Below are 114,211 nucleotides of genomic sequence, written 5' to 3' on the forward strand. Positions count from 1 at the left end.
AAACTTGTGGTGCACCTGTGGGCCTCCTCAACAACATCACTAAATTCGAAACTTGTGATGTACCTGTGGGCCTCCTCAACAACACCACTGAATTCGAAACTTTTGGTGCACCTGTGGGCCTCCTCAAGAACATCACTGAATTCGAAACTTGTGGTGCACCTGTGGGAGCGGGTTTACCCGCGAAAGGGCCATCAGCCTTCACTCAAGGCTCGAGCCCTTCAACGATGATCACCTCAGCCTTTGCCACCCCTTGGCGATGGCTGCACGCCTCCTGGTACAGCTCGGACCGGTAGCACGCCAGCGCCTGCTCATACGAATCGAACTCGATCACCACGCTACGCTGTGGAGTAGGCCGCCCCTCCAGCGCCTCGCTGCGCCCGCCGCGGGCCAGGAAGCGGCCGCCGAATGCCTTGAAGGCAGCGGGAGCGCGCTGGGTGTACTGCTGATACTGCTCGGGGTCGGTCACATCGACGTGGGCGATCCAATAGGCCTTCATCCGCTGCTCTCCTGTTACAACGATATTTGTGTATGATGGTATACCATAAAAATCACCCCACCACAGTGAGCGTGCAACATGGCATTCAACACCATCGAGGAACTCCTCGAGGACTACCGGCAAGGCAAGATGGTTCTGCTGGTGGACGACGAGGATCGGGAAAACGAAGGCGACCTGCTGATCGCTGCCGAGCGCTGTGACGCCCAAGCCATCAACTTCATGGCCCGTGAAGCACGCGGCCTGATCTGCCTGACCCTGACGGACGATCACTGCCAGCGCCTGGGCCTGGAGCAAATGGTACCGGCCAACGGCAGCGTGTTCAGCACCGCTTTCACCGTGTCGATCGAAGCCGCCAGCGGCGTCACCACCGGCATCTCCGCCGCCGACCGGGCACGCACCGTGGCCGCCGCCATGGCGCCCGATGCCCGCCCCGAAGACCTGGTGCAGCCCGGCCACATCTTCCCCCTGCGTGCCCGCGAAGGCGGTGTGCTGACCCGCGCCGGGCACACCGAAGCCGGTTGTGACCTGGCCCGGCTGGCCGGTTTTATCCCGGCCTCGGTGATCGTAGAGGTGCTCAACGATGACGGCACCATGGCCCGGCGCCCCGACCTGGAAGTATTCGCCGCGCAACACGGCATCAAGATCGGCACCATCGCCGACCTGATCCACTACCGCCTGAGCACCGAGCAGACCATCAAGCGCATCGGCGAGCGCGAGCTGCCGACCGTGCACGGCACGTTCCGCCTCGTGACCTACGAGGATCGCATCGAAGGCGGCGTGCACATGGCCATGGTCATGGGCGATATCCGCCGTGAGCAGCCGACCCTGGTGCGGGTGCATGTGATCGACCCGCTGCGCGACCTGGTCGGTGCCGAATACGCCGGGCCCGCCAACTGGACGCTTTGGGCAGCGTTGCAGAAAGTCGCCGAGGAAGGTGCCGGGGTGGTGGTGATCCTGGCCAACCACGAGTCCTCCCAGGCGTTGCTCGAACGCGTGCCGCAGCTGACCCAACCGATTCGTCCCTACCAGCGTGGGCAGTCGAAGGTGTATTCGGAGGTCGGTACCGGTGCGCAGATTCTGCAGGACCTGGGCGTGGGCAAGCTGCGTCACCTGGGCCCGCCGCTGAAGTATGCAGGGTTGGCCGGCTATGAGCTGGAAGTGGTACAGAGCATTCCGTTCGAGCCGAGCCTGATTAGCTGACACGGACCCTGTAGGCGCGGCCTTGTGTCGCGAAAGGGCCGCACAGCGGCTCCAGCAATTCATGTGTCGACGCTGAAACCCTGGGGCCACTTCGTGGCCCTTTCGCGAGACAAGGCCGCTTCTACAAGTGCTGCGGCAGTCTGATGAGGACGGAGTGATGGCCGGTCGCCTCATGCCTCTTGCCAAAAGTTTGGAATACCATAATATGATATCCCGTAGACCTTGAATCTGCAGGCCGGCACCTACAATTACAAACGGCCACAAGACACTTTGTTTTAGCTGCTCCCCGAACACTGTTGGCGGGCGCACCAGAAGCCCCGCCTCGAATAACAAAAGCAACGAGGGCGTAACCATGCTGTTGAGCAAACGTGTAACCGCAGTGCTGTCCGCCAGCCTGCTGACCCTGGCATGTCAGGCCGCCCAGGCCGCCGACAGCCTCAATTTCGTCAGCTGGGGCGGTACCACCCAGGACGCCCAGAAAGAAGCATGGGCCGTACCCTTCAGCAAATCGACTGACATCAAAGTCGTGCAGGACGGCCCGACCGACTACGGCAAGCTCAAGGCCATGGTCGAAAGCGGCAACGTGCAGTGGGACGTGGTCGACGTCGAAGCCGACTTTGCCTTGCGTGCCGCCAGCGAAGGCCTGCTCGAACCCCTCGATTTCAACCAGATCAAGCGCGACAAGATCGACCCGCGCTTCGTTTCCGATCACGGTGTCGGCTCGTTCTTCTTCTCCTTCGTGCTCGGTTACAACGAAGGCAAGCTCGGTGCCAACAAGCCGGTCGACTGGACCGCGCTGTTCGACACCAAGACCTACCCTGGCAAGCGCGCCCTCTACAAATGGCCTAGCCCCGGCGTGCTGGAACTGGCCCTGCTGGCCGACGGCGTAGCCCCCAAAGACCTCTACCCGCTGGACCTGGACCGCGCCTTCAAGAAGCTCGACACCATCAAGAAAGACATCGTCTGGTGGGGCGGTGGCGCCCAGTCGCAGCAACTGCTGGCCTCCGGTGAAGCCTCGCTCGGCCAGTTCTGGAACGGCCGCGTCTATGCCCTGCAGCAAGACGGTGCACCGGTGGGCGTGAGCTGGAAGCAGAACCTGGTCATGGCCGACTTCCTGGTCATCCCGAAAGGTTCGAAGAACAAGGACGCGGCCATGAAGTTCCTGGCCAACGCCAGCAGCGCCGAAGGCCAGGCCGCATTCGCCAACAAGACCGCCTACGCCCCGGTGAACATCGACAGCGTGGCCAAGCTCGACAAAGACCTCGCGCCGAACCTGCCGACCGCCTACGCCCAGGACCAGGTCACCCTGGACTTCGCCTACTGGGCTAAAAACGGCCAGGCCATCGCAGCCCGCTGGAATGAGTGGTTGGTCAAATGAAAGTCGCCATCAACGCCCTGCATAACGCGCAAGGTGCCCCCACGGGCACCGGCGCCCCGGGAACGGCCCCGCGCCGCGTCAGCCTGAGCCAACGCTGGAAAGGCAGCCGCAACCTGCTGCCGGCCCTGCTGTTCCTGGGCCTGTTCTTCTTCGCCCCGCTGATCGGCCTGTTGCTGCGCGGGGTGCTGGAGCCAACGCCAGGGCTGGGCAACTACGAGCAGCTGTTCGCCAACTCGGCTTATGCACGGGTACTGTTCAACACCTTCTCGGTGGCCGGCGTGGTCACCCTGATCAGCGTGCTGCTGGGCTTCCCGCTGGCCTGGGCGATCACCCTGGTGCCCAATGGCTGGGGCCGCTGGCTGCTGAACATCGTGCTGCTGTCGATGTGGACCAGCCTGCTGGCACGCACCTACTCGTGGCTGGTGCTGCTGCAGAGCTCGGGGGTGATCAACAAGGCGTTGATGGCCATGGGTATCATCGATACCCCGCTGGAGATGGTGCACAACCTCACCGGCGTGGTGATCGGCATGAGCTACATCATGATCCCGTTCATCGTGCTGCCGCTGCAGGCGACCATGCACGCCATCGACCCGATGGTGCTGCAGGCCGGCTCGATCTGCGGCGCCAGCCCGTGGACCAACTTCTGGAAAGTGTTCCTGCCGTTGTGCCGCTCGGGGCTGTTCTCCGGGGCGCTGATGGTGTTCGTGATGTCTCTGGGCTACTACGTCACCCCGGCCCTGCTCGGGGGTGCACAGAACATGATGCTGCCTGAGTTCATCATCCAGCAGGTGCAGTCGTTCCTCAACTGGGGCCTGGCCAGCGCCGCCGCCGCACTGCTAGTGGTCATCACCCTGGTGCTCTTCTACCTGTACCTGAAGCTGCAGCCGGAATCGCCGGTTGGCAACGCGAGGTAAACCGCCATGCTCCTGTCTCCCAATGCCATGGGCCGCCCGCTGCGTACGGGCCTGTACCTGACCACCGGGGTCATCGCGGCCTTCCTGCTGCTGCCGGTGGTGTTCATCGTGTTGCTGTCGTTCGGCTCGTCCCAGTGGCTGGTGTTCCCGCCGCCGGGCTGGACCTTCAAGTGGTACGGCCAGTTCTTCTCCAACCCGGAGTGGATGGACGCCGCCCTGGCCAGCCTCAAGGTCGCCGTGCTGACCACCATCGCTGCCGTGCTGCTCGGCCTGCCTACCGCCTTCGCCCTGGTGCGTGGCCGCTTCCCTGGCCGCGAAATGCTCTATGGGCTGTTCACCATGCCGATGATCGTGCCGCTGGTGATCATCGCCGTGGCGGTGTATGCGCTGTTCCTCAAACTGGGCTACACCGGCACGCTGTTCGCCTTCGTGGTCAGCCATGTGATCGTCGCCCTGCCCTTCACCATCATCTCGATCATCAACTCGCTGAAGCTGTTCGACCAGTCGATCGAGGATGCTGCGGTGATCTGTGGTGCCTCGCGCCTGCAGGCGATCTTCAAGGTGACCTTCCCGGCGATTCGCCCGGGCATGATCGCCGGTGGCCTGTTCGCCTTCCTGGTGTCGTGGGATGAAGTGGTGCTGAGCGTGATGATGGCCAGCCCCGACCTGCAGACCTTGCCGGTGAAGATGTGGACCACCCTGCGCCAGGACCTGAGCCCGGTGATCGCCGTGGCCTCGACCCTGCTGATCGGCCTGTCGCTGCTTGTCATGTTCATTGCCGCCGCCTTGCGCCGGCGCACCGAAGTCAACGCCTGAGCGTGCGGAGAAAACAACAATGAGTGCAGTCATCAAAGACAACGCGCACGGCAAGACCCTGGTCAGCCTGCGTGGCCTGAACAAGCACTACGGCGACTTCACCGCCGTGGACAACCTCGACCTGGAGATCCAGGACGGCGAGTTCCTGACCTTCCTCGGCTCCAGCGGCTCGGGCAAGTCCACCACGCTGTCGATGCTGGCCGGCTTCGAAACGCCAAGCAGCGGCGAGATCCTGGTCGAAGGCCAATCGCTGGTGAACGTGCCGCCGCACAAGCGCGACATCGGCATGGTGTTCCAGCGTTACTCGCTGTTCCCGCACCTGAACGTGCGTGACAACATCGGCTTCCCGCTGGCCATTCGCAAGCTCAGCGCCACCGAGACCACCAAGCGCGTCGATGCCATGCTCAAGCTGGTGCAGCTGGAGCAATTCGCCCACCGCAAGCCGTCGCAGATGTCCGGTGGCCAGCAGCAGCGTGTGGCGATTGCCCGGGCGCTGGTGTACGAGCCGCGCATCCTGCTGATGGACGAGCCGCTCGGCGCTCTGGACAAGAAACTGCGCGAAGACCTGCAGGACGAACTGCGCCAGCTGCACCGCAGGCTGGGCATCACCATCGTCTACGTGACCCATGACCAGGAAGAAGCCATGCGCCTGTCCCAGCGCATCGCCATCTTCAGCCATGGCAAGATCGTTGGCCTGGGTACCGGCTACGACCTTTACCAGAACCCGCCAAATGCTTTTGTTGCGTCGTTCCTGGGCAACTCGAACTTCCTGCGGATCAAGGCCAACAGCAATGGTGCAGGCAGCTTCGAAGGCCAGCCGGTGGCGATTCGTCTGACCCCAGGCCTCACCGCGCAACAGGATGCGCTGATCATGGTGCGGCCGGAAAAAGCACTGGCCCTGACTGCCGAGCAGGCCGCACGGGAGCCATTGCCTGCGGGCTGGAACGAGGTAACTGCGAAGGTGGGAGAGGTGCTGTTCCTGGGCGAGAGCCAGACTTGCCATGTGGTGACCGCCGGCGGTACCGAGCTGACGGTGAAGGCGCTTTCGGCCGCCGGGATGCCGATGCAGCCGGGCGATAACGTGAAAGTGCGCTGGGCGGTGGCGGATGCCTGCATCTACACCGAGTGGGCGGAAAGTGACCTGAGCAAGTCGGCCGGGGCGCATTGATCCCAGCGGGTTAATGGCTGTGCCGGCCCTTCGCGGGTAAATCGGGGCGCCGAACCGCCGCTCCCACAGGCATTGCATAAAATTTGAATGCAGTGGAGTACCTGTGGGAGCGGCGGTTCGGCGCCCCGATTTACCCGCGAAGAGGCCGGCACTGTCAGCCCGGGATCTGAAACCTCTCGGTGAAATACTGGCGGAAGAACGCCACCGCCACCCGCACCTTGGCCGACCCGGCCAGCGGCGCGGTATACACCGCCCAGATATCGGCACTCTGCCGATACCCTTCCAGCACCTGCACCAACCGGCCATCGGCCAGGCTGTCGTGCACATCCCACCATGACCGCAGCACGATCCCGCGCCCGTCCAGGCACCACTGGTGCACCACTTCACCGTGGTTGCTCGACAGCGCGCCGGTAACCCGCACACTTTCCTCGCCAGCAGGCCCTTCAAGGTGCCAGAGACCGAACGGATGGTCGCGCTCCTTGATCACCAGGCAGTCATGGCTGGCCAGATCGGCCAGGGTCTTCGGCGTGCCGCGCCGGGCCAGGTAATCCGGCGCCGCGCACAGCACCCGCCAGTTGCGCGCCAGGCGCTTGGCGATCAGGTTCGGGGCAATCTGGTCGCCGACGCGGATGTCCAGATCGACCCCCTCGGCCGCCAGGTCCACCAGGCGGTCATGCACGTCCAGGCGTATGTCCAGCCGTGGGTAGCGCGCCGCCAGCTCCGACAACGCCGGCGCCACCATCCGCCGGCCCAGGCCCAGGCTGCTGGCGATGCGCAACTGCCCGGCCGGCTCGCGCTGGCCGGCGTCCAGGTCATCGCCCATGCGCTGCAGGGCCTCGAAAATCTGCTGCGCCCACTGGTAGACCCGCTCGCCCTCCTCGCTCACCGTCACCCGCCGGGTGGTGCGGTGCAGCAGGCGCACCCCCAGGTCCGCCTCGAGCAGGCGGATGCGCTTGCTGACGAACGCCGCCGACATGCCGCGGGCGTCGGCCACCGCCGCAAAACTCGCGCGGCGGGCCACTTGAAGGAAGATCTCGAGGTCGTCGAGGCTCGGCAGATTATTCACGATACGTACACCAAGAATGCATGAACTGGCTGATTATCCATGAAGCAAACCCTTATAGCATGGCCCACATCAGATCCCCAGACACAAGGTGTGGCCATGACCAAGACCAAGACCAAGACTTTCAAGATCGCCGCCATCCCCGGTGACGGCATCGGCAATGAAGTGCTGCCCGAAGGCATCCGCGTGCTCGAAGCCACCGCCCGCAAGCACGGCCTGGACCTGCAGTTCGAGTTCTTCGAGTGGGCCAGCTGCGACTACTACCTGGCCCACGGCAAGATGATGCCAGACGACTGGTTCGACCAGCTCAAGGGCTTCGACGCCTTGTACTTCGGTGCCGTCGGCTGGCCCGACAAGGTACCTGACCATATTTCCCTGTGGGGTTCGCTGCTCAAGTTCCGCCGCGACTTCGACCAGTACGTGAACATCCGCCCGGTGCGCCTGTTCCCCGGCGTACCCTGCCCGCTGGTCGGCAAGCAGCCTGGCGATATCGACTTCGTGGTGGTGCGGGAGAACACCGAAGGCGAGTACTCGTCGCTGGGTGGGCGCATGTTCGAAGGGACCGCCAACGAATTCGTCCTGCAGGAATCGGTGTTCACCCGCCGTGGCGTCGACCGGATTCTCGAATACGCCTTCGAGCTCGCGCACAATCGCCCGCGTCAGCATGTGACCTCGGCCACCAAGTCCAACGGCATGGCCGTGAGCATGCCTTACTGGGACGAGCGCACCGCCGCCGTGGCCGCACACTACCCGCAGATCAGCTGGGACAAGCAGCACATCGACATCCTTTGCGCACGCTTCGTGCTGCAGCCGGAGCGCTTCGACGTGGTGGTGGCCTCCAACCTGTTCGGCGATATCCTCTCTGACCTCGGGCCAGCCTGCACCGGTACCATCGGCATCGCGCCGTCGGCCAACCTGAACCCCGAGCGCAAGTTCCCGTCGTTGTTCGAACCGGTGCATGGCTCGGCACCGGATATCTTTGGCAAGCACATCGCCAACCCGATCGGCATGATCTGGTCGGGCGCGCTGATGCTCGAGTTTCTCGGCAAGGAAACGGCTGACAGCCGTTACCAGGCAGCACACGATGACATCCTGCAGGCCATCGAGGCGGTCATTGCCAGCGGTGCGACCACGCCTGACATGGGCGGCAGCCGCTCGACCCAGGCAGTCGGCCAAGCCATCGTCGAGGCGCTGAACGCCGCCTGACAGTCACATTTCGGTCACGCCTGCGTCGTAATCTGCCGGGCAACTCTATGCCACAAGGTCGCCCGGCATGCTCCGCCTGCTGCTCCTGCTGCTTCCCCTGCTCCCGCTGACGGCCCTGGCCGAAGCTGGCCACCTGCGCGTGCAAGGCTCAAACACCATGGGCGCGGCGCTGTTGCCCGCCTTGGTGCAGGGGCATCTGTGGGCGCAACAGGCGACGGACATCCAGCAATCACCGGGGGCAGTGCCGAACGAGACCGTCATCACCGCACGCGATGCCCACGGGCAGGCGCTGCGCATCGACGTCGCGGCGCATGGTTCCAGCACCGGCTTTGCCGCGCTGAGCCAGGGCAATGCCGACCTGGCTGCGGCCTCACGCCCCATCAGCGACGCCGAGGTGCGCCAGCTCAATGCTCTGGGTGACCTGCGCTCGGCCAACGCCGAACAGGTCATCGGCCTGGACGGCGTGGCGGTGATCGTCCACCCCGATAACCCCCTGCCACAGTTGACGACCGAGCAATTGGCACAAATCTTCTCCGGGCAGATACGGCGCTGGGAGCAACTGGGCGTGGCCGGCGGTGCCATTCACCTGTATGCACGTGATGATCGCTCCGGGACCTATGAGACCTTCAAGGCACTGGTGCTGGAACCACAGCATGGCGAACTGGCCAGCCAGGCGCAGCGTTTCGAGTCCAGCGAAGCGCTGGCCGAGCGGGTCGGCGCCGACCGCCAGGCTATCGGTTTCAGCAGCCTGGCAGCCGTGCACGGGGCCAAGGTGCTGGCGGTGGCCGAGGGCGATGCACCGGCCATGTTGCCGGACCGTCAGCTGGTGGCCAGCGAAGACTACCCACTGTCACGCCGCTTGTACTTCTACCTGCCGGCCAATGCCAAACCCCAGGCCCGAGCGCTGGCGGACTTCGCCCAGAGCCCGGCCGGCCAGGCCATCGTCGCTGCACAGGGCTTTGTCTCGCAGCAAGTCAACGCGCAACCGGTACCGGCGCAGGCCGACATGCCACCGCGCTACCGCAGCCTGGCCCAGCAGGCGCAACGCTTGAGCGTCAACTTCCGTTTCCAGGAAGGCAGCGCCAGCCTCGACAACAAGGCCCTGCGCGATGTGCAGCGGGTCACCGAATACCTGCGCCAGGCCGGCAAGCTGCATAGCAAGGCGGTGCTGGTTGGCTTTGGCGACCCCAAGGAAACACCTGGCCGTGCAGCCCTGCTATCGCGCCTGCGCGCCCAGGCAGTACGCCGCGAACTGGCACGCGGTGGCGTCGAGGTGCTGGAGGTGACAGGCATGGGCGATGAATTGCCAGTCGCTGGCAATGACCTGGAGCAAGGCCGCTTGCGTAACCGGCGAGTGGAAGTCTGGGTCTACTGACGGGCAAAGAATTGTAACAGCTCACCATTCGGCATCACTGGCAAACGGGTCTAGGCTCAAGGTCATGTGATACCGGGCCCCTCTGACGGCTGCCAAGCCGTGATGTCGGATCACTGTTGCGATCTTCACATGGCAACGTCGACTATCAAGGAGGGGCTCATGACAGCTCTGCAGACATTCCTCACCACCCCGTTTCTTGGCACCAGCACCTGGTTGTGGCTGGTGTTCATGGCCATCGTCATCGGTTTGCTGGTACTCGACCTGGGCGTGCTGCACCGCCAGGAACGCGAGATCGAAATGCGCGAGAGCCTGTTGCTGTATTCAGGCTATTTCAGTGTCGGCGTACTGTTTGGCCTGTGGGTCTGGCATGAGCTTGGGGCGCAATCGGCGCTGGAGTTCTACAACGGCTTCCTGGTCGAACAGTCACTGTCGATGGACAACGTGTTCGTCATGGCGATGATCTTCGGCTTCTTCGCCATCCCCCGTCGCTATCAGCACCGTGTACTGTTCTGGGGGATTCTCGGGGTGGTGTTCCTGCGTGCGATCATGATTGGCGTGGGTGCGGCGCTGGTGCAGAACTTTGCCTGGGTGCTCTATGTCTTCGGCGCCTTCCTGCTGTTCACCGGGGTCAAGATGGCCCTGTCGAAGGAAGACAGCCACCCCGACCTGGCCAACAACCCGATCTTGAAGTTCGTGCGCCGGCACATGCGCGTGACCGACCAGATCCATGGCTCGCACTTCTTCGTGCGCCTGACGCCGCCCGGCGAAAGCAAGGCGTTGCGCTATGCCACACCCCTGTTCCTGGCCTTGGTACTGATCGAGCTGGCCGACCTGGTGTTTGCCGTCGACAGCGTGCCGGCGATCTTCGCCATCACCCAGGACCCGTTCATCGTCTACACCTCCAACATCTTCGCCATCCTCGGCTTGCGCTCGCTGTACTTTGCCTTGTCAGCGCTGATGCACCGGTTCGTCTACCTCAAGTATGCGTTGGCACTGGTGCTGATTTTCATTGGCTGCAAGATCTTCTACCACGGCATGGTGGGCAAGGTGCCGGCGTTGCTGTCGTTGGGGGTGACGTTCGGGTTGTTGCTCGGTGGGGTGGTGGTTTCGTTGATCAAGACGCGGGGGGAGAAGCAGGTACCGAGCGTCAGCGAACCTGTTGCGACCCGCAAAAAGGGAAAGGACCCACAACTGAAAGTGTAAGGTTTGCCTATACCGGCCTTTTCGCGGGCTTGCCCGCGAAAAGGCCGGTATAGGCTTGCATCACCTTCCGCCGCTCAGCATGTGCGACGGCACATACTTGCCAATCTCGTACTTGCCGATCGCCGCCCGGTGCACCTCATCCGGCCCATCCGCCAGGCGCAGGGTGCGTTGCATGGCATACATGTAGGCCAGCGGGAAATCGCCGCTCACCCCTGCCCCGCCGTGCATCTGGATCGCCCGGTCGATCACCTTCAACGCCACGTTCGGCGCCACGACCTTGATCTGCGCGATCTCGCTGCGTGCGACCTTGTTGCCGACGGTGTCCATCATGTACGCCGCCTTCAGCGTCAGCAGGCGCGCCATGTCGATCTCCATGCGCGAGTCGGCGATCTTGTCGACGTTGCCGCCCAGGCGCGCCAATGGCCGGCCAAAGGCCGTGCGCTCGACCGAGCGTTTGCACATCAATTCCAGCGCCCGCTCGGCCATGCCGATCGAGCGCATGCAATGGTGAATGCGGCCTGGGCCCAGGCGGCCCTGGGCGATCTCGAAGCCACGCCCCTCCCCAAGGAGTACGTTTTCATACGGTACCCGCACGTTCTCGAACAGCACTTCGGCATGGCCGTGCGGCGCATCGTCATAACCGAACACCGGCAATGGGCGGACGATCTTGACGCCCGGCGCATCGGTGGGCACCAGCACCATCGAGTGCTGCTGATGGCGCGGACCGTCGGGGTTCGACAGGCCCATGAAGATCATCACCTTGCAACGCGGGTCGCAGGCGCCGGACGTCCACCATTTGCGCCCATTGATCACCCACTGGTCACCGTCTCGCACGGCGGTGGCAGCCATGTTGGTCGCGTCCGAAGACGCCACGTCCGGTTCGGTCATGGCGAATGCCGAGCGGATTTCGCCACGCAGCAAAGGCTCCAGCCACTGACGTTTCTGCGCCTCGCTGCCGTAGCGCACCAGCACTTCCATGTTGCCGGTGTCCGGCGCCGAGCAGTTGAACGGCTCCGGGCCAAGCAACGAGCGGCCCATGATCTCGGCCAGCGGGGCGTACTCAAGATTGCTCAGGCCGGCGCCGTATTCCGATTCCGGCAAAAACAGGTTCCACAAACCCTCGGCGCGGGCCTTCGCCTTGAGCGCTTCCATGATCGCAGTGGGCTGCCAGCGGTCGCCCTCGGCAACCTGGCGCTCGAACACCGGTTCTGCGGGGTAGACGTAAGCATCCATGAAGGCGCTGACGCGCTCTCGCAGTGCCTGGACCTTGGGCGAATAGGCGAAATCCATCGGGGTTACCTTCACGGTTGGAAGTACATGGGCAGAGCCTAGAGCAGCCAGCCTCGATCTACCTAGTCTATTTTCCGCGTGTATAAACATTCATAACCGATATATGATCGGCCAATAATTCCAACAAAGAGCGGCGCCATGAACCTCAGCAAGGTCGACCTCAACCTGTTCATTGTCTTCGACGCGATCTACACCGAAGCCAACCTGACCCGCGCCGGGCAGATCGTCGGCATCACCCAGCCGGCAGTGTCCAATGCCTTGTCGCGACTGCGCGAAACCTTCAACGACCCGCTGTTCGTGCGCACCGCCCAGGGCATGGTGCCCACGCCCATGGCCCAGAACATCATCGGCCCGGTGCGCAATGCCCTGGCGCTGCTGCGTACCTCGGTGCAAGAAAGCCGCATCTTCAACCCGCAACAGGCCAACAAAACCTTCCGCATCAGCATGACCGACCTCACCGAGGCGGTAATCCTGCCGCCGCTATTCCAGCGCCTGCGCCGCCTGGCCCCGGCAGTGCTGATCGAAAGCTTGCTGTGCAAGCGCCGTGAAACCACCAAGGAACTGGCCGCCGGGCGCCTGGACTTCGCCGTCGATGCCCCACTGAACACCGACCCGCAGGTGCGCCACGTCAAACTGATGCAGGACCGCTACGTCTGCGCCCTGCGCCAGGGCCACCCGCTGGCTGATGCCAAGCTGACCCTGGACAACTACCTGGGCATGACCCACATTCATATTTCCAGCCGCCGCAACGGTCTGGGTTATGTCGACCTGGCATTGGGCAAGATGGGTGTGCAACGCAAGGTCGCGCTGCGTTCTCAGCATTACCTGATGGCGTCGCAGGTATTGCAGCAGACGGACATGGCCATGACCGTGCCCGAGCGCTTCGCCCGCCGCCACCAGCTGCGCTTCCAGCCGCTGCCGGTCGAAGTGCCACCGCTGGAAACTCACCTGTACTGGCACGAAAGCACCGACCAGGACCCGGCTAACCGCTGGATGCGCGAGCAGATCATCGAATTGTGCGAGCGTGTGGTGGCCGAAGAAGAGCGTGCGCTGGCGCCTGCCTGACCCCACTCAAGACCTGTGGGCTCGTTACGAACCCACAGAGTAAAAACCTATTCCATGGCGATCTATAAATAGAGAAAAATATTCTCCATAAGACGGTTAGATCCAGCATAAAAGGCAAATTCATTCCCACTCCAGCGCGTAGGCTTGATGCAACGATTGCCGATACCACGGCAGCACTGCACGGACTCGCTCTATGCCTAGCGCCCCGCTCTATTTCGACTACGCCGCCACCACTCCGGTCGATGACCGGGTCATCGAAACCATGCTCACTTGCCTCGGGCGCCAGGTTAACTTCGGCAACCCTGCTTCCAGTGGCCACGCCTACGGCCAGGCCGCCCGCGAAGTGGTCGAGCAAGCCCGCCGACAAGTGGCCGAGCGGGTCGGTGCCCGCGCCGAAGACATCATCTGGACATCGGGCGCCACCGAGTCCAACAACCTGGCACTCAAGGGCATCGCCCAGGGCATGATTCAGGGCAAGGCCCAGCCGGGCCACCTGATCACCAGCCAGCTGGAGCACAAGGCCGTGCTCGACACGGTCAACGAACTGGAGCGCCAGGGCTGGGCCATCACGCGTCTGGCGCCGGACGCCAGCGGCCTGATCCAGCCCTACGCCGTGCAGGCGGCCTTGCGTGCCGACACTCGCCTGGTGTCGCTGATGGCCGTCAACAACGAACTGGGTACCATCACCGATTTCGCTGCCATTGGCGAGCGAGTGCGCGCCCATGGCGCCCTGCTGCATGTGGACGCGGCCCAGGCGGTCGGCAAGCTGGCCATCGACCTGCAGGCGATGGCGGTGGACCTGATGTCGTTCTCGGCGCACAAGGTGTATGGGCCAAAAGGCATCGGCGCGCTGTACGTCGGCCACCGCGCCCGTGAGTTGATGCGTGCACAGATCCACGGCGGCGGGCATGAGCAAGGGCTGCGTTCGGGTACCCTGCCGACGCATCAGATTGTTGGGATGGGCAGCGCCTTCGCCTTGGCCGGTGAGCCGGGTGACAGCGAGCACCAGCGTATCGAGCAATTGGCCACACGCTTGCGTGAGGGGCTGCTGTCATTGCCAGGCGTCAGCCTCAATGGCTGCGCCTTGCAGCGGATTCCTCACACCTTGAACCTGTGCATCGAAGCCAACGGCTTCAACAGCATGACCTTGGCCAGTGAATTGGCGCTGTCGACCACGTCGGCATGCAATTCGGCGAGCAATGCGGCTTCGCATGTGCTGTTGGCGCTGGGGCTTGATGAGGCGCGGGCACGCAAAAGTGTGCGGGTGAGTATTGGGCGGTTTACCAGCCAGGCTGAGGTGGACACGGCGATCGGGGTGTTCAAGCGGGCGTTGACTGCGGCTTCGGCGGCATTGTGGTAGGGGCTGGGCGCATGCCTCAAGCTTTTCGGGGCCTGTGAGACCGAGCGCCGCCCACGCGGCGCATCGCGGATAAAACCCGCGCCTACATTCGTTGCAACGTGGCCATGGTTGTCAGCCGGTTTGCAAGGCTCGCCTTGGCGGGCAACCATGGCGTATCAGGCATGTTGCACATAGATGCAGGAGCGGATTTTATCCGCGATGCGCCGCGTGGGCGGCGCTCGATCTCACAGGCGCTGCAAGGTACACGGCGAACACCCCAACGCCCACCGCAGCCTCAGAGGAAGGTAAACACCGTCGAAGCCGGCAGCCGCGACTTGCTCAGCCCGGCATTGAAATCGGCCTCGCTGCGATAGCCCAGGCTCATTACCACCACACTGGTAAAGCCCTGCTCACGCAGGCCCAGTTCGGCATCCAGTACCTTGCTGTCGAAGCCTTCGATCGGCGTGGCATCCAGACCATGGGCCGCGGCGCCCAGCAGTGCGGTGCCCAAAGCCAGATAGGTCTGTTTCTCCATCCAGTGCTGCAGGTCTTTCTGATCGAAGCGATGCAAGTCGACATAGCCGCGACGGCTCTGGTTCTGCCCTGCCCGCGCCTGCTCATCGCGGAAGCGGCCATCGGCCTGTTCCTGGTCGAGCACCGCATTCAGGTGCGCCTCGGTCATCTCGGTGCGGGTGCAGAAGACGATCACGTGGGAGGCGTCGAGGATTTTTGGCGAGTTGTAGGCAAAACGGCCGTCGGTGGCCTTGGCCAGGCGGGCTTTGCCTTCGGCGCTGTCGGCGACGATGAAGTGCCAAGGCTGTGAGTTGACCGAGGACGGGCTGTGGCGCAGCTGCTCAAGCAATGCATCGACCGTGGCCTGAGGGATCTTGCGAGCGGCATCGTAGGCCTTGGTGGTGTAACGGCGCTTGGCCAGGGAGACGGTATCCATGCTGCAACTCCAGTGAACGAAACGGGATTTGTTGCGCATCTTATCTTTCCTGCTGATAAGAAAAACCGGCAGAATGCAGCAACACTTTCACCTCTGGAGTGAAAATGCTTCGTTTTACCGACCTGGAACTGTTCGTGCGCAGCAGTGCACTGGGCAGCTTCACCGCCGCCGCGCATGAAGCCGACCTGCTGCCCGGGCAAGTGGCCGCCGCGATCAAGCGCCTGGAGCGCGACCTCGACGTGCGCCTGTTCGCCCGCACCACCCGCAGCCTGCGCCTGACTGCGGAAGGCGAGCTGTACCTGCCCACCGCCCAGCGCGTGCTGGACACCCTGCGCCAGGGCCACGAACAGCTTCACGGCCACCACAGCACCCTGCGTGGGGTATTGCAGGTCTCGGCGCCTTCCGACATTGGCCGCAACCTGTTGCTGCCCTGGCTCAGCGCCTTTCGCCGCGAGCACCCGGCACTGAGCCTGCGCTTTTTCCTTTCGGACCAGATTGCCGACTTCAGCCGCGACCCGGTGGACATCGCCATCCGCTACGGCCTCAACCAGGACGCCAACTACATCGCCCTGCCGCTGGCGCCCTGGAACCGCCGGGTAGTGGTGGCATCCCCCGGCTACCTGGCCCGCCACGGCCGCCCCCGCACGCCCGAAGAACTGCAGCAGCATGATTGCCTGCTGTACCTGCAGCACAACCGCGTGTACGACAAATGGCAGCTTGGCAACCGCACCGTGCAGGTACGCGGGCCACTGGTCAGCGACGATGCCGACGTGGTCCGGCGCTGGGCGCTGGAGGGCGAAGGTATCGTCTACAAATCGTGGCTGGATGTCAGCGCCAACATCGCCGCCGGCGAGCTGGAGATCCTGCTGCCCGACCATCAGGGCGAAGCCACGCCTGTGACGCTGGTGTGTCCGCACCGCAAGCAGCTGTCGCCCGCAGTGACGCAGTTGCACCTGTGGCTACGCGAGCGCTTTGCCGCGTTGCAGCCTGCACAATTGTTCTAAACCGCTGGGTGCATCTGGGGTAAGGTGAACTGCCCTACCCACCAGCCGTGCAGCACCATGAGCAACTGGATCGACCTCAAGCAAGACGCCGACACCGGCATCGAGTCGGTCCGCGCGCATTTTGTCGGCCACGCCTATGACCCCCACTGGCATGACAGCTTCCTGGTCGGTTTCACCGAGCAGGGCGTGCAGCAATTCGATTGCCGAAGGGTGCGCCACAACAGCACGCCAGGGCACGTGTTCCTGCTTGAGCCTGGCGATATCCACAATGGCCAGGCGCCCACCGCAGAAGGCTTTACCTACTCGACGTTGTACCTGCAGCCACACTGGCTGGAGGCCGAGTTGCGCACGTTGTTCGAACAGGCACCGAGCGATAGCCTGCCCAGCATTGCCGAGCCGTTGTGCCATGACGCACGCCTGGCCGGTGCTGTCGCCCGGGCATTCCAGGCCGTGCATGGCCCGGAGCTGCGCATCGTGCGGCAAACCGCCACCGATGACCTGCTCAGTTGCCTGACCCGCCACCTGCACTGGCGCAAGCGCCTGAACCCCGACCCGCGCCTGCCGCTGACTGCGCAACGGGCACGCGACTACCTGCATGCCCACCTCGACCAGGACATCGGCCTGGAGCAACTGGCACAGGCTTGCGGGGTCGACCGCTTCCGCCTGACCCGGGCCTTCAAGGCCGCCTTTGGCCTGGCACCCCATGCCTACCTGATCCAGCTGCGCCTGGCCCGCGCCCGGCGCCTGCTCGCTCAGGGCCAGACACCCGCAGAAGTGGCCATGATCCTGGGCTTTGCCGATCAGAGCCATTTGGGGCGCTGGTTCCGGCGCGCTTACCAGCTGACCCCGGCCGACTACCGTCGCCGCTGCTCAAACCTTCCAGACTGACCCGAGGTCAGCTGCGAGCATCGGGCTCTGATCAATCGGAGCCATTTACCATGTCGCAATCGTTGTTGCCCTTCATCCTCTTCGCCCTGGTGGCCAGCATCAGCCCGGGGCCGACCAATCTGCTGATGCTTGCCCACGGCGCCCGTGAAGGCATGCGCGCCAGCCTGGTACCGATACTCGCGGCCTGCGGGGCGGCCGCGGCGGTGGTGCTGCTGGTGGGGTTGGGCCTGGGCGAATTACTGATTCGCCACCCACTGGCTCAGCAAGCGATGAGCTGGGCTGGCGTGATCTGGCTGAGCTGGCTGGCCTTGCGCATGCTGCGCAGCGCAGGTGAACCGCTGGATACGTCGGCGGGCAAAACGTTCGGGCCCTTGAGCGCGGCATCGCTGCAGGTGGTGAACCCGAAGGTGTGGATGATGGCCGTGGCAGTGATCGGGGTATTTGCGGCGCCGTCATTGCCGGTGTGGCAATTGGCATTGGTGTTCCTGCTGATTGCGCTGCCGTGCATGGCGGCGTGGGCGGTGCTGGGTGTGGGCAGTGCGCGCTGGCTGCAGGCGCCGGGGCGGTTGCTGTGGTTCAACCGGGGGTTGGCCGGGTTGCTGCTGGTATCGGCCTGGGCTGCGGTGTTGAGCTGATTACTGAGGTTTCCTTTGATGGCCTCTTCGCGGGTGAACCCGCTCCCACAGGCAACGCATTGATTTTGAAGACTATGCAGTACCTGTGGGAGCGGGTTTACCCGCGAAGAGGCCGTCGCAGGTAATCAGTGGCTCAACGCCTCGCGGAACCGCCGGGTACTGGCCACCGCCAACAGCAAACCGGCCACCGCCACGCTACCACCGACCATGCCGATGTCGGCCACGCCCATCTGGCTGCTGACGATACTGCCCAGCAACGCCCCGCCACCGATGCCGATGTTGTAGATACCGGAGAACAGCGCCATGGCCACATCGGTGGCATCGGACGCCAGCTTGAGTGTCTTGGACTGCAGCGACAGGCTGAAACTGAGAATCGCCACGCCCCAGAACATGCTCAACACCGCAAACACATAGAAATTGCCGGACAGCGGCAGCAGCAACAGCAAGCAAGCCGCCAGCACGCCGATCGAGCCCACCAGGAAGCCATGCGGGAAGCGATCGCTGTAACGGCTGAACAGCACCGAGCCGACCACACCAGCGCCACCGAACAACAACAGCAACACCGTGGTGCGCTCGCCACCGATCTGCGCCACGTGCAGGGCAAAGGGCTCGATGTAGCTGTAGGCGGTGAATTGCGCGGTGATCACCAAGGTCACCAGCAGGTAGGTAATCACCAGCGCCGGGCGTTTGAACAGGACTGGCAAGCTACGCAGCGAGCCGGAGTTCTGGCTAGGCAGCAACGGCAGCGACTTCATCAGGCACAGCATGGTTACCAGCGCTACACCGGCAATGCTGAGGAAGGTGATGCGCCAGCCCAGCGCTTCGCCCACCACGCGCCCCAGTGGAATGCCCAGCACCATCGCCAGGGTCGTGCCCGTCGCCAGCAAGCCCAGCGCCTTGGCCTGTTGGCCCGGCGGCGCCACACGCACGGCCAGCGACGCGGTGATGGCCCAGAACACTGCATGGGCCAGGGCGATGCCGATGCGGCTGACCAGCAGCATGGCAAAGCTCTGCGACAACCACGACAGCAGGTGGCTGAGGATGAACACCAGGAACACGAACAGCAGCAGGCGCCGGCGCTCGACGTTGCGGGTGACCAGCATCATCGGTAAAGAAGCCAGCGCCACTACCCAGGCATAGATGGTCAGCATCAGGCCGACCTGCGCGGTGGTCATGTCGAAGCTGCTGCCGATGTCACTGAGCAGCGCCACCGGGACAAACTCGGTGGTGTTGAAGATGAACGCCGCCAGGGCCAGGGCGATCACGCTCAGCCAACTGCCGCCACCCGCGGTCGGGGGCAGGTTGGTGGGGATAGGTCCGTTCATGGGTAGGAATCTGTTCTCCGCAGGCATGGCGAAAGGACGCGCGTCAGGGGCCAAGTATCGGCCGCGCTGAGGCACGGGTTTGTTATTGGATGGATGGCCTGCATGGTACGCGTCACGCCGGGGCCTCACAACCATGGCGGCATTGCGAGTACCATGCGCGCTCTATGTGAATGGCAAAGCGGAACAAGGAGCACGGTCCGCCCATGGACAAGCAGTCCCCCGAACAATGCCTCAGCAGCGTGCTGCTGCTGGACGACGGCAGCCTGCTGGCGCGCTTCGGCATGCCCGGCGAAAAAGGCCAGGTGCTGCGTATCGACCGTCACGGGGTGGTTCCCGTCATCGGCCTCACGCACTTCGGCCGCTGCCCGCAGCGCCGTTACTTTGCCTTGGCCAACGCCGAGGGCGTGCGCATCACCGATGGCTGGGACGGCCCGCAGGTGACCCGGCTGGCCTGGCCGACCGGGCTGGAAAACCTGCCCAGGGGTTACCCGTTCGAACCTTTCGACCTGCCGCCGACGCCGACCACGCTGGTACCGTTCCCTGATGGGCAACGGGTGTTGCTGGTCAGCGCCGAGGGCATCTTCCTGCTCGCCAGCGAGGGCACCACACGCCTGTTGCCGCGTCAGGTGCAAATTGTCGAGGCACTGGCAACGGGCATGGACCCGGACGACATCGACTTGGGGCTGTCGATGGCGCAAGGCGCCGTCTCGCCCGATGGCCGGCTGATCATGGTTGGCGAGCAAAACAGCCCTCACCTGGTGCTGAACGAACAACTTGAGGTGATCGGCGAGATCGCCACGGGCAGCGAACAGCCACTGATGGTCGATGGCTGCCAGCTCCATGACAGCTGCATGCTGGGCAAGGCCTACGCGTGCTTGCGGGCGCATGCCGAGGCTGACGAAGTACGGCAGGCGCTGTTATGGAAGGACTGGCAAAGCGCACTGGCGTGCTAGGGCCTGTACCGGCGCGAGAGCCGGTACAGGCAGGGCTCAGCCCTGCAGGGTCGCCATGTCGATTACGAAGCGGTACTTCACATCGCCGGCGATCATGCGCTCATAGGCTTGGTTGATGTTGCGGATGTCGAGCATCTCGATATCGCAACGGATGTCATGCGCGGCACAGAAATCCAGCACTTCCTGGGTTTCGGCGATACCGCCAATCAACGAGCCGGCCAGCACCCGACGCTTGAGCACCAGGTTGGCCGCATGCACGGCTGGGTCGATCGGCTCGATCAGGCCGACCAGGATGTGCACGCCATCGAACTTCAGGGTTTCCAGATACGGGTTGAGGTCGTGCTGCACCGGGATGGTATCGAGCAGGAAGTCGAAACGGCCAGCGGCGGCTTGCATCTGCTCGGCATCGGTGGACACGATCACGTGGTCGGCGCCCTGGCGGCGGGCTTCTTCGGCCTTGGCCGGGGAGCGGGTGAACAGGGTCACTTCGGCGCCCAGCGCCTTGGCCAGCTTGATGCCCATGTGGCCCAGGCCACCCATGCCGAGGATGCCGACCTTGTGGCCTGGGCCGACGCCGTGGTGCTTGAGCGGCGAGTAGGTGGTGATGCCTGCGCAGAGGATCGGTGCCGCGCTGGGCAGGTCCATGCCGGCCGGGATGCGTACAACGAAGTGCTCGCTGACGACGATGCTGCTGGAATAACCGCCCATGGTGTTGCTGCCGTCGACCCGGTCCGGGGTGGCGTAGGTCATGGTCGGGCCTTCCAGGCAGTATTGCTCCAGGTCTTTGGCGCAGGCTTCGCAATGGCGGCAGGAGTCGACCATGCAGCCGACACCGACCAGGTCGCCAACCTTGTGCGAAGTGACCTTGTCACCCACCGCAGTAACGCGGCCGATGATCTCGTGGCCAGGCATCAGCGGGTACACGGCGATACCCCACTCGTTGCGCGCCTGGTGGATGTCGGAGTGGCACACACCGCAATAGAGGATCTCGATGGCGACATCGTCCGCGCGCGGTGCACGGCGCTGGAACGTCATGGGGGCCAAGGGGCTGGTCGGGGTCTGGGCGGCGTAGCCGATGGCGGTATACATGCAGGACCTCACAGGGAAGTGAAACGATTCAGGCCGAGCATTCTGCGCGCCGGCGCCCTCCCCGCCCACGGCTGATTCTCCGGCATCCATGCCTGATCCTCCGAACCTGCCAATGGCCATCTGGCGCTGGCCAGCCAATCTGCGATGATGAGACTGTCTGATTCTCTGCCCTGGTTCATCATGCAACTGACCCGCCACGTCGACGCCAACGCCCCCCTGTGTTCGCTGATCCGCAGCCTGGCCACCGGCCCGGGCTTCGTGCCCACGCACCTGCCCCAGGTGCAAGTACTGAGCTGGGACCATTACGTGGCCAGCAGCCCGCAGATCTACGAGCCGAGCCTGATGATCCTGGCCCAAGGCAGCAAACTGGCGCGCCTTGGGCCACGCACCCTGGAGTACGGTGCCGGGCACTACCTGGTGCAGGCGCTGTCGGTGCCGTTCATGTGCGAGACCTTTGCCACCCCCGACGAGCCGCTGCTGGGCGTGGCGGTGGACATCGACCGCGGTGTGCTGGGCGAGCTGGTGCAGAGCATGGACCTGGCACCGGACCCGGCGGTACAGGCGCAGACGCCACAGTCGATGACCTCGGCGGCGCTCGATGCGCCAATGCGTGATTGCGTGGAACGCCTGCTGCAGTGCCTGCAGGACCCGCTGGACGCCAAGGTGCTGGGCCCGGCGCGCATTCGCGAAGTGCTGTATACCGCACTGCGCGGCCCGCAGGCGGGGGTGCTGCGGGCGCTGGTCGAGCAGCAAGGGCATTTCGCCCGCATCGGTGCGGCCCTCATGCACTTGCGCGCGCATTACACCGAGCCGCTGAGTGTCGAGGCACTGGCCGCCTGCGCCAACATGAGCGTGTCGACCTTCCACGAGCACTTCAAACGCTGCACCGACATGGCGCCGATGCAGTACCTCAAGCGCCTGCGCCTGCTCAAGGCGCAGCAGATGCTGATCGGCGAAGGGCTGGGTGTGGCGCAGGCGGCGCACCGGGTGGGGTATCAGAGCACCTCGCAATTCAGCCGCGAGTACAAGCGTCAGTTTGCCCGCAGCCCTGGGGATGAACTGCCCTACCAAAGCCTGCCTGTTTGACACAGGATTTTCATCGCCCCGCAGATCAATAGGTGGGGGATGGCCATACAGATCTGCCCCGAAAAACCAAGGACGCGACGCAGTCCCAAGGGCTGATCTGCATGACCGTCTGTGGCTCAGGCCGCCGTAGCCTGCTGCTGTACCCGCACACTCAGCATGCCCGACAGCGAAACTAGCCACAGCACCAGGAACACACCGGCGATAGCGAGATTCGACGTTAGCGGCAAGGTGCTGACGATGCCTGAGGCCAGCGAGCCGATTATCAACATCAAGCAACCTTGCAAGCTAGCCGCAACACCTGCTCGATCAGGGAACAGGGACATGGAACGGGCCATGGCATTGGAGAAGATGAAACCCTGACCGAACGCGACCAACATGATGCCACTCAGGATACTCGCCAGGCTCAGACCACTCGGCATGGCAGCGATCACTGCTACCCCTAGCAAGAACAGCGACATTCCCGTCCACATCAAGACCTGCGGATTGACGCGCCGGATCAACGCCCGGTTCAGCAAAGTACCGACCAGGTAGCAGCTACCCACGGCGAGCGCCGTCGTACCGAAATATTGTGCGCTATGCCCCAACCGCTCCTGGACAACATACGGCCCGAACACATTCCACAACAGGAACGCCGAGAAACTGGAGCCAAGCACGGTCACCGAGGAAAGAAAACGGCTGTCAGCCAAGATGCAGCGGTAGCCAGCAATGGTCTGCAAGGGGCTACGCCGCCCGGTGCGTGGCAACGACTCCTTGAGCCCGGCCAGCACAAAGGCCAGCACGATCACTGCGTACACTGCATACAGGACGAAGTTGTAACGCCAGCCCAGATGCACTTCGATCATGCCGCCCACATAGGGTGCGATGACGGGCCCCAGGCCGAAAGCCAGGCTGAGGTAAATGATTGCCACATAGAAACGTGGCCCTTTGACGATGTCCACCAGCAAGGCACGTGCAACCACTTGGCAAGCGCCGATAGCGAAACCTTGCAGTGCCCGGGCCAGCAGCAGCATTTCTATGGAAGTGGCAACCGTGGCAAGCACGCTGCCGGCAAGAAACACCAGTAGCCCCAAATGCACCGCAGGCCTGCGCCCACGGGCATCGGCCATGACGCCGAAGAACAGCTGGCCGATCGCATAGAACAATAGCGTAATGGTAATGGTGTTCTGCATCAGGGCAGGGCTGGCCGACAACTCCCGGCCGATGGAGGGAATGCTGGGCGCATACAGGTCGATGGCGATACCGCCCACGCTGTTGATCAGGGGCGCCAGAAAGACGATGAAATTCTCGTAACGCTTGGTCACGGTCATGTTTACCTCCAGCGCGCCGGGCAAGGTGATGCCCAGCGCGTGTCATGGTCAGGCTGATGCCTGGCGGGTGAAATGTGACTGGGCGAGGCCACGTTCAGGTGCAGGTGCGCGGGTCCAGATGCTGGGGGGTGACAAACGGGACACCACAACCCGTGGCTGTTGCTCGTAATAGGTCCCCCAGTTGATGGCAGGCTCTTTGACTCGCCCTTTGTCCGCACTTCCCAGGTCGTCGAGGTTGTCGACAATTGGCGACAGCAGCTGGCGCACCTGTTCGGTCGCGGTCAGTACAACCAGGCCAAAGTTGCGCAGTGCCAGCATGCTGATCACATTGTTGAGCAGGTACTTGCCTGCCCCGCTGCCGCTTCGGAATGACGCAAAGGCACCGACTTCGGCGATGCGCCCGCGGTCCACGCCATAACGTTCATCCAGGCCTTCATCCAGGTAGTATTCGCTGAACAGCTTGCCGGAATCGCCATAGCTGATACCGGCGCAGGCATAGCCCGGGGCTCCGCCATTGACATCTGTCAGGCAGACGAACAGATCGGGCTGCGGCTCTGGCGTGGCGTCATAGTGCTTCAGGTAATGCGCACGCACCGCCTCTTGCAGGCACCGGTAGCCGGGCCGCCCCTTATAGAAATTACGCACGATGTACATGGGGGTCCCTCCTCCTCAGGCGTACATCTGATCAATGAAGCGCGCTTCGATTTCCGCACGTCGCGGGCGCCCGGTAACGGTGTAGAACTGCTCGCGGAACAGGGCGATATCTTCGATGACGCGAATCTGCCGAACCCTGGCAAAATCGGCGAGGCGATGCTCCAGACGTTGCATCTCGTCACGCACGCACTCAGTGCCAGCGGTGCTGAGCACGATGGCGCAGGGCTCGTCCTTGCCCTCTCCCATGACGATCATGTCGTCCACCAGGGGGCTTTCCTTGTAAACGTTCTCCACCCACTCGGGCGAAATGTTGCGCGCCGTGGAGAGGATGATCACGTGCTTCTTGCGCCCGGTGATATAGAGGAAACCGTCGCGGAACTCGGCGATATCACCGGTATGCAAATAGCCGTCGGACAGATCGCAAGCAGTATCGTCAGCGTTGTAATACCCCGCGCACAGGGTTGGCGTGCGGACCAGCAGCTCGCCATCAACCAGCTTGGGCTCGATGCCGTCGAGGAGCTTGCCGGCAGAGCCGATTCGCCGCTCGGCGGGTGAGTTCAGCGAAATGATCGACGAGTTCTCGCTCAGGCCATAGGCCTCGAACACCTGCACACCACGGGCTTCCAGTGCCTCCAGGACGATGACCGGGATCTTCGCGCCGCCAGTGATGATATGCGGGCGCTGCGAACCGAACAGTTGCTGCACCGAGCAGTGCTCAAGCAGCATGTTGGCCTCCTCCAGCAACTTGGGCGGCAGGTACAGGAAGTTCGGCTGGTTGGGGGCAATGAGTTCCAGGTATTGCGCAGCGTTGCCACTTGCCGCGCCATACTCGGGCACGCCCTCGGGCATCAAGGAAAGGGTGCCCCCCGACAGAATCGGGATGAACACGCCGAGCACCTGTTCGATCAACAAACTCATGGGCACGATGGAGAAGTAGTGCAACGGTTGCTGTGGCAAGCGCTTCATCACGTTGTCCACCAACAGGCCGACCGCTTCGTCGCGAATCATCACCCCCTTGGGTTTGGAGGTGGTACCTGAGGTATGAATGATCGATACGATGCCGTCCGGCATCAATTCGTCTTCGTTGCGCCACTCATCGCCGATAGCCTGGGCCATCAGTTGGCCTGGAATGAAGCAGGGCTTGTCCGGCAGAATGCCGTGCAGGCGGCCAGCGGTTTTCTCATCGCTGACCAGTACCGCTGCAGCCTTGCCCAGCAGGCTGCCGATCTGATCATCGGAAAACTCGATTGGCACGGGCAACAGTACGGCACCGATTTTTTGAATCGCCAATAACGTGTAGACCCATTCGTAACAAGAGCGCATGGCAATACCGAACACCTTGCGTTCGCAGCGGCCCACACGGCCTTCAAGGGCATTCGCCAGGCGCACCACATCACGCCGCAGTTCGTGCAAGGTATAGTCTCGCCCTCCCATTTCACGGATGACGACGCGGTCGGGCGTTCCTGCCAGGTAATCCTGCATTTTCTTGCTGATCATTGGCCGGTACCTCCAACGCGATAGCTCTGGGCGCCGAAAATGCGACGCGAAGTATCATCCAGCCGGCGGCGGCCGTGCATGACACGCGTGTTATCGATGACGATGATGTCGCCCTTCTGCCAGAAATGGCTGTAGGTATTGCGCTCCGTCACCTCCTTGATTTCATCCCATATATCAAGCGAGATATCCTCCCCATCCGCCCACGTTATACGTGGCGGTTCGTAATTGACACTGGGGCCAAGCATCGAATTGCAGAACGCTTTGCGGCCGCTGAAGCAACTTGTTTCCACGGCTGAAATAATCAGTTCCGAGGCGATGAGATTTTGGTCGATGCGACGATAAGTTTGCCCGGCTACCTGCTCATTGACTTGCTGCAGATGCTCGTCCGTTATCGCCTCCAACGGCAATTGCAGTTCAATGCTGAGGAAGCGTTTCACGTTTTGCCACGGAATACGCCGGCTGTATCGAATCTCGCGCTGCTCAAATAACTTTCGGGTTTTCGCCGACAAGTCGAACAGCACGCGTTGGCCATCGCAGAGCGTTGTTTGCGATCCGACAGAAGCCGCTTCCAGGCAATAGAACCACTGCAAGTCAGGATTGAACGGCAGGTTGCCGTTTTCGCGGTGCAGGCCCATTTCGTGCACGCCCGCTTCGATTTCTGCAGTATTCGACGTGGCCGCCTTGCGTGCAGGGTCAAAGGTGACGCGTGATGAATGTGCACTGACGAATTCATTGAAGTCAGTAAGACTATCTGCAAAATCACGGTAAATGACCGCACCGCTATGGGCCAGGTCTTCGTACAGTGCTGCACCGCTGATCGCATCGCAAACGCGGCTGTCACGATCGACAGCGATTACACATTCGAAGCCGTAGCAAGGCGTCGGCTGCCGAAAATAAGGGGGTACCAGGGGTTGAACGTGCGCCAGCATTACTCATTCCTCCGTGAAGTGTGGATTCAGGTAGAAACGTCCGCTACCCGATGACCACACAGTAAGTGAAATGAGTACGTGGCTGGTTTTAAGAAATCTAAATGCGTTGTAAAAAATTAAAAATCCGTTTCATCCATCCGTCAGCAACGCCTCGGCGACTTGCTCAATCAACGTGCGCAAGCTGGAAAGATCTTTGCTGTCGCTGCGATCGCGCGCCCAGATCATGTCCAAGGTGAAACTGGGAAACCCGAGCGGCGGTTGGCAGACTTTCACTTGCGCGGGGATCCGCAACAGCGGTAACAACCGCGCAGGCAACGCAACGGTGGCAGGCACCGCGGCGACGATGTTCACGCAGGCCTGGTAGCCGTTGGCGCGCACCAGCACATTGCGCGAGCGCCCCACTTTGTCTAGCCAGCTGTCGACCATGTTCTTTTCCGAGATCCATGGCGTGGGGAATACATGGGGCGAGGCACAAAACTCATCCAGGCTCATTGCACCGTCGTTCGCCAGCGCGTCCAGGCTGGTCAGGCATACGAAATCATCGTTGATCACCGCCTGCCATTGCAGCTCGGGGTGCATCTGGTGATAGCCGGGTCCAAAACCGATGGCGATATCAATTTCACCCGAAATCAGCCGGTCCACCGGGAGGTCACGGCTCAGGCGATCCAAATGCAGCGACGTGTTGCCATGGGTGCGAGACAGCACCGCCAGGGCCTGGGGCAGGAATGACAGTTCAAAATATTCCGGGGCACAAAGCCTCCAGATTTTACGCACGGCTTGCAGCGACACCGTGCTGTCGTCTTCTGCGCAGCGGTTTACGGATTCGACCACCACCCGCAGATAGGGCGCGATCTTCTCAGCCTTGGTGGTCGGCTGAAGCACGCCCTGGGAAGAAGAAAACAACGTGTCGTCAAAGCACCCGCGCAGTCGCTTGAGGCAATAACTGACCGTGGGCTGGCTGACACTCATCAGCTCGGCAGTGCGCTTGGCGCTGCGCAGCTCCAGCAAGTTGAGAAACACCACGATGTCCTGCAGGTCCAACTGCTTGAGGTAGTTGCTGTGAAGCATGGAAATTCCTCCTGAATATTCCAGTTCAGGGTGCCGGTGCCCCCTCGCCGGGCAGATGCGCGAGTAACTGCTTCAGCAGTTGTGCAAAAACTGCTCGCTGCTGTGCATCCAATGGGGCCAACACCAACTCTTGAATCTCGGTATGTGTAAGGACGGCCCTCTCGATCAATGCCCTCCCCCCGGCGGTCAGTGCAACCTGGTAACTGCGCTTGTCGTGGCTGTCGGCAACACGCTCGACCATCCCGGCGCTTTCCAGCCGAGCCAGCCGGTTGGTCATGGCCCCCGACGTGATGAGCAACGAACGATACAGTTCAGTTGGCGTCAAGCGGTACGGCGCCCCTGATCGACGCAGCGTTGCCAGCACATCGAACTCACCTTCCTTGAATCCGTACTGTGCCAGCGCTTCGGCACGCATGCGTTCCAGGTGTTTCTGAATGCGCACCATACGCCCGAATACCTCCATGGAGGTGACATCCACTGAGGGCATGGCCTGAGCCCATTGTGCCACCACGAAATCCACATGGTCATTCATCGCTTCCCTCGATCGTGCAAATTATCAACGTTAACCCGTACACATTCCTGAACCTTGACGCCTTTAAACTATCTTAACGTTAAGCTATCTTGACGGGCATGTGGCTGAAGGATCAGGAGATACACATGGCATTTTTCACACACGGACAGCATCGACATTACTATTACGACGCAGGCGCCGGCAGCCCGGTTTTGCTATTGCATGGCCTCGGCAACAGCGGGCGGGCCTGGATACCTCAAGTTGGCGCGCTGCTTGGCCTCGGCCATCGCGTCATCGTATCCGACCTACTGGGCCACGGCGCGTCCAGTGAAGCGCCCGAAGGTATCACAGCCCATACCCAGGCACTGGAAATGCTGGCACTGCTCGATCACTTGGGGCTCGACAGCACGCACTTGATCGGCCTGTCACTGGGCGGGATGGTGGCACTCGAAATGGCCTGCCATGCTCCGCAAGCGGTGCAGAAGCTGGTCGTCGCCGGTACGTTCGTCAACATGAACACTGCACATCGGCAGGGCATGCTCGATGACTGGGCCGCAGGCCTGCAACAGACGGATGGATGCCTGAAGCGATTCAAGTCAACCTGGCCGGCGTTGGTCGGTGCTGATTTCGCAGACTCTGCCCGCGGCCAGCGGCTCTACCAGGCTTGGCACGCCCAAGCCGCTCAATTGTCCGCGCAAGACCAGATCCGCTGGTGCAATGGCATGAAGCACTTCGACGTCAGCAACCAGTTGCCGCTTATCCAAGCCGCGACACTGGTACTCGCAGCCGAACGAGACTGCATAAGCCCACGCTCGGAAGCCGAGGAAATCAGCCTTCGTATCGCTCACGCCCGACAGGTAACCCTGGCGGGCGACGGCCATGTGTTCAACATCTCCCACGCCCACGCCTTCAACCAGGCGATAGGTGCCTTCCTGCAGGAGCGACCTCACGATGCGTAATCTGCCAAGCAAAGCATGCGTCGGCGTGTTGGCCGTCCTGATCGGATTGAACCTGCGCCCCATCATGGCCGCCATCGGCCCATTGCTGGGAACACTGCAACATGAATTGGGCCTGAGCAACGCCGAAGGCGGCCTGCTGACCACCCTGCCGGTAATGATGATGGGCCTGTTTGCGCTCTCCGGCCCATGGCTGCTGCGCCTTGTCGGCGAAGTCAACGGGGTGGCGTTGGGTATCACGCTGATTGCCATTAGTTGCGCCGCGAGGGCCTATGTAACATCGGGTTCGGCGCTGATCGCCACAGCGGCCCTGGGAGGTGTCGGCATTGCAGTGATCCAGGCATTGATGCCCGCGTTCATCAAGCGCAGTCACCCCGATAGCACGGGCATGCTGATGGGGTTGTTCACCACGGGCATCATGGGCGGCGCAGCTCTGGCTGCCGCCTTTGCGGCCCCTGGCGCGGCCCTGATGGGTTGGCAACTGACCTTGGGAGTGGCGGCTTTGCCGGCATTGCTCGGATTGTTCGCCTGGTTGTTCGCCGTCGGTCGCCACCCCGTCAGCCGCAGCGATGCCCGTTTGCCATACAGAAACGGGCGAGCCTGGTTGCTGTTGTTGTTCTTCGGTCTTGGCACCGGGGCCTACACGCTGGTGCTTGCCTGGCTTGCGCCGTTCTATGTCGAGTTGGGTTGGGCTGCCGCCGATGCCGGCTACCTGTTGGGGGCACTTACCATTACGGAAGTCATCGCCGGCCTGCTGGTATCAGCCCTCATTCAACGCTACCCCGACCGCAGGCAGCCGCTGACGGTGGTGATAATCCTGCTACTTGCGGGCTTGGCATGCTTGATGACCGCTCCGCTGCAGCTCGCGATAGTGGCCACTTTGTGCCTGGGGCTGGGCATCGGTGCACTTTTCCCCCTGTCGCTCATCGTCACCCTCGACCACGCCGACTCACCAGCGCAAGCCGGTTCACTCCTGGCATTCGTACAAGGGGGTGGCTACCTGATTGCCGCCACCGTACCGCTGATGGCCGGTGTAGTGCGCGACAACCTCAGTTCCTTGCACTGGGCTTGGGGAATCATGGTCATTGGCACCTTGCTGCTGCTGGGTTTGTCCGCCCTGCTGCGCCCAACAACCAGGCATTCGCCAGCATGCGCCCCGCAGAGCACGAACAGGTAAGTGCCAGTGGCCTGCTACTGTTTGTTTCGGGGCCAAGGGTGCCTGTGGCAGTCAGCCTGCCAAAGGCCACTGCGCCAGCGGCCAGTAACGGCCTTTGCGCGACTCGTACAGGGTGAAGTGCCTGGCGCTGAAATGGAAATCAGGCGCCACGGCCGCCTCCGGGGCCTGGCCGTGAAAGTCCCGTGACAAGGTGAGGTGCGGGCGGTATTCACGGGCCTGCTCCTCGAACCCCAGCGGCAACAGCGCCTGCTGCAGGCCATAGACCAACTGGCGCAAGGCAGCCGGCGTTTCCTGTGGTTCCAGCACCAGCACATTGGCCCGCGGCCAGGTTTTCAGCTGATCCAGCAGCAAACGCAACGGCGCGCCCGGCCGCGCCAGGTTGTCCACGGCCGCGCACACTGCAGGCACCCGGGCCACATCCACATCACCCAGAAACAGCAAGGTCAGGTGGAAGTTTTCGCTCGGCACCGGCTTGCCGCTGCGCAGGCCCAGGCCGCGTCGCCACTGGCTTATCCCACGGCGTTGGGCATCGCTGACAGGCAAGGCGAAGAACAACCTTTTGAAGGGGGTGCCACTCGGGCGAATGTCCTGAACCATGTGAACTCCATCACGTGAAACGTTTGCGCACACTCACGCGCCTTACACCAATGTCGACCCGCATCAACGTAACAATAAGTACAAACTGCCCCCATGATTGTTTATGCTGGCGAGCTTATGCCATGGCGCATGGCCATTTTTCGACAAGTAACCGTCCATGAAAATTGCACTCGTACTGATCTTCGTCCTCTCGATCGCCTATGTTCACCTGCGCGGTCGGGTGCGCCACAAGCTGACCCGTCAGCTGGGCGACCACTCCAGCTTCCTGGCCCCGGTCAACAGCTTCCTGTACCTGTTCTCCAAGCACCCGGCCAAGCCTTACCTGCCGGTGGAAGCCTTCCCCGAGCTGCAGCCGCTCAAGGACAACTGGCAGGAGATCCGTGCCGAAGCCCAGCAGCTGCTGCACGTGGGTGAGATCAAGAAGTCCGATAATTATGACGACGTCGGTTTCAATTCGTTCTTCAAGACCGGCTGGAAGCGCTTCTACCTGAAGTGGTACGGCGAAAGCCACCCGTCGGCGATGACCCTGTGCCCGCGCACCACCGAGCTGCTGCAAGGCATCGGCACGGTCAAGGCGGCGATGTTCGCCACCCTGCCACCGGGGGCCAAGCTGGTCCGTCACCGTGACCCGTATGCAGGGTCGTACCGCTTCCACCTTGGCCTGGACACGCCGAACGATGACGGTTGCTACATCGATGTGGACGGCGAGAAGTACTCCTGGCGCGATGGCGAGGGCGTGGTCTTCGACGAGACCTACATCCACTACGCCGCCAACACCACCGAGCACAACCGCATCATCCTGTTCTGCGATATCGAGCGCCCGTTGAAGTACCGCTGGGCCACCGCGTTCAACCGCTGGTTCAGCCGCAACGTCATGGCAGCCGCCGCAGCGCCCAACGACGCGGGCGACAAGACCGGCGGCATCAACCGCCTGTTCACCCGCATCTACAAGATCCGCGAGCGTGGCAAGGCGCTGAAGAAGCGTAACCGCATGCGCTACTACCTGGAAAAGTGGCTGGTGGTCGCCGCCTTGGTACTGGTGTTCGTCTACATCTGATGCCCTTCGCGCAACCTGTCGCCGGCAACCGGCGACAGGCGCAAATTCGACTAGCCTGAAAGCTCCTCCCGCAACCTTGCCAAGGTGAAGACGATGAGCATGATGGACTGGGACGCCTACCGTAAGCAGTTGATGGCCGGCATCGGCGATCTCAAGCAGTTGTCCCCCGACACCGTCGCCGGCTACATGACCGCCAGCGGTGCAGGTGCCAAGACCAACCACCTGGACGCCAAGACCCGCGAACTGATCTCCCTGGCCGTGGCCGTCACAACCCGTTGCGACGGCTGCATCGCCGTGCACTCGCAACAAGCCGTCAAGCACGGCGCCACCCGCGAGGAAATCGCCGAGGCCCTGGGTGTGGCCGTGGCGATGAATGCCGGGGCCGCGCTGGTCTACTCGGCGCGCGCCATGGACGCAGTGGGCAAGGCCAACGGCTGAAGCCAACCGGCGTCGCCGCCCTTGCGCGACGGCGCCGCGCCACCCAGACTTGGCGGCCTAGCCATTGCAGGAACCGCCATGATCCACATCCGCCCCATGACGCCCGACGACTTCGAGCGTTTCTGGCCGACTTTCCAGGCCATCGTCCAGGCCCGCGAGACCTACGCCTTCGACCCCACGCTGACCATCGAGCAGGCACGCCAGCTGTGGCTGCAACTGCCGCTGCGCACACGGGTGGCCGAAGAGGATGGCGAACTGCTCGGCTCCTACTACCTCAAGGCCAATGCCGCAGGGCCTGGCGCGCATGTCGGCAACTGCGGCTACATGGTCTGCGAGGGCGCCCGCGGCCGTGGCGTGGCCCGACTGATGTGCGAGCACTCGCAGAAGCTGGCGCGCCAGGAGGGCTTCCTGGCGTTGCAGTTCAATTCGGTGGTGGCGAGCAACGAAGTGGCTGTGGCGCTGTGGACCAAGCTGGGCTTCGAGACCGTTGGCCGCCTGCCCAAAGCCTATCGCCATGCCCGCCTGGGGCTGGTCGACTGCCTGGTGATGTACAAGTGGCTGGCCGATGAGCCGGTGGTGGAAAAGCCAGCACTGCTGATCGGGCGCAAGAACATCGAGGCACGGGTGTCGCGCCGCCGCGGGCGCTAGCACGCGCATTTGACGTGCTGGCCATTCGATGGTCAGATGCGCGCCAGTTTCAGGTGTCCTGCGCCGCCGAGCGCAGGGTGAAACGGGAAGCCGGTGCGTCGTGGTCCACGACAAGTCCGGCGCTGCCCCCGCAACGGTAAGCGAGCGATGCCTTCGACACACCACTGTGCGCCAGCATGGGAAGGTGAAGGCCTCACGACCCTCGCAAGCCCGGAGACCGGCCTGAAGCGTCACTTGGCAACCCGCGGTGGGCGGGCGCAGGCCGGTATCCGCGTGTGCGCCTGCATGCGTGGTGTGCCTTTGCGTGTTTTCCACCGGGATCCGTTCATTCCTGCAGCAGTGGAACGACATGTCCCGATTCATCAAGCTTCACCCTCTGGCGGCCTGCCTGGCCGTTACCCTGCCAGCCCTGGCCGACGAACCTGTACTGAACCTCCCCTCCACGGCCATCACCGATACCCGTGACCCACAGCATGTCGACCTGGCCACGCCGACCGAGGCCGGTTCACGGCTGCATCTCAGCGCCTTGGAAACCCCGGCCAGCACCAGCAGCATCACTGCCGAACAGATCGAGCAACGCAATAACCTCACCGTGCAGGACGCCGTGACTCGCTCACCCGGCATCAGCTTCATCGGCAACCCGGGTGATGGCGGCACTGGCCTGTCGGCACGCGGCTTCACTGGCCACGGTTCGGTGATGACCCTGTTCGACGGCGCGCGCCTGTACACCGGGGCCGGCACCCAGACGTTCCCGGTCGACCCGTGGATGGTGGAACAGATCGACGTAATCCGCGGCCCTGCTTCGGTTCTGTATGGCGAAGGCGCCACAGGCGCAGTGATCAACGTGATCCCGAAGAAACCGTTCGTTGGCGACATCCACAACCGCCTGCGCCTGGGCTACGGTTCCTGGGACCGCCAGCAGTTGGGGCTGGACAGCGGCGGCAGCCTCAGCGAGCGCCTGAGCTACCGCCTGACCCTGAACCAGCAGGCCGGCAACGGCTGGGTTGACCGCACCGACTCACGCAGCCTGGCGCTCAGTGCCGCACTGCGCTTCGATGCCAGTGACGACCTCAGTTTCACCCTGGCTCACGAACGCGGTGACGACCAGCCGGCCAACTACTACGGCACGCCGCTGATCGACGGCCAGTACCGCAGCAGCCTGCGCAAGAAGAACTACAACATCCACAACGACGTGCAGCGCTACCACGACGAGTGGACCCGCTTCACCACCGACTGGACGCTCAACGACCACATCAGCGCCAGCAACCAGCTCTACTACATCAAGAGCCGCCGCCACTGGCGCAACGCCGAAAACTACAGCTGGGATGCCGATCGCCAGCAGCTGGAGCGCCAGAGCTACCTGGAGATCAAGCACAACCAGGAGCAGCTCGGCGACCGCCAGGCCTTCACCTTCGACCACCGCCTGTTCGGGCTGGCCAGCAAGACGCTGGTCGGTGTCGAGTACAACAAGGTGCGCTTCAACGTCGACAGCAACCGCCCTTACAACGATGTGGGTGGCGACTACATCGACCCGTGGCAGCCAACCCCGGGCTGGTTCCACAGCGACTCGCCAACCCGCCCGCAGACGCTGTCCACCACCCACACCTTCGCCCTGTTCGCCGAGAACCGCCTGCAGCTCAGCGAGCGCCTGTCGCTGGTGACCGGCGTGCGGCGTGACCAGAACTATATCGACCGCGACAACCTCATCGACGGCAGCCGCGGCGACCGCAGCCTGCAGGGCGGCAACTGGCGCGCAGGGCTGGTGTTTGCGGTCACCGACAACCTGTCGCTGTATGGCCAGTACTCCACCAGCGAGGACGGCGTGGACAACCTGGTCAGCCTCAGCCCGACGCAGATGCACTACGACCTGACCGAGGCCAAGCAGACCGAGCTGGGCCTCAAGCAGCGCTTCTGGGAGAGCCGTGGCGAGTGGACGCTGGCAGCGTTCCATATCGTCAAGAACAAGCTGCTGGTGGATGACCCGATCACCCACGAGGCGCAGCAGGCCGGGCAACAGACCTCCGATGGTCTGGAAGCGTCGCTGGAACTGGCCTGGGGGCAGCAGTGGCAGGTGTCGGCCAACGCCTCGCTGGTGCGGGCCACGTTCGATGATTTCGACGAGGTTGTCGATGGTGTGGCCCAGGACCGTGCCGGCAACCGGCCGGCCAATGTGCCGCGACGCACGGCCAACCTGTGGCTGAGCAAGGGTTTTGGCCAGCAGGTGGAGGCCGGGATCGGCGCGCGGTATGTGGATGAGCGTTATGCCGACTCGGCCAATAGCCAGAGTGCGCCGGGGTATACCGTGGTCGATGCGAACATCGGCTGGCAGGTGCTGCCGGATGTGCGCCTGGGGTTGCAGGTGAACAACCTGTTCGACCGGGAGTATGTGGCCTCGGTGTTCAGTGGCGAGCAGTGGGTGATGGGCGCACCGCGGTCGTATTTTGCCACCGTGGATTACACCTTTTAGCTAATGGCCTCTTCGCGGGTAAACCCGCTCCCACAGGTACACCACCATGTCCAAGTGAGTGGTATTGCTGTGGGAGCGGGCTTGCCCGCGAAGAGGCCAGCTCAGGCAACACAAAAACTGCTATCAACCTCACATGAAATAGTTATAAGATAACGTTTCATTTGACATTCATTCCTGCCTGCGACCACCCCATGACCAGTGCCTCAGCCACCCCCACCCTGCTCACCCAGCGCCTGCAGAGCATCGATGCCCTGCGCGGCCTGGTGATCCTGTTCATGCTCCTCGACCACGTGCGGGAAACCTTCTTCCTGCACCGCCAGGTCAGTGACCCGATGGTCATAGATGCCACCGACCCATCGCTGTTCGCCAGCCGTACCCTGGCCCACCTGTGCGCCCCGGTATTCGTCCTGCTCACCGGCCTGTCGGCCTGGCTGTATGGCGAGAAGTATCAAGGCCGCAGCGATGTCTCGGCGTTCCTGTTCAAGCGTGGGCTGTTCCTGGTAGCGCTGGAATTCACCCTGGTCAACTTCGCCTGGACCTTCCAGCTGCCGCCGAGCGTGGTCTACATGCAGGTGATCTGGGCCATCGGCGTGAGCATGATCGCCCTGTCGCTGCTGGTGTGGCTGCCGCGCCCTGCCCTGCTCGCCCTGGGCGCGCTGATCATCGCCGGCCACAACCTGCTCGACGGCCTGCACTTCGGCGTGGAGTCGGCCATGCATGTGCCGTGGGCGATCCTGCATGACCGGGGCTGGCTGGAGGTCTCGGACAACCTGCGCCTGCGCACCTCCTACCCGGTGCTGCCGTGGATCGGCGTGATTGCCTTGGGCTACGGCCTCGGCCCCTGGTTCGCGCGTGGCAGCGAAGCCGGCAAGCGCCAGCACCGGCTGCTGATCGCCGGCGTCATCGCCCTGCTCGGCTTCATGGTGCTGCGCCTCTACAACGGCTACGGCGAGGCGCCATGGCGTGGCTACCCGACCGTCACCCAGACGCTGATGAGCTTCTTCAACATCACCAAATACCCGCCTTCACTGCTTTTCCTGGCCCTGACCCTGGGCTGCGGCCTGCTGTTGCTGCGCGCCTTCGAGCGCGCCGGGCTGGCCCGCTGGGTCAGCGCCCTGGCGGTGTTCGGCGCGGCCCCGATGTTCTTCTACCTGCTGCACCTGTACGTGCTCAAGCTGCTGTACCTGGCCTGCGTGGCACTGTTCGGCCTCAACCACGGCAACTACTTCGGCTTCGACGGCATTGGCGCCGTGTGGCTGGCCGCGCTGCTGCTGGCGGCGGCGCTGTACCTGCCGGTGCGCGGGTTTGCCCGGCTCAAGGCGCGGCGGCGCGACGTCCGCTGGCTGAAGTACTTCTGATTTGACCTTTTGCCCGGCGGCCTGATGGTCTACCATGCGGCCCGCCGGTTTCCACCACGGAATCAATAGGGAATCCCAGGCCCGCCCCAGGCGTGCCAAACGGAACTGCCCCCGCAACTGTAAGTGCCGAGCCTGCTCCATCGATGCCACTGGATCAACCGATCCGGGAAGGCCGGAGCCGGGCGACGACGCACCAGTCAGGAGACCTGCCGGCGAACATTCACCAACCGGCGGGGTGTCCGGGATGGCCATCCGTGTTGCCTCTGCGCCTGCAGGGGCTGGGCGATGCCTGTCCGTGCGTTCCTCACCAGAACTGTCCGACAGGAGATCGCCCAGCATGCTGCCCCGTATCACCGCCTTGCTCGCCGGCCTTTGCCTCACCGGCCTGGCCCAGGCCGCCGCCACCCACTACCCGCTGACCATCGACAACTGCGGTGCGCCACAAACCTTTGACCAGGCGCCCGAGCGGGCGGTCACCATCGGCCAGGCCGGCACCGAAATGCTCTACGCCCTGGGCCTGAGCGACAAGCTGGCCGGCACCTCGCTGTGGTTCAACAACGTGCTGCCCGAATTCAAGGCACTCAACGACAAGGTACCGCGTCTGGCCGACAACGAACCCAGCTTCGAGGCCGTGGTCGGCAAGCGCCCGCAACTGGTGGCGGTGCAGTTCGAGTGGATGGTCGGTGCCCAGGGCGCAGTCGCTACCCGTGAACAGTTCAGCGAGCTGAAGATCCCGACCTACCTGCTGCCCTCGGACTGCGAAGGCAAGGACAACCGGGTCGGTGCCGACGGCACCCGCCTGCAGGCGTTCAAGGTCGAGAGCATCTACAAAAGTGTCAGCCAGCTGGCCGAGATTTTCGACGTACAGGGCCGCGGCGCCGCACTCAATGCCGACCTCAAGGCACGCCTGGACAGCGCGAAACAGCAACTGAGCGGCAAGGACCTGGCCAACACCTCGGCACTGTTCTGGTTCTCCAGCGCCAACCTCGACATCGACCCCTACGTTGCCGGCCGCCAGGGCGTGGCCGACTTCATGTTGCGCACCCTGGGCGTGCGCAACGTGGTCGAATCCACCGAGGAGTGGCCGACCGTAGGCTGGGAAACCCTGGCCAAGGCCAACCCGACCTGGCTGATCATCGCGCGCATGGACCGCCGTCGTTTCCCCGCCGACGACTACCAGAAGAAGCTCGAATTCCTCCATAGCGACCCGGTGACGAAAAACATGGACGCGGTGAAACACAACCGCATCATCATCCTCGACGCCGACGCCATGCAGGCCGGCATTCGCCTGTTCCGTGGCCTGCAGACCCTGTCTGCGGCGTTCGCCAGCGGTCACGCGGCGCAGTGATGAGAGCCCTGCCCTACAGCGCCCTGGCCCTGCTGGCCCTGCTCGCGGCCGTGCTGGCCGGCACCGCCATCGGCGAGACCAACCTGTCGCCGAGCGTGGTCTGCCAGGTGCTGGCCAACCACCTGTGGCAGGCCGGTTACCCGGTCGACCCGATCGATGCCGGCATCGTCTGGAACTACCGCCTGACCCGCTCGCTGGTCGCCGCCGCCTGCGGTGCGGGGCTTGCGACCTGCGGGGTGATCCTTCAGGCGCTGCTGCGCAACCCGCTGGCCGAACCGTACCTGCTGGGCCTGTCCGCAGGCGCCTCGACCGGCGCGGTGCTGGTCGGCCTGCTGGGGCTGGGCAGTTTCGCCCTGAGCATGTCCGGCGGCGCCTTCATGGGTGCCCTGGCAGCGTTCGCCCTGGTGCTGGTGCTGGCCCGCGCCGCCGGGCCAGGCAGCAACAATGCCCAGGTGATCCTCGCCGGTATCGCCGGCTCGCAGCTGTTCAACGCCCTCACCGCCTTCCTCATCACCAAGTCGGCCACCGCCGAGCAGGCGCGGGGCATCCTGTTCTGGCTGCTGGGCAACCTCAGTGGCGTGCGCTGGCCATCGGTGTGGCTGGCCGTGCCAGTGGCCTTGTTCGGGCTGGTGGTGTGCCTGTGGCACCGCCGGGCGCTGGACGCCTTTACCTTCGGCGCCGACTCTGCGGCGTCGCTGGGTATCGCCGTGCGTCGCAGCCAGCTGCTGCTGATCAGTTGCGCGGCGCTGGTGACGGCGGTGATGGTGTCCATCGTCGGCGCCATCGGCTTTGTCGGCCTGGTCATTCCCCATGCCTTGCGCCTGCTGCTCGGCCCGGGCCATAGCCGCTTGCTGCCGGCCAGCGCCCTTGGCGGGGCATTGTTCCTGATTGCCGCCGATATCCTCTCGCGCACGTTGATCCCCGGCCAGGTGATCCCGGTGGGCGTGGTCACCGCGCTGCTCGGCGCGCCCGTATTTGCCTTGATCCTGGTCAGCCGACGGGGGCGCCCATGACGGTCATGAACAGCGCGCAACTGGCGCCACTCGCGTGCAGCGGCCTGGGCTTGCACCTGTCGGGCAACACCGTGCTGTGCAACATCGGGCTCAGCGTGGTGGCCGGTGAAACCTTGGCCATCGTCGGCCCCAACGGCTCAGGCAAGTCGTCCCTGCTCAAGTTGCTGGCCGGCCTGCGCACACCGGGTACTGGCAGCGTTCAGCTGCTTGGCGAGCCGCTGGCAGACCTGCCGCGCCGGCGCATCGCCCAGGCCCTGGCGCTGGTCGAGCAACAAGCCGACACCCTCGATGCGATCAGCGTGTTCGATGCCGTTGCCCTTGGCCGTACGCCGTGGCTGTCGGCGCTGGCACCGTTTTCCAGGGAAGACCGCGCCATCGTCGAACAGGCCCTGGCCGACCTTGATGCAGCGCATCTGCGCACACGTATCTGGCGTACGTTGTCTGGCGGCGAGCGCCAGCGCGTGCACATCGCCCGCGCCCTGGCCCAGCGCCCGCAGGTGCTGCTGCTCGACGAGCCGACCAACCACCTCGACATCCAGCACCAGCTCAGCCTGCTGCAACAGGTGCAGGCACTGCCGGTAACCACCCTGGTGGCCCTGCACGACCTTAACCAGGCGCTGACCTGCGACCGCGTGGCGGTACTCGACAAGGGGCACCTGGTGGCCCTCGGCAAGCCACTGGATGTGCTCACCCCCGAGCGCCTGCTGAGCACCTTCGGCGTGCACGCCCATTACCTTACCGACCCCTTCGATGGCGCGCGCATCCTGCGTTTTCGCGCCCCCTGAACCAGGAAGTTCCCGCCATGTCGTTGCGCCCCGCTGCTGTTCTGCTATCCCTGCCATTGGCAGGCCTGGCCCCATTCGCCCTTGCGGACTCGGCGCAGTCGCAAAGCAACGGTTTCGTCGAAGACAGCAACTGGAGCATCCTCAACCGCACGGTCTACGACCAGCGCGATTTCAAACACGGCGGCCGCAACAGCAGCGCACGCAATGCCTACAAGCCACGCAGCGAACGTAATGGGATGGCTGAAGAATGGGCCTACGGCCTGATGGGCACGCTGCAGTCTGGCTTCACCCAAGGCCTTATCGGTGTCGGTGTGGATGCCCACGCCTACCTCGGCGTGCAGCTCGACAGTGGTGGGGGCCGTGCCGGCAAGGCACGCCTGCTGGGCCTGGACAACGACGGCCAGCCGAAGAACGAATACAGCCGTGGCGGCGCGGCGCTTAAACTGCGGGTGTCCAACACCGTGCTGTCCTACGGCGAGCAGCGGGTGAAGACGCCGGTATTCAGCTCCTCCGACAGCCGCCTGCTGCCGGAAACGGCCACCGGTTTCTTCCTTGCCAGCAATGAGATCGACACCGTCAAGCTGGTCGCTGGCCACTTCAACGAAAGCACCGACCGCAACGCGTCCAGCCACGACCAGGGCTTCGTGGTGAACTACTCCGACGGCCGCCAGGGCAACAGCTTCGACCTCGCCGGCCTGGTATGGAACCCCGGCGCCGCCTTCAGTGGCAGCCTGTACACCTCGCGCTACGAAGACACCTGGAACCAGCACTACCTCGGCAGCACCCTCACCCATGCGCTGGACGACCGCCGCAGCCTGAGCCTGGACCTCAACCTGTACCGCACCACCGATACCGGCAAGGCGCTGTCCGGGCGTATCGACAACACCACCTGGAGCCTGGTCTCGCGCTACAACCAGGGCCCGCACAGCTTCAGCCTCGGCTGGCAGCAGGTGGATGGCAACACACCGTTCGACTACGTCACCCGCGGGGCGATCTACATCGCCAACGCCGTGCAGATGTCCGACTTCAATGCGCCGAACGAGAAGTCATGGCAAGCGCGCTACGACCTGAACATGGGCGGCTACGGCGTGCCGGGGCTGAGCCTGAGCGCCTTGTATGTGCGCGGCTTCGATATCGACGGCACCCACCTCGACCCCAACGGCGGCTATGCGTACCTGGGTTATGGCAAGGGTGGCAAGCATTGGGAGCGCGACCTTGAGGCCAACTATGTGGTGCAGAGTGGCCAGGCCAAGGGCACCACGTTCTCGCTGCGGCACAACGTGCACCGGGGTAACACGGCACAGGCGGAGCTGGACGGCGACCAGATTCGGTTGGCGGTGCAATGGCCGTTGTCCGGCAGTTTCTGACAGGCCGCAGGCCTATCTGGCCAGCCAGTTTTCCATGTGCGTCGTGCGCCAGACCGGGTCGTCTTCCACATCGATCAGCGCAAAACCCTGCTGCTCCCAGAAGCGGATCGCGCCGGGCAGAAACGGGTGGGTATGCAGATACAGGCATTCGACCGCCGAGGCGCGGGCGTGCTCACGCAAGGCGGCGAACAGGGCCGCAGCCAGGCCAAGCCGGCGGTATTCGGGCAGCACGAACAGGCGCACCACCTCGACCACGTGCTTGCCTTGGTAATCGAGTTGGGCGAAGCGGTGGTCGTAGGGCAGATAGCCGATGCCTGCGATCAACCGGCCCTGATCGCGGGCTTCAAGGAAATGGCCTGCGCCTTCCAGATAAGTCTGGGCGAAATGAGCGAGGTCCTTGGGCAACGGCGAACCCGCCAGCATCGGGAATAGCCCGCGACGGGCGCTGTCGATGAACGCCACGACTTCACTGATACAGGCGTGGCTGGGCGGTTGGATGGTCCAGTGGGTCATGAGCGTGCAAACGTAGCTTGAGCGACCGGTTTTTCTACCTCAAGGGCTGCTAGCTGGCAACCCGACACCGCTATAATCCCCCCTCTGCAATACGCGCCCAAGGCCACCCCATGCCCCGCATCCAGAAGTTGCTGTTACCCCTGCCGTTGCTTGCCGCACTCGCCGCCTGCGACCAAAAGCCCACCCGCGAACAGCAGATACTGGCCAACCTGCCGCTGCAGGAGGCCTACGACCACAACATCGAACGCATGGCCGCGCTGCTCACCCGCACCCACCCGCAGCTGGATGCCGCCACGATCAGCAATGTCCTGCGCAAGCACCTCACCGTCGAGGACCAGCGCCAGGACCTGTACAAGCTCTACAGCGAGAAGAACTTCAGCGATGCCGAATTCGCTACCATCGTCGCCGCCACTCGTGACCCGGCCAAGGCCAAGGCGCTGGAAGAGACCGACGAAGGCAAGCGCCTGAGCGACAAGCTCACCGGCCTGATGCGCGAGACGGCGCGGGACGAAAAGGTCCAGGCCCTGGCCGAGCAGCGCATGCAGCAGGTTGAGGATGAGCTGGATGAACTGGAGAAGTCAGGCTCATGATCTGAACCTGGCACCGGCTTCGCCGGTGTTCGCGGGCTTGCCCGCGAAGCGGCCGGCACAGGTTTGAAGTGATCATTCTGTAGTCCACAGGGGTCCAAGGGACATCCCGCAACTGGAGGCTCACCATGCCCCGCCTAGGCTTTGCCTGTATGTACCGCCACCCGCACCGCAGCCTGTCGGTAAAAGCGCTGGAGGCCATCGAGCGCACCTTCAACCCGCGCACCACCACCCTGCGCTGGCTGTCCGCCGCCAGTGCCGAGGCGGCCCGGGCCAAGTTGCTGGAGTTGGTACAGCACAACCTCGACGCCCAGCTGCGCCTGCTGGCCTACGTCAGTGAACTGCCGCCGATGCTGCGCATGGTGCGCCTGAGCAGCGACCTGCTGCCGCTTTATAGCCACCCTGGTGTGGCACCGCTGTACCGCGACGCCGAGTTCCAGGCCCTGATGGTCGACGGCTTCGCCGCCATCGGCAAGCTGGCCCGCGACCAGGACCTGCGCCTGTCATTCCACCCTGGCCAGTACTGCGTGCTCGGGTCGGACCGCCCCGAGGTAGTGGAAAACAGCCTGGCCGAGTTCGAGTACCACGCCGACATGATCCGCATGATGGGCTTCGGCCAGCGCTTTCAGGACTTCAAGTGCAATGTGCATATCGCCGGGCGCCTTGGCGCGGGTGGTGTACGCCAGGTGTGGCCAAGGTTGTCGCAAGTGGCGCGCAACGTGATCACGTTCGAGAACGACGAGAAGACCTACGGCGTCGACGACTGCCTGGCGCTGGCCGACCTGGCACCCGTGGTGCTGGACATTCACCACTGCTGGATCCATGAGGGTGACTACATCGACCCGCACGACCCGCGCGTGGCACGGATCATCGACAGCTGGCGCGGTGTGCGGCCGACCATGCACTACTCGCAACCCCCAGAGAGCTTGCAGGCGCTGGGCTTCGACGCCGACAGCAAACTGACCATCCCGGCACTGCTGCAGAAGGTGAACAAGCGCGACCTGTACCCGCACAGCGCGCAGATGTGGAACGACTGGACCAACCGCTACGCCCTGCAGTTCGTCGACCGCTTCGACATCATGTTCGAAGCCAAGGACAAGAACCTCACGACACTGGATTTCTACCAACGCTATATCGAAGGGCCATGAGCGCAGAGGCCGCGGAACAGACAGCTTGAACGTCGAGAACGATGAACTTAACTGTTGTAACAAAGCTTGTCATAAAACTGTCGTCTTTCGGTCATAGGATTGACCCCAACCTGACATTTCCCTTCTTCATGGATGAGCGTCTCATGCGTCGTGTGGTTTTCAATCAGAAAGGTGGCGTCGGCAAATCGAGCATCGCCTGCAACCTGGCGGCCGCCAGTGCCGCCGAAGGCTATCGCACGTTGCTGGTCGACCTCGACCCCCAGGCCAACGCCACCTACTACCTCACCGGGCTGACCAACGACGCCATCCCCGCCGGCATCGCCGACTTCTTCCGCCAGACCCTCTCGCCAGTCACCGCCGCCGGCAAGAAGCACCGCGTGGCAATCACCGAAACCCGCTACGACAACCTGCACATGGTGACCGCCAGCCCCGATCTCAGCGACCTGCAGAGCAAGCTGGAGAGCAAGTTCAAGATCAACAAGCTGCGCAAGCTGCTGGTGGAGCTGGGCGAAGACTTCGAGCGGATCTACATCGACACCCCGCCAGCGCTTAACTTCTACACCTTCAGCGCCTTGGTGGCTGCCGAGCGCCTGCTGATTCCGTTCGACTGCGACAGCTTCTCGCGCCAGGCACTGCTCAGCGTCATGGCCGAGGTCGAGGCGCTGCGCCAGGACCATAACCCGGCGCTGCAGGTGGAAGGCGTGGTGGTCAACCAGTTCGCCGGGCGCACCGCGCTGCACCAGACCCTGGTCGAACAGTTGCGTGACGAAGGCATGCCGGTGTTGCCGGTGTACCTCAGCAGCTCGATCAAGATGCGCGAATCGCACCAGGTTTCGGTACCGCTGGTGCACATGGCGCCACGCCACAAGCTGGCGCAGGAGTTCGTCGAGCTGCTGGACGTGCTCGAACGCGCCGCCTGAGCTGCGACAACCCTGTGGGAGCGGCCTTGTGTCGCGATTGGGCTGCAAAGCAGCCCCCGGATGCTCCACTCAAAAGGACTACCCTGCCGTTCGTCCGGGTGATAGATTCGCCGCCATGAAAATCACCCGGCACACCCGCACGCTGACTGCCTGGACGCTCTATGCCAGCGTCTTGTTCAGCCTGTTGCTCTGCGGCCTGCACCACGGCCAGATGGGAGGCCTGCGCCTGGCCGGCCTGGAAGGTGGTTTCTGCTCGATCAACAGCGAGCACGGTGTGGCCATCGACCTTGACGGTGCCGGCAGCGACCAGCACATGGCCCAGCTCGATTGCCCGGTGTGCTCCTCGTTCGGCCTGGCCGTGCCACTCGGCAGCGGCGGCTGGTCGTTCAGCCCGGCGCAAGCCACTGCCACCTCGCCCATCGTCGTGCGCAGCTGGGCGCAGCCGCCGCCCCGTTACCAACGCCCTGCCCTCACCCCCCGCGCTCCCCCTGCCATTTTCCCCGCAGCCGTTAATCATTTCGCCTGACTTGAAGCGGGCGCGCCTGCCTGCGCGCTCGCTGTCAGCCATGACCTTTGCGTGGAAGACCCAACAACATGCTCCGCAAGACCTCCCTGGTGCTCCTCATGGGCACCTGCACCTTCGCCTGGGCGGATGACGCCGCCGTCGAACTCAGCGCCACCACCATCGATGGCGAGCGCGATGCGCCCACCGGCGTGCAACTGGACGAGCCGATCCGCACCGGCTCGCGGCTGGGCCTCACCGCGCGGGAAACACCTGCCTCGGTAAGCGTCTCGGACCGGCGCGTCATCGAAGAACGCGGTGCCAAGGACAGCCAGGACGTGATCAACGCCATGACCGGCGTCAACGCTTCGGCCAACCCCGGCTACGGCGGTTTCGTCAGCTACCGCGGCTTCACCCAGAACCAAGTCAGCCAGCTCTACAACGGCATCAACCTCGGCTACAGCAGCGCCACCCGGCCGGTGGATGCCTGGGTGCTGGACCGCGTCGAGCTGCTTGGCGGGCCGTCATCGTTCCTGCATGGCGCAGGTGCCGTGGGCGGCTCGATCAACTACATCACCAAGACCGCCACCCGCGACCAGCAGACCCTCGATGGCCGCGTGCGCTATGGCAGTTACGACGACTCGGAAGTAGCCTTTGGCATCAACCAGGCCCTGGCCAGCAACCCGGCCGATGCCCGCCACTTCATGCGCCTGGATTTCAGCCACACCGACGGCAACGGCTACATCGACCGCAACCAGCGCAAGACCGACAGCCTGGCATTCTCACTGCTCAGTGACCTGACGCCCAACCTGACCCATACCCTGGCGCTGGAATATCAGGAAGACCGTGAGGACAGCCCGTACTGGGGGGCGCCGATCCTGCCGGGGCGCAGCACGCTGAAAATCGACAACAGCCGCCGCTTCGAGAACTACAACGTTGCCGACGGCCGTTACGAGCAGCGGGTACGCTGGCTGCGTTCGCTGCTCGATTACCAGCTCAGCGACAGCACCAGCGTGCACAACACCTTGTACCACTACAGTGCCCAGCGCGATTACCGCAACGTCGAGCGCTACAGCTACACCAGCGACGGCAACGTGCAGCGCGCCAGCCCCTACCTGCAGCGCCACGAACAGAGCGTGCTGGGCGACCGCATCGAGTTGCGCCACGACAATCAGCTGTTCGGCCTGGCCAGCCAGTGGTCGCTGGGCCTGGACTACTCGCACATGCGCCAGAGCGTCTACCCGACCTCAGGCAGCTGGACCGATGTGGTCGACCCGGACCACTTCGACCCCGGCAGCTTCTACGACATCCCCGGGGTGAATGCCGGGCTGACCAAGCAGCGCCGGCATGTCACCAGCAACCGCGCCGTGTTCGCCGAAAACCGCTTGCAACTGACCGAGCGCCTGGCCTTGCTCACGGCCCTGCGTTACGACTACCTGGACATGGAGGTGACCAACTATGGCGCGGTGACGCCAACTTCACCGGCATTCTTCGAGCGGCGCTGGGAACCGCTGTCCGGGCGCATCGGCCTGACCTACGAACTGACGCCGTCGGCCAGCTTCTATGCCCAGTACAGCACCGCTGCCGACCTGCCGGCCGGCTCGCTGGCGGCGGCCACCTATGCCAACGTCGGCACGTTCGACCTGTCCAAGGGCGAGCAATGGGAAGTGGGCAGCAAGTTCGACTTCCTCGATGGGCGCGGCGCGGCGACCGTGGCCCTGTACCAGATCGTGCGCAAGGACTTTGCCGTGCGCGATTCGAGCAACCCCAACCTGACGGTCCAGGCCGGCCAGCAGACCTCGCGCGGGGTCGAGTTGTCCGGGCGGCTGCAGGTCACGCCGAAGCTGCTGGCCGAGGGCAACTATGCCTACGTCGACGCGCAGTACGATGAGTTCAACGAAGCGGTCAACGGCGTATCGGTTTCGCGCAAGGGCAATGCCCCGGTCAACGTGCCGGCCAATGTCGCGAACCTGTGGCTCACCTATAGCTTCACGTCGGCCTGGTCGGCGGGGGTGGATGCCCGCTATGTCGGCTCGGTGTACGCAGACAATGCCAACACCCTCAAGGCACCGGCCTACACCCTGTTCGGCACCTTTGCCCGTTACCGGCTGGATGAGCACACCACGATCACCGGGCGGGTGCGCAACCTGACCGATGAGGTATATGCCAAGCAGGCCTATGGGCTGCAGTACTACATGGGGGCACCGCGGACCTTCGAAGTGGCGCTGGACTGGCGCTTCTGACGCCCACGTCTGTGCCGGCTACCACACCGGCACAGACTTTAAGAACTCTCCTACTCAACTCGCTCCCAATTCCTAACTCGCCATCAGCGATAATGTGCAACCTCGTCCACGCCGGCACATGAAGCCCCGGCTCAGGCAATTCAAGGAAGTTCCCGCTTTGAAAGCTCCCGCGTTGAAATCGCTGTCTCCCGCCCTTCTGTCTGTTGCACTTTTCCTGTTGCCTGGCTGCCAAAGCCATGTCGCTGAAAAGGTCGATCCTCAGGCTCGGAAAACGTTCGTGAGCGATATGCAGCAGGCCCTGAAACTCGGCATCGCCACGGCAGACACCGACGAGCAGGTCGGCGTGGTCATGCTGACGGTCAAGCTCGACCAGCACTCCTCCCCCACCCTCTGCAAGGCCAGCAAGGCCCCGGTCAGGTTGGAGATGCAACTACCTGCAGACGTGAAGCGCTCGGACTTCAAGGCACTGGCCAGCATGGTCGAGGCGCAGTGCTGGAAGACCATCTACCCGATGGTACCCGAGGGGATGCGCGATGAGGACGGCACCGTGGAAGTGCGCGCACCGATGTTCGTGCTGCTGTCCGCGGCCGCACAGGCACCCGGTACGCCACGGCGCCAGGTCATCGCGCAACGCGAGTACTTCTGGCAGCACTTGCTGCGCGACCAACCAGTGAACAGCATCGGCAGGGTCTCGGTGTACTACCAGGCCAACGCGCAAGGCAAGGTAGAAGGTTGCCTGGTGCAGCTCTACCCGCACCCGCTGCGGCCGAACGACTTTCGCCTTGACGGCAAGCTGCAGGCCGAACTCAACAGCCGTTGCCTGGCCATGGACCTGAGCCGCTTGCCGGGCTTTTCGGCAGACATGCACGGCGTGGCCAAGGGCCACAGCGCGCTGGAATACGCCCCGTGGCGGGTCGGCCGGCAGTAACGGCCTGTGGTCGAAACAGATATCCCGATGTCGCCCTGAACGAAGCCCCCCACTGCACTACCCGGTCTACTGGCCCTGATAACAACGATGGCGCGCCTTGAGCGCGCCACATTCATCCAGGCTGCCTATGGAAACCGGAGAGCTTCCGTATGTCTGCATCGCATGAGGTATCCCCCGCCACCCTGCGCAGGGTCATCGCCGCCTCGGCCATCGGCAACTTCGTCGAATGGTTCGACTTCGCCGTCTATGGCTTCCTCGCCACCCTGATCGCCAACCAGTTCTTCGCCAGCGAAGATGCCAGTGTCGCCCTGCTCAAGACCTTTGCCGTGTTTGCCGTGGCCTTCGCCTTGCGCCCGCTCGGCGGCATCGTGTTCGGCGCACTCGGTGACCGTCTTGGGCGCAAGCGCATCCTGTCGCTGACCATCCTGCTGATGGCCGGCTCCACCACCTTGATCGGCCTGCTGCCGACCTACGCCAGCATCGGCCTTGCCGCACCCGCGCTGTTGACCCTGGCGCGTTGCCTGCAGGGCTTTTCCGCCGGTGGCGAATACGCCGGCGCCTGTGCCTACCTGATGGAGCATGCCCCACAGAACAAGCGTGCGTTCTACGGCAGCTTCGTACCGGTCTCGACCTTCTCTGCCTTTGCCTGTGCGGCGGTGATCGCCTATGGCCTGGAGGCCAGCCTGTCGGCCGAGGCGATGGCCGCCTGGGGCTGGCGCATCCCGTTCCTGGTGGCCGCGCCGCTGGGGCTGGTGGGTTTGTACCTGCGCTGGCGCATGGAGGAAACCCCGGCGTTCCGCGAAGCTATCGCTCAAGGCAAGGAGCATGAACATTCGCCGCTCAAGGAAACCCTGCGCAACCACGGCCGGGCAATTCGCAACCTGGGCATGTTCATCTCGCTGACAGCCCTATCGTTCTATATGTTCACCACTTACTTCGCCACCTACCTGCAACTGGTCGGTCACCTGACCCGCGCCCAGTCGCTGCTGGTGACCACCGTGGCGTTGCTGTTCGCGGCTATCGGTTGCCCGTTGGCCGGGGCTTTTTCGGACCGGGTCGGGCGGCGCAAGACCATTGGTTTCACCTGCCTGTGGGTGATGCTCTGTGTGTTCCCCGCTTACTGGCTGGCCAGTTCCGGTTCGATGTCGGGGGCGCTGCTGGGGGTGATCCTGCTGGCAGTAGGGGCGCTGTGCAGCGGCGTGGTGACGGCGGCGTTGCTTTCGGAGAGCTTCCCGACCCGTACCCGCTATACCGCTTCGGCAATTACCTACAACGTGGCCTACACCCTGTTTGGCGGTACCGCGCCGCTGGTGGCGACCTGGCTGATCGGGCAGACCGGCAGCAGCCTGGCGCCGGCGTTCTACCTGGTGGTGATTGCGCTGGTGGCGTTGGTGGGTGGGTTGGCGTTGCCGGAAACATCGCGCATTTCGCTGCATGATGAAGCAGAGGGCGATGCAAGCCCTGCAGTCCGCACGACGAGTTGAGATCCCTGGGGGCTGCCTTGCAGCCCATCGCCGGCAAGCCAGGTCCCACTGGGATAGCGTATGCCTCAAGCATTTCGCAAGCGGTCCGCATACGCTGTGGGAGCGGCTTTAGCCGCGATGAATCCAACGCGGTGCAGGGCACCGGCTGCGCCGGTGTTCGCGGCTAAAGCCGCTCCCACAGTGTCCCTGCTAATTCAATGAATTATGTGCAGTTCTATGAGAGCGGGCTTGCCGGCGATGGGCCGCAAAGCGGCCCCGGCGATCTCAATCTTCTTCGTGTCTGTACGCCCACTGATAAAGCGCCGGCAACACCAGCAAGGTCAGCGCCGTGGAAGACAGGATCCCGCCAATCACCACCGTCGCCAGCGGTCGCTGCACCTCGGCGCCTGTCCCTGTCGCCAAGGCCATTGGAATGAACCCCAACGACGCCACCAACGCAGTCATCAGCACCGGCCGCAAGCGCGTCAACGCGCCTTCCTCGACCGCTGCACGCAAACCGCGCCCCTCCTCGCGCAGGTTACGGATAAAGGCGATCATCACCAGGCCATTGAGCACCGCCACCCCCGACAAGGCGATGAACCCTACCCCTGCGGAAATCGACAACGGGATATCCCGTAGCCACAACGCCAGCACCCCGCCGGTCAAGGCAAACGGAATCCCGGTGAACACCAGCAGGCCGTCCTTGAGGTTGTTGAACATCATCAGCAGCAAGGCCATCACCAGCAGCAGCGCCACCGGCACCACCACCTGCAGGCGCTCGGCCGCCGACTGCAACTGCTCGAACTGGCCGCCCCAACGGGTCCAGTAACCTGGCGGGATCTGCACCTGCTCGCGCAGGGTCTGTTCGGCCTGCTCGACGAAGGAGCCCAGGTCACGCCCACGCACGTTGGCACTGACCACCACCACGCGCTTGCCATCTTCTCGGCTGACCTGATTCGGCCCAAGCTGCAGGTTCAACGTGGCCACCTGCGACAACGGGATGAAGCCGATCTGCGCTGCACCAGCTGCGGCGCTGGCGGGTACCGGAATCAGCAGGCTGCCCAAGCCATCGACATCGGTACGCAGCGTTTCGGACAGGCGTACTACCATGTCGAAGCGGCGATCGCCTTCGTACAAGGTGCCCGCCGTGCGCCCCCCGACGGCAATGGCGATGGCATCCTGCACATCGCCCACATTCAGGCCATGGCGCGCGGCCTTGTCGCGGTCGATGTCGATGGTCAGCACCGGCAGGCCGGTGGTCTGCTCGACTTTCACTTCAGAGGCGCCTGGCACCTGTTGCAGGCTGCTGGCGATCTGCGCGGCGGTGCGGTTGAGCACGTCCATGTCATCACCGAACACCTTCACTGCCACATCGCTGCGCACGCCGGAGATCAGTTCGTTGAAACGCAACTGAATCGGCTGCGACAGCTCGTAGTTGCTGCCCGGCACGCTGGCGGCAGCGCGCTGGACTTCGGCAATCAGCTCCTCGCGGGGTTTGCCCGGGTCGGCCCATTGCTCACTCGGGCGCAGCATCACGTAGGCATCGGAGATGTTCGGCGGCATCGGGTCGGAGGCGATCTCGGCGGTACCGGTACGGGCGAATACCCGCTCCACTTCCGGCACCTGGGCAATGATCGCCTGTTCCAGGCGCTGCTGCATGTCCACCGACTGCGACAGGCTGGTGCCTGGCACGCGTAGCGCCTGCAAGGCAAAGTCGCCCTCGCTGAGGCTGGGGATGAACTCGCTGCCCATGCGGCTGGCCATGACCCCAGACAACAGCACCAGCCCTGCGGCGCTGGCGAACGCCAACTTGCGCCGCCCCAGTACCCAGCCGAGCACCGGCGCATAGCGCTGGCGGGCGGTGCGCATGACCACGCCCTCTTCTTCCTTGACCTTGCCGGTGACGAACAACGCGATGGCCGCGGGCACGAACGTCACCGAAAGGATCATGGCCCCCAGCAGTGCCATCACCACAGTGAAAGCCATCGGGTGGAACATCTTGCCCTCGACCCCGGTCAGGGCAAAGATCGGCAGGTACACCACCATGATGATCAACTGCCCGTAGATCAGCGGCCGACGCGCCTCGCGGGCGGCGGCGAACACCTCATGGAAGCGTTCGGCACGGGTCAGCATGCGGCCATGACGCTGCTGGGCATGGGCCAGGCGGCGGATGGCGTTTTCGACGATCACCACCGCACCATCGACGATGATGCCGAAGTCCAGGGCGCCGAGGCTCATCAGGTTGGCGCTGACCTTGTTGCTGAACATGCCGGTGAAGGTAAACAGCATCGACAGCGGGATGACCATCGCGGTGATCAGCGCAGCGCGGATGTTGCCAAGGAACAGGAACAGCACGGCGATCACCAGGACGGCGCCTTCGACCAGGTTCTTCTTCACCGTGGCAATGGCTTTTTCCACCAGGTTGGTGCGGTCGTAGACCGTCACCGCGACCACGCCCCTGGGCAGGTTGCGGTTGATCTCGGCGAGCTTGGCCGCCACCGCCTGGGACACCGTGCGGCTGTTCTCGCCGATCAGCATGAACACCGTGCCCAGCACCACTTCGCGGCCGTTCTCGGTGGCCGCGCCAGAGCGCAGCTCTTCGCCCAGCCCTACCTGGGCAACATGGCTGACGCGGATCGGTGTGCCATCGACGCTGGCGATGACGATGTTGGCAATATCCTCGGCCGAGGCCACCTGCCCCGGCGCGCGGATCAGCAATTGCTCGCCGTTGCGTTCGATGTAGCCGGCACCGACGTTGGCGTTGTTGCGCTCCAGCGCCGCGATCAGGTCGTTGAGGGTGAGTTTGTAGGCCGCCAGGCGCTTGGGTTCGGGGGCGATCAGGTACTGCTTGGCGTGGCCGCCGATGCTGTTGACCTCGGCGACACCGGGCACGTTGCGCAGCTGCGGCTTGATGATCCAGTCCTGGATCACCCGCAGGTCGGTCGCCGTGTAGGGCGTGCCGTCATCCTTGAGCGCGCCCTCCTGGGCCTCCACCGTCCACAAGAAGATTTCGCCCAGGCCCGTCGAGATCGGCCCCATGCCGGCATCGATACCCTCTGGCAACTGCTCGCGGGCCACCTGCAGGCGCTCGTTGACCAGTTGCCGGGCGAAGAAGATGTCGGTGCCATCGTCGAAGATCACCGTCACCTGGGACAACCCCGAGCGTGACAGCGAACGTGTTTGTTTCAGCCCCGGCAGGCCCGCCATGGCGGTCTCGATGGCAAAGGTGATGCGCTGCTCGGTTTCCAGCGGCGAATAACCCGGCGCGGCCGTGTTGATCTGCACCTGGACGTTGGTGATATCAGGTACCGCATCGATCGGCAGTTTCTGGTAACTGTGGATGCCCACGGCAGCCATCAGCACCACGGCGAGCATCACCACCAGGCGCTGCTCGATGGCGAATTGGATCAGGCGTTCGAACATGCAAGCGTCCCCGCGATCAATGGCTGTGCTCGGCAGAAGCCTTGCCGAGCTCGGACTTAAGGACGAAGCTGCCGGCGGCAGCCACCTGCGTGCCGGCCGCCAGGCCTGCGGTGATTTCCACCTGGCCAGCGTCGCGGCGGCCGGTCTTCACCGGGCGGGCCTCGAACCCTTCGTCGGTGCGGGCGAACACCACTGTCTGCTCCTCCCAGTTCTGCAAGGCGCTCTCGGGCACGACGACGGCGGCATTGAAGCGCTCGACATTGACCGCGACGCTGACGAACAGCCCGGGGCGCCAGGCACCGTTGGGGTTGGCCAGGGTGGCGCGCACCGTGGCGGCGCGGTTCTGCTCGCCGAGCAGGCTGCCGACGTAGTTGACCTTGCCTTCGACTTCTGCGCCGAGGTCCGGCGCGCTGACGGTCACGCTGCGCCCAGTGGTGACCCGCGCGAGGTCGCGCGGTGCGACCGCGAAGGTGGCCCAGACCCGGCTGAGGTCCGACAGGGTGAAGGCATTGCTGGTCTCGTCGACCACCTCGCCCACGGTCAGGTGCTTTTCCACCACCACGGCATCGAAGGGGGCGCGCAATTCGTAGCGGTTTCCGGCACCGGCCGGGCCGACTGCTGCCACCTTCTGCCGGGCATTGGCCAGGGCGATCTCGGCCTCTTGCAAGGCCTGGCGCGCCTGCAGGTAGTCCTGCTCGGCGCTGATGCGTTCCTGCCACAGTTGCTGCTCGCGCTGGAAGGTCAGGCGCGCCAGTTCGAGACGATGCTGGGCGGCCTGCTGCTCGCTGCGCAGGTCGGAGATCTGCTGGCTGGCGATCACTGCCAGTACCTGGCCGCGCTTGACCGCCTGGCCGAGTTCGGCCTGCACCGCCTCGACCACACCCGGCACCCGTGGTACCACATGGGCCGTGCGGTCTTCGTCGAAACGGATCTCGCCAGGGAAGCTGATAGCGCTGCCCAGTTCGCGCGAGGCGGCCGTAGCAAGCTGGATGCCGGCCGACTCGATCTGGGCGATCGACAGGTGCAGTGCGCCTTCCTTTTCCTGGTGTTCTTCAGCACCTTCGATGCCGTGGCCATGGCTGTCTTCGCCTTTGCTGGCCTGGCTTGAGTTGCCGGTCCAGGCCAGGCCACCCACGCCGAGCACGGCAATGACAGCGGCCAGGAGAGCGAGTTTGCGGGGGTTAGTCATTGTTGCTCCTGCTGCTCGAATTTTTGCTCAAACCTTCAAGGTCGCCGTAGATCCGCTCGACCTGCGCCCGTGCATCGGTTGCTGCGGCCAGTGCCTCGAGGTACAGCCCGCGCGCATCGATCAACGTGCGTTGGGCATCGAGCACGTCGAGGAAGGCGAACTTGCCCATTTCGAAGCCACGGGTCGCGGTGTCCACGGCCTGCTGCGCCGACGGCAGGATGGTGCGGTCGTAGGCCTGCACCTCCTGCATCGCGGTGCGCCACTGATCGACGGCGCTGCGGGTTTCACTGCGCAGGCGCAGCTCCACCGCATTGCGCAGGTCGCGGGCCTGGTCGGCGCGGCGTGCAGCGGCCAGCACGTTGCCCTGGTTGCGGTCGAACAACGGCAAGGGCATCGACAGGCCCACCACGTTGACCCGCTCGCGGTCTTCGCGGCTGTACTGGCTGCCGACGCTGACGGTGAGGTTGGGAATGCGCAGGGCCTTTTCCGAGCCCAGCGACGCTTCGCCACGCTCGACCTGGGCAGCTGCCAGGCGCCATTCGGCGGTCTGTTCGACCTGGGCAAGCAAGGTGTCGGCTGAAGGGGCCTGGCCCGGTGACAGGTTGCTCGCCTGCAACGCGTCGAAGGTCGCCAGCGGGCTGCCGGTCAAGCGTCCCAGCGCCTGGTAGGCCACCGTACGTTGGGTTTCGGCGCGACGTACCTCGGCCTGAGCCTGAGCCAGCTGCACCTGCGCGCGGGTGGCTTCCACCGGCGATGACTGGCCTGCGCTGACCCGGCCCTGCACCACCCGCAAGCCGCGTTCGGTCAGCCCCTGCGACTGCTGCGCCAGTTCCACGGCAGTCTGCGCGCGCAGGGCGGCGTGATAAGCCTGGACCACGTCGGCACGCAGGCCATTGCGCTGGCGCTCCAGGTCCAGCTGGGCAATGGCCTGGCCGGCACCGGCCACAGCGATACGCGCACCGCGCTTGCCGCCCAGCTCCAATGGCTGGCTGAGGGTAACGGTGCTGGTGCTGGTCTCGCGGCGGGTGTCCTCCATTTCCCAGGCCAGTTCCGGGTTCGGGAGCAACCCGGCCTGGCGCCGCTCCCCCTCGGCAATACCGATTGCGCGGCCAGCTGCGGCCAGTTCAGGGTTGTTGGCAAAGGCGGCGCTCAGCGCCTCGGGCAGGCTCATGCCTTGCCCGGCCTGGGCACTGGCGGTGGCCGCCAGCAACAGGCTGAGCAAGGCGATCTTGCGGGGGGTGGGCACTTCGGGCGTCCTCGTCGGCGGGCGTTGGCGAGGAACTGTAAGGACGGGCGGTTATCGGGGCGGTGGCGTGAAAATTACAATTCTGTAATCCGGCTGGCAACGTAAACAAGTCCGATAATCGCCCACTTTGCCCTCCTGCGACAGCCGACCCAATTGACGGAATTAACCACCCGGTACAAACATAGAGGCATTCAACAACAACAAAGCGATGCCCGTCATGACGCCCCTTATTCTCGTGCTCAATGGCCCCAACCTGAACATGCTGGGGACCCGCGAACCCACCCAGTATGGCCATGAAACCCTTGCCGACCTGGCCCAGGGTTGCGCCGACACTGCCCAAGCCCACGGCCTGGAAATCGAATTCCGCCAGACCAACCACGAAGGCGAACTGATCGACTGGATCCACGCCGCCCGCGGTCGCTGTACCGGTATCGTGATCAATCCCGGTGCCTGGACCCACACCTCGGTGGCGATTCGCGACGCCCTGGTGGCCAGCGAACTGCCGGTGATCGAAGTACACCTGTCCAACGTGCACAAGCGCGAACCGTTCCGCCACCTGTCATTCGTTTCGTCGATAGCCGTCGGCGTGATCTGCGGCCTGGGCAGCCATGGCTACCGCATGGCCCTGAGCTACTTTGCCCAGATGCTCCAGGAGCCACGCGCATGAGCCAGCCTGCCATCCTTGCCGGCCTGATCGGCCGTGGCATCCAGCTGTCGCGCACCCCTGCCCTGCACGAGCACGAAGGCGACGCCCAGCACCTGCGCTACCTCTATCGCCTGATCGACGCCGACCAGCTCCAGCTCGAAAACAGCGCCCTGGCACAGCTGCTCGATGCTGCCCAGCACACCGGTTTTACCGGGCTCAACATCACCTTCCCGTTCAAGCAGGCGATCCTGCCGCTGCTCGATGAGCTGTCGGACGAGGCACGCGGGATTGGTGCGGTGAATACTGTGGTGCTCAAGGACGGCAAGCGGGTGGGTCACAACACCGACTGCCTGGGCTTTGCCGAAGGCCTGCGCCGCGGCCTGCCGGATGTGTCGCGCCGACGCGTGGTGCAAATGGGTGCTGGCGGCGCCGGCTCGGCAGTGGCCCATGCGCTGCTGAGCGAAGGGGTCGAGCAACTGGTGCTGTTCGAAGTGGACGCGGCGCGCGCCCAGGCGCTGGTCGACAACCTCAATGGCCATTTCGGTGCGGGTCGAGCGGTACTGGGCGAAGACCTTGCAGGGGAAGTGGCCGAGGCCGATGGCCTGGTCAACACCACGCCGGTGGGCATGGCCAAATTGCCGGGTACGCCACTACCGGTGGAGCTGCTTCACCCGCGCTTGTGGGTGGCTGAGATCATCTACTTCCCGCTAGAGACCGAACTGCTGAAAGCGGCGCGAGCGCTGGGTTGCCGCACGCTGGATGGCAGCAACATGGCGGTGTTCCAGGCAGTCAAGGCGTTCGAGCTGTTCAGTGGCAAACCGGCAGACGCCGAGCGGATGCAGGCGCATTTCGCCAGCCTCTCCTGACAGACCGCAACACCCTTTTCGCGGGCAAGCCCGCTCCCACAGGTTCACCGCAGGCATTGAAGTCGGCGTTTCACCTGTGGGAGCGGGCTTGCCCGCGAAGGGGCAAACACCGATCTAACCTTTTTCATCCAGCAGCGCCTGTATGACTTTCTCCTGCCCGGCATAGTCACCCTCACCAAAGTGCACATGCCGCACCTGCCCCTGGCGATCGACAAAGTAGTGCGCCGGCCAGAACTGGTTACCCCAGGCATTCCACACGTGGTAATCGTTGTCCACCGCCACCGGATACGCGATACCGAGGCGGGCCACTTTGCTCTTCAACTGGCCCACATCATGCTCGTAGTCGTATTCCGGCGTATGCACCCCCACCACCACCAAGCCTTGGTCGGCATAACGCCGCGCCCAGTCGTTGACGTGCGGCAGGCTGCGCTGGCAGTTGATGCAGTCCCAGGTCCAGAAATCCACCAGCACCACCTTGCCCTTGAGCGCCTGGCTATCCAGCGGCGGCGAGTTGAGCCATTGGCTGGCCCCGGCCAGCGACGGCATGGCGCCGTAACGTTCGCGAGCCATCAGTTGCCCTCCGGCCAGGCCCAGGCCAACCAGCGCCAGGGCCACGCCCCCCACTTTCAACAACAGCCGACGATCAGTTGTCATGGCAACCGCTCGTGGCGTAGGTGCGGTATTCAACGCTCTCTTTCTGGCCTTTTGAATCGAGGTAATCCATGCGGGTCTTGACCGGGCCACAGGCGTTGCTCTGGTCATCTTTCACCGACAGCACTTTCTGTACGTCCAGATGGTCGCCGTAGCGGTAGTGCATCACGCTGGCATCGTTCATCGATGTGGTGCTGGCATTGGCGGCAACGGCCGCGAAGCTGAGCACGGCGAACAGGCTGGCGCTGGCGATAGTCTTGAAGTTCATGGCATGTCTCCTTTGCAACACTTTCAGGGGTGGGGATCAGTGCTCCCCGGTTGCTAGCCATTTCACCCCTGCCAGGTATCTCGCATGTGTCGCCTTATCCTGTGATCTGCTTCCTCCTGTATCTGTAGCCGGTGCAGATACACTGCAATACAAAACCCCACAGGCAAGCCGCAACGCGCTCGGTACACTGCGCCCACTCCCCCTGAACAGGAACACCGCGAATGGAACATGTCGATCACATCCTGATCGTCGACGACGACCGTGAGATCCGCGAGCTGGTCGGCAACTACCTGAAGAAAAACGGCCTGCGCACCAGCATCGTCGGCGACGGCCGGCAGATGCGCGCATTCCTCGAAGCCAACAGCGTCGACCTGATCGTGCTCGACATCATGATGCCCGGCGACGACGGCCTGCTGCTGTGCCGCGAGCTGCGCGCCGGCAAACACCGCAACACGCCGGTGCTGATGCTGACCGCGCGCAATGACGAGACCGACCGCATCATCGGCCTGGAAATGGGTGCCGACGACTACCTGACCAAACCCTTCTCCGCCCGCGAACTGCTGGCCCGTATCAATGCCGTACTGCGCCGCACACGCATGCTGCCGCCCAACCTGACCATCAGCGAAAGCAGCCGTCTGCTCGCCTTTGGCCAGTGGCGCCTGGACACTACCGCCCGCCACCTGCTCGACAGCGAAGGCACCCTGGTGGCCCTCAGTGGCGCCGAATACCGGCTGCTGCGCGTGTTCCTCGACCATCCGCAACGGGTGCTCAGCCGCGAACAGCTGCTGAACCTGACCCAGGGCCGCGAGGCGGACATCTTCGACCGCTCCATCGATCTGCTGGTCAGCCGCCTACGCCAGCGCCTGGGCGACGACGCCCGGGAGCCGAGCTGCATCAAGACCGTGCGCAGCGAGGGGTATGTGTTCTCACTGGCCGTGCAACTGCTCGAGACGCCGTCATGAAATGGCCACGCACCCTGGCCTCGCGCCTGGCGTTGATCTTCATCACCGGCCTGGTCCTGGCCTATGGTCTGTCGTTCAGCCTGCAGGCCTACGAGCGCTACGTCAGCAGCCGCTCGATGATGCTCAGCCACCTGGAACAGGACGTCACCACCTCGCTGGCCATCTTCGAGCGGCTGCCTGCCGACGAGCGCGCCAGCTGGCTGCCGCGCCTGGAACGTCACACCTATCGCTACCGCCTGGACCAGGGCCAGGCAGGCACTCAGATGGCCAGTGACGACCCGCCCATGGCTGCCGAATCGATCGTCAAGGCGATCGGCGACCGTTACAAGCTGCGCTTCCAGGCAATACCCGGGCCGACCCAGCACTTTCAGGTTCACCTGCACCTGGCCGACGGCGCGCCGCTGACCATCGATGTCACTCCCACGCCGGTGCCGGTGGCGAGCTGGTTGCCGCTGGTACTGCTGATCCAGCTCGGCGTGTTGCTGTTCTGCACCTGGCTGGCAGTGCGCCTGGCTATCGGCCCGCTGACACGCCTGGTACAGGCGGTGGACGACCTCGATCCGGACAAGCCCGGCTTACAGCTGGACGAAAGCGGCCCACGCGAAGTGCAGTACGCTGCCGTAGCCTTCAACGCGCTGCAGGCACGTATCGCCGCTTATTTGAAAGAACGCATGCAATTACTCGCGGCCATTTCCCACGATCTGCAAACACCGATCACACGTATGAAACTGCGGGTCGAGGTCATGGAGGATGGCAGCGAAAAGGACAAGCTCTGGCATGACCTGGACGCCATGGAGCACCTGGTGCGCGAAGGCGTAGCCTACGCCCGCAGCATGGACATCAACACCGAGGCGCCCTGCCGGATCAACCTCGATGCCTTCCTCGACAGCGTGGTGTTCGATTACCAGGACAGCGGCGCCCAGGTGGAGCGCCACGGAAATACCGGCAGCCTGCTGGAAACCCGCCCGCATGCGTTGCGCCGCGTGCTGGTGAACCTGGTGGACAACGCCCTGAAGTTCGCCGGCAAAGCACAGCTTGAAGTCAGCCGCGAGCGGGGCAAGACGCTGATACGGGTACTCGATGAAGGCCCCGGGATCCCCGCCGAAGAGCTGGACGAAGTACTCAAGCCGTTCTACAGGGTAGAGAGCTCCCGCAATCGCAGTACCGGCGGTACCGGCCTTGGGCTGGCCATTGCCCAGCAACTGACGCAAGCCATGGGCGGGCGATTGACCTTGAGCAACCGCAAAAGTGGCGGGTTGTGCGCGCAGATCGAGCTGTAACGACAGACGCGGCGGCCTGTACGGGCCGCCTTACAGCCTCAAGAGCTACAGTCCGATACACAAAGCCGCTTTCACCGACACACTGCAGATACCCATCCCCCACACACTCCCGGTCACACAACGACACCCCGGGAGACCTCACCCATGAAGCCGCTCACCCTGCCCTCCGGCTGGAAGCTGTTCGCCGCCTTGGCCGGACTGACCCTGTGCATGACCGCCGCGGTACTGCTCAGCTATCCGCCCGGTGCCGATGGCCTGCGCAGTGCCATCCGCGCCACTGCACGCAGCTCTTTCGCGCTGTTCCTGCTGGCGTTCCTGGCCTCGTCACTGGTCACCTTCCTGCCTGGCAGCGGCAGCCGCCGGTTGCTCCGCGAGCGGCGCTACGTGGGTCTGGCCTTTGCCTTCTCGCATACCGTGCATGGCCTGCTGATCTACCGCTACGCCCAGCAATTCCCTGAGCTGTTCTGGGCCGGGCGCACGGTCACCACGAGCCTGCCTGGCAGCATCGGTTACCTGTTCCTGCTGTTGCTCACCCTGACCTCGTTCAAGGCGCCGATGCGCCTGCTCGGCGGGCGCGCCTGGAAAGCCCTGCACAGCACCGGCATGTGGGTATTGGCCGGGGTGTTCTGCCTGTCGTTCTACAAACGTATCCCCATGGGTGGCTGGTACCCACTGGCGTTCGCCCTGATGTTCAGCGCCATGGCCCTCAAGCTCACCGCCAAGTTGGCCCAACAGCAGCGCCGCACTGCTTCTGCCCTTTCCTGAAACGAGATGACCACCATGACCACACTGACCCGCACTTTCATGACCTTCGATCGCGTCGGCAGCTGGAGCGCCGACCTGCCGTTGCGGCTGTTCCTGGCCTGGGAGTTTTTCGAGTCCGGCTGGGAGAAATTCAACGGCAGCAACTGGTTCGACGATCTGCAGGCTAACTTCCCGTTTCCTTTCAATGTGCTGCCGGCGGAGTTCAACTGGCAGTTGTCGATGTGGGCGGAGCTGCTGCTCCCCCTGCTGCTGCTGCTTGGCCTGGGCACAAGGCTGGCATCGGCCGGGCTGATGGTGGTGACCGTGGTGGCGATTGCTGCAGTGCATTGGCCCAGCCACTGGTCAACCTTGGCAGAACTGGCCCAGGGGTATGCCATCACTGACCAGGGCTTCGGCAACTTCAAATTGCCGCTCATCTATCTGGTAGCCCTGCTGCCGCTGGTGCTCAAAGGCTCAGGGCGCTTGAGCCTGGATCACTGGATCAGGAACCGCGTAATGGGGTAAGGACCAGAGGGGCTGCCAGGCAGCCCCTTCAGCCGTCATCGCGTACCGATGACGACACCCTGGTCACGCAGGTTTTCGAGGAGCGCCCAGCCCTCCTGCTGATCCGCAGCCAGTGCACGCAAACGCTCCCGCCCCGTGCCCTGAACCTGGGTCAGCAAACGGTAGGCCATGGGCGAAAGCCGGGCAAAACGCACCTGCAATGCGGCATCGCGATAGACCAACAGCAAAGTCGGCAAGGCAGGCGGCTCAACCGGCTGATACGCCGGGCCGATGCGCTCCACTGGCCAACGATAGGCCAGCACCCTTGCCGTGTTCGATAGCAACGGCTCGCCTTTCAACAGGTCACCGTGCGGATCATGGTCAGGATCCTGGGCATCGCTCAGGTACAACTGCGATTCGATCAGCTCATAGTGGGCCAACTCCCGCTGCCAGGGGGTGTCTGGCTCGATGCCTTGCAGATAATCGACGAAGGCATCCGCGACCCGGGTTAACAACGGCGAGCGGCAGCGGTAGTTGGCGTAGAAGTCATGCACTCGCGCATGCCAGCACTGATCACCCAGTGTCTTGCACAACACCGGAAAACTCCCCGCCAGCAACGCCTCGATACCACCGTAGAACAATTCCCTGTACAGCTTCAGACGCCGGTCTTCGAGACCGACCGGTGGCGCATGGCGTTCAGGGTCTCGCAGGTGACGAGCCAGGCAGAGTTGCTGTTCACGCAATACTTCGTGCATGCACCACCTCCTGCTGCACGGTACGAATGTGCGCAACTTCTGCCAGCAGCTCGTCCATGGATGGGTAATTGAAGTCGCGTTCGAGCACGGTAGGCTGGATGCCAAAACGTTCGCAGGCACTGGCGAACAGTGCCCAGACCTGCGGCTTCACCGCTGCGCCGTGGGTGTCGACCTTGAGGTCGGGCGCTTCGTCATGGTGCCCCGCCAGATGCATGCCCGTGACCCGCTTCACGGGAAGCCCCTGCAGAAATGCCAGTGCGTCGTACCCGTGGTTGCAGGCATTGACGAAGACATTGTTGACGTCCAGCAGCAGTTCGCAGTCTGCCTCGTCGAGCACCGCCCGAATGAACGCCAGCTCCTCCATCGCCTGGTAGGGGGCGGCGTAGTAGCTGATGTTTTCGATGGCTATGCGCCGTTGCAGCACATCCTGCACCTGGCGAATACGCGCGCTGACGTGCCTTACGGACGCTTCGGTGAAAGGCAGCGGCAGCAGGTCGTAGAGGTGACCATCATCGCTGCAGTAGCTCAGGTGCTCGCTGTAGAGGTGTACCTGATGATGGTCGAGGAACCGGCGGATCTGCTCGAGCAGTTCACGATCCAGTGGCAAGCTGCCGCCCAGCGACAGCGACAGGCCGTGGCAGGCCAGGGGGAAGCGCTCGGCCAGCTGTGCCAGGCCCCGGCCAAAGGCGCCACCGACACCAATCCAGTTTTCCGGGGCACATTCCAGGAAGTCCACTGCACCTGCGTCCAGCGCCAGCAACTCGGGCATCAGGCTGCGACGCAGGCCGAGACCGGCGTGCATGGGCGTGGTTTTCATCTTTGAGTCTCCATAACAAGCACAATGCCCCGCCTGACCAGCAGGCGGGGCGTTGCCACATCTCTCAAGGATTCGGTTAAGGATTAACCTTCAGCGTGGTTGCCACTGCCACCACATTTGCCTTCACCGCACTTGCCTTCGCTTTTGCCGGCCTTGCCACTGCCGCCACATTTACCTTCACCGCACTTGCCTTCACTCTGGCCGGCCTTGGCGCTGCCACCGCACTTGCCCTCTGCGCACTTGCCCTCGCCCTGGGTCTTGGCCGAAGCCAACGCGTAACCCTGGGACAGAGGTTCGACAGCGAACGCCTGGCTGCCGATGGCCATGCTGCCGATAAGCGCAGCGCCGAGCAGCCCGAGTTTGTTGCATGCTTGCGTCATGGTGAAGCTCCACTTGGGGTGAGAATGTGGAGCCATTCAACCGTTCAGGGGAATGGGCCGATATCGCCTGATTCGGCTGCCCATGTAGGACACGGCCAACCGTTCGGGAAGGTCGCCGCCACTCAATCTTCCAAGGGTTTAGGCGGGGCGGCAGGTTTGGCCGGCTTCGCCGGCTTGCTGTCCTTGGCCTTGGGTTCAGGTGCGGCCGCCGCTACGGGCTCTGGCGCACGCGCGGCCTTTTCGCTGGCTGGCAGCTCGTCGACGGCCTTGAAGATCAACTGCGGGTCGATCTTCTCGCCGGACTCATCATCCTTGAGCACGTGACGCTCACCGTCCATACCCACCAGGATCACCTTGGTACCCTTGCTGGCACCCAGCTTGAGCTCGCGAATAAGGGCCATCGTAGTCTGCTGTTCAAGGTTCTTGTCTTCACGCTTGCCCATCATCTGGGCAACGCTGAACAGCACCAGGTTGCGCTCTTTGAAACCCGCCTGGGTAGCAGGGTCCTTGAGAGCTTCATTCAACCCTCGCAAGGTGGGGTCGGCACTGCTTGGTGCGATAACGACCAATGGCCTGGCCTTGCCAAGCTCCTTGGCCAGTGGCGCGTCACTGTCGGCAGCAAACAGCGGACCGGCGACAGCGAGCAAGGTGGCGAGGGTCAGTGACCGGAAGAGCATGCGAATCTCCTTATTGTCCCGATATATCAATGACTACAGATCATGGAGAAAAATCCGATCTGGAGCCTAAACCACTTCGAACAAGGGATGGCCAGGGAAAAGTAACTGGTAATTTCCAGCCCGCCCCTGGCCAATGACGCCGCTGTCAGCCGCTGCTGCCATCGATATAGAGCATAGCCCAAAGCCGTCACCGGTATCAGCGCGCCTCGATGGCAGGGTCGTCTGGCCCGACTTGCAGCGCATTGAGCGTCAGGTCGAGCATCAGGCCACGCCGGGCTGCACGTTGTTCCCCAAGGATGGCATCGGCATGCAGGCGGCGGGTTTCATCCGTCAGCGTGTCATCGTCCAGCACGGCATCCAGGCGCCGCCGGAAAGGCCTGTCGAGCTGGAGGAAACGTTCGGGGTGGGCACGCTCCAGGTACGTCTGCCAGAATGTGCGGTCGACCATCGAGCGAGCAATTTCTTCCTGCGTCTGGTTTTCCTCTACCCGCGCGGCGGCTCGCTCCAGCTGCTCATCGGTTACGCCCGCTATTTGCCCAAAACTCATATCCCCGACTTCAATGGGCAGGTTCAGCCGAGTACGCAAGCCGACGCGATAGGCAAGCCCTACCTCGCTTTCATCAGGGTTGCCACCGCGTTGGAGAATGTCCTGCAAGGCAATTCGGTCGACTTCATCCAGGCGCCAAAGGCGTACTCCAAGCGCCAGCAAAGCCTGCTCCGTATTGCCCCGCACATCGGTGCGCGCCCGCCAAACCAGCACATTCAACTCAAGATTGCTCAGGCACCAGGTGGCGCCGTCCTGGCAGCCCCACTCATCATTGGCAACAGCCAACAGTTCTTCACGCAATGCCGGCTCCGTAGCCATCGCCTGCAGCAGCGCAAGTATCCGCTGGGCGAGCGCCTGGGCATTGATCTGGAAATCGGCGGACTGCAACAACTGCTGCAGCACGCGAAAGAAGCGGTTCGCAGGTTCGCCAACGTCCACCGCTTCCCAAGCCGCGATCATTACACCGCGGTAACGCGGGCCGATGGCGTCGCCCCACACTCCGCGCGCCCGTGCGTACTGCTCCTGGAGCAGCGCCTCGTCAACTGGCAGGAAAGGCGCGAACAGTGAGGCCTGAAGGCGCAGCGACTCAGCTTCGCTCAGAGGGTTTCCAGCTAGCCTGATGCGCCGGCGTATGTCGATGGGCAAGCGGAAGAATTCCTCCGGAATCTGCCGGATACGATTCTCCCGCATATCCATGAACAAGAGGTTTGCACGGCTGTTGAACGCATGGGGGAAATGCGTAAGCCCGGTGCTGCGCAGGCTCAGCCAACGCAGCGAGGCCAGGCCATTGAGGGTGAATGTACGCCCCAGCGGGTTGAACGACAGGTCGATGTACTCGAGGGTCGAGGCGCTGGCCAGTGTGGCGGCCTGGCTGATGGTAAGCACGATCTGGTTGTCGGTCAGGCTCAACTGCCGTAAATGCGGCATCTGCAGCAAGGGCTGCGGTAACCGGGTCAGCAGGTTGCCACCCAGGTCCAGGCTGCGCAGACGCGGGAATGCCAGGAGAAAACTCTGCGGAACCTCTTCAAGCTGCAGGCGTAGCAATGACAGGTCGGAGACATGGGGGAAACTTACCTGGGCCGGGAGTTCCGGCAAATCCCCGACCCGGTTGTTGTAGATGACAATCCGGTAGTTGTCCTCAGTGTCGATGTGGGACTCTGCATCCGTAACCATTCGCCGCCAGCCGTTGATCAACGTGTCGCGTACATTGCCCCGATCTTGCTGCGTTTCACCTTCGGCCTGCGCGACCCAGGCACGGAGCACATTCTGCAGCACTGTGTACTGCTGACGCAGGGCCGACAGTACATCCTCTACCGGGCGCCTCGAACGCTGGACATTGGCTGCCCACGCCGCCACTTGTTCATCGCTGAACGAAGGGTACAGATCACGCAACATCGCTGCCAAGGACCTGTTGGCACGCCTGGTCCTGGTCCCTGACGAATTGCTGCCACCCAAGGGATAACCCAGCCGCCCCTGCGCCCAGCGCTGTGGCGGGCGAAAAGCACCGGGGCGCAATGGGCTGAGCACACTTACCACCTCGGCTCGACGGCGGATGGCTTCGCGCGCCAGCATCACTCGCAGATTGTGCGCAAAAGGGTCGCCAATCTGCATGGCCTGGCGCTGCTGTGACGAATAGGCGGCGGCCATCACCTCGAACAGCTCTCCCGCATTGCCCTGCGCAAGCCCTTGCCCATCGATCAGTTGGAAGGTGCCATAGGCGTGCACCAGCGCGAATGGCTCGACACCTTGTTCGGTCGCCAGCAGCAGCGGCCCGTTCATCGAACCTTCGAACAGACGCCAGCGTAGCCCTTCTGCAGCACCAGGCAGATATTTGAGAAGCGCGAGAACCACGCGTGCCAGGTCAGCGTTTTGTGGGGTGTCCAGGAAGAAGGCTTCGAAAACCCTGACAGCGCGGGTGCTGGCGGCACTGCGCCTGGCCGCCTCGGACAGGCTCAACGACACGCGGCCAGTTTCCAGCAAGCGCCGCCGATCCTCACCACTGGCCGCCGCCAGCAATGCCTGCGCAGCACGCGGATGCAAGCTGGGGAACATTCTGCGCAGGGTGGCACTTGCCGTACTGTCGCTGGCCTGCACGGCATCATACAGATGGCCGAGCAGCGTGCGACGCTGCGTCCATACCAATTCGGCCAAGGCCTGGTCGGATGCCTCGCTTGCCCCCGGCAGGCGCCGGGCATGCTGCAACACGGTGACATCCTCGACTTGCTGGCCTGCGCGCAAGCGGTTAACAAGCTGCCTGATGCGCTGCGCGAGCCGGCAGCGCTCGGCGGTATCGAGCATGCCCGGCTCCGGGGCACGACCGTACACATGCAAGGCGCGCAGGTGCTCTGCCTCCAGCCCGTGGATGTTCAGCACCTCGTCGATCTGTTCGTCGCTCATCTGGTTCAACGGTTCACCCAGCCGACGGAACATCCGCCGAGTGTCATCCCACTGCGCGGGCTGCTCGCTCCACACCCGCCAGGCACCCGCGCCATTGTGGCGCAAGGATGGCCCATTGCCGTCGCGCGGTCGCAGTTGCCATTGGCCAGGGTCAGCTTCGACGACGGGGTAATGATGCCCATCCATTTCCACCCATGCAGCCCCGTCCAGGCGCAGGATGCCCAGGGCATCACGCGATGCCGCAGCGCTTGGCACGCCAGAACGGTAAGGCGCCAGGTCCTGCTGCCAGAGCTTGACGCTGCCGTCTTCCAGGCGTGCGGGCAGCATGGCATCGACCACCGCCGAACGTGACCACACACGCTGCACCGCGGTAACACCAACGACCGCGGCTGCGATCGTCGCCAGGTCGATGGCGACATTGCTCAGGTGCTCCAGCGCCTCCTGCGCGTCCTTTTCGTGCAGCGCCTCAAGGCCATGGTAGACCTCACCCATCACCTCCCACACGGTCAACGCAAGCAACCCCAGACCGATGCCTGGCACGAAAAGCCCGGCAACGTTTAGCAACAGCCAACCTTCCGCAGCCAGACGCTGGTCGTGGGCACGCTGGGCGTCGCGATCCAGACGCGCCACGGGCATGGCGATCGTCGCCGCGTCTTCTTTTATCTGCCTGATACGCGACTGGGCGAGTCTAATGAACAATGGGGCTGGATAAGGCCGCAACTGCGGCTTCAGGTCGAAGCTGGCCCAGACCGGCAAGTCGTCGAAAACGGGAACCGCCCTGCCAAAGAAGGCCTGGCTGTCACGCCGAAGCACGAACCGGCTGAAAAAGCCCTGATAAGACTTGACGCGTAAGCGGTGTCCCAGCTCACGGTTGAGCGCGTTCAAACTGTCGAATGCAGTCCAGGGAGCGACCGGGTCACCGGGTATATACATCAGCAAGCGCCGGGTGGTGTTGAACAGAACGCCCTGATCAATCACTTCGAGCACCACCACCTGCTCCAGCGTGCAGCCCAACAGGGTCAGGCGCCTGGGCTCGACCAGATCGCCGGCAAGGCGCAGCAGAACGCCTTCACGGCACATGGCTGTCAACAGCCTGAGTTCACTATCATCCAGGCGACCGTCCTGCCTGGCCTTGTGTGCGTCCACCAGCATGGCATGACGGCATGCGTCCACCAGCAACGTCTTGACGCTTTGGCTGTCATCCGCAGGCTCCAGGATCGAATCGAGGTGACGCTGGTAACGCTCGCCCAGGTCCAACTCACGGCACAGGGCTGCAAACTCGATAGCCGTCGGTAATCTACCGCTGACCCGACAGGGCACAAGCAGACGGTTGCCTGCGGGTTGCCCACCCGCCTGGGTCTGATCCGCGGTGAAATTGCGCAGCACCACCTCCAGCAATGGTTTTTCTTCGTACACCACTTCAGTCAGGTGGACGCCAACCGGTTGCGTGTTGATCACCGGTTCGCGTCGGCCTGCAATGAACCGCATCCGATGTGCATTGCACCTGAGGCCATGTCGCTCGGCGAGCGCGCGCTCCAGTGCCGAAGCGACGAACCGATCGATGCCCTCGATGCGTGCCAGCAGCGTGTTCAGGCGCTGGCGGCAATTCAGGCTGCTGGCAAGCGCCTGACTGAGCACAGGCCATTGGTCGACCGGCACTTTTCGTATCCAGTCGGGCAGGCGTTTGCCAATGACCTCGTCCTGAAATGCCTCGCTAAGCTGGTGCCGAGAGAGAAACCGCTGCGTGTCGGCGTGCAATGCAACGGTAGCTGGGGTATCGCCATTCGGCGGAGTGTCGGGTGGTAAGGCGCCCATGTTCGCTGCTTCCTGAAAGAAAGCAGCCAGCCTATGTCGAGCACCTTGGGCGAGGTGCCAGATAGCTAACGCCCGCACTCAGAACAAGAGCAGTTGCCGGTCTGTCAAAGCCGCGAAATCATCACCGACAAACGGCAGAATGGCATCTGCCACCGGCTGCAGTTGACGGCTCAGGTAGTGCTCGTAGTCGATTGGCGACTGGCGATTCTCCATCGGCTCAGGGCCCGCCGTGGTGATGACGTAGCTGATCCAGCCGCCATTCTGATATTGCCGGGCACGGCCCAGGCGGCTGTTGTATTCATCGGCCAGGCGCGCCGCACGTACATGGGGGGGGACGTTGCGCTGGTAGTCGGCCAACGGGCGACGCAGGCGCTTGCGATAGATCAGCAGCTCATCCAGCTCACCGGCCAGGGTCTGCTGCACGAAGCCGCGCACATAGTCGCGATACGGCTGGCCCCGGAACACACGCTCGTACAGCGCCTGCTGGAACTGACGGGCCAACGGCGACCAGTCGGTACGCACCGACTCTAGCCCCTTGTAGACCATGCCCTCGCTGCCGTCTGCACGCTGCACCAAGCCGGCGTAACGCTTCTTGCTGCCCTCCTCTGTACCGCGGATGGTCGGCATCAGGAACCGCCGGTAATGCACCTCGAACTGCAGTTCCAGCGCACTTTCCAGCTTCACGGTTGCCAGCAGGTGCTCGCGCCACCACTGGTTGACCCGCGCCACCAGATCATGGCCGATACGCGCCGCCGCCTCTTCGTCATGGGCGCCCTTGAGCCAGACGAAGGTGGAATCGGTGTCGCCGTAGATCACCTCGTAACCCTGCGCTTCGATCAGCGCGCGGGTCTGGCGCATGATCTGGTGGCCACGCATGGTGATCGATGAGGCCAGGCGTGGGTCGAAGAAACGGCAACCACTGGAGCCGAGCACGCCGTAAAAGGCATTCATGATGATCTTCAGCGCTTGCGACAGCGGCGCATTGCCCTCGCGTTTGGCCGCTTCCCGGCCTTGCCAAACGCGCTCGACGATGGCCGGCAGGCAATGCTCGGTGCGCGAAAAGCGCCCGCCGCGAAAACCTTCTACCGAATGCTCGTCATCGGCCAGTCGCAAGCCTTCGACCAAACCGACCGGGTCGATCAGGAAGGTGCGGATAATCGAGGGATACAGGCTTTTGTAGTCGAGAACCAGCACCGAGTCGTACAGGCCTGGGCGCGAGTCCATGACGAAACCGCCGGGGCTGGCTTCCTCCGGGCGGCTGCCAAGGCTGGGCGCGACAAAGCCCATGCGGTGCATGTGCGGGATATACAGGTGGCAGAATGCGGCGACCGAACCGCCACTGCGGTCCACCGCCAAGCCAGTGACCGATGAACGCTCCAGCAGAAAGTCGAGCAGCCGGGTGTGGGCGAAGATGCGCGTGACCAGCTCGCAGTCCTTGAGGTTGTAGCGGGCAAGCGCAGGCTTGTCCTCGGCGAAGCGGCGGTTGATCTCGTCCATGCGCTGGTAAGGCGTGTCGATGGCCTTGCCTTCTCCGAGCAAGGTCTGCGCGACGCTTTCGAGGCTGAACGAGGGAAAGCTCCAGGTCGCCGAGCGCAGCGCTTCGATGCCGTCGATCAGCAGGCGCCCTGGGGCATCGGCGAACACGTGGCCACCACCGGCATGGCTGCGCAAGGTCATCGGCGCGCCGTTGCGCCCCAGTGCCAGCGGCACTTGCAACAGCTTGGCGTGCTCGTGCAGCAGGCGCAGGTCGAACTGGATCAGGTTCCAGCCGATGATCGCATCTGGATCGTGCTCGGCCAGCCATTGGTTGAGGCACACCAGCAACTCGGCACGGTCGGCACAGTAGCGCAGGTCGAAATCCAGGTCGCCGGCTTCGCCGTTGGGCGGGCCGAGCATGTACACCTGGCGCTGGCCACAACCTTCAAGCGCGATGCTGTAAAGCTCGCCGCGTTCGCTGGTCTCGATGTCCAGCGACACCAGGCGCAAGGTTGGGCGGTAGTCCAGGCACGGCTTGAGCTGGGCGTCGCAGTACACACCGTGCTCATCCACCTTGCCGGTGAACTGCACCGGGGCGGTGATGAAGCGCTCCATCAGGTAGCGCTCCGGGGGGCGGATATCAGCCTCGAACACATCGATGCCGGCGGTACGCAGGCGCTGCTCCAGCTGCATCAGCTGACGGTGCTGGCGGGTGTAGAGGCCGAGCATGGGGCGCTGGTCAAAGTCTTTCAAACGCAGCGGCTTGAGCTGCGCGCCCGCTTCCTTGGCCAACAATACCCGAGCGTGTTCGGCCTGCGCCTGCGGGATGAAGGCCACCGATTCCTGGGGGGCCAGGCGCAATAGCCGTGGCCCGGCATCTGTGGCCAGCCAGAATTCCACACAGGTGCCATCGGGCGTGTCATGCCAATGCCGGGTCAGGACAAAGCCCTGCTGCAACTCCACCGCGTCGACCTCTGCTGAAAAAGACGATTCTACGCTAGCGCGGCCCCGCCACGAAGCCGCTTCTGCGCGCTGCCAGTACCACCAGCAAGGCGATTGCGACCAGTGCCAACACTACACTGCCGAACGCCTCGACGCCCACCGCGGCCAACAACAGGCCACCGACGATCCCGCCCAGGGCAATGGCGCTGTTCCACACCGTCACCAGCATCGACTGCGCAACATCGCCCCCCTCACCCGCCGCATCGGCGCAGGCGGTTTGCAACAGGGTCGGCGCGCCGCCGTAGGTCACCCCCCATAGCGCAACGCTCAGGTAGATGGCCCATGGCCAGGCCTGCCCCAGCAACAGGGTAGCCAGGGCAAACCCTGCCAGACTCAGTACGACCAGCGTGCGCAGGTGGTGATCGACCAGCAGGCCCACCAGGCCGATCCCAGCCAGCGCCGAAAGACCGAACAGCATCAGCACCTGGCCGATATCGGCCGCCATGCCCGCTGCGGCCAGCAACGGCACGATGTAGGTGTAGAGCATGTTGTGGCCGAGGATCCAGGTGAGGATCACCAACAGCACCAAGGCCACGCCTGGCGTACGCAGTACCTGAAACGCTGATGGGCGCTTGCCGGAGGCCTGCCCTGGATAATCAGGCACAGCTTTGAGCACCCACGCCACCAACAGCAGCGCCACCAGCGTGACCACGGCGAAGGTGGCGCGCCAGCCAAGCCCCGCTCCCAGCCATGTGGCAATCGGCAAACCCAATGACAGCGCAATCGGCTGGCCGAGCATGGCCACGGCCATCGCCCGCCCCTGCAGTGCTGCTGGCACCATGCGCCGGGCATGCCCGGCAATCAGGCCCCAGGCCAATCCGGCAGCGGCGCCGGTGAGAAAGCGCAGCAGCAGGGTCAGGGTGTTGGAAGGCGAGATGGCGGTCAGGCCGTTGAACAGCACAAAGCCGACAATGGCCAGCAAGAGCGCTCGGCGCCGGTACCAGCCTTGGGTCAGGGTCACCAGCGGGATGGCTGTCAGCAACGAACCCAGTGCGTATGCGGTCACCCATTGCCCGGCCATGGCCTGGCTGATGTGCATGCCATCGGCGATCTGGTCGAGCAGGCCCGCCGGGAGGGTCTCGCTGAGGATGGCGATGAAGCCGGTCATGGCCAGCGCCAGCAGCCCGCTCAAGGGCAGGCGTTCGGCGCGGGTCAGAGAAGCAGTGGATGTCTGGGACATTGCAGGATGCCTTGTGGTTTCGATCAAGGCCGACAGTCTGCAAGGCCCCAGATTGCGGAAAAAGACGGTTACAATGCCGCTCACCCAGGACGTCGGTGTCCGCAATCAGGAGCGCACAATGGACAGCCTCAGCGGCTTCATGGTCTTCAATCGGGTCGCCGAAACCCGCAGCTTCGTCGCCGCCGGCCAGTCGCTGGGGATCAGTGCCTCGGCCGTGGGCAAGCGTGTGGCGCGCCTTGAGAGTCGCCTGGGTGTACGCCTGTTCCACCGCAGCACCCGCAGCATCACCCTGACCGCCGAGGGGACGCTGTTTCTCGAGCGCAGCCGGCGCATCCTGGCCGAGATCGAGGCCACCGAACAAGAACTGTCGCAGGCCAGCGAAACACCACGCGGCCGCCTGCGCGTAAGCCTGCCTCAGGTGACCGGGTTGGTGATGCCGGCCTTGGCCGAATTCATGGAACGCTACCCAGAGGTGGAACTGGACCTGGAGTTCACCGACCGCATGGTCGATATCGTCGGCGAAGGCTTCGATGTGGTGATGCGCGGCGGCCAGCCGCTGGACTCGCGGCTCAATGCCAAGTTTCTCGGGCACTTCCAGCACTGCCTGGTGGCCTCGCCCGAGTACTTGCACACGCGTGGCACACCGCTGCACCCGCGCGAACTCGGCGCACACAGCTGCCTGCACTACCGCTTCCCCAGCAACGGCAAGCTGGAAACCTGGCCGCTGCGCCAGGAGCACCCGGAACAGGGCTACGACATCCCCATATCGATGGTCTGCAACCATGTCGAGACGCGTATCTGCTTCGCCCTCAACCACCGTGGCATCACCTGCCTGCCAGACTTCAGCGTGCGACGCGAGCTGGCCGCTGGCACCCTGGTGAGCGTGCTTGACGGCTTCATCGAACGGCGCGGCAGCTTCTACCTGCTGTGGCCGTCCGGGCGCCACGTGCCACCCAAGCTGCGGGTGTTCATCGACTTCATGCTGGAGCGCGTGTTCAGCCGTACAGGTAGTTGATGTCCTTGTAGCCCAGCGGCGGCACCTGGCCGAGCAGGTACTCGCGCAGCTTGTGCATCTGCCGCGCCTTGGGGCTGCTCTTGAGCCAGGTCATGTAATAACCGTCACCGGTCGACACGGCATGCTTGTACGGCGTCACCAGGCGCCCGGCAGCGAGGTCGGCACTGGCCAGCACCAGGTCGACCACCGAAATGCCCAGGCCTTGCTGCGCAGCCGAAATGCCTTGGTCGAGGGTATCGAACACCTGGCCCTGGTCGATGCTGATGTCCAGCGCATCCATGCGCGCCAGCCAGCGCCGCCAGTCGCGGCGGTCCGGTGACGGGTGCAAGAACTCACATTGGCGCAGGTCGGCCAGCACCGGTTGCGCTTGTGCCATGTAGTCCGGGTGGCACACCGGAATCAGCCATTCATCGAACAGCTTGACGCTCTCGACATCGGCCGGAAAACGGCCGTTGGCCAGAAGAATGGCGCAGTCGTAGGGCTCGGAATAGAAGTCCACCGAGTCGATGTCCATCCACACGCTCGACAGCTGCACGCTGCAGTTGTCTTCGAGCTTCTTGAAGCCGTCCAGCGCCCGCAGCAGCCAGCGCACGGTCAGTGTCGAGGGGGCTTTCAAGCGCAGCCCGTAGCGGTCCTGGCGCAGCAGCGCACAGGCGTTTTCGATGATCTTGAACCCGACCTTCAACTCTTGGGCCAGCAACCGCCCATGTTCGGTGAGGCTCAACTTGGGGCCGCGGCGCTCGAACAGGTCGCAGCCGAACATGGACTCGAGCGTCTTGATGTGATGGCTGACCGCTCCCTGGGTCAAGGCGAGCTCCTCGGCGGCGCGGGTGAACGAGCCGTAGCGCGAGGCCACCTCGAAGGCACGCAGGGCGTGCAAAGCTTGAATCCGTTCCGACATGACGCCCTCGAAGCATGAGTAAGACTAATAGTAGGTCATAGTTCCACGCGTTTTACAACGTGAAGAGCGTCTCAGAAAATGCAGGTAAATAACAAAGATAAGTAACCAACCTGCCTGCATATGAGTGGAACTCTCTCTTACTTGAATCTCCTGGGGAAATCATGTTTACGGTTTATGGAAACTGCTATCGCCTGGATGCGCTAGAGCTGGCCGATGAACATGTACGGAACTCTCAGCACTGGACGCACCAAACCATACAACATTTTCGCAACGTACTCGCCAATCCCGACTTCCCTTGCCTGTTCGGGCGCAAAGCGGTAGCCGGCGCATCCTGCCACATCCTCTTTGCCCGTGCCGAGCAACTGGCCGATGACATCGCCCAGGGCCTGGCCGAGTATGTCCGCACCATGACTCCCGTGCCGATCAAACAGCGCATCGGCAGCCCCCTGGTGGTGTTTCTCGAGACCGCCGCCGACAGCAGCCTGGCCGAACAACAGGCACTGGCCTGGAAAGTACTGCGAGGGGTCCACGCCCGTGACCCGCATCCCTGGCCACAGGCGATCCCCACCGACCCGCACGACAACGCCTGGTCGTTCTGCTACGCCGGCATGCCGCTGTTCATCAACATGAACTTCCCCGGCCACCAGCAAATGAAAAGCCGCAACCTTGGCCCGCAGATCACGTTCGTCATCAACCCGCGGGAGAACTTCGACGAAGTGGCCAACGCCAGCACCGAAAGCGGCCAACGTATACGCGCTCGCATTCGTGATCGCGTGCGCCATTACAACGATGGGGTGATGCCCGAAACCCTGGGCTTCTTTGGCCAGGACGACAACTTCGAATGGAAGCAGTACCAACTTCAGGAAGCCGGCTCGCTCAATCCGTCGCGCTGCCCCTTCCATGCCCACGCCCATGCGACACCTGACACTCTGATCGAGAACTGACCGTGAATACCGCACTGACCCTGACTTACGCACTCACCGTCCTGCTGTTGATCGCCACCCCGGGCCCGGTGGTGGCGCTGATCGTCAACACCGCCGCGGCCTCCGGCTCGCGCAAGGCCATTTTCACCGCCGTCGGCACCAATTGGGCGTCACTGGTGCTGATCGGCGCCGCTGCGTGGGTCATCCTGACCAGTGCGGCCATCGACAAGGCCTGGCTCAGCGGCATGAGCCTGCTGGGCTGCCTGTTCATCGGCTACATCGCCGTCGGCACCTTGCGCGAGTGCCTGCAGGCTCCTGCCGTCGAAGAGGCCAATATCCCGCCAGCCAAGGCCGGGCGCGGTGGCTTGTGGCAAGGCTTCATGGTGGGCATTTCCAACCCGAAGGACATCATCTTCTTCATCGCCTTCTTCCCGCAGTTCATCCAGATCACCGAATCGTTCGGCAAGAGCATGGTGGTGCTGTCGCTGTTGTGGGTGCTGATCGATTTCGCCGTGCTCAGCCTTTACATCTTCGCCATCGGCAAGATCACTTCGCAGCGCAGCAACCGCATGATTTCCTTGGCCTCGGGAGTCGTCCTGCTACTGATCGCCGCCGGTGGTCTGGCCTATAACCTCAAAGAACTGGCGGGCTGACAGCCCTGGCTACGCCAGCCAAGAAGGAGCGCCCATGACACCGTCGGTAACCGCCACACACGTTCCGGGCCTCACTTCGCCACTGCATCAGGACTACCAGCGCTTTCTGCTGCTGGGCAACCGCCGCGCACCGCACACCCTGCATGTGCACGAGAGCGGCTACCGCTCGGGCACCATCAACACCGATGCCCTTGGCCTGCGCTACAGCCATTGCGCCGGCAAGCGCTTCTCCGCCGCCGAGCGCGGCGGTGCACCACGCATCAACCTGCTGGTCGGCGGTTCGACCGCCATGGGCATCGGTGCCAGCTCCGATGAACATACGGTGGCCTCGCACCTGTCGATGCTGACCGGTGAGGTATGGCTGAGCCTGGCCGGCTGCGGTCTCAACGCCAGCCAGGAGCTACTGATGTTCCTGACCCACCAGCACCGCTTCGGCGAAGTGGGCCATGTGGTGCTGCTCAGTGGCCTGAACACCTTGGCCCATGAAGCCCTCGGCGAAATCCTGGCCGGCGCGCATGACCCACAACAGGCCAAGGCGCACCAGGCTTACCTGAACAGTTTCAACGAGGGCATGCCGCCGGTTGGCCCGGCTCGCCGGGTGTCCCTGTTGCAACGCCTGGGCCAGGCACTGGCGCCGCGGCGCAACGAACCTGCCCCCGTCTGGCCGCTGTCCGCCCCGGAAAAACGCCTCGCTCGAGCGGCCGACAGCATCGGCCGCACCTTGCGCCAGTGGGAGCGGATGCTGGCTGACAGCCACGCCACATTGACCTTTATCCTTCAACCTTTGCTGCCCTGGTGCCGGGAAACCTTGCCAGCGGGTGAACACGCGATGCTGGCCGCACTGCAGCGGCAACCGACGAACTTCGATCGCCTGCTCGAAGGCGCATTCGACAGCCAACTGCACATGGCCTTCTTCCGCCGCATCAAGAGCCAGGCGGACCCCGTGCCCTGCTACGACATGAACAGCATGCTCAGCAGCTCGCCGGTATTCGGCGCCGACCTGTTCGTCGACCGCCTGCACCTGAACGACCTTGGCAACAATGCACTGGCCAAGGTGATCACCGCCAAACTGGGGCTGACCCAAGAGCGACACGCCCAACGCAAGGTCACACCGATCACGCGGGTCTGACAGCCGACCGTCGGGGTTTCGGTTTCAGCCTGCGGTTGGCTAGAATACCCCGTCGTTCCGATTCGCCCGAGGCGTACGCGTAGTTGTGATCAATCTTCAAGCCGCCCATCCCTGCCTGGCAGCCTGCCGGCTCCGTTCGTTGCTCGGGGCACGCCTGTGAGCCGTGTCGCGCTGGCACCGGCCCTCTTCATCGCGCTGGCCCCGGCGGCCGTGAACGCGCTCGAAGTTCGCATCGATCCACACGCCGACCTGCTTTACCGCCAGGCGCTGCCGCTGCTGGAACAGGCCGACAACCAGGACGACAACAGCACCCTGCGCACGGCCATGGGTGGCGACCCAGAGCTCAATCGCCAGGGCCGGGCAATGGCGCAAACCTTGCCGACGGCGGTGGCCTTGCTGAAAAAGTCGGTAGAGCTTGGCCATCCGGTGGCTCAATATCGCCTGGCGCTGTACTACACCACCTACCTGCCTGCAGCACAGATCGCCGATGCTGCCTGCCCACTGCTGGAAGCCAGCCTGAACCAGGGCTTCGCACCGCCGGCAACAGCGATTGCTGCCTGGTGCCCACCCTACAATGCCAGCCCGGCCTACCGCGAAGCCCTCGAAGCGGTCCCGAGCATGGCGACGTTGTACGCCCCCTACTACCCGCAGCCGGCCACACGCCTGGCCTGCAGCCGCAGCCACCCGCAGGGGTTGCAGATGCAATGGGGGCGCCAGCGCGACTACCAGGCCGAGGTCTACCGGCTGCTGGGTGACCTTGATCCACAGCATCGCCAGGCACTCCTGCAGAAGGCCGTGGACATCAATGGCTGTGTGGCAGCGCAGCAACACTTGAGCAAGCGATAAACGCCTGCCCCGGGGCCCTTACCGGCTATCGCCGCTCCTGCAGGTTGAAGCCTGCGCTGTAGGAGCGGCTTGAGCCGCGAAGGGGCCGGGACAGGCAGCAAACAAGCAAGATCGTTCAAGCCACCCGCCCCACGGCTCTGTCATGCTGCCCTACCTCGCAAAAAGTGTCGCAGCCATCATGCCCAGCAGTCCCCCCGTCGCCCGCCAAGCCTTCCTGCACGGCGCCATTGCCATCCTGCCGCTGTCCCTGGCGGTCGCCCCTTGGGGCCTGCTCGCCGGCTCCATGGCCATCGAAGCCAACCTCAGCGCCTGGCAAGGCCAGGGCCTGTCGGCGATCGTCTTCGCCGGTGCCGCGCAACTGGTGGCCATCGGCATGCTCAAGGGGGGGGCCAGCCTGCTGTCGATCCTGCTCACCACCCTGCTGCTGACGTCCCAGCACCTGCTCTATGGCTTGTCCATGCGCCCCGTGCTGTCGAATCAACCGTTGCGCTGGCGGCTGGGCCTGGGCTTCCTGCTCACCGACGAATTCTTTGCCCTCACCAGCCACTATGACCAGCAGCAGTTCAACCGCTGGTACGCACTCGGCGTGGGCCTTACCTTCTACATCGCCTGGAACGTGTTCACCCTGGCCGGCATCGTGCTGGGCCAGAACATCCCGCACCTCGATCAACTGGGCCTGGACTTCTCCATCGTCGCTACCTTTGTCGCGCTAATCGCACCACTGGTGCGCAACCTCGCCACCGTGCTGTGCGTGACGGTGTCGCTGTTCTGCTCGGTACTGTTCAGCTATTGGCACTGGGAAACCGCACTGGTCGCGGCGGGCTTGCTGGGCATGGCCGCAGGCTTCATCTGTCAGAAATTCACCGGAGGCCGAGCATGATCTGGCTGCTGATCTTTGCCATGGGCGCAGTGGTATTTCTCAACCGCTACGCCTTCCTGGAGCCGCGCCTGCCCCTGCGCCTGAGCTCCAACGCCCGGCAGTTCCTCGGCTTTGCCGTGCCCGGCATGCTCACTGCGATCTGCGGGCCGATCATTTTCTTGCCTGGGCACCAACTCGACCTGAGCCCGCTCAACCCCTACCTGCTCGGCGCGCTGGTGGCCGTTGCGCTGGTACTGTTGACCCGTAGCGTGTTGCTGAGCATGCTGGTGAGCATGTTGATCTTCTTCCTGCTGCGCAGCTGGCTGGCATGAGCACGCCCCTGCGCGAACAGACCCACCTCTGGCAGGCGCCGGCCCTCGGTGACGTCGAGATGCTGCACGCGCGCTATTTCCAGCAGCGCTTTGCCCCACATGTGCATGAAGGCTACGTGTTCACCGTGATCGAGTCGGGCGCACAGCGCTTCTGGCACCGCGGCAGCGAGCACTTGGCGCCGGTTGGCAGCATGGTGCTGATCAACCCGGACGAACTGCACACCGGCGCCACCGCCCACGAAGCCGGCTGGCGCTACCGGGGTTTTTATCCGGAGCATGAGCGGGTAACCGGCGTGCTGGATGAATTGGAACTGGGCCGCAACGGGATGCCGCGTTTCAACGACAGCGTGATCCAGGACCCAGCCCTGGCGCGGGCTTTCAGCCAGTTGCACCAGCTGTCGGAAGCCGGTGCCAGCGCCTTGGAGCAACAAACCGCCTGGCGCCAGGCGGTGCTGGCGCTGGTGCAGCGCCACGGCCACTGCCCTGAACCCACAGCCCCCGGCTATGAACCGCTGGCAGTGGCACGCGCGCGGGAATTGCTGGAAAGCCAGTTGGCGAACCCGCCGTCACTGGAAGCCCTGGCCGCTGCGGTCAACCTTTCGCCATTCCATTTTGCCCGGGTGTTCCGCCAGGCCACCGGCCTGCCACCCCACGCTTGGCTGAAGCAGCGGCGTTTGGCACGGGCAAGGGAGTTTCTGAAAAGCGGGTTGGCGGCCTCTGACGTGGCGTTTGCGCTGGGTTTTGCCGACCAGAGCCACTTGAGCCGGCAGTTCAAGCAGGCGTATGGCGTAACGCCGGGCGCCTACCGCAGCGCCTGCCTGCACAGCGAGTAGCTGCGACCCCAGGCCTCAGGCAAGCCCGGCAGCCACTGCTACACTGACAGAGCAGAACGGAGGATCCTGCCATGTCCGAAAGAGAGCTCACCACCCTGATATCGCTGATGAACCAGCGCCAAGCCTGCCTGAGCAGTGCCTGCAAGGAAATTGCCGACTGGATCGACCGCCAGGGCGATGTGCCCGCTGCGGGCAAGATCCGCGCCAGCCTCAAGGCGTTGGAGGCCGATGAGGCCCAGGTCCGCAAGACCCTGACCTCGCTGACCCTCGACAGGCCGCTGCCACGCTTTCGCAGCTGAAACGCGCAGCGCAATGAAAAAGGGCCGCTGATGCGGCCCTTTCGATGGTCAGTGGCTCATGTGCATGTGATCGTGCCCGCCGGCCTCGGCGTTGAGCGGGCGGACATCTGCCTGCACCTCGACGGTTTCCTTGGCGCCCTTGGTATCTTCGATGGTCAGGGTCAACGGTACTTTCTCGCCTTCCTTCACCTGCTGGGTCAGCCCCATCAGCATCACGTGGTAACCCTTGGGGTCCAGGCTGACCTGCTTGCCCGCTGGCAGCTCCACGGCCTTGACTTCCTTCATGCCCATCACGTCGCCGTTCATGGTCATCTCGTGCACCTGCACGGTCTTGGCCACCGGCGAAGCCACGCCGACCAGCTTGCTGTCGGTGCTGGCGGTCAGGGTCATAAAGGCGCCGGTGGACGGCTGGTGCGGCACGCTGGCGCGTACCCAGGCATCGCTCACGGTAGTCTGGGCCAGGGCTGGCAGGGCCAGGCCCAGCAGGGCGATGGCGGCCAGGCCGCGCTTGATTGGTTGCAGTGATACAGCCATTAGCAAATCTCCATCAGGGTAGCCAGGTCTTCAGCGCATTCCTTGGCATTCAGCGAATGGCCCAGGCTCAGGCGCAGGGTGCCACGTGTATCGTAGACGTAGCTGGTGGACGAGTGAGAGAGGGTGTAGGTGTCACCGGCCGGGACCTTCTCGTAGAACACCTTGAATTCCTTGGCCACCGCGGCGATTTCTTCCGGGGTGCCGGTCAGGGCGGTGAACGACGGGTCGAAGGCCTTGACGTAGGCATCGAGCACTTCCGGGGTGTCGCGCTCCGGGTCCAGGGTGATGAACACCACCTGGAAGATCTCGCGGTCGCGGCCCCTGAGCAGCTTCTTGATCTGTGCCGCACGCGCCAGGGTGGTCGGGCAGACGGCCGGGCACTGGGTGAAACCGAAGAAGATCATCGGCATGCTGCCGTAGAAGCTCGACAAGGTGCGGACATTGCCCTGGGGGTCCTTGAGGCTGAACTTGCGCCCAAGGATTTCGTTGCTCATGTTCTTGCCGTACTTGAACTCGAGCCCTCGGGCCGGGTTGCAACCTGCCAGCAGGCCGAGCCCCAGAACGCCCATCCCGGCGACAACCGCGCGCCGGGTAAACTGATCATTCATGAAACCATCCTTTAAAGGGAAGGTGCCAACCCTCGGGGCGGGCCGGCCGAAAAACCGGGGCATTCTGGCATGACACCCGGCGAGCTTCTACCCGACCAAGGCGGAGACGGCCCGCAGCCCTTTAAACACGGGCTGCGGCCTGTTGTCGCAGGGGTTGAATCCGTAACACTTTGTTGCTAGGCCTTGACCCGTCGCGATCTTTGTAAGAGCGGCCTCGTGTCGCGAAACGACCGCATGGCGGCCCCAGCAATATCCGCTTCGCCGCCGATATCCCGGGGCTGCCGCGCAGCCCTCTCGCGACACGAAGCCGCTCCTACACAATGACCGCGCCTGGATCAGTAGTAGGCGTTCTCTTTCTGCGTGTGGTCAGTTACGTCGCGCACGCCCTTGAGCTCCGGAATGCGCTCGAGCAGGGTGCGCTCGATGCCTTCCTTGAGGGTCACGTCGGCCTGGCCGCAGCCTTGGCAGCCGCCACCGAACTGCAGCACGGCAATGCCGTCGTCGACCACGTCCACCAGGCTTACCTGGCCGCCGTGGCTGGCCAGCCCCGGGTTGATCTCGGTCTGCAGGTAGTAATTGATACGCTCGTTGATCGGGCTGTCTTCATTGACCATCGGCACCTTGGCATTCGGCGCCTTGATGGTCAGCTGGCCGCCCATGCGATCGGTGGCGTAGTCGACCAGCGCATCTTCCAGGAACGGCACGCTGACCGCGTCAAGGTAGGCGGTGAAGCTCTTCAGGCCGACGGGTTCGTCGTCGGGCTTCTCTTCGCCCGGCTTGCAGTAGGCGATGCAGGTCTCGGCGTACTGGGTGCCCGGCTGGGTGATGAAAATACGGATGCCAATGCCAGGCGTGTTCTGCTTGGAGAGCAGATCGGCCAGGTAATCATGGGCGGCGTCAGTAATGGTTATAGCGCTCATGGAAGTTCCTCACAGACTTGCGGCCAAGTGTACGCCAACCTGGCCCTTGAACAAAGTCCTAGTATTTGACTCGGGATAGCGCAAATTCCCGGCCTTGCCCCCGTGGCGCCGCCAGCCAGGCCTGCATCCGCCGGTACAGGCCGCGCTCCAGCCACTGATAGCTGAACCACGACATTAGTCCAATGGACGGCACGCACAAGGCGAACACCAGGTACGGGTTCAGGCCCAGACGCTGGCTGGCGAACCAGCCGGCGTACAGCACCAGCACGTGGATCAGGTACACCGAGTAGGAGCAGTCACCCAGCGCCTTGAGCAGGCGATTGCCCTTGAAGTACGGCTCAAGGGCGATGAACGCCAGCACGATCATGGCGCTTGGCACGCCCCAGTGCAGCAGGCGTTGTGACGCGTCCAGGTGGTAGATCGCATAACCTGCCACGCCCAGCACGGCCAGCGGCAGCCACAGGCCTTCGCGGATCAGGCCGCGGCGATGCATCACGCCCAGGCCGATGCCCAACAGGAACTCGTAAATGATGTCGTTGTTGTAAAAGCGGCTAAGCACGCCCATGCGCCCCAGCACTTCACTGACCAGCAGCAACGCAGCGGTCACCAGCAACAAGTGGTGGCGCTGACGCACCAGGAAAGCCAGGCCGAACAACAGGTAGAAAAACATCTCGAAATTCAGCGTCCAGCCCACGTTCAGGGTCGGGTACAAGCCGTAGCCGCCTGGGTTTTCCGCAGGAATGAACAGCAGCGACAGCACCAGGTGATGCCAGTTGAAGGCCTGGTGCGGCATCCATTGGCTGAATGCCAGCAACAGCGCCGCCATCAGCGCGGTATAGAACCAGTAGGCCGGGATGATACGCAGTGCCCGGTTGAGCAGGAACTGACGCGGCTCGATGGGTTTGTCACGGGTCGACAGGTAGATGACCAGCCCGCTGATGACGAAGAAGATGTCGACGCCTACAGCGCCGCGGTCGGTGAGCAGTTGGCCGATGGGGCCGGTGGCATGGAAGTCGAAGAAGATCTGCATGAAGTGGTGGCAGACCACTACCCAGGCGGCGAACGCCCGCAGTGCCTGAAGCGAATACAGCATGGAATACCCTGCGATTGCCGGTGCATTGAGGCCTCGGGGGCTACTTGCAGCCCCCGGACCACCCACCCGTTCCGACCGTAAGGTATTCGCAAAGGTCAACCGACCCGATCAGAGGTTCTCGTAGCGGTTCATGTCCAGCACCCCGGCCTCCACCGGCTCGGTCTCCTTGATGTAGGTGTTCAGGTCATGGAAGTAGCGCCAGAACTCAGGGTGGCTGCGGCGCACGCCCCAACGCATGACGATGCGCTCGAACTTCGCCGCGTCATCCTTGGCGTACTCCATGTCTTCGACGAACTCCGGCACATCACTGGCCGGGATGTTGAAGATGAAGTTCGGGTAGCTGCTGAGCACGCCCGGGTACAGGGTCAATGTATCCAGGCCAGGCTGGTAGCGGTACGCCTCACCCAGCAGGAACGCCACATTGCTGTGCGCGCGGTTGCGCAGCAGGCTGTAGACCTGGCGTTGGCCGCCCTCGCCTTCGATGCGCAGCATGGTCGCCTCGGGCAACTGGCTGATCACCTTCAGGCCGGCGGCCGGGCGCGACACCAGGCGGCTGAGCGACTGCTCGACATTACGGAACTCCTCGCTCATCTGTGGCCGCGAGCAGTACGCGCCGGTACAGCGGTTGATCGGATCGGGCGCGGCGTTCAGGCTGCCGGTGCGCTGCAGCAGTTTCAGGCCGAAGTCGCGCTTGGGGTCGCGCGGGTCGAGCTTGATGCCGCTCGGGGTGTCGGTGTCGATGTCCTCGTAGTCCATCCACATCTTCACCTTGCCGCTGTTCTGGTACCAGCTACCGAGGATCTTGCCGCGCTGGTCGGCCGGCATCAGGCGCAGGAAGTTGACCTCGGCACCATTGCGGATCAGGTCGAAGTACAGCCGCGTCTGCAACTGGTGCGAGACATTGCCGTACACATCGAAGTTGACCGCCAGTTGGTAGTAGGTGCGCTCGAACAACGGGTAGTCGAACAGCCACACGGTCAACGGCACATCGCCGATCAGGCCCTTGGTCACCGAGGCGCTGTCGAAGTGGCGGAAGATGCTCAGCAGTGCGTTGTCGTTGCCGGCCCACAGGGTTGCCCAACCTGGCGCGGGCATTTCGGCGTAGGCCGCGCGGCGCAGTTTTTCGTACTCGTTGCGCTTGTCGCGGTAGGCATGCCACAGGTTCAGCACGCTGCCGACATCATCGATCTGCCCGGGCATGGCCAGCAGCGGCGTGGCTTCGCCGCGGTACTTGGCGTCGGTGATGTAGCGGTCGTGGGCCGGCTCCTGGAACAGCGCCCAGAAGTTGTCGCGGATCACGTCGGTGGCGATCTGCCCGCGGCACACCGGGCCACGGATGAAGGTGCGCACGAAGTATTCGGCGTTATCCAGCATGAACTGGTAGCGCGCCACCGCCGGGATCGCCTCGAAGGTTTCGAACGGGTTGGCCCGGTGGCGTGGGCCGTAGCCTGGCAGCGCGGTGGCATGCCAGTCGCCGGCATAGAACAGCTGCTTGATGCGCTTGAGCTTCTGCGGCCCCATCGGATAGGTGATGTGGGTCTTGTGCACGATCACGCCTTGCACCGGGATCAAGCGGTAATAGAAGTCGGTACCTGGCGGGTCATTGGGGCGGCGCGTGGCGATGATGTCGACCGGCTTGCCGCTTGGCGTGCGCGAGCGTACCCACTGGAAGAAATGGCCAGGCTCGCCACCAACGAAGTAGATGTGCGCCAGGAACAGGTGTTCATACAGCCAGCGGCCGACCAGCGCCTCAGTGGAGCCTGGGCGGTTGAGCAGCTCTTCCCAGTCGGTGATCTGCCTGGCCTCGGCCGCGCTTGGCTGGATCGGCTGGTACTCGACCGGTGCGCCAGCAGCGAGCCAGCGGCGCATGGTGTCGTATTCCTTGTCGGTCAGCCCGGTCACCGCCAGCGGCATGCCCTCTTTGGGGTGGGCGCCGGCGTAGGCATCGAACTCTTCCGGCAGCGGGCACATGTTGTTGCGGTTGAGCCCCAGGACAATCTCGTCGGGCAGCTTGGCGTTGGGTGTGAGCGGGGTCTTGTGCCCCAATTCGAGCATGCGCGCCATCAGCGCCGCCTGGCTGCCCTGGTTATCGAGCACCGAATAGAAGCCTTTCTTGCGCCATTCATCTTCACTGTGGGCGTCGTAGAACAACCGCGTGGGGGGCACTGCCTTGCTTCGCTCGCCCTGGTACACCGGCACCTTGGTGGCACCGCGCACAGCGCCCTCGGGGCTTTCCAGCTTGAGCTGGCACGCGGCATCGTTGCAGGCATGGCAAGCCACGCATTTCTCGGTGAAGATCGGCTGGATATCCCGGGTGTATGAAATGGCCGGGCTCGATTGGGGGGCTTGTGCAAACGCCACGCTGCTGATGAGCAGAGCGAAGACGCTGACAAGGATACGATGCACCATGTGCGGAAAGTCCTGAGAATTGAAAGCCATCACGATTTGCCTGGTCGTCCCTGGGTGCTCTGTTCGCAAAGCGCCAGCCCAACATGAGCAGAATTCATGCAAATGGGCAATGCGCCTAAAAACCGCGCAGCTTTGTTATGATTCGGCACCTTCTGATATTTGCCCGACCAGGTAGTTCCTATGTCCGACCGCAGCGCTCGTCTCCAAGCACTCCAGCACGCACTCAAAGAGCGCATCCTGATCCTCGACGGCGGCATGGGTACTATGATCCAAAGCTATCGCCTCGAGGAACACGACTATCGTGGCACGCGCTTCGCCGATTGGCCAAGCGATGTGAAAGGCAACAACGACCTGCTGCTGCTCAGCCGCCCGGACGTAATCGCCGCGATCGAGAAGGCCTACCTGGACGCTGGCGCCGATATCCTCGAAACCAACACCTTCAACGCCACCCAGATCTCCCAGGCCGACTACGGCATGGAGTCGCTGGTGTACGAGCTGAACGTCGAGGGTGCGCGTATCGCCCGCCAGGTGGCCGATGCCAAGACCCTGGAAACCCCGGACAAGCCGCGCTTTGTTGCCGGCGTGCTCGGCCCGACCAGCCGCACCTGCTCGATTTCCCCGGACGTCAACGACCCCGGCTACCGCAACGTCACCTTCGACGAACTGGTCGAGAACTACATCGAGGCCACCCGCGGCCTGATCGAGGGCGGCGCCGACCTGATCCTGATCGAGACCATCTTCGACACCCTCAACGCCAAGGCGGCGATCTTTGCCGTGCAACAGGTGTTCGAGGACGACGGCATCGAGCTGCCGATCATGATCTCCGGCACCATCACCGACGCCTCCGGCCGCACCCTGTCGGGCCAGACAACCGAAGCGTTCTGGAACTCGGTGCGCCACGCCAAGCCGATCTCCGTGGGCCTGAACTGCGCCCTTGGCGCCAAGGACCTGCGACCGTACCTGGAAGAGCTGGCGACCAAGGCCGACACCCACGTGTCCGCCCACCCTAACGCCGGCCTGCCGAACGCCTTCGGTGAATACGACGAAACCCCGGCCGAGATGGCGGCGGTAGTCGAGGAGTTCGCCGCCAGCGGCTTCCTCAACATCATCGGCGGCTGCTGCGGCACCACCCCGGGCCACATCCAGGCCATCGCCGAGGCTGTGGGCAAGTACCGCCCGCGCGAGATTCCAGAAATCCCCAAGGCCTGCCGCCTGTCGGGCCTGGAGCCGTTCACCATCGACCGCCAGTCGTTGTTCGTCAACGTCGGTGAGCGCACCAACATCACCGGTTCCGCCAAGTTCGCCCGGCTGATCCGCGAAGAGAACTACACCGAAGCCCTGGAGGTCGCCCTGCAGCAGGTCGAGGCCGGCGCCCAGGTGATCGACATCAACATGGACGAAGGGATGCTCGACTCCCAGGCCGCCATGGTCCGCTTCCTCAACCTGATCGCCGGTGAGCCAGACATCTCCCGCGTGCCGATCATGATCGACTCGTCGAAGTGGGAAGTGATCGAAGCGGGCCTGAAGTGCATCCAGGGCAAGGGCATCGTCAACTCGATCTCCATGAAGGAAGGCGTCGAGCAGTTCAAGCACCACGCCCGCCTGTGCAAGCGCTATGGCGCCGCCGTGGTGGTGATGGCCTTCGACGAGGTCGGCCAGGCCGACACCGCCGCGCGCAAGAAGGAAATCTGCCAGCGCAGCTACGACATCCTGGTCAACGAAGTCGGCTTCCCGCCGGAAGACATCATCTTCGACCCGAACATCTTCGCCGTCGCCACCGGCATCGAAGAGCACAACAACTACGCCGTCGATTTCATCGAGGCCTGTGCCTACATCCGTGACCACTTGCCCCACGCGCTGAGCTCGGGCGGTGTATCCAACGTGTCGTTCTCGTTCCGCGGCAACAACCCGGTGCGTGAGGCGATTCACTCGGTGTTCCTCTACCACGCGATCCAGAATGGCCTGACCATGGGTATCGTCAACGCCGGCCAGTTGGAGATCTACGACGAGATCCCCGCAGCGTTGCGCGAGAAGGTCGAGGACGTGGTGCTCAACCGTACCCCGCACGGCACCGATGCCCTGCTGGCGATTGCCGACGACTACAAGGGCGGCGGCGCGACCAAGGAAGTGGAAAACGAAGAGTGGCGCTCGCTGCCCGTTGAAAAGCGCCTGGAACACGCGCTGGTCAAAGGCATCACCGCCTTCATCGTCGAAGATACCGAAGAGTGCCGTCAGCAGTGCACTCGCCCGATCGAGGTTATCGAAGGGCCGCTGATGAACGGCATGAACGTGGTCGGCGACCTGTTCGGCGCCGGCAAGATGTTCCTGCCACAGGTGGTCAAGTCGGCCCGGGTGATGAAGCAGGCCGTGGCGCACCTGATCCCGTTCATCGAAGCCGAGAAAGGCGACAAGCCAGAAGCCAAGGGCAAGATCCTCATGGCCACGGTCAAGGGTGACGTGCACGACATCGGCAAGAACATCGTCGGTGTAGTGCTGGGCTGCAACGGCTACGACATCGTCGACCTCGGCGTGATGGTGCCGGCCGAGAAGATCCTGCAAACCGCCCGCGAGCAGAAGTGCGACATCATTGGCCTGTCCGGCCTGATCACCCCGTCGCTGGACGAGATGGTCCACGTCGCCCGCGAAATGCAGCGCCAGGATTTCCACCTGCCGCTGATGATCGGCGGCGCCACCACCTCCAAGGCGCATACCGCAGTCAAGATCGAGCCCAAGTACAGCAACGACGCCGTGGTCTACGTCACCGACGCCTCCCGCGCCGTGGGTGTTGCCACCCAGTTGCTGTCGAAGGAGCTCAAGCCAGGCTTCGTCGAGAAGACCCGCCAGGACTACGTGGAGGTGCGTGAGCGCACCGCCAACCGCAGCGCCCGCACCGAGCGCCTGAGCTATGCCCAGGCCATCGCCGCCAAGCCACAGTACGACTGGGCCGGTTACCAGCCAGCAGTGCCCTCCTTCACCGGGGTCAAGGTGCTGGAAGACATCGACCTGCGCACCCTGGCCGAGTACATCGACTGGACTCCGTTCTTCATCTCCTGGGACCTGGCCGGCAAGTTCCCGCGCATTCTCACCGACGAAGTGGTCGGCGAAGCGGCCACCGCGCTGTACAAGGATGCCCGCGAAATGCTCGACAAGCTGATCGACGAGAAGCTGATCAGCGCCCGCGCGGTGTTCGGCTTCTGGCCGGCCAACCAGGTCGCCGATGATGACATCGAAGTCTACGGTGAGGACGGCCAGGCCCTGGCCACCCTGCACCACCTGCGCCAGCAGACCATCAAGCCCGATGGCAAGCCGAACCTGTCCCTGGCCGACTTCGTCGCGCCGAAAGCCAGCGGCGTCACCGACTACGTCGGCGGCTTCATCACCACCGCCGGCATCGGCGCCGAGGAAGTGGCCAAGGCGTACCAGGACAAGGGCGACGACTACAGCTCGATCATGGTCAAGGCGCTGGCCGACCGCCTGGCCGAGGCCTGCGCCGAATGGCTGCACGAGCAGGTGCGTAAAGAGCACTGGGGCTATGCCCGCGACGAGCACCTGGACAACGAGGCGCTGATCAAGGAGCAGTACCGCGGTATCCGCCCTGCCCCGGGCTACCCGGCGTGCCCGGACCACACCGAGAAAGAAACCCTGTTCCGCCTGCTCGATGGCACCGCCATCGGCGAGACCGGCCCAAGCGGCGTGTTCCTCACCGAGCACTTCGCGATGTTCCCGGCGGCGGCGGTCAGCGGCTGGTACTTCGCCCACCCGCAGGCGCAATATTTTGCCGTGGGCAAGGTCGACAAGGACCAGATCGAGCGCTATAGCGCACGCAAGGGCCAGGAGATCAGCCTGAGCGAGCGCTGGTTGGCGCCTAACCTCGGGTACGACAGCTAAGCCGCACCTGCCTCTTCGCGGGCAAGCCCGCTCCCACAGGCATACCACCCGCCTTGAGACGGTGGAGATCCTGTGGGAGCGGGCTTGCCCGCGAAAGGGCCGGCTCAGGCAACCTCACCTACATTGCCTACACTGTCCCTGATTGCCTCTGATTCTTCAGGAGCCACCATGGACGATCCCAGCCAGGGCAAGCCCCCGACCTTCTGGCAGATGCTGCACAGTATCCTCGCCGCCGCCTTCGGCGTGCAGAGCGGCAAGAACCGCGCCCGCGATTTCACCCACGGCAAGGCCAGCCACTTCATCGCGCTGGGCACGCTGTTCACCCTGGTGTTCATAGCCGTGCTGATTGGCCTGGTGCAACTGGCACTGCACCTCACTGCCCGCTGAACGCTCTGCCATAAAACGAAAACGCCTGCGGGATTCCCTCCCGCAGGCGTTCTGGCTGCATCACGGTCTTGAGTTTCAAGTCACTGGTGGCTGACCCAATACACGGCAGTGACCACCACCAGGACGATCAGGCAAAGGATCGCCCAGGCATCGACACTGCTGTCAGCTTTGCGGACCTTGGTAGAGTTTCCCATTGCATTGCCTCTTGTAGTGGTTATGGGAATGCACTTCACAACCAGCAGTTAAGACGAGCAATGCCCTTCTCTCAAGCAAGGTCTTTCAATAGTCGACAGGTGACGTCAGAAACGGGTACTGGTAGCTCGGCGGGCGCCCTTCGGCGCTGTAATGCTGGAAATCGACGCCGTAATCGTCCCGTTCCAGCAGTTTCAGCCACCGCCGCGCCCTGGCCTGGTCGATCGACTGCAGCAGCGGTAGCGTGTGCTCGCGCTTGCCATCCCGGTTGATCTCCAGGCCACGGGCATCGTCGTGCAGCAGCACCATGGCCCAGCCGCCCAACGTCGTATGCCCACCCATCAGCACGCCCAGGCGCCCATCGATACGGGCACGCAAGGCTTCAGGTGAACTGTTGATGGCACCGAACATCACATCGCGCCCTGGCTTGCGCCCAGCCTCCTCGAATGCCTGCATGGCACCGAGTACCATCTGGTCGTTGGCTGCCCACACCAACCGCGTTTTCGGGTAGCGCTGCAGCAACTGCTGCGCCTGCTCGTAGGCGCGCTCGCGGTTCCAGCCGCCATACACCACCTGGCGCAAGCGCACCTGGGGGAAATCAGCCAATGCCTGGCGCATACCCTCCTCGCGCAGTTGCGAAGCAGGGGTGGTCTTGACCCCGGCAAAGGCCACCAGGTCAATCGGTTCATTGTCACGTGGCAGCAAGGCGACCATCTCGTGCAGCATGCGAAAACCCGCCTGCTGGTCATTGGCGGTCAAGGTACCGAGCACCTGCCCGTACTTGTCGGGCTGGGCCCGGATGCTCATCGCCTGGTTGGCGGTCAGGCCGTTGTTGACCAGGAACAGCTTGACTCCGGTCCCCTGGGACAGGCGGATGATCTCTGGCGCGACGTACTGTTCATTGACCAGCACCAGGTAGTCCGGCCGTTGCGGGCCCTTGAGAATCGCCCGCGCCTGGCTCATCGCAAGCGCTGCATCCCGCTCGCTGTACTCCACCCGCAACGTCATGCCCAGCTCATCGGCAGCAGCCTGCATGAAACGCGAATAACTGGTCCAGAACGTCTCGTTCGACTGGCCAGGATTGAGAAAGACCACCGAAGCGGCCTGGGCGGAGGCTGCCAGTGGCAGGCCCAGGCACAAGCTTTGGCAAAGCGCCTTGAGCATGCGGATACACCCTTTGAAACAAACTACCGAGTATAAACCCGTCGCGCTCGCGGGTAACAAATGCCAGTCAGTCTCACTTAGTTCGTTTGGTTCTTTTCATATGCAAAAACATCACTTTAGCGCATAAACCCAACCTGCTATCGTTCCCCGGCTCCGAACCGGAGTGCGCGGCCGTGCGCGCGAATAGCTGCATGCAGCCTGAGACAGGACTTTTATGTACGTATACGACGAGTACGATCAGCGGATCATCGAGGACCGCGTCAAGCAGTTCCGTGATCAGACCCGCCGCTACCTGGCCGGTGAGCTGAGCGAAGAAGAATTCCGCCCTCTGCGCCTGCAGAACGGCCTTTACATCCAACGTTTCGCGCCGATGCTGCGTGTCGCCGTGCCGTACGGCCAGCTGAACGCCACCCAGGTTCGCACCCTGGCCAAGATCGCCCGCGACTACGACAAGGGCTACGCCCACATTTCCACCCGCCAGAACGTGCAGTACAACTGGCCGGCGCTGGAAGACATCCCGGACATCCTCGCCGAGCTGGCCACCGTGCAGATGCACGCGATCCAGACTAGCGGCAACTGCTTGCGCAACACCACCACCGACCAGTTCGCCGGTGTTGCCGCAGACGAAATCGTCGACCCGCGCCCGTGGTGCGAAATCGTCCGCCAGTGGACCACTTTCCACCCGGAATTCGCCTACCTGCCGCGCAAGTTCAAGATTGCCATCAACGGCTCGAAGGAAGACCGCGCCGCCATCGAAGTGCACGACATCGGCCTGGAGCCGGTGCGCAATGCCGCTGGCGAGCTGGGCTTCCGCGTGCTGGTCGGTGGTGGCCTGGGCCGTACCCCGGTGGTCGGCTCGTTCATCAACGAGTTCCTGCCGTGGCAGGACCTGATCAGCTACCTCGACGCCATCCTGCGCGTGTACAACCGTTACGGTCGCCGTGACAACAAGTACAAGGCGCGGATCAAGATCCTGGTCAAGGCGCTGACCCCGGAAGTGTTCGCCGAGAAGGTGGAGGCCGAAATGGCCCACCTGCGTGGCGGCAGCACCACCCTGACCGAAGAAGAAGTCCAGCGCGTGTCGCGCCACTTCGTCGACCCGGACTACCTGGCCCTCGACAACGTCGACTACAGTGCCCAGGACGCCGAATTCCCAGGTTTCGCCCGCTGGCGCTCGCGCAACACCCGCGCCCACAAGCGCCCTGGCTACGTGTCGGTGACCCTTTCGCTGAAGCCTACCGGTGTTGCCCCTGGCGACCTGACAGACAAACAGCTGGACGCCGTGGCGGACCTCGCCGAGCGCTACAGCTTCGGCTTCCTGCGCACCTCCCACGAGCAGAACATCATCCTCGCCGACGTCGAACAGCGCCAGCTGCATGCGTTGTGGATGGAACTGCGCGAGAGCGGCTTCGCCACGCCGAACATCGGCCTGCTGACCGACATCATCTGCTGCCCGGGTGGTGACTACTGCTCGCTGGCCAACGCCAAGTCGATCCCGATCGCCGAATCCATCCAGCGCCGTTTCGACGACCTGGACTACCTGTTCGACATCGGTGAGATCGACCTGAACATCTCCGGCTGCATGAACGCCTGCGGCCACCACCACGTCGGCCACATCGGCATCCTCGGGGTGGACAAGAAGGGCGAGGAGTTCTACCAGGTATCGCTGGGCGGCAACGCCGCGCGCGACGCAAGCCTGGGCAAGATCCTCGGCCCGTCCTTCGCCCAGGATGACATGGCCGATGTGATCGAGAAGCTGATCGCCGTGTACGTCGAACAACGTACCGAGGAAGAGCGTTTCATCGACACCTACCAGCGTATCGGCATCGACCCCTTCAAGGAACGCGTCTATGCAGCGAATCATTAAGAACAACCAGATCGTCGACGAAACCTGGCACCTGCTGCCCAAGGACTTCTCGTTCGACGAGCTGAGCAACTGCGACGACTACATCGTGCCGCTGCAGATGTGGCGCGACCATGCCCACGTGCTCAAGGCCCGCGACGGCGGCCTGGGCGTGTGGCTGGACAGCGACGAGCAGGCGGAAGAGATCGGCGACGACGTGCAGCACTTCCAGGTCATCGCCCTGAACTTCCCGGCCTTCACCGACGGGCGCAACTACTCCAATGCGCGCCTGCTGCGTGACCGCTACGGCTTCAAGGGCGAGTTGCGCGCCATTGGCGACGTACTGCGTGACCAACTGTTCTTCATGGCCCGTTGCGGCTTCGACGCATTCGCCATCCGTGCCGACAAAGACCCGGAAGACGCGCTGCAAAGCCTGAAGGACTTCTCGGTGACCTACCAGGGCGCCACCGACGAACCGCTGCCGCTGTTCCGCCGCCGCTGATCGTTGCCTGCAATGCGTACGGCCCGCCTTTTGGCGGGCCGTTTCGTTTGTACGCAACACACTCAGGTTTCCTGAGTACACGCCGATAGCCTTGATACCCACAGAATCTGCATGGAACGCCGATAATGAATTCGATTGCTGCCGTTCGCCCCTTCCCTATCCAGGTCGCGCCTGCGGCAACGCCCCAATTGAGCGGGACCGGCCAGGCGGCCAGCACGGTGACGCAGGCCAGCACGCAGGTGGTCCTTGGCCAGCAATTGATCAGCATGGACAGCGACATCTACTCCGCCAAAGGCACCCTGCAAACCATGTCCAGCCGCTACGTCTGGGAAACGCCGGGTGTCGACAAGCTCAGCCAGTACATGACCGCTGCCGTTCAATCGGGCTCGACCAGCGCGCGCTTCCAGGGCCTGGGAGCCGCGCTGATGGCGCAACTGGCCGCAAATGGCGGAGCGACCATCGCCCAATCCGGCCTTCTGGTAAACGACGGGGCCGCGCCAAACCAGCTGATCCTGAGTCTGCAGCAATCGGGGCTGCGCGAATACGCCAGCAACAGCATCACCTTCAACCTCACCACCGCGTCCGGCGCCACGGTGACTCTGGGCCTGTACAGTAGCGAGCAAGGCCTGGCCGTGGATGCACAGGTTCAGGGCGGCACGCTCAACGCCAAGGAACTGGATGGCTTGGCAGCCCTGGCCAGCAGCTTCCAGTCGGCCATCAACGGCCTGACCCAGGAACCGCCGAGCTTCCAGCTCGGCGCACTGGTCAAGCTCGACCCGGCCCTGTTCACTGGCCTGCAACTCGACGCACAGCTGGTAACCAGCAACGGCCAGCCGCAAACCTTCGAACTGCGCCTGGACGACCAGACACGTAGCTTGAAATTGCAGGGCCCCAGTGGCGAGGTGAAGATGAGCTTCGACACCCAGGGTGGCGAGTTGCTGGGGAGCCAAGCCATGCGCCAGGCGGCGCTGGCCAACTACCTGAATCAGTTTGACGCCGCGCAACAGCGTGGCCACGGCGACAAACAACTGATGGGCCTGTTCAAGGGTGCCTTCAGCCAGCTCAATAGCGTCGATGACAACCACACCCGCCTGGCCAACTCGGCCATGGCCCTGAACAAGAACAGCCGACTGCTGCTCAGCGGCCTGGCTGACTTCAACGCATCGATCAGCCAGCCCACGAAGCAGCCAAATCCTTTGAAGCCGGAGGAGGCAGATGGTTTCAGCTACCAGGTTTCACAGTCGACCAGGATCAGTACCGACCCCAACCTTCGCGTGGAGCAGCAACAGCAGGCCACCCTGCGGGCCGCATGGCACGAAGGACTTAACCCAGGGATGGACCTGCAGCTGACTCGTGACAACGAATCACAGAATTATCGCTACCACGAAGTCAACGACCAGTCGAACAGCACTACTCGCCTGGGCTGGCGCAAGGCTGTGATGACCGATGCCAGCGTGTCGCAGCAGGCGACCCAGAAAGAACGCGTTCGCACCTATCAGAAAGGCATCGAGCTGTCGGACGTCGACAACAATACCTCCAGCAGCAAGGATCGAGACTTGCTGGGCGTTCTCGATACGTTGCTGCGGCAGGACCGTGAAGCACAGCGCATCGGCGTGCAGTCAACGCTGGAGCGTCAGGTGGCGGACCTGAGCCGGCTATGGCTACTGCAATCCACCTCGGCGCTTATCGAGAATTGAAGGTGCCGCCTTACCGGTTTTGCATGAGCCAATGGCCTATTCGTGATTTCAGGTCAAATGACCTTAGCGGTGCGCTGCCTTAATCAATCGAGCTGAAACCTGCACACTGCTCCGCACTCGAACAGTGATCGAGTCCGAGCCACACGGCTCGGTTCGGTCCGACGTTCATTCATCAGGAGCAGATCCCATGAGCATTCCATCTTTCGGCCTCGGCACCTTCCGCCTCAAGGGCCAGGTCGTCATCGACTCGGTCAAGGCCGCCCTTGAGCTGGGTTACCGGGCCATCGACACCGCGCAGATCTACCAGAACGAAGCCGATGTCGGCCAGGCCATCGCCGAAAGCGGCGTACCGCGCAGCGAGCTGTTCATCACCACCAAGATCTGGGTTGAAAACTACGCCGCCGACAAGCTGATCCCCAGCCTGCGCGACAGCCTGCAGAAACTGCGCACCGACTACGTCGACCTGCTGCTGATCCACTGGCCGGCCCCGGGCAACGGCGTCGAGCTGGGCGAATACATGGCAGCCCTGGCCGATGCCAAGAAGCTGGGCCTGACCCGCCAGATCGGCGTGTCCAACTTCAATATCGAATTGACCCGCCAGGCCATCGCCGTGGTCGGCATAGGTGAAATCGCCACCAACCAGATCGAGCTCAGCCCGTACCTGCAGAACAGCAAGCTGACGGCGTTCCTCAAAGAACAAGGCATCACCGTCACCTCGTACATGACCCTGGCCTACGGCAAGGTCCTGAAAGACCCGGTGCTGACCGAGATCGCCCGCACGCACAAGGCCACTGTCGCCCAAGTCGCCTTGGCCTGGGCCATGCAACAGGGTTATGCGGTTATCCCGTCTTCGACCAAACGCGAGAACCTGGCCAGCAACCTGCTCGCCCGCGACCTGCGCCTGGACGACGAGGACATGGCCCGTATCGCCAAACTCGAGCGCAATGGCCGCGAAGTCAGCCCTGAAGGCCTGGCGCCGATCTGGGACTGATGCCATGACCACGCCCCTGCAACCCCTGGGCACTGCCAGTGGAGCCCGCACAATGAAGCCTGCTCGGGTGCTGTTTGCCTTGGCCATCGGTGCCTTTGGCATCGGCACCACCGAGTTCACCCCGATGGGCCTGCTGCCGGTGATCGCGCAGGGCGTCGACGTGAGCATCCCCAGCGCTGGCATGCTGATTACCGCCTATGCCATCGGCGTGATGGTCGGTGCGCCGATCATGACCTTGCTGTTCAGCCGCTTCGGCAAACGCGCAGCGCTGATGGCCCTGATGTCGATTTTCACCTTGGGCAACCTGCTCTCGGCACTGTCACCGGACTACTACAGCCTGCTTGCCTCACGCCTGGTCACCAGCCTCAACCATGGGGCCTTCTTCGGCCTTGGCGCCGTGGTGGCGGCCAGCGTCGTGCCCAAGGAAAAACAGGCCAGCGCCGTGGCAACCATGTTCATGGGCCTGACCATCGCCAACATCGGCGGTGTGCCGGCTGCCACCTGGGTTGGCCAGCAAGTCGGCTGGCGCATGGCCTTCACCGGTACGGCGGTGCTCGGCCTGCTGGCCATGGCCGCCCTGTGGTATGCCCTGCCCAAGGGTGAACGCGGCAGCGTGCCGCATGTGCGCAAGGAACTGGCGGTAATCGCCCGCCCCAGCGTGCTGCTGGCGATGGCAACCACGGTGTTGGGGGCTGGCGCCATGTTCACCCTGTATACCTACGTGGCGCCGGTGCTGGCGGAACTGACCGGTGCCTCGGACAGCTTCGTCACCTTTGGCCTGGTGCTGATCGGCGTTGGCTTCACCTTGGGCAACAGCCTGGGTGGCCGCCTGGCTGACTGGTCACTGGAGGGTGCGGCGAAGATTTTCCTCGGCGTGCTTGCGCTGATCATGCTGCTGATGCCGCTGGTATTGGGCAGCCATGTCGGCGCCGCCATCGCCTTGCTGGTGTGGGGCATGTTCACCTTCGCGGTGGTGCCACCGCTGCAGATGCGGGTGATGACCGCTGCCATCGAGGCACCTGGGCTGGCGTCGTCTATCAACGTGGGGGCGTTCAACCTGGGTAACGCCGTAGGCGCGGCCTTGGGCGGCGCGGTGATCAGCCTGAACCTTGGTTACGCTGCAGTACCGATGGCTGGTGGCGTGCTGGCGGCTGCGGGGTTGCTGCTGGTGTGGCTCGGTGGGCGCAACAGGGCTACGGTAGCCCTGGTCGCCGACTGAGTTGGTCCTGTAGGAGCGGCCTTTCGCGACGCAAGGCCGCGCCTACACCCCCTCGGTAACCTGTAGAAACACCAGATCAGAATCTGAGCCCGACGTTAACTATCAATTGACGTCCTGTTCATGCTCGATGCCTCGCTGGACATTCCAGTGACACTCGCCGCGCCGGGTGGATCTCGCCATAGGGAACGTCAAGGGAACAGTGACGCCGATTCGTCGTTTGCGGGTTGCCGTGATACAGCATGTTCATCCCGCGGCTCGTGCCTATGCGCAATTCCTGGCGGCCAGAGATGAGGAATTGCAGTTGCGCTGAAGGCCCGGCTTGAGACCTTCTGCGCCTGGTAGATCGAGCGCCGCCCGCGCGGCGCATCGCGGATGAATCCGCTCCTACATCCGTTGCAACGTGCCGAACCTGTCACGCCATGGCTGCCAGCCTTGGCGCATGCCTTGAGTCTTGCAAACAAGGCTGACAACCCTGGCTTCACAGGCATGGCCACATTGCAACGGATGTAGGAGCGGATTCATCCGCGATGCGCCGCGCGGGCGGCGCTCGATCTCAGAGGCGCCATAAGCCTAAAGACATACGCTTGAAACCCCGCCCACTGTTCCACCCAACGCAATAATGAAATGCCCAGCACACCGATTCTCGGGCACGCCAGCGAGTACTACGCTACTCCCTGCCAACCCGCCCCCAGGAGACACCCCGATGCCCCGCCCTCCACTGCCTCCCTTCACCCGCGAAACCGCCATCCAGAAGGTCCGCCTCGCCGAAGACGGCTGGAACAGCCGCGACCCTGCCAACGTCGCGCTGGCCTATTCCGTCGATACCGCCTGGCGCAATCGCGTCGAGTTTCCCCGCGGCCGCGCCGAGGTCGAGGCGTTTCTGACCCGCAAGTGGAACCATGAACTGGAGTACCGCCTGATCAAGGAACTGTGGGCCTTCACCGGCAACCGTATCGCCGTGCGCTATGCCTACGAATACCACGACGACAGCGGCCAGTGGTTCCGAGCCTATGGCAACGAGAACTGGGAGTTCGCCGAAGATGGCTTGATGCAAAACCGCTTTTCCAGCATCAACGAACACCCTATCACTGAAGCAGAGCGCAAGTTCCGCTGGCCGCTCGGCCGGCGCCCGGACGACCACCCGGGGCTGAGCGACCTGGGCCTCTGATCAGCCCACAGGCAAAGTGACCTTGACCTCCAGCCCGCCGCCCAGGCGATTGGCCAGGGTCACGCTGCCTCCCTGCTCCAGCACAATCGCGCGCACCGCCGGCAAGCCAAGCCCGACGCCACCGGTGTCGCGATTACGCGAACCCTCTATGCGGAAAAATGGCGCGAATACCCGCTCCTGCAATTGCGGCGCAATACCCGGACCGCGATCCAGCACGGTGATTTCCAGTTGCTCGGCAGTGACCGCCAGCCGCAGCTCAGGCGCCAGGCCATACTTGACCGCGTTGTCGACCAGGTTCACCAGCACCCGCTTGATACCCACCGGCCGCCCGACATACACGCAGCGTCGCGGTGCATCGAGAGCAACCTTGATGCCCGCGTCCTTGAAGTCGTCCACCACTGTTTGCAGCATCTCAGCCAGGTCGAACGCCGTGGTTTGCTCAAGCCGCGCATCATCGCGGAAGAACTCCAGCGCGGCATCGACCATTGCCTGCATGTCGTCAACATCCCTGAACAGCCTGGCCTGCAATTCGCCGTCCTCGATGAACTCGCCGCGCAGGCGCATGCGCGTCAAGGGCGCACGCAGATCGTGGGAAATCGCCGCCAGCATCTGTGTGCGGTCATTCACGAAGTGCCTGAGCTGCGCCTGGGTGGCATTGAAGGCGAGTATTGCCTGACGCAGATCATGGGGGCCGACCACCGGGATCGGCGGGGCGTTGAAATCCTTGCCAAAACGCCGCGCGCCTTCGGCGAAGCGCTCGAGCGGGCGGGCCAGATAGCGTGTGGCGAACAGCGCGACCAGCAGGCTGGACGCCAGCATCAAGGCGAGGATGATCAGGGTGCGCGGCAGTTCGTCCAGCCCCCAGCTGCGGTCTGTGGCGCGATACAGCACCCAGCTCTTGTCGCTCAGTTCGATCATCAGGGCGTAACCGCGCGCCGGTGAGTACTCGGGCAGATCGGACGGCTCGTAGGCCTGAATTCGTGCATCAGGCCGTTTCAGTAATGCGCGCAGCGTGGGCGTGCCCTGGCGAAAGTCGGCATCGACCAGCACTGGCACACCGGCTTCGTCATGGCGGCGCAACCATTGCACGGTGTAGGACCCGTCACCCGCCGCACTGGCGATGCTGGCACGCTGCGCGACTGGCGTGGCATCAAGAATGCGGGTCACGGTAGCGACCTTTTCGATGACCCCGCTTTCCAGCAACGGCGGCTGCGCCCACGCGCTCAGCAGCAGGCTGAACAGCACTTTGAGCAGTAGCAGGATGAGCATCGCCGTCAAGGTGGTCAGGGCTATCCAGCGGGCGATGGTGATCCGTGGCCGCGGCAGGCCCTTGCGCAGCCTGCTCAGCAGGCTCATCGCCTGACCACGCTGGCAGTGAACAGGTAGCCGACGTTGCGCACGGTGCGGATCAGCGGTTGAGTGCCTGCCTCACCCTCCAGCTTGCGGCGCAGCCGACTGACCTGGACGTCGATGCTGCGGTCATAGGCCTCGTAGGCTTCACCCCGGGCCAGGTCCAGCAATTGCTGGCGGCTGAGCACCCGCTGCGGGTGCTCGGCAAACACCAGCAGCAGCTCGAACTCACCGTTGGAAAGCGGAATCATGACCTGCTCTGGCGAACGCAGCTCACGCCGCAGCACATCCAGTTGCCAGCCAGAAAACGCCAGCACCGTGCATGGGTTAGCGGCCCCGCCGACCGGTGCTTCACTTACCCGACGCAACACCGCTCGCACCCGCGCCAGCAGCTCGCGGGCAGCAAATGGTTTGGTCAGGTAATCATCTGCCCCCAGCTCCAGGCCGACCACGCGGTCGCTCAGCTCTGCCATGGCCGTGAGCATGATCACCGCCACCTTGTGCTCGGCGCGCAAACGTTGGCACAGCACCAGGCCACTGTCGCCCGGCAGCATCACATCGAGAATCACCAGGTCAGGCACCCGCCGCTCCAGGGCTTGCCAGAGTCCCCTGCCATCGCGCGCCACATCGACCTCATAGCCGTGCTGACGGAGAAACTTCTGCAGCAGGTCGAGTACTTCAACATCATCGTCAACAATCAGCAAATGGCTCACACAAAGGTACCGCGAACAAAGGCAATGAGTACTTACTGTAAGGCCATCTCCGGGCTGCAGTCATATATTTCAACCCAGAAACAAAGTGTCAGACACGAGATAATCCGGACATTCCCAGGCAATCAATCCCCCGCAGCATCGGCGTCACTTCTTCACAGGAATGTGCCTATGCCCACCTCTTCTACTGCCTGGTCATCTGCCCGCAACACAGTCCTGGCCTTGTCGCTGCTTGCCGCCAGCGGCTGCAGCCAGCGCCCGCCTGCCAGTGCCTGCGGCCCTGTCGCCCATCAGCTCAGCGACCCGGCCGAACCCGCCAACCGCGCCGTGTTCGCCTTCAACCGCAGCGTCGACGACTACCTGCTGGCGCCGGTCGCCCGTGGCTACACCGCCTTGCCGAACTTCGCCCAGCAAAGCGTGCATAACTTCGCCGCAAACTTCGGTGAGCCAAAGGTATTCGTCAACGACGTGCTGCAAGGTAACGGCGAACGGGCGATGACCAGCCTGAGCCGCTTCATCTTCAACACCACCCTCGGCGTGGCCGGCCTGATCGATGTTTCCGGCAAGATGGGGCTTGCCCGCCATGAGTCGGACTTCGGCCAGACCTTCGGCGTGTGGAACATCGCCGATGGCCCGATCGTCGAGCTGCCGCTGCTGGGCACACACAACCTGCGCGATGCGACTGGCCGGGTATTAGGCCTGGCGATGGACCCGTTCGGCGACAACAGTGATACGGTCGAAACCTTGAACACCGTGGCCTTGGCCGGTGGCGTGGTGGATGGCCGCGCGCAGGCGTTGCCGCTGACCGACAAACTGCGCACCCAGCCAGATGACTACCGGGCCCTGCGCGATTACACCGCGCAACAGCGCGCCAACCGGGTGGCCGAAGGCAAGCTCGGTGCACCCGGCAAGCGCCCGGACCACTGCCAGGGAGGGCATGCCGGTGAATGAGGCTGTTTCACTGTTCCGCCGCGTGGAAAGCGGGGCCGAACAGCCGGTGCTGTTGCACGAACTCGAAGCACGCGTCTCGGCGGATGGGCGCGAACTGATTGTCAGCCGTTATCGGGAGCGCTATGGCGATGAGGGCGACGCCCAGCGCCACGAAGTGCATCGCCGCGTACCGATCGCTGCCTTGCTCAAGTGGATGGCCAGAGAAGGCACGACACCCCAGCCATCCTGATGACGTTGCTCAGTGCGTCATCTTGCTCACTGCGGCCGCAAGTATCGGGGCCAGCTCTGTATCGGTCATCGCCGGGCAGACCTGCATGTGCATCAGGTCACTCCAGTCCAGCGTCCAGTGCAACACCGGCTGCAGGTCATTGCTTTCAACCACGGCAAAGCCCTGCAGTTCGCCGACCGCATGCCAACGACCATGGACCTTCAGCTCGGCGGGCGGCACGCCGCCGGTCTTGGCGAAGCGGGCCATGACGGCGTTGCGGTTTTCCGGGGCAATGCTCCATTGAATGATGAAAAGCATGTGGCACCTCCCAGTGGCTCGGCACCTGTGCCAAACACGCGCTCCGGGGGCGCCGGGGCCTGGAGCGGGTGAATACGCCATGATTAGGCATAGCAGGATGAACCGTTGAGTGCCTGGCTGATTGTCGGAAGCTGTACCGGCCTCTTCGCGGGTGAACCCGCTCCCACATTGATCGAGCACCACCTGTACAAACAACTGTCCTGCTCAATCTCCAAGGATTTGCGCAACCTTTGTGGGAGCGGGCTTGCCCGCGAAGAGGCCGGTACAGGCAACAGCAGAATCAGGCAATCCGTCGGCCGGATCGAGTTACCTCTGCACGAGGGTGGTCGCACATGCTGCACATCCGCCCCCGCAAACGAGGACCTCCCCATGCACGTCATCGCCTACGGCGCCCACGCCAGCGACCGCCCTCTGGAACCGATCCGCATCACCCGCCGCGCACCCGGCGCCGCCGATGTGCAGATCGCGATCGACTACTGCGGTATCTGCCACTCCGACCTGCACCAGGTGCGTTCCGAGTGGGAAGGCACCCAGTTTCCCTGCGTGCCAGGCCACGAAATCGTTGGCCGGGTCACGGCCGTCGGCGCCGAGGTGACCGGCTTCAAGCCCGGCGACCTGGTCGGTGTGGGGTGTATCGTCGACAGTTGCAAGCACTGCGCCGACTGCGACGCAGGCCTGGAGAACTACTGCAACGGCATGATCGGCACCTACAACTTCCCCACCCCCGACGAACCGGGCTGGACCCTGGGTGGCTACTCGCAGCAGATCGTGGTGCACCAGCGCTACGTCCTGCGCGTGCGCCACCCGCAGGCCCAGCTGGCAGCCGTGGCCCCGTTACTGTGCGCTGGCATCACCACTTACTCGCCCCTGCGCCACTGGGGCGCCGGGCCGGGCAAGAACGTCGGCGTGGTCGGCATCGGTGGCCTCGGCCATATGGGCATCAAGCTGGCCCATGCCATGGGCGCGCACGTGGTCGCCTTCACCACGTCCGAATCCAAGCGCGAAGCTGCCTTGGCGCTGGGTGCCGATGAGGTTGTGGTATCGCGCGATGCCCAGGCAATGGCCAGGCACCAGCTGTCGTTCGACTTCATCCTCAACACCGTGGCGGCGCCCCATGAGCTGGATGCGTTCCTGGTGCTGCTCAAACGCGACGGCACCCTCGGCCTGGTGGGCGCACCGGCCACGGCACACCCGTCACCGAACGTGTTCAACCTGATCATGAAGCGCCGGGCGATCGCCGGGTCGATGATCGGCGGCATTGCCGAAACCCAGGAAATGCTCGACTTCTGCGCCGAGCATGGGATCGTCGCCGATATCGAACTGATCCGCGCCGATCAGATCAACGAGAGCTACGAGCGCATGCTCAAGGGTGATGTGAAGTACCGCTTCGTGATCGACAACTCTACCTTGGCCGATTGAATGTCCGAAACGCGACAGTGAGTGCCTGTTCGGCGTGAGACAGGCATTGCCCGGCTGGATAACCTCCTTCGGGCAATGCCTTGCCATCACTCGAAAAAGAGCCACGCCCATGACGACTCCTGCCGCCACCTTGGCCCCGTCCGCCACCCCTGCCGACCAACCCCAGGGCTTTCTGGTCCGTATTGTCGGCGCCGCCGCCTTCGCCCACCTGCTCAACGACCTGATCCAGGCTGTGCTGCCGTCGATCTACCCGATGCTCAAGAGCGACTTCTCGCTGAGTTTCGCCCAGATCGGCTGGATCGCCCTGATCTACCAGGTGACCGCCTCGCTGCTGCAGCCCTGGGTCGGCATGTACACCGACAAACGCCCTATGCCCTACCTGCTGCCTACCGGCATGCTGTTCACCCTGGTCGGCATCGCCCTGCTCGCCTTCGCCAACAGTTACGAGATGCTGCTGTTCGCCGCTGCCGTGGTCGGCATCGGTTCGGCGACCTTCCACCCGGAAGCCTCGCGGGTGGCGCGCATGGCCTCCGGCGGGCGCTTCGGCACCGCGCAGTCGACCTTCCAGGTCGGCGGCAACACAGGTTCCGCGATCGGCCCGCTGCTGACCGCCGCCATCGTCATCCCCCACGGCCAGCCAGCCATTGCCTGGTTCATGCTGGCTGCCGGCCTGGCCATATTCGTCTTGCTGCGTGTCACCGGCTGGACCATCCGCCACGGCCAGACTCAGCTCAAAGGCCTGGCCGGGCAACAGGCGCCTGGGTTGTCGAAAGGCGCCATGTGGCGTGCCGTAGGCGTGATCGCCGTGTTGATGTTTGCCAAGTTCGTCTACATCGCGTCGTTCACCAACTACTTCACCTTCTACCTGATCGAACACTTCGGCCTGAGCGTGCAGCAAAGCCAGCTGTACCTGTTCGTGTTCCTCGCCGCCGTGGCCCTGGGCACTTTTGCCGGTGGGCCAGTGGGTGACCGCATCGGGCGCAAGGCGGTGATCTGGATCTCCTTCCTCGGTGTAGCGCCGTTCGCCCTTGCCCTGCCCTACGCCAACCTGGCCTGGACCGCCGTACTGGCAGTGGCCATCGGCCTGGTGATGTCATCGGCCTTCGCTGCGCTGGTGGTGTACGCCCAAGAGGCGGTGCCCGGCCGCGTCGGCATGGTGTCGGGGGTGATGTTCGGCTTGATGTTCGGCATCAGCGGCATCGGCGCTGCGGGCCTTGGTGAACTGGCCGACCTGCATGGCATCGAGTGGGTGTACAAGGTGATTTCGTTCCTGCCGCTGCTGGGCCTTGCCACCGCACTGCTGCCGGCAACCCGTTCGAAGGCGCGGCCTACCCGCTGCTGCTAAGATGGCCGCGCTTGTCGGACTGTACGAGAGCATCATGGTCAAACCCCAGCACGAATTGCTGACAGAGGTCGATGAATGGACCTGGGAGGTGGGCAGCCGGGCAACCGACTACCCGCCGGACTGGTTCATCGCCCCCCACTCGCATGCCAAGCACCAGCTGATCTACGCCATCAAGGGCCTGATGCTGGTCGAATCCGAGGCCGAACGCTGGACCGTGCCCCCCAGCCGCGGCATCTGGATGCCCTGCGGGCAGGTGCATGCCATTCGCTGCGTCGGTGACGTGAAGATGCGCAGCGTGTTCGTGCGCCCCGATGCGGCAGCTGGCCTGCCGCAGCAGAGCAAGGCCATCAGCATTTCGCCGCTGCTCAGCGAACTGATCAAGGCATCGGTCGACTTCGCGGGGCCTTTTGTCGAGGACTCGCGTGAGGCGCGGGTCATGCGCCTGATCCTCGATGAGATCTGCGTGCTGCCGACCCTGCCGCTGAAGCTGCTGCATCCCAGCGACGCACGCCTGCGGGCCATCTGCTCGGCCTTGCACGAGCGGCCACACGACACCTCGACCCTGGCCGACTGGGGCGCGCACCTGGGCATCGACGAGAAGACCATCCAGCGCCTGTTCCGCAAGGAAACCGGCATGACCTTCGGCCAGTGGCGCCAGCAGGCGCGGCTGATGCAAGCACTGGAACGCATCGCCCTGGGCCAGCGCATCATCGATGTGGCGGGCACGCTGGGCTATGACAGCCCCAGCGCGTTCGCCAGCATGTTCAAGCGCCACTTCGGCATTACTCCCAGTCAGTTCTTCAAGTGACCTGAACATTGCTACATAACGTTTCAGCTGCGGGCGAACTTACCGTGGCTGCACTGCCTGCCAGTGTGAACGGGGTGCCACCGCGCAACCCTCAGCAAATCCGGGCATCCGAGGGGTATTTGATGTACATGAGTTGAAACAGCTAGCGAGGCAATTTGTAGGACGTTTCACCCGAGCACTGTAGGCAGAATCGCGATATCGGCCCATTCCTGTATGAAACCTCAGTTTCCGCAGGATTTTATGGCTGCTACGGTCCGTTTTTCCTACAACGGCACGGACGCCAATGGCATGAGAGAAACATGGATCAATACAATAGATCTGGCCTGGCCTTGCAGAAGCATTTGCTCAACCTGCGCCGCGAGCGGGACCGCTTGAAGGCCCAAGGCAAGCACAAGGAAGCCGAGCGGCTGGCGCGTGAAATTACGCGGATCGAATCCGTAGTGGCTGCATTGCCCGCGGCGGCCAAACCGCCGACGCTGCAGTAGAAAGGCAAACGCCCCGTCAGCGCGGGGCCTTCTTGCCAGGGCGCCCGCTCAAGCGCAGCGCTTGAGAATGGTCTTGATCGGGCGCCTGACCCGGCGCTTCGATACCGCCTTTGGCTTGATCCAGCGGCAAGCCTCGATTTCGTTGCCAGGGCGCGGCTTGGCTGCGGCCTTGCGGGCTTCGAACAGGTAGTGGATGACCTTCTCCTCCCTGAACTCGGCGATGTAGCGCAGCTCGTCGAACGCCAGGCCGGTTTCTTCGGCCATCTCGCGGTGCGCTGCCTCCAACGGCGTTTCATCACGCTCCACCGTACCGCCAGGCAGGTTCCATTTGGCATTGCGCTTGCGTACGAACAGCACCTCGCCATCCCTGCGGTAGATCACCGTGGCGCGAAGCTTGATACCTTTGCGTCTGGCTGTTGCAGTGTCCATTGCCTTCATGCGCGCGCGTTCCCATTAGGTTGGCCGGGCTGGAGCCGGGCAAGGCTCCTGTCCCGACTGTAGGGGGGTAATGTGTCTATTGAATGACCATCACCCCCACGGGCTGGTTCAGACTGCAGTTCAGATCGCAGCCTTGCGGCGCAGTTCCCTGCTGCCCGCCCCCAGGCAGGTCACGGCAAAGGCAATCACCAGCGCCCCGGTGCCCAACAGGAAGATCAGTTGCTGGTTGGAGCCCTCCACCAGCAGGGCGATCAGCGCCGGGGTCACCGCCGCCGCCCCCATCAGGGTAATGCTGACCAGCGGCGTGAGCTTGCCGGTCGGGTCGTTGGTGGTGATGAGCGCCATGTAGTACGACAACGACAGCACCCAGCCAAAGTTGATCAGCAGCAACGCCACAAACAACTGCATCGGCGTGCGGGCGTGGCCAGTGAGCATGGCAATGGAGATGAACACGGCAATCAGCCCCAGCGCGATCATCAGCTGGCGGTTGACCCGCGCCCCCAGCAGGCTCGGCAGCCCGGCCCCAGGCAAGCCACCAATGGCCGACAGGCCAAACGCCCAGCCGATATCGACAGCGTCGATGCCCTGGTCACGCGCCAGCTGGTCGATGAAGCCCCACACGCAATAGATGGCGATCTGCATGAACAGCATGCCCACCAGCGCCGTGCGCCCCGTGCGCGCCGAGCCACCTTGGGCCGAAGAGCCCTCGCCGCTTGCCAGCGACACCGTCGGGCGACGCGGCAACACCAGGCTGGCGCCGCAGATCAGCAGGTACCACAGGCCGAACGCGCACAACGCGGTCACCGTCCCGCTCTGTGCTGCGAGCATCGGCAACGCTGCGGAAAACAGCGAGTACTCTGGCGTCTGCAGGAGCAGCATCAGGCCGAACGAACGGTCCTGGTTGGGCAAACGGCCCAGCGTCGAGACCGCATAGGCATACACCAGCCCCGCACAGGTGCCGGCCGCCAGGCGTACGACCAGCAACAGCGTGTTGCTGCTGGCGAAGGCCGTGGCAATGCTCAGGGCCACGCACAGCGCGCCAAACCACAGGCACAGGCTGCGCCCACCGTGGCGCTTCATCAGGATCGGGCACAGCAAGGTGCCCAGGGTCATGCCAATCATCTCGACCGACACCACCCAGCCCTGCTGGTCGAGTGACAGGCTCAGCTGCTCGGTGACCAAACCCATGAAAATGGGTTGCACACCACAGACGATGAATGAAGTACAGGCAATGAAAATCAAGGCGGCACGCAGCAGCTTGGAATCATTGATCATGGGAGGACTCCGACACGGCATTTGTTTTTATTGTGGGTGTTGTCCCGCCCCGAAAGCGCCGTAGCAGGCGGCCGGGCCGGTCACGAAGGCCATCCTGGGCCGAGACCGAAGGCTTTGAAAGTTAATTATCGGAATCGACTTCAGTGGACTTTTTAATGCAGGCCAGTGGCCGTTGCCTGCATCAAGAAATGCACTGTGGTCGATCCTGATAATTAATTTGTGAGGGGGCTGGATCCTCCCTACCGTATGACGCTACCCAAGCCTCGGAAAAAAGGCCCCCATCATGAACGACCGTGAGTTCATCAATGCCATCGATGCCGATGGCCAGCCCCTGAACATCGCCGTGCGCAACGGCCGCATCAGCCACATCGGCCCGCAACGCGCTGGCATCGCCGCCGCCGAGACCATCGACCTCGAAGGCCTGCTGGCGCTGCCCGGCTTCGTCGACGGCCACATCCACCTGGACAAGAGTTTCGTCGGCGACCGCTGGCGCCCGCACCAGCCGGTCGCCAGCCTGCGCGAACGGCTGGCCGTGGAAAAGCGCGAGCTTGCCAGCGCCCCGCCGATTGTCGAGCGCGCCGATGCGCTGATGCGCCAGGCCGCCTCTTTCGGCACCTTGGCCATGCGCTGCCACGTGGACGTCGACGCCACCACCGGCCTGACCAACCTGCACGCCATGCTCGAGGCCCGTGAAAAATGGAAAGACCTGATCGACATCGAGCTGGTGGCCTTCCCGCAGGCCGGGGTGGTGACCTGCCCCGGCACCGCTGAGGTGATGGAAGCTGCCGTACGTGAAGGCGTGCAGGTCGTTGGCGGCATCGACCCGACCACCCTGGACGGCGATGCCGACGCCCAGCTTGATATCGTTTTCGGCATTGCCGACCGGCATGGCGTGAAGGCCGACATCCACCTGCACGAACCAGGCGATATCTGCATCGCCCAGCTCGAACGCATCGCCACCCGCACCCAGGCGCTGGGCATGCAAGGCCTGGTGGCGGTCAGCCATGCTTATGGCCTGGGCGACGTCAGCGACGCGGTGGTCGACCGCTGCGCTGAAATGCTGGCCCGTGCCGGCGTGTCGATCATGACCAATGCCCCCGGCGAACACGCCTTCCCGCCCGTGCTGCGCCTGCGCGCCGGTGGCGTGCGGGTGTTCACCGGCAACGACAACATCCAGGACGCCTGGTGGCCCTATGGCAACGGCGACATGCTGCAACGGGCGATGCTGGTCAGCTACCGCTCGGGTTTCAATACCGACGAGGAACTGCGGGTAGCACTGGAGATGGCGACCGTGGCCAGTGCCGGGGTAATGGGCAAGCAGGATTACGGGTTGCAGGTGGGTAACGAAGCCAGCTTCGTGCTGTTCAAGGCGCCCAATGCTGCCGCGGCCGTGGCCGCAGCCATCCACGAACGGCTGATCGTGCGCCATGGCGCGTTCTGGGGCGGGCCTGCACAGCTGCAACTGAAGGCCGCGCAGTTCGCCACCGAGCTGCGTCGCTAATCGGCTCGCTAACGCGAGCGCTTGTAGGAGCGGCCTTGTGTCGCGAAAGGGCTGCGCAGCAGCCCCAAGATTTCAGCGCACATGCATGAATTACAGGGGCTGCTGAGCAGCCCTTTCGCGACACAAGGCCGCTCCTACACCAAACGCGGGCTCTTACTCAGCTTCGGCGCGCAGGATGCCAATCAGGATCTCGGCCAATTCCTTGACCATCGGGTCCGCCGTGGGCCGATGGAAGATCGCCGCCTCGAACACCCGAATCGGCTTGAACCCTTCCTCTGCCCCGAGCACCCGATGCCCAGGCGTCACCACCCGCGACGGCAACAGGCTGACGCCCAGGCCATTGGCCACCGCCGCCTGGATTCCCGCCAGGCTCGAACTGGTGAAGCCAATGCGCCAACTACGGCCCATGGCCTCGACCGCGCTGATCATGTCATCGCGGTACAGACCACGCGGCGGAAAGGTCACCAGCGGGATCGGGTCCTGGGCGAAGCTGGGGTACTGCGCGCTGTCGATCCACTCGATACGCTCCGGCTGGCAAGCGTTGGCCTCGCGGCTGTGGCGCCGCTGCTTGACCAGCACCAGGTCCAGTTCGCCCCTGTCGTAGGTGCTCATCAGGTCACGGCTCAGGCCACCGGTGATCTCCAGCTTGACCGTCGGGTTGAGCCGGTTGAACGCTGCCAGCGCCTGCATCGTCTTGCCCGCAACAAAGTCGTCCGGCAGGCCGATACGCACCGTGACCGAAACCCCACCCGACATCGCTTCGCTCAGCTGGTTGCTCACCGTGAGCAGATGCCGCGCATAGCGCAACAGGGTTTCACCGGCGTCGGTCGGGTGTACCTCGCGGTTGCTGCGGTCGAGCAGCTGATGGCCGACCATTTCCTCCAGCCGGCGCACCTTCTGGCTGACCGTGGACTGGGTGGAATGCAGGCGCGCGGCAGCGGTGGTAAAGCTGCCACAGTCGGCCACCATGACCACGGCGCGGAGCATGTCCAGGTCATAGATGGCGCGGTTGGATTTGGTGCTGTCGGTCATTGGCAAGGGTCGGCTTTCGAGTGGGGCTCGGGTGCATGATGCCTGAAGCTGAGCCACGGGGAAGCGCTTATTGGTGGCTGTTGTCACGGGGCAAGCCCCAGTGCAGTAGACTTGGGCCTTTCTTTGCCCCTCCCTGGAAAACCTGATGAACAAACTGATCCTGCCTGTGGCCATCTTTGTGAGCGTGATCCTCGCGGGGAAACTGGCCGAGCATTTTGCGCTTGAGGGCAACTGGAAAATCGGCGTGCTGTGCCTGGTGGCAGCCTGCGTGCAGATCGTGGTTACCCGTCTGCAGCGTTCGCAGCGGCAGAAAGCGCAACGCTAAGGCACCACGGGATAACGCTTACTGGATGCGCTTGAGCTTTTCGAGCATGGCGGCACTGCCTTTGAGGTAACCGGTGACCTCGCCATCTTCCCGCTTGAATTTGATGCCCATCACTTTGTTATCCAGTTTTACCAGCTCGACCGATGCCCGGATGACTTCCTGCGGATGCGTGATGGTCGCGGGGGCTTTGCCGTTCTGAGTGGAGACTTCGCTGACGGTTTGCTCGAACACATTGCGTTCAGCGTCATACGACCACGACGACTGCTGTACGATTTTTTGCATCGCGTTCTTTTCAGTAACGATCAGAAAGTCGGTTGCCGACCCATCCGCCTTGAGCAGCAACAGCGCCAGCGCCTGGGAGGTGCCGTCATCGGCGTTGGAGTACCAGAGGCCGTACAAGTCACTTCTGCTATACGTGGGGCTTGTGATCTGATCTTCGCCAGGCGGCGTGCCCGCGCCCGTTGTCGTGCAGGCAGCGACCACCAACGGGGCGAGCAATGCGACAGCCAGATTGAGGTACTTTCTCATCTCTTTCCTGATGGATTTTCCAAGACCTGGACAATCTATCGCATCGAGCGCCTGGTTTGGTATGACGACGTGAACGCTCCCGCGCACCCCCAAGACGTCTACTGCCCCCCCAACGTATAAAGGCGTACTTGGGTATCGCCAACTTTTAGCGTGCTGACCTTGTTCCAATTATTCGGAATGGGCGCGAAATCATCGGGCGGTGCGCTGTTGCTCACCAACCACACTCTGGTTTGACCGACGGGTAGTTTTTCGAGGCTGTCGAGATAGATCTTGTCGGCCTCATTGTTGACCAGTGTGCCAAACCCATAATTACCTGGTCGCCCGGAAGCGCCATTGGCCTGGGGCGGTGTATAGAGCAGCGGCACCGAACCAGTCTTGTTGTAGTAGACATAGCCGAAATACCAGAAAAGGTCGCTGACCACGATACGGTCATTCGCCTGGTAGTTTTCATTGACGTAGTTGACCAAGTTGATCGAGCAGCAGGGCGAGGCGATGACGCTGCACCCTGCCTGCAACTACGCCCTTGCGGCCAGGTGCATGGGTGTAAGCGCGCAAGCTTTTTCCTTCCGGAACAGTGACGAGGACTTATATGGAGAAAGCCATGAACGACTTCAATTGCGCCTACGTGCGCAGCCACTACAACGTGCCCGCCGAGATCGGGCGCCGCGTGATCGCCAACGGTGAGCCAGGCGTCATCATTGCCGACCGCGGCCACTGCATCGGCGCCATCCTCGACAGCGACCCGAAGAAGCGCATCCGCAACTACCACCCAACGTGAGAGATGCAGTACGGCGAAATAGCCCAGACGCTGCCGCTCAAGCAGTGGGAAGTGCTCACCAACTGCATGTACGACTGGGATGACGCCAGGTACATGCTTGGCGATGCCCGCCATTACGTTCAGCGCGTGTGGGCGGCGACACGCAGTCAGGCCAAGTACAGGGCGTATCAGGAACTGGCGGTGTACTTCAACGACGACGCAACCGCCATGCTGAGCTTCAAAGTTCGCGCGACCACCTGACCCTCCGGCGCTGCCCGCCAGCGACCAAACTACGTGTCTTGGCTGAAATGCAGCGCAACGGCCAGAACTGCAACCACGAGCACTACCTCGGCAACGAGGTACACGCCGTAAAAATCTTCCGAGAACATTCCTGAACTTCCGCGAGCAATTGTTGAGCTTGTAGGCCGCGAAGCATGCATTTCGCGGTGCAAAGCTCAGAGCAGAATCGCTTCTCAGAAGTTCATCAAAAACTCGGCGCTGCCCGCCAGCGCCTTCCCCGAAAACGAAAACGCCGCCCAATGTGGCGGCGCTGACTGAAGACGAGTGGACGTTACCAGGTCTTCGGTTCGGACTTCTTGTACGAGCCACCAGTCATGCACTTCTCTACCAGGTCTTCGCGAGCCTTGTTGTCTGGAAGCGCTTTCAGGTAGTCGGGCTGGCAGTGCTCGGCAGTGGGTTCGTAGGCGGCAGTGTCGGCGGCGTTTTCTTTACAGCCGACTAGTCCTACAGCTAACGCCCCAGTGAGCGCCAATGTAAGCGAGCGCATCATGGCTTGAACCCCTGATCCTGGCTTTCATCAGGTTCCGAGATCTCATAGAACTTGTCGCTGACTTCCTTCTGTTCCTTCGGCTTCTGTTCGGCCTCTGCCTCGAAGCAGCCGCTGAGAGAAAGCGAGGTTACTGCGACAAGCATTGCTCCAATGATGGTGCGTTTCATGAGGTTCCTTCCTGTGAAATGGCCGGGCGTTATATCAAAGAACTACCCCTCCCGCAAAACGTGGCGCCGTGCCAGCATCCGGCGCCTTCCCCTATTCGCCGTCGGCGATACAGTTCTGCTCCGCGAGGTGGACGAGGCCCGCGACGACACCGGCACGGTTGCTCATCGGACCATCACCCAGATGCAAAAGGATTACGGCCTGCCCGATCACTTGTACGTTCTCAGTTATGGCCAGCCAGCCCCGCAAATTCACCCTGAGTGTTTCATGAACGAGGGCGGAGTGAGCGCTATGCACGCGAGGTCCAAGACGTAGCTCAGGATCTGCCGGCCTGATTCTGAACGTACTGCTCGGCCATTACCTTTCCTTCAAGAATGGCTTCTGTAGAAGAAGAAAATTGCCGACTCGCTCGTAGCGTTCTCGGGGTACCGCCTGGTTTCCCCACTTCAACCAACATGCCGGTGGGAGACTCATCACTCGCCCCCCAGAGCACGTAGATTGATGCCTGGTATCCAAGGTAGGTATGCACGTAAAGGTCATGACTGGTGGCTTGAAGGCTCATTACTCTCTCCAACTGGGCGCCTCGATTGCGCCTCCGATGGAGATACGACTAATCCTTTCTAACGAGCGTTCCGTTTGCAAGACATCGTTAC

107 protein-coding genes, 3 pseudogenes and 2 riboswitches (1 of these 112 cut by a window edge) are annotated in these 114,211 nt (G+C 63.4%); of the genes and pseudogenes, 65 read left to right on the plus strand and 45 right to left on the minus strand.

Going from position 1 to position 114,211, the window contains the following annotated elements; translation table 11 throughout:
• Positions 1-202 precede the first annotated feature (202 nt).
• Positions 203-496 (minus strand): DUF1330 domain-containing protein, encoded by a 294-nt coding sequence (locus H040_RS00005; RefSeq protein ID WP_027919928.1) that lies wholly within the window; start codon positions 494-496, stop codon positions 203-205.
• A 78-nt stretch (positions 497-574) separates the two neighbouring features.
• Here H040_RS00005 and ribBA point away from each other — a divergent pair, with 78 nt between their 5' ends.
• From ribBA to H040_RS00030, 5 genes are all read left to right on the plus strand, one after another.
• The gene (ribBA, locus tag H040_RS00010) at positions 575-1,696 is read left to right on the plus strand and encodes a bifunctional 3,4-dihydroxy-2-butanone-4-phosphate synthase/GTP cyclohydrolase II (RefSeq protein ID WP_027919927.1); all 1,122 of its coding nucleotides are present in this window, start codon (positions 575-577) and stop codon (positions 1,694-1,696) included.
• Between the two features lie 352 nt (positions 1,697-2,048).
• Positions 2,049-3,074: a polyamine ABC transporter substrate-binding protein gene (locus tag H040_RS00015; RefSeq protein WP_027919926.1), complete on the plus strand. Its 1,026-nt coding sequence runs from the start codon at positions 2,049-2,051 to the stop codon at positions 3,072-3,074.
• Positions 3,071-3,988: an ABC transporter permease gene (locus H040_RS00020; protein ID WP_033696399.1), complete on the plus strand. Its 918-nt coding sequence runs from the start codon at positions 3,071-3,073 to the stop codon at positions 3,986-3,988. Before H040_RS00015 ends, H040_RS00020 begins: the two co-directional genes overlap by 4 nt.
• Before the next feature lie 6 nt (positions 3,989-3,994).
• A complete protein-coding gene (locus H040_RS00025) occupies positions 3,995-4,804 on the plus strand; it encodes an ABC transporter permease (protein ID WP_027919924.1) in 810 nt (269 codons plus the stop codon).
• Between the two features lie 19 nt (positions 4,805-4,823).
• Positions 4,824-5,972 (plus strand): ABC transporter ATP-binding protein, encoded by a 1,149-nt coding sequence (locus H040_RS00030; protein ID WP_027919923.1) that lies wholly within the window; start codon positions 4,824-4,826, stop codon positions 5,970-5,972.
• Between the two features lie 154 nt (positions 5,973-6,126).
• Here the strand turns inward: H040_RS00030 and H040_RS00035 are convergent, their stop codons facing one another.
• The gene (locus H040_RS00035; protein ID WP_027919922.1) at positions 6,127-7,038 is read right to left on the minus strand and encodes a LysR substrate-binding domain-containing protein; all 912 of its coding nucleotides are present in this window, start codon (positions 7,036-7,038) and stop codon (positions 6,127-6,129) included.
• Between the two features lie 96 nt (positions 7,039-7,134).
• On the opposite strand from H040_RS00035, the gene H040_RS00040 reads away from it, so the two are divergent.
• The 3 genes from H040_RS00040 (at position 7,135) to H040_RS00050 (ending at position 10,819) form a co-directional block, all read left to right on the plus strand.
• A complete protein-coding gene (locus H040_RS00040; protein WP_033696397.1) occupies positions 7,135-8,241 on the plus strand; it encodes a tartrate dehydrogenase in 1,107 nt (368 codons plus the stop codon).
• Positions 8,242-8,308: 67 nt separating this feature from the next.
• The gene (locus H040_RS00045) at positions 8,309-9,616 is read left to right on the plus strand and encodes a substrate-binding domain-containing protein (protein WP_027919920.1); all 1,308 of its coding nucleotides are present in this window, start codon (positions 8,309-8,311) and stop codon (positions 9,614-9,616) included.
• Positions 9,617-9,775: 159 nt separating this feature from the next.
• A complete protein-coding gene (locus H040_RS00050) occupies positions 9,776-10,819 on the plus strand; it encodes a TerC family protein (protein ID WP_027919919.1) in 1,044 nt (347 codons plus the stop codon).
• A gap of 60 nt (positions 10,820-10,879) precedes the next feature.
• Here H040_RS00050 and H040_RS00055 read toward each other — a convergent pair whose 3' ends face one another.
• Complete coding sequence (locus H040_RS00055) at positions 10,880-12,109, minus strand: acyl-CoA dehydrogenase (protein WP_027919918.1); 1,230 nt, start codon at positions 12,107-12,109, stop codon at positions 10,880-10,882.
• 138 nt (positions 12,110-12,247) lie between these two features.
• Here H040_RS00055 and H040_RS00060 point away from each other — a divergent pair, with 138 nt between their 5' ends.
• Together H040_RS00060 and H040_RS00065 are read left to right on the plus strand one after the other, a co-directional pair.
• Positions 12,248-13,174, plus strand: a complete 927-nt coding sequence (locus tag H040_RS00060; RefSeq protein ID WP_027919917.1) for a LysR family transcriptional regulator — start codon at positions 12,248-12,250, stop codon at positions 13,172-13,174.
• Positions 13,175-13,367: 193 nt separating this feature from the next.
• Positions 13,368-14,534: a cysteine desulfurase family protein gene (locus H040_RS00065; RefSeq protein WP_027919916.1), complete on the plus strand. Its 1,167-nt coding sequence runs from the start codon at positions 13,368-13,370 to the stop codon at positions 14,532-14,534.
• A gap of 274 nt (positions 14,535-14,808) precedes the next feature.
• Here the strand turns inward: H040_RS00065 and H040_RS00070 are convergent, their stop codons facing one another.
• Entirely contained in the window at positions 14,809-15,462 is a 654-nt protein-coding gene (locus H040_RS00070; RefSeq protein WP_027919915.1) for an oxygen-insensitive NAD(P)H-dependent nitroreductase NfsB, read from the minus strand.
• A gap of 104 nt (positions 15,463-15,566) precedes the next feature.
• On the opposite strand from H040_RS00070, the gene H040_RS00075 reads away from it, so the two are divergent.
• Genes H040_RS00075 through H040_RS00085 form a run of 3 tightly spaced genes read left to right on the plus strand, consistent with a single transcriptional unit; the run spans position 15,567 to position 17,989 of the window.
• On the plus strand, positions 15,567-16,466 hold the full coding sequence (locus H040_RS00075) for a LysR family transcriptional regulator (RefSeq protein ID WP_027919914.1): 900 nt from the start codon (positions 15,567-15,569) through the stop codon (positions 16,464-16,466).
• Positions 16,467-16,523: 57 nt separating this feature from the next.
• On the plus strand, positions 16,524-17,354 hold the full coding sequence (locus H040_RS00080) for an AraC family transcriptional regulator (protein ID WP_027919913.1): 831 nt from the start codon (positions 16,524-16,526) through the stop codon (positions 17,352-17,354).
• Positions 17,355-17,404: 50 nt separating this feature from the next.
• A complete protein-coding gene (locus tag H040_RS00085) occupies positions 17,405-17,989 on the plus strand; it encodes a LysE family translocator (RefSeq protein ID WP_027919912.1) in 585 nt (194 codons plus the stop codon).
• A 125-nt stretch (positions 17,990-18,114) separates the two neighbouring features.
• Here H040_RS00085 and H040_RS00090 read toward each other — a convergent pair whose 3' ends face one another.
• The gene (locus tag H040_RS00090) at positions 18,115-19,314 is read right to left on the minus strand and encodes a sugar transporter (protein ID WP_027919911.1); all 1,200 of its coding nucleotides are present in this window, start codon (positions 19,312-19,314) and stop codon (positions 18,115-18,117) included.
• A gap of 224 nt (positions 19,315-19,538) precedes the next feature.
• Between H040_RS00090 and H040_RS00095 the strand changes: the two are divergent.
• Positions 19,539-20,129, plus strand: a pseudogene (locus H040_RS00095) (hypothetical protein); the annotation flags it as partial.
• A gap of 174 nt (positions 20,130-20,303) precedes the next feature.
• On the opposite strand, the gene calA reads toward H040_RS00095, so the two are convergent.
• Positions 20,304-21,356: a vanillin reductase gene (gene calA, locus H040_RS00100; RefSeq protein ID WP_027919910.1), complete on the minus strand. Its 1,053-nt coding sequence runs from the start codon at positions 21,354-21,356 to the stop codon at positions 20,304-20,306.
• A gap of 180 nt (positions 21,357-21,536) precedes the next feature.
• On the opposite strand from calA, the gene H040_RS00105 reads away from it, so the two are divergent.
• Complete coding sequence (locus H040_RS00105; protein WP_027919909.1) at positions 21,537-22,442, plus strand: AraC family transcriptional regulator; 906 nt, start codon at positions 21,537-21,539, stop codon at positions 22,440-22,442.
• A 116-nt stretch (positions 22,443-22,558) separates the two neighbouring features.
• Here H040_RS00105 and H040_RS00110 read toward each other — a convergent pair whose 3' ends face one another.
• The 6 genes from H040_RS00110 to H040_RS00135 form a co-directional block, all read right to left on the minus strand.
• On the minus strand, positions 22,559-23,749 hold the full coding sequence (locus tag H040_RS00110; RefSeq protein ID WP_027919908.1) for a multidrug effflux MFS transporter: 1,191 nt from the start codon (positions 23,747-23,749) through the stop codon (positions 22,559-22,561).
• A gap of 48 nt (positions 23,750-23,797) precedes the next feature.
• A complete protein-coding gene (locus tag H040_RS00115; protein ID WP_027919907.1) occupies positions 23,798-24,403 on the minus strand; it encodes a thermostable hemolysin in 606 nt (201 codons plus the stop codon).
• Positions 24,404-24,418: 15 nt separating this feature from the next.
• On the minus strand, positions 24,419-25,900 hold the full coding sequence (locus tag H040_RS00120; protein WP_027919906.1) for an AMP-binding protein: 1,482 nt from the start codon (positions 25,898-25,900) through the stop codon (positions 24,419-24,421).
• Complete coding sequence (locus H040_RS00125; protein WP_027919905.1) at positions 25,897-26,829, minus strand: TauD/TfdA family dioxygenase; 933 nt, start codon at positions 26,827-26,829, stop codon at positions 25,897-25,899. The genes H040_RS00120 and H040_RS00125 overlap by 4 nt, the downstream gene beginning before the upstream one ends.
• A gap of 129 nt (positions 26,830-26,958) precedes the next feature.
• On the minus strand, positions 26,959-27,870 hold the full coding sequence (locus H040_RS00130) for a LysR family transcriptional regulator (RefSeq protein WP_256576365.1): 912 nt from the start codon (positions 27,868-27,870) through the stop codon (positions 26,959-26,961).
• Positions 27,871-27,922: 52 nt separating this feature from the next.
• Positions 27,923-28,429 (minus strand): MarR family winged helix-turn-helix transcriptional regulator, encoded by a 507-nt coding sequence (locus H040_RS00135; protein WP_027919903.1) that lies wholly within the window; start codon positions 28,427-28,429, stop codon positions 27,923-27,925.
• Positions 28,430-28,527: 98 nt separating this feature from the next.
• Between H040_RS00135 and H040_RS00140 the strand changes: the two genes are divergently transcribed.
• Both H040_RS00140 and H040_RS00145 read left to right on the plus strand, forming a co-directional pair.
• Positions 28,528-29,367 carry an alpha/beta fold hydrolase gene (locus H040_RS00140; RefSeq protein ID WP_218185887.1) on the plus strand — a complete coding sequence of 280 codons (840 nt, stop codon included), beginning with the start codon at positions 28,528-28,530 and terminating at the stop codon, positions 29,365-29,367.
• Positions 29,360-30,541: an MFS transporter gene (locus H040_RS00145; RefSeq protein WP_027919901.1), complete on the plus strand. Its 1,182-nt coding sequence runs from the start codon at positions 29,360-29,362 to the stop codon at positions 30,539-30,541. Before H040_RS00140 ends, H040_RS00145 begins: the two co-directional genes overlap by 8 nt.
• 51 nt (positions 30,542-30,592) lie before the next feature.
• Here the strand turns inward: H040_RS00145 and thpR are convergent, their stop codons facing one another.
• Positions 30,593-31,138, minus strand: a complete 546-nt coding sequence (gene thpR / locus H040_RS00150; RefSeq protein WP_027919900.1) for an RNA 2',3'-cyclic phosphodiesterase — start codon at positions 31,136-31,138, stop codon at positions 30,593-30,595.
• A 157-nt stretch (positions 31,139-31,295) separates the two neighbouring features.
• On the opposite strand from thpR, the gene lpxO reads away from it, so the two are divergent.
• The 9 genes from lpxO to H040_RS00195 all read left to right on the plus strand — a co-directional run bounded on the left by lpxO (position 31,296) and on the right by H040_RS00195 (position 41,619).
• Positions 31,296-32,195 (plus strand): lipid A hydroxylase LpxO, encoded by a 900-nt coding sequence (gene lpxO, locus H040_RS00155; protein ID WP_027919899.1) that lies wholly within the window; start codon positions 31,296-31,298, stop codon positions 32,193-32,195.
• 93 nt (positions 32,196-32,288) lie between these two features.
• Positions 32,289-32,633 carry a carboxymuconolactone decarboxylase family protein gene (locus tag H040_RS00160; RefSeq protein WP_027919898.1) on the plus strand — a complete coding sequence of 115 codons (345 nt, stop codon included), beginning with the start codon at positions 32,289-32,291 and terminating at the stop codon, positions 32,631-32,633.
• Between the two features lie 78 nt (positions 32,634-32,711).
• Complete coding sequence (locus H040_RS00165) at positions 32,712-33,281, plus strand: GNAT family N-acetyltransferase (RefSeq protein WP_027919897.1); 570 nt, start codon at positions 32,712-32,714, stop codon at positions 33,279-33,281.
• Between the two features lie 34 nt (positions 33,282-33,315).
• Positions 33,316-33,520: riboswitch (cobalamin riboswitch) on the plus strand.
• Between the two features lie 110 nt (positions 33,521-33,630).
• Complete coding sequence (locus H040_RS00170; RefSeq protein WP_027919896.1) at positions 33,631-35,748, plus strand: TonB-dependent receptor; 2,118 nt, start codon at positions 33,631-33,633, stop codon at positions 35,746-35,748.
• Between the two features lie 191 nt (positions 35,749-35,939).
• On the plus strand, positions 35,940-37,106 hold the full coding sequence (locus tag H040_RS00175; protein ID WP_027919895.1) for a DUF1624 domain-containing protein: 1,167 nt from the start codon (positions 35,940-35,942) through the stop codon (positions 37,104-37,106).
• 28 nt (positions 37,107-37,134) lie between these two features.
• Positions 37,135-37,334, plus strand: a riboswitch (cobalamin riboswitch).
• Positions 37,335-37,443: 109 nt separating this feature from the next.
• Complete coding sequence (locus H040_RS00180; protein ID WP_027919894.1) at positions 37,444-38,454, plus strand: ABC transporter substrate-binding protein; 1,011 nt, start codon at positions 37,444-37,446, stop codon at positions 38,452-38,454.
• Positions 38,451-39,467 (plus strand): FecCD family ABC transporter permease, encoded by a 1,017-nt coding sequence (locus H040_RS00185; RefSeq protein ID WP_027919893.1) that lies wholly within the window; start codon positions 38,451-38,453, stop codon positions 39,465-39,467. The genes H040_RS00180 and H040_RS00185 overlap by 4 nt, the downstream gene beginning before the upstream one ends.
• A complete protein-coding gene (locus tag H040_RS00190; RefSeq protein ID WP_027919892.1) occupies positions 39,464-40,252 on the plus strand; it encodes an ABC transporter ATP-binding protein in 789 nt (262 codons plus the stop codon). Before H040_RS00185 ends, H040_RS00190 begins: the two co-directional genes overlap by 4 nt.
• Before the next feature lie 17 nt (positions 40,253-40,269).
• The gene (locus H040_RS00195) at positions 40,270-41,619 is read left to right on the plus strand and encodes an OprD family porin (protein ID WP_027919891.1); all 1,350 of its coding nucleotides are present in this window, start codon (positions 40,270-40,272) and stop codon (positions 41,617-41,619) included.
• Positions 41,620-41,631: 12 nt separating this feature from the next.
• Here the strand turns inward: H040_RS00195 and H040_RS00200 are convergent, their stop codons facing one another.
• Entirely contained in the window at positions 41,632-42,132 is a 501-nt protein-coding gene (locus tag H040_RS00200; RefSeq protein ID WP_027919890.1) for a GNAT family N-acetyltransferase, read from the minus strand.
• Positions 42,133-42,242: 110 nt separating this feature from the next.
• Here H040_RS00200 and H040_RS00205 point away from each other — a divergent pair, with 110 nt between their 5' ends.
• The 7 genes from H040_RS00205 (at position 42,243) to H040_RS00235 (ending at position 49,944) form a co-directional block, all read left to right on the plus strand.
• Positions 42,243-42,722 (plus strand): hypothetical protein, encoded by a 480-nt coding sequence (locus tag H040_RS00205; RefSeq protein ID WP_027919889.1) that lies wholly within the window; start codon positions 42,243-42,245, stop codon positions 42,720-42,722.
• Between the two features lie 125 nt (positions 42,723-42,847).
• On the plus strand, positions 42,848-43,867 hold the full coding sequence (gene uvsE, locus H040_RS00210) for a UV DNA damage repair endonuclease UvsE (RefSeq protein ID WP_027919888.1): 1,020 nt from the start codon (positions 42,848-42,850) through the stop codon (positions 43,865-43,867).
• A 143-nt stretch (positions 43,868-44,010) separates the two neighbouring features.
• Complete coding sequence (locus H040_RS00215) at positions 44,011-44,787, plus strand: ParA family protein (protein WP_027919887.1); 777 nt, start codon at positions 44,011-44,013, stop codon at positions 44,785-44,787.
• Positions 44,788-44,902: 115 nt separating this feature from the next.
• Positions 44,903-45,313, plus strand: coding sequence for a DUF2946 family protein (locus H040_RS00220; protein ID WP_027919886.1), 411 nt, complete (start codon positions 44,903-44,905; stop codon positions 45,311-45,313).
• Between the two features lie 68 nt (positions 45,314-45,381).
• Positions 45,382-47,532 (plus strand): TonB-dependent receptor, encoded by a 2,151-nt coding sequence (locus tag H040_RS00225; protein WP_027919885.1) that lies wholly within the window; start codon positions 45,382-45,384, stop codon positions 47,530-47,532.
• Positions 47,533-47,818: 286 nt separating this feature from the next.
• On the plus strand, positions 47,819-48,460 hold the full coding sequence (locus H040_RS00230; RefSeq protein ID WP_256208104.1) for a hypothetical protein: 642 nt from the start codon (positions 47,819-47,821) through the stop codon (positions 48,458-48,460).
• A gap of 149 nt (positions 48,461-48,609) precedes the next feature.
• Positions 48,610-49,944, plus strand: coding sequence for an MFS transporter (locus H040_RS00235; RefSeq protein WP_027919883.1), 1,335 nt, complete (start codon positions 48,610-48,612; stop codon positions 49,942-49,944).
• 264 nt (positions 49,945-50,208) lie between these two features.
• On the opposite strand, the gene H040_RS00240 is transcribed toward H040_RS00235, so the two are convergent.
• Genes H040_RS00240 through H040_RS00250 form a run of 3 tightly spaced genes read right to left on the minus strand, consistent with a single transcriptional unit; the run spans position 50,209 to position 55,781 of the window.
• Positions 50,209-53,346 (minus strand): efflux RND transporter permease subunit, encoded by a 3,138-nt coding sequence (locus H040_RS00240; RefSeq protein ID WP_027919882.1) that lies wholly within the window; start codon positions 53,344-53,346, stop codon positions 50,209-50,211.
• 16 nt (positions 53,347-53,362) lie between these two features.
• A complete protein-coding gene (locus H040_RS00245) occupies positions 53,363-54,535 on the minus strand; it encodes an efflux RND transporter periplasmic adaptor subunit (RefSeq protein WP_027919881.1) in 1,173 nt (390 codons plus the stop codon).
• Positions 54,528-55,781: a TolC family protein gene (locus tag H040_RS00250; RefSeq protein ID WP_027919880.1), complete on the minus strand. Its 1,254-nt coding sequence runs from the start codon at positions 55,779-55,781 to the stop codon at positions 54,528-54,530. Before H040_RS00250 ends, H040_RS00245 begins: the two co-directional genes overlap by 8 nt.
• Before the next feature lie 217 nt (positions 55,782-55,998).
• On the opposite strand from H040_RS00250, the gene aroQ reads away from it, so the two are divergent.
• Positions 55,999-56,448, plus strand: a complete 450-nt coding sequence (aroQ, locus tag H040_RS00255) for a type II 3-dehydroquinate dehydratase (protein ID WP_027919879.1) — start codon at positions 55,999-56,001, stop codon at positions 56,446-56,448.
• Entirely contained in the window at positions 56,445-57,293 is an 849-nt protein-coding gene (locus tag H040_RS00260; RefSeq protein WP_027919878.1) for a shikimate dehydrogenase, read from the plus strand. The genes aroQ and H040_RS00260 overlap by 4 nt, the downstream gene beginning before the upstream one ends.
• A 114-nt stretch (positions 57,294-57,407) precedes the next feature.
• On the opposite strand, the gene H040_RS00265 is transcribed toward H040_RS00260, so the two are convergent.
• Together H040_RS00265 and H040_RS00270 are read right to left on the minus strand one after the other, a co-directional pair.
• The gene (locus H040_RS00265; RefSeq protein WP_027919877.1) at positions 57,408-57,947 is read right to left on the minus strand and encodes a thioredoxin family protein; all 540 of its coding nucleotides are present in this window, start codon (positions 57,945-57,947) and stop codon (positions 57,408-57,410) included.
• On the minus strand, positions 57,937-58,212 hold the full coding sequence (locus H040_RS00270) for a DUF2790 domain-containing protein (RefSeq protein ID WP_027919876.1): 276 nt from the start codon (positions 58,210-58,212) through the stop codon (positions 57,937-57,939). The genes H040_RS00265 and H040_RS00270 overlap by 11 nt, the downstream gene beginning before the upstream one ends.
• 221 nt (positions 58,213-58,433) lie before the next feature.
• Here H040_RS00270 and H040_RS00275 point away from each other — a divergent pair, with 221 nt between their 5' ends.
• From H040_RS00275 to H040_RS00290, 4 genes are all read left to right on the plus strand, one after another.
• The gene (locus H040_RS00275; protein ID WP_027919875.1) at positions 58,434-59,174 is read left to right on the plus strand and encodes a response regulator; all 741 of its coding nucleotides are present in this window, start codon (positions 58,434-58,436) and stop codon (positions 59,172-59,174) included.
• Positions 59,171-60,454, plus strand: a complete 1,284-nt coding sequence (locus H040_RS00280; RefSeq protein WP_027919874.1) for a sensor histidine kinase — start codon at positions 59,171-59,173, stop codon at positions 60,452-60,454. The genes H040_RS00275 and H040_RS00280 overlap by 4 nt, the downstream gene beginning before the upstream one ends.
• 144 nt (positions 60,455-60,598) lie before the next feature.
• Positions 60,599-61,219, plus strand: coding sequence for a ferric reductase-like transmembrane domain-containing protein (locus tag H040_RS00285; RefSeq protein WP_027919873.1), 621 nt, complete (start codon positions 60,599-60,601; stop codon positions 61,217-61,219).
• Positions 61,220-61,234: 15 nt separating this feature from the next.
• Positions 61,235-61,723, plus strand: coding sequence for an HvfX family Cu-binding RiPP maturation protein (locus H040_RS00290; RefSeq protein ID WP_027919872.1), 489 nt, complete (start codon positions 61,235-61,237; stop codon positions 61,721-61,723).
• Positions 61,724-61,758: 35 nt separating this feature from the next.
• On the opposite strand, the gene H040_RS00295 is transcribed toward H040_RS00290, so the two are convergent.
• From H040_RS00295 to H040_RS00325, 7 genes and pseudogenes are all read right to left on the minus strand, one after another.
• Positions 61,759-62,457: an HvfC family RiPP maturation protein gene (locus H040_RS00295; RefSeq protein WP_027919871.1), complete on the minus strand. Its 699-nt coding sequence runs from the start codon at positions 62,455-62,457 to the stop codon at positions 61,759-61,761.
• On the minus strand, positions 62,438-63,274 hold the full coding sequence (locus H040_RS00300; protein ID WP_027919870.1) for an HvfB family MNIO-type RiPP peptide maturase: 837 nt from the start codon (positions 63,272-63,274) through the stop codon (positions 62,438-62,440). Before H040_RS00300 ends, H040_RS00295 begins: the two co-directional genes overlap by 20 nt.
• A 110-nt stretch (positions 63,275-63,384) precedes the next feature.
• Positions 63,385-63,654, minus strand: a pseudogene (locus tag H040_RS00305) (HvfA family oxazolone/thioamide-modified RiPP metallophore); the annotation flags it as partial.
• Positions 63,655-63,776: 122 nt separating this feature from the next.
• The gene (locus tag H040_RS00310; protein WP_027919869.1) at positions 63,777-64,331 is read right to left on the minus strand and encodes a DUF4174 domain-containing protein; all 555 of its coding nucleotides are present in this window, start codon (positions 64,329-64,331) and stop codon (positions 63,777-63,779) included.
• 196 nt (positions 64,332-64,527) lie between these two features.
• Positions 64,528-69,090: an NEL-type E3 ubiquitin ligase domain-containing protein gene (locus H040_RS00315; RefSeq protein ID WP_081784319.1), complete on the minus strand. Its 4,563-nt coding sequence runs from the start codon at positions 69,088-69,090 to the stop codon at positions 64,528-64,530.
• Positions 69,091-69,168: 78 nt separating this feature from the next.
• The gene (locus H040_RS00320; protein WP_027919868.1) at positions 69,169-71,529 is read right to left on the minus strand and encodes a DNA polymerase II; all 2,361 of its coding nucleotides are present in this window, start codon (positions 71,527-71,529) and stop codon (positions 69,169-69,171) included.
• 34 nt (positions 71,530-71,563) lie between these two features.
• Positions 71,564-72,748: an MFS transporter gene (locus H040_RS00325; RefSeq protein WP_027919867.1), complete on the minus strand. Its 1,185-nt coding sequence runs from the start codon at positions 72,746-72,748 to the stop codon at positions 71,564-71,566.
• Between the two features lie 118 nt (positions 72,749-72,866).
• Between H040_RS00325 and H040_RS00330 the strand changes: the two genes are divergently transcribed.
• On the plus strand, positions 72,867-73,763 hold the full coding sequence (locus H040_RS00330) for a LysR family transcriptional regulator (RefSeq protein ID WP_027919866.1): 897 nt from the start codon (positions 72,867-72,869) through the stop codon (positions 73,761-73,763).
• Here the strand turns inward: H040_RS00330 and H040_RS00335 are convergent.
• Positions 73,744-74,664 (minus strand): LysR substrate-binding domain-containing protein, encoded by a 921-nt coding sequence (locus H040_RS00335; RefSeq protein WP_027919865.1) that lies wholly within the window; start codon positions 74,662-74,664, stop codon positions 73,744-73,746. The two genes, H040_RS00330 and H040_RS00335, sit on opposite strands and share 20 nt — an antisense overlap.
• A 161-nt stretch (positions 74,665-74,825) precedes the next feature.
• Here H040_RS00335 and H040_RS00340 point away from each other — a divergent pair, with 161 nt between their 5' ends.
• The 8 genes from H040_RS00340 to H040_RS00375 all read left to right on the plus strand — a co-directional run bounded on the left by H040_RS00340 (position 74,826) and on the right by H040_RS00375 (position 80,538).
• Entirely contained in the window at positions 74,826-75,608 is a 783-nt protein-coding gene (locus tag H040_RS00340; RefSeq protein ID WP_027919864.1) for a YqcI/YcgG family protein, read from the plus strand.
• A 2-nt stretch (positions 75,609-75,610) separates the two neighbouring features.
• A complete protein-coding gene (locus H040_RS00345) occupies positions 75,611-76,240 on the plus strand; it encodes a LysE family translocator (protein ID WP_027919863.1) in 630 nt (209 codons plus the stop codon).
• A 34-nt stretch (positions 76,241-76,274) separates the two neighbouring features.
• The gene (locus tag H040_RS00350) at positions 76,275-77,369 is read left to right on the plus strand and encodes a hypothetical protein (RefSeq protein ID WP_027919862.1); all 1,095 of its coding nucleotides are present in this window, start codon (positions 76,275-76,277) and stop codon (positions 77,367-77,369) included.
• 156 nt (positions 77,370-77,525) lie between these two features.
• Positions 77,526-78,215, plus strand: a complete 690-nt coding sequence (locus H040_RS00355) for a hypothetical protein (RefSeq protein WP_027919861.1) — start codon at positions 77,526-77,528, stop codon at positions 78,213-78,215.
• Between the two features lie 178 nt (positions 78,216-78,393).
• Positions 78,394-79,095 carry an AzlC family ABC transporter permease gene (locus tag H040_RS00360; protein ID WP_033696442.1) on the plus strand — a complete coding sequence of 234 codons (702 nt, stop codon included), beginning with the start codon at positions 78,394-78,396 and terminating at the stop codon, positions 79,093-79,095.
• Complete coding sequence (locus H040_RS00365; protein ID WP_027919859.1) at positions 79,092-79,406, plus strand: AzlD domain-containing protein; 315 nt, start codon at positions 79,092-79,094, stop codon at positions 79,404-79,406. The genes H040_RS00360 and H040_RS00365 overlap by 4 nt, the downstream gene beginning before the upstream one ends.
• Positions 79,403-80,239, plus strand: a complete 837-nt coding sequence (locus H040_RS00370; protein WP_027919858.1) for an AraC family transcriptional regulator — start codon at positions 79,403-79,405, stop codon at positions 80,237-80,239. Before H040_RS00365 ends, H040_RS00370 begins: the two co-directional genes overlap by 4 nt.
• A gap of 71 nt (positions 80,240-80,310) precedes the next feature.
• The gene (locus H040_RS00375; RefSeq protein WP_027593874.1) at positions 80,311-80,538 is read left to right on the plus strand and encodes a hypothetical protein; all 228 of its coding nucleotides are present in this window, start codon (positions 80,311-80,313) and stop codon (positions 80,536-80,538) included.
• 48 nt (positions 80,539-80,586) lie between these two features.
• Here the strand turns inward: H040_RS00375 and H040_RS00380 are convergent, their stop codons facing one another.
• The 5 genes from H040_RS00380 to H040_RS00400 form a co-directional block, all read right to left on the minus strand.
• Complete coding sequence (locus H040_RS00380; protein ID WP_027919857.1) at positions 80,587-81,072, minus strand: copper chaperone PCu(A)C; 486 nt, start codon at positions 81,070-81,072, stop codon at positions 80,587-80,589.
• Positions 81,072-81,680, minus strand: coding sequence for an SCO family protein (locus H040_RS00385; RefSeq protein ID WP_027919856.1), 609 nt, complete (start codon positions 81,678-81,680; stop codon positions 81,072-81,074). The genes H040_RS00380 and H040_RS00385 overlap by 1 nt, the downstream gene beginning before the upstream one ends.
• Before the next feature lie 335 nt (positions 81,681-82,015).
• Positions 82,016-82,600: a Fe-S biogenesis protein NfuA gene (gene nfuA / locus H040_RS00390; RefSeq protein ID WP_027919855.1), complete on the minus strand. Its 585-nt coding sequence runs from the start codon at positions 82,598-82,600 to the stop codon at positions 82,016-82,018.
• Between the two features lie 58 nt (positions 82,601-82,658).
• Positions 82,659-83,693 carry an acyltransferase family protein gene (locus H040_RS00395; RefSeq protein WP_027919854.1) on the minus strand — a complete coding sequence of 345 codons (1,035 nt, stop codon included), beginning with the start codon at positions 83,691-83,693 and terminating at the stop codon, positions 82,659-82,661.
• Between the two features lie 108 nt (positions 83,694-83,801).
• Positions 83,802-86,102, minus strand: a complete 2,301-nt coding sequence (locus H040_RS00400) for a fatty acid cis/trans isomerase (RefSeq protein ID WP_027919853.1) — start codon at positions 86,100-86,102, stop codon at positions 83,802-83,804.
• A gap of 180 nt (positions 86,103-86,282) precedes the next feature.
• On the opposite strand from H040_RS00400, the gene metH reads away from it, so the two are divergent.
• The gene (gene metH / locus H040_RS00405) at positions 86,283-89,990 is read left to right on the plus strand and encodes a methionine synthase (protein WP_027919852.1); all 3,708 of its coding nucleotides are present in this window, start codon (positions 86,283-86,285) and stop codon (positions 89,988-89,990) included.
• A gap of 168 nt (positions 89,991-90,158) precedes the next feature.
• A complete protein-coding gene (locus tag H040_RS00410; RefSeq protein ID WP_027919851.1) occupies positions 90,159-90,377 on the plus strand; it encodes a DUF2970 domain-containing protein in 219 nt (72 codons plus the stop codon).
• A gap of 279 nt (positions 90,378-90,656) precedes the next feature.
• On the opposite strand, the gene H040_RS00415 is transcribed toward H040_RS00410, so the two are convergent.
• Entirely contained in the window at positions 90,657-91,733 is a 1,077-nt protein-coding gene (locus H040_RS00415; RefSeq protein WP_027919850.1) for an ABC transporter substrate-binding protein, read from the minus strand.
• Between the two features lie 214 nt (positions 91,734-91,947).
• On the opposite strand from H040_RS00415, the gene H040_RS00420 reads away from it, so the two are divergent.
• The 6 genes from H040_RS00420 (at position 91,948) to H040_RS00445 (ending at position 99,153) form a co-directional block, all read left to right on the plus strand.
• The gene (locus H040_RS00420) at positions 91,948-93,600 is read left to right on the plus strand and encodes a nitrite/sulfite reductase (protein ID WP_027919849.1); all 1,653 of its coding nucleotides are present in this window, start codon (positions 91,948-91,950) and stop codon (positions 93,598-93,600) included.
• Entirely contained in the window at positions 93,584-94,078 is a 495-nt protein-coding gene (locus tag H040_RS00425; protein WP_027919848.1) for a DUF934 domain-containing protein, read from the plus strand. The genes H040_RS00420 and H040_RS00425 overlap by 17 nt, the downstream gene beginning before the upstream one ends.
• Positions 94,079-94,203: 125 nt before the next feature.
• Entirely contained in the window at positions 94,204-95,775 is a 1,572-nt protein-coding gene (locus tag H040_RS00430; RefSeq protein ID WP_027919847.1) for a hypothetical protein, read from the plus strand.
• Positions 95,776-95,962: 187 nt separating this feature from the next.
• Entirely contained in the window at positions 95,963-96,766 is an 804-nt protein-coding gene (gene dkgB, locus H040_RS00435; protein WP_027919846.1) for a 2,5-didehydrogluconate reductase DkgB, read from the plus strand.
• A gap of 52 nt (positions 96,767-96,818) precedes the next feature.
• Complete coding sequence (locus H040_RS00440; RefSeq protein WP_033696386.1) at positions 96,819-97,985, plus strand: MFS transporter; 1,167 nt, start codon at positions 96,819-96,821, stop codon at positions 97,983-97,985.
• Between the two features lie 703 nt (positions 97,986-98,688).
• Positions 98,689-99,153 (plus strand): nuclear transport factor 2 family protein, encoded by a 465-nt coding sequence (locus tag H040_RS00445; RefSeq protein WP_027919844.1) that lies wholly within the window; start codon positions 98,689-98,691, stop codon positions 99,151-99,153.
• Here H040_RS00445 and H040_RS00450 read toward each other — a convergent pair whose 3' ends face one another.
• Both H040_RS00450 and H040_RS00455 read right to left on the minus strand, forming a co-directional pair.
• Positions 99,154-100,509 (minus strand): sensor histidine kinase, encoded by a 1,356-nt coding sequence (locus H040_RS00450; protein ID WP_027919843.1) that lies wholly within the window; start codon positions 100,507-100,509, stop codon positions 99,154-99,156.
• Complete coding sequence (locus H040_RS00455) at positions 100,506-101,216, minus strand: response regulator (protein ID WP_027919842.1); 711 nt, start codon at positions 101,214-101,216, stop codon at positions 100,506-100,508. The genes H040_RS00450 and H040_RS00455 overlap by 4 nt, the downstream gene beginning before the upstream one ends.
• Positions 101,217-101,384: 168 nt before the next feature.
• Between H040_RS00455 and H040_RS00460 the strand changes: the two genes are divergently transcribed.
• On the plus strand, positions 101,385-102,164 hold the full coding sequence (locus H040_RS00460) for an MlaA family lipoprotein (RefSeq protein WP_027919841.1): 780 nt from the start codon (positions 101,385-101,387) through the stop codon (positions 102,162-102,164).
• Positions 102,157-102,393 (plus strand): hypothetical protein, encoded by a 237-nt coding sequence (locus H040_RS00465; RefSeq protein WP_027919840.1) that lies wholly within the window; start codon positions 102,157-102,159, stop codon positions 102,391-102,393. Before H040_RS00460 ends, H040_RS00465 begins: the two co-directional genes overlap by 8 nt.
• A gap of 9 nt (positions 102,394-102,402) precedes the next feature.
• On the opposite strand, the gene H040_RS00470 is transcribed toward H040_RS00465, so the two are convergent.
• On the minus strand, positions 102,403-102,690 hold the full coding sequence (locus tag H040_RS00470) for a DUF3303 domain-containing protein (RefSeq protein ID WP_027919839.1): 288 nt from the start codon (positions 102,688-102,690) through the stop codon (positions 102,403-102,405).
• Positions 102,691-103,059: 369 nt separating this feature from the next.
• On the opposite strand from H040_RS00470, the gene H040_RS00475 reads away from it, so the two are divergent.
• From H040_RS00475 to H040_RS00490, 4 genes are all read left to right on the plus strand, one after another.
• A complete protein-coding gene (locus H040_RS00475) occupies positions 103,060-104,109 on the plus strand; it encodes an NAD(P)-dependent alcohol dehydrogenase (protein WP_027919838.1) in 1,050 nt (349 codons plus the stop codon).
• A gap of 109 nt (positions 104,110-104,218) precedes the next feature.
• The gene (locus H040_RS00480) at positions 104,219-105,454 is read left to right on the plus strand and encodes an MFS transporter (protein WP_027919837.1); all 1,236 of its coding nucleotides are present in this window, start codon (positions 104,219-104,221) and stop codon (positions 105,452-105,454) included.
• A gap of 34 nt (positions 105,455-105,488) precedes the next feature.
• A complete protein-coding gene (locus H040_RS00485) occupies positions 105,489-106,262 on the plus strand; it encodes an AraC family transcriptional regulator (protein WP_027919836.1) in 774 nt (257 codons plus the stop codon).
• 299 nt (positions 106,263-106,561) lie between these two features.
• Positions 106,562-106,747 carry a hypothetical protein gene (locus H040_RS00490; RefSeq protein ID WP_027919835.1) on the plus strand — a complete coding sequence of 62 codons (186 nt, stop codon included), beginning with the start codon at positions 106,562-106,564 and terminating at the stop codon, positions 106,745-106,747.
• 48 nt (positions 106,748-106,795) lie between these two features.
• On the opposite strand, the gene H040_RS00495 is transcribed toward H040_RS00490, so the two are convergent.
• Together H040_RS00495 and H040_RS00500 are read right to left on the minus strand one after the other, a co-directional pair.
• Positions 106,796-107,176 carry an NUDIX hydrolase gene (locus H040_RS00495; RefSeq protein WP_027919834.1) on the minus strand — a complete coding sequence of 127 codons (381 nt, stop codon included), beginning with the start codon at positions 107,174-107,176 and terminating at the stop codon, positions 106,796-106,798.
• Between the two features lie 129 nt (positions 107,177-107,305).
• Entirely contained in the window at positions 107,306-108,460 is a 1,155-nt protein-coding gene (locus H040_RS00500; protein ID WP_027919833.1) for an MFS transporter, read from the minus strand.
• A gap of 283 nt (positions 108,461-108,743) precedes the next feature.
• Between H040_RS00500 and H040_RS00505 the strand changes: the two genes are divergently transcribed.
• On the plus strand, positions 108,744-109,961 hold the full coding sequence (locus H040_RS00505) for an amidohydrolase family protein (RefSeq protein ID WP_027919832.1): 1,218 nt from the start codon (positions 108,744-108,746) through the stop codon (positions 109,959-109,961).
• 153 nt (positions 109,962-110,114) lie between these two features.
• Here H040_RS00505 and H040_RS00510 read toward each other — a convergent pair whose 3' ends face one another.
• Positions 110,115-110,993: a LysR substrate-binding domain-containing protein gene (locus H040_RS00510; RefSeq protein ID WP_027919831.1), complete on the minus strand. Its 879-nt coding sequence runs from the start codon at positions 110,991-110,993 to the stop codon at positions 110,115-110,117.
• A gap of 145 nt (positions 110,994-111,138) precedes the next feature.
• Here H040_RS00510 and H040_RS00515 point away from each other — a divergent pair, with 145 nt between their 5' ends.
• The gene (locus H040_RS00515) at positions 111,139-111,318 is read left to right on the plus strand and encodes a hypothetical protein (protein ID WP_033696384.1); all 180 of its coding nucleotides are present in this window, start codon (positions 111,139-111,141) and stop codon (positions 111,316-111,318) included.
• An 18-nt stretch (positions 111,319-111,336) separates the two neighbouring features.
• On the opposite strand, the gene H040_RS00520 is transcribed toward H040_RS00515, so the two are convergent.
• Positions 111,337-111,846 carry a hypothetical protein gene (locus tag H040_RS00520; RefSeq protein ID WP_143512496.1) on the minus strand — a complete coding sequence of 170 codons (510 nt, stop codon included), beginning with the start codon at positions 111,844-111,846 and terminating at the stop codon, positions 111,337-111,339.
• Between the two features lie 98 nt (positions 111,847-111,944).
• On the minus strand, positions 111,945-112,313 hold the full coding sequence (locus tag H040_RS00525) for a hypothetical protein (protein WP_143512497.1): 369 nt from the start codon (positions 112,311-112,313) through the stop codon (positions 111,945-111,947).
• Between the two features lie 134 nt (positions 112,314-112,447).
• Between H040_RS00525 and H040_RS27590 the strand changes: the two are divergent.
• Positions 112,448-112,864, plus strand: a pseudogene (locus H040_RS27590) (hypothetical protein).
• Between the two features lie 310 nt (positions 112,865-113,174).
• On the opposite strand, the gene trbK reads toward H040_RS27590, so the two are convergent.
• The 4 genes from trbK to H040_RS00550 form a co-directional block, all read right to left on the minus strand.
• Positions 113,175-113,393 carry an entry exclusion lipoprotein TrbK gene (gene trbK / locus H040_RS00535; protein ID WP_033696383.1) on the minus strand — a complete coding sequence of 73 codons (219 nt, stop codon included), beginning with the start codon at positions 113,391-113,393 and terminating at the stop codon, positions 113,175-113,177.
• Complete coding sequence (locus H040_RS27340; RefSeq protein ID WP_155954357.1) at positions 113,390-113,560, minus strand: hypothetical protein; 171 nt, start codon at positions 113,558-113,560, stop codon at positions 113,390-113,392. The genes trbK and H040_RS27340 overlap by 4 nt, the downstream gene beginning before the upstream one ends.
• A 314-nt stretch (positions 113,561-113,874) precedes the next feature.
• The gene (locus tag H040_RS00545; protein ID WP_033696381.1) at positions 113,875-114,120 is read right to left on the minus strand and encodes a hypothetical protein; all 246 of its coding nucleotides are present in this window, start codon (positions 114,118-114,120) and stop codon (positions 113,875-113,877) included.
• A gap of 87 nt (positions 114,121-114,207) precedes the next feature.
• Positions 114,208-114,211: the 3' end of a hypothetical protein gene (locus H040_RS00550; protein ID WP_081784317.1), read on the minus strand. It continues 326 nt past the right edge of the window; the window shows 4 of its 330 coding nt (coding positions 327-330); its start codon lies beyond the right edge, outside the window; it ends in the stop codon at positions 114,208-114,210.

Source organism: Pseudomonas sp. URMO17WK12:I7, assembly GCF_003269045.1.
Classification (GTDB): Bacteria; Pseudomonadota; Gammaproteobacteria; order Pseudomonadales; family Pseudomonadaceae; genus Aquipseudomonas; species Aquipseudomonas putida_J.

Coding starts and splice junctions, on each gene's coding strand:
- H040_RS00090 (WP_027919911.1), bottom strand. CDS start 19,314: ATGAACGGACCTATCCCCACCAACCTGCCCCCGACCGCGGGTGGCGGC.
- H040_RS00050 (WP_027919919.1), top strand. CDS start 9,776: ATGACAGCTCTGCAGACATTCCTCACCACCCCGTTTCTTGGCACCAGC.
- H040_RS00200 (WP_027919890.1), bottom strand. CDS start 42,132: ATGACCCACTGGACCATCCAACCGCCCAGCCACGCCTGTATCAGTGAA.
- calA (WP_027919910.1), bottom strand. CDS start 21,356: ATGTATACCGCCATCGGCTACGCCGCCCAGACCCCGACCAGCCCCTTG.
- H040_RS00215 (WP_027919887.1), top strand. CDS start 44,011: ATGCGTCGTGTGGTTTTCAATCAGAAAGGTGGCGTCGGCAAATCGAGC.
- H040_RS00450 (WP_027919843.1), bottom strand. CDS start 100,509: ATGAGCCTGCTGAGCAGGCTGCGCAAGGGCCTGCCGCGGCCACGGATC.
- H040_RS00500 (WP_027919833.1), bottom strand. CDS start 108,460: ATGATCAATGATTCCAAGCTGCTGCGTGCCGCCTTGATTTTCATTGCC.
- H040_RS00375 (WP_027593874.1), top strand. CDS start 80,311: ATGTCCGAAAGAGAGCTCACCACCCTGATATCGCTGATGAACCAGCGC.
- H040_RS00485 (WP_027919836.1), top strand. CDS start 105,489: ATGGTCAAACCCCAGCACGAATTGCTGACAGAGGTCGATGAATGGACC.
- thpR (WP_027919900.1), bottom strand. CDS start 31,138: ATGGTTCAGGACATTCGCCCGAGTGGCACCCCCTTCAAAAGGTTGTTC.
- H040_RS00025 (WP_027919924.1), top strand. CDS start 3,995: ATGCTCCTGTCTCCCAATGCCATGGGCCGCCCGCTGCGTACGGGCCTG.
- H040_RS00440 (WP_033696386.1), top strand. CDS start 96,819: ATGAAGCCTGCTCGGGTGCTGTTTGCCTTGGCCATCGGTGCCTTTGGC.
- H040_RS00135 (WP_027919903.1), bottom strand. CDS start 28,429: ATGAATGACCATGTGGATTTCGTGGTGGCACAATGGGCTCAGGCCATG.
- H040_RS00270 (WP_027919876.1), bottom strand. CDS start 58,212: ATGAACTTCAAGACTATCGCCAGCGCCAGCCTGTTCGCCGTGCTCAGC.
- H040_RS00470 (WP_027919839.1), bottom strand. CDS start 102,690: ATGCTTTTCATCATTCAATGGAGCATTGCCCCGGAAAACCGCAACGCC.
- H040_RS00065 (WP_027919916.1), top strand. CDS start 13,368: ATGCCTAGCGCCCCGCTCTATTTCGACTACGCCGCCACCACTCCGGTC.
- H040_RS00410 (WP_027919851.1), top strand. CDS start 90,159: ATGGACGATCCCAGCCAGGGCAAGCCCCCGACCTTCTGGCAGATGCTG.
- H040_RS00415 (WP_027919850.1), bottom strand. CDS start 91,733: ATGCTCAAGGCGCTTTGCCAAAGCTTGTGCCTGGGCCTGCCACTGGCA.
- H040_RS00195 (WP_027919891.1), top strand. CDS start 40,270: ATGTCGTTGCGCCCCGCTGCTGTTCTGCTATCCCTGCCATTGGCAGGC.
- lpxO (WP_027919899.1), top strand. CDS start 31,296: ATGAAAATTGCACTCGTACTGATCTTCGTCCTCTCGATCGCCTATGTT.
- H040_RS00005 (WP_027919928.1), bottom strand. CDS start 496: ATGAAGGCCTATTGGATCGCCCACGTCGATGTGACCGACCCCGAGCAG.
- H040_RS00105 (WP_027919909.1), top strand. CDS start 21,537: ATGCAACTGACCCGCCACGTCGACGCCAACGCCCCCCTGTGTTCGCTG.
- H040_RS00045 (WP_027919920.1), top strand. CDS start 8,309: ATGCTCCGCCTGCTGCTCCTGCTGCTTCCCCTGCTCCCGCTGACGGCC.
- H040_RS00315 (WP_081784319.1), bottom strand. CDS start 69,090: ATGGGCGCCTTACCACCCGACACTCCGCCGAATGGCGATACCCCAGCT.
- H040_RS00460 (WP_027919841.1), top strand. CDS start 101,385: ATGCCCACCTCTTCTACTGCCTGGTCATCTGCCCGCAACACAGTCCTG.
- H040_RS00060 (WP_027919917.1), top strand. CDS start 12,248: ATGAACCTCAGCAAGGTCGACCTCAACCTGTTCATTGTCTTCGACGCG.
- H040_RS00420 (WP_027919849.1), top strand. CDS start 91,948: ATGTACGTATACGACGAGTACGATCAGCGGATCATCGAGGACCGCGTC.
- H040_RS00070 (WP_027919915.1), bottom strand. CDS start 15,462: ATGGATACCGTCTCCCTGGCCAAGCGCCGTTACACCACCAAGGCCTAC.
- H040_RS00475 (WP_027919838.1), top strand. CDS start 103,060: ATGCACGTCATCGCCTACGGCGCCCACGCCAGCGACCGCCCTCTGGAA.
- dkgB (WP_027919846.1), top strand. CDS start 95,963: ATGAGCATTCCATCTTTCGGCCTCGGCACCTTCCGCCTCAAGGGCCAG.
- H040_RS00085 (WP_027919912.1), top strand. CDS start 17,405: ATGTCGCAATCGTTGTTGCCCTTCATCCTCTTCGCCCTGGTGGCCAGC.
- H040_RS00425 (WP_027919848.1), top strand. CDS start 93,584: ATGCAGCGAATCATTAAGAACAACCAGATCGTCGACGAAACCTGGCAC.
- H040_RS00300 (WP_027919870.1), bottom strand. CDS start 63,274: ATGAAAACCACGCCCATGCACGCCGGTCTCGGCCTGCGTCGCAGCCTG.
- H040_RS00350 (WP_027919862.1), top strand. CDS start 76,275: ATGACACCGTCGGTAACCGCCACACACGTTCCGGGCCTCACTTCGCCA.
- H040_RS00430 (WP_027919847.1), top strand. CDS start 94,204: ATGAATTCGATTGCTGCCGTTCGCCCCTTCCCTATCCAGGTCGCGCCT.
- H040_RS00360 (WP_033696442.1), top strand. CDS start 78,394: ATGCCCAGCAGTCCCCCCGTCGCCCGCCAAGCCTTCCTGCACGGCGCC.
- trbK (WP_033696383.1), bottom strand. CDS start 113,393: ATGATGCGCTCGCTTACATTGGCGCTCACTGGGGCGTTAGCTGTAGGA.
- H040_RS00245 (WP_027919881.1), bottom strand. CDS start 54,535: ATGACTAACCCCCGCAAACTCGCTCTCCTGGCCGCTGTCATTGCCGTG.
- H040_RS00240 (WP_027919882.1), bottom strand. CDS start 53,346: ATGTTCGAACGCCTGATCCAATTCGCCATCGAGCAGCGCCTGGTGGTG.
- H040_RS00225 (WP_027919885.1), top strand. CDS start 45,382: ATGCTCCGCAAGACCTCCCTGGTGCTCCTCATGGGCACCTGCACCTTC.
- H040_RS00445 (WP_027919844.1), top strand. CDS start 98,689: ATGCCCCGCCCTCCACTGCCTCCCTTCACCCGCGAAACCGCCATCCAG.
- H040_RS00505 (WP_027919832.1), top strand. CDS start 108,744: ATGAACGACCGTGAGTTCATCAATGCCATCGATGCCGATGGCCAGCCC.
- H040_RS00080 (WP_027919913.1), top strand. CDS start 16,524: ATGAGCAACTGGATCGACCTCAAGCAAGACGCCGACACCGGCATCGAG.
- H040_RS00110 (WP_027919908.1), bottom strand. CDS start 23,749: ATGACCGTGACCAAGCGTTACGAGAATTTCATCGTCTTTCTGGCGCCC.
- H040_RS00265 (WP_027919877.1), bottom strand. CDS start 57,947: ATGACAACTGATCGTCGGCTGTTGTTGAAAGTGGGGGGCGTGGCCCTG.
- H040_RS00040 (WP_033696397.1), top strand. CDS start 7,135: ATGACCAAGACCAAGACCAAGACTTTCAAGATCGCCGCCATCCCCGGT.
- H040_RS00280 (WP_027919874.1), top strand. CDS start 59,171: ATGAAATGGCCACGCACCCTGGCCTCGCGCCTGGCGTTGATCTTCATC.
- H040_RS00230 (WP_256208104.1), top strand. CDS start 47,819: ATGCAGCAGGCCCTGAAACTCGGCATCGCCACGGCAGACACCGACGAG.
- H040_RS00160 (WP_027919898.1), top strand. CDS start 32,289: ATGAGCATGATGGACTGGGACGCCTACCGTAAGCAGTTGATGGCCGGC.
- ribBA (WP_027919927.1), top strand. CDS start 575: ATGGCATTCAACACCATCGAGGAACTCCTCGAGGACTACCGGCAAGGC.
- H040_RS00290 (WP_027919872.1), top strand. CDS start 61,235: ATGACCACACTGACCCGCACTTTCATGACCTTCGATCGCGTCGGCAGC.
- H040_RS00480 (WP_027919837.1), top strand. CDS start 104,219: ATGACGACTCCTGCCGCCACCTTGGCCCCGTCCGCCACCCCTGCCGAC.
- H040_RS00140 (WP_218185887.1), top strand. CDS start 28,528: ATGTGGCTGAAGGATCAGGAGATACACATGGCATTTTTCACACACGGA.
- H040_RS00190 (WP_027919892.1), top strand. CDS start 39,464: ATGACGGTCATGAACAGCGCGCAACTGGCGCCACTCGCGTGCAGCGGC.
- aroQ (WP_027919879.1), top strand. CDS start 55,999: ATGACGCCCCTTATTCTCGTGCTCAATGGCCCCAACCTGAACATGCTG.
- H040_RS00495 (WP_027919834.1), bottom strand. CDS start 107,176: ATGGACACTGCAACAGCCAGACGCAAAGGTATCAAGCTTCGCGCCACG.
- H040_RS00545 (WP_033696381.1), bottom strand. CDS start 114,120: ATGAGCCTTCAAGCCACCAGTCATGACCTTTACGTGCATACCTACCTT.
- uvsE (WP_027919888.1), top strand. CDS start 42,848: ATGCCCCGCCTAGGCTTTGCCTGTATGTACCGCCACCCGCACCGCAGC.
- H040_RS00295 (WP_027919871.1), bottom strand. CDS start 62,457: ATGCACGAAGTATTGCGTGAACAGCAACTCTGCCTGGCTCGTCACCTG.
- H040_RS00325 (WP_027919867.1), bottom strand. CDS start 72,748: ATGTCCCAGACATCCACTGCTTCTCTGACCCGCGCCGAACGCCTGCCC.
- H040_RS00490 (WP_027919835.1), top strand. CDS start 106,562: ATGGATCAATACAATAGATCTGGCCTGGCCTTGCAGAAGCATTTGCTC.
- H040_RS00170 (WP_027919896.1), top strand. CDS start 33,631: ATGTCCCGATTCATCAAGCTTCACCCTCTGGCGGCCTGCCTGGCCGTT.
- metH (WP_027919852.1), top strand. CDS start 86,283: ATGTCCGACCGCAGCGCTCGTCTCCAAGCACTCCAGCACGCACTCAAA.
- H040_RS00015 (WP_027919926.1), top strand. CDS start 2,049: ATGCTGTTGAGCAAACGTGTAACCGCAGTGCTGTCCGCCAGCCTGCTG.
- H040_RS00260 (WP_027919878.1), top strand. CDS start 56,445: ATGAGCCAGCCTGCCATCCTTGCCGGCCTGATCGGCCGTGGCATCCAG.
- H040_RS00030 (WP_027919923.1), top strand. CDS start 4,824: ATGAGTGCAGTCATCAAAGACAACGCGCACGGCAAGACCCTGGTCAGC.
- nfuA (WP_027919855.1), bottom strand. CDS start 82,600: ATGAGCGCTATAACCATTACTGACGCCGCCCATGATTACCTGGCCGAT.
- H040_RS00335 (WP_027919865.1), bottom strand. CDS start 74,664: ATGTCGGAACGGATTCAAGCTTTGCACGCCCTGCGTGCCTTCGAGGTG.
- H040_RS00365 (WP_027919859.1), top strand. CDS start 79,092: ATGATCTGGCTGCTGATCTTTGCCATGGGCGCAGTGGTATTTCTCAAC.
- H040_RS00120 (WP_027919906.1), bottom strand. CDS start 25,900: ATGATCAGCAAGAAAATGCAGGATTACCTGGCAGGAACGCCCGACCGC.
- H040_RS00400 (WP_027919853.1), bottom strand. CDS start 86,102: ATGGTGCATCGTATCCTTGTCAGCGTCTTCGCTCTGCTCATCAGCAGC.
- H040_RS00330 (WP_027919866.1), top strand. CDS start 72,867: ATGGACAGCCTCAGCGGCTTCATGGTCTTCAATCGGGTCGCCGAAACC.
- H040_RS00395 (WP_027919854.1), bottom strand. CDS start 83,693: ATGCTGTATTCGCTTCAGGCACTGCGGGCGTTCGCCGCCTGGGTAGTG.
- H040_RS00235 (WP_027919883.1), top strand. CDS start 48,610: ATGTCTGCATCGCATGAGGTATCCCCCGCCACCCTGCGCAGGGTCATC.
- H040_RS00075 (WP_027919914.1), top strand. CDS start 15,567: ATGCTTCGTTTTACCGACCTGGAACTGTTCGTGCGCAGCAGTGCACTG.
- H040_RS00125 (WP_027919905.1), bottom strand. CDS start 26,829: ATGCTGGCGCACGTTCAACCCCTGGTACCCCCTTATTTTCGGCAGCCG.
- H040_RS00165 (WP_027919897.1), top strand. CDS start 32,712: ATGATCCACATCCGCCCCATGACGCCCGACGACTTCGAGCGTTTCTGG.
- H040_RS00055 (WP_027919918.1), bottom strand. CDS start 12,109: ATGGATTTCGCCTATTCGCCCAAGGTCCAGGCACTGCGAGAGCGCGTC.
- H040_RS00205 (WP_027919889.1), top strand. CDS start 42,243: ATGCCCCGCATCCAGAAGTTGCTGTTACCCCTGCCGTTGCTTGCCGCA.
- H040_RS00310 (WP_027919869.1), bottom strand. CDS start 64,331: ATGCTCTTCCGGTCACTGACCCTCGCCACCTTGCTCGCTGTCGCCGGT.
- H040_RS00510 (WP_027919831.1), bottom strand. CDS start 110,993: ATGACCGACAGCACCAAATCCAACCGCGCCATCTATGACCTGGACATG.
- H040_RS00115 (WP_027919907.1), bottom strand. CDS start 24,403: ATGTACATCGTGCGTAATTTCTATAAGGGGCGGCCCGGCTACCGGTGC.
- H040_RS27340 (WP_155954357.1), bottom strand. CDS start 113,560: ATGAAACGCACCATCATTGGAGCAATGCTTGTCGCAGTAACCTCGCTT.
- H040_RS00380 (WP_027919857.1), bottom strand. CDS start 81,072: ATGGCTGTATCACTGCAACCAATCAAGCGCGGCCTGGCCGCCATCGCC.
- H040_RS00220 (WP_027919886.1), top strand. CDS start 44,903: ATGAAAATCACCCGGCACACCCGCACGCTGACTGCCTGGACGCTCTAT.
- H040_RS00370 (WP_027919858.1), top strand. CDS start 79,403: ATGAGCACGCCCCTGCGCGAACAGACCCACCTCTGGCAGGCGCCGGCC.
- H040_RS00175 (WP_027919895.1), top strand. CDS start 35,940: ATGACCAGTGCCTCAGCCACCCCCACCCTGCTCACCCAGCGCCTGCAG.
- H040_RS00515 (WP_033696384.1), top strand. CDS start 111,139: ATGAACAAACTGATCCTGCCTGTGGCCATCTTTGTGAGCGTGATCCTC.
- H040_RS00340 (WP_027919864.1), top strand. CDS start 74,826: ATGTTTACGGTTTATGGAAACTGCTATCGCCTGGATGCGCTAGAGCTG.
- H040_RS00520 (WP_143512496.1), bottom strand. CDS start 111,846: ATGAGAAAGTACCTCAATCTGGCTGTCGCATTGCTCGCCCCGTTGGTG.
- H040_RS00275 (WP_027919875.1), top strand. CDS start 58,434: ATGGAACATGTCGATCACATCCTGATCGTCGACGACGACCGTGAGATC.
- H040_RS00285 (WP_027919873.1), top strand. CDS start 60,599: ATGAAGCCGCTCACCCTGCCCTCCGGCTGGAAGCTGTTCGCCGCCTTG.
- H040_RS00020 (WP_033696399.1), top strand. CDS start 3,071: ATGAAAGTCGCCATCAACGCCCTGCATAACGCGCAAGGTGCCCCCACG.
- H040_RS00145 (WP_027919901.1), top strand. CDS start 29,360: ATGCGTAATCTGCCAAGCAAAGCATGCGTCGGCGTGTTGGCCGTCCTG.
- H040_RS00180 (WP_027919894.1), top strand. CDS start 37,444: ATGCTGCCCCGTATCACCGCCTTGCTCGCCGGCCTTTGCCTCACCGGC.
- H040_RS00385 (WP_027919856.1), bottom strand. CDS start 81,680: ATGAATGATCAGTTTACCCGGCGCGCGGTTGTCGCCGGGATGGGCGTT.